General features: G+C 61.1%; 109 protein-coding genes, 1 tRNA gene and 3 pseudogenes (2 of these 113 cut by a window edge). 55 read left to right on the forward strand and 58 right to left on the reverse strand.

Annotated elements, in window-relative coordinates; all coding sequences use genetic code 11:
- A protein-coding gene (gene oxlT, locus KZJ38_RS11380) for an oxalate/formate MFS antiporter (protein ID WP_219796011.1) crosses the window boundary here: on the reverse strand, positions 1–1098 show its 5' portion. 186 nt of this gene lie to the left of the window's left edge; 1098 of the gene's 1284 nt are visible here — the first part of the coding sequence; it begins with the start codon at positions 1096–1098; its stop codon lies off the left edge, out of view.
- A gap of 349 nt (positions 1099–1447) precedes the next feature.
- On the opposite strand from oxlT, the gene KZJ38_RS11385 reads away from it, so the two are divergent.
- Positions 1448–2458: an alpha/beta fold hydrolase gene (locus KZJ38_RS11385; RefSeq protein ID WP_219796012.1), complete on the forward strand. Its 1011-nt coding sequence runs from the start codon at positions 1448–1450 to the stop codon at positions 2456–2458.
- Between the two features lie 71 nt (positions 2459–2529).
- Here the strand turns inward: KZJ38_RS11385 and KZJ38_RS37115 are convergent, their stop codons facing one another.
- Both KZJ38_RS37115 and KZJ38_RS11390 read right to left on the reverse strand, forming a co-directional pair.
- Positions 2530–2616: a hypothetical protein gene (locus tag KZJ38_RS37115; protein ID WP_425518352.1), complete on the reverse strand. Its 87-nt coding sequence runs from the start codon at positions 2614–2616 to the stop codon at positions 2530–2532.
- A gap of 344 nt (positions 2617–2960) precedes the next feature.
- Positions 2961–3527 carry a phosphate-starvation-inducible PsiE family protein gene (locus KZJ38_RS11390; RefSeq protein WP_219796013.1) on the reverse strand — a complete coding sequence of 189 codons (567 nt, stop codon included), beginning with the start codon at positions 3525–3527 and terminating at the stop codon, positions 2961–2963.
- A 332-nt stretch (positions 3528–3859) separates the two neighbouring features.
- Between KZJ38_RS11390 and KZJ38_RS11395 the strand changes: the two genes are divergently transcribed.
- The 4 genes from KZJ38_RS11395 to KZJ38_RS11410 all read left to right on the forward strand — a co-directional run bounded on the left by KZJ38_RS11395 (position 3860) and on the right by KZJ38_RS11410 (position 9034).
- Positions 3860–4750 (forward strand): helix-turn-helix domain-containing protein, encoded by an 891-nt coding sequence (locus tag KZJ38_RS11395; protein ID WP_219796014.1) that lies wholly within the window; start codon positions 3860–3862, stop codon positions 4748–4750.
- A gap of 96 nt (positions 4751–4846) precedes the next feature.
- Positions 4847–5413, forward strand: a complete 567-nt coding sequence (locus KZJ38_RS11400; protein WP_219796015.1) for an HdeD family acid-resistance protein — start codon at positions 4847–4849, stop codon at positions 5411–5413.
- 42 nt (positions 5414–5455) lie between these two features.
- Complete coding sequence (locus tag KZJ38_RS11405) at positions 5456–6067, forward strand: Hsp20/alpha crystallin family protein (protein WP_219796016.1); 612 nt, start codon at positions 5456–5458, stop codon at positions 6065–6067.
- A 138-nt stretch (positions 6068–6205) separates the two neighbouring features.
- Positions 6206–9034: an ATP-dependent Clp protease ATP-binding subunit gene (locus KZJ38_RS11410; RefSeq protein WP_219796017.1), complete on the forward strand. Its 2829-nt coding sequence runs from the start codon at positions 6206–6208 to the stop codon at positions 9032–9034.
- A 53-nt stretch (positions 9035–9087) separates the two neighbouring features.
- Here the strand turns inward: KZJ38_RS11410 and KZJ38_RS11415 are convergent, their stop codons facing one another.
- The 4 genes from KZJ38_RS11415 to KZJ38_RS11430 all read right to left on the reverse strand — a co-directional run bounded on the left by KZJ38_RS11415 (position 9088) and on the right by KZJ38_RS11430 (position 11755).
- A complete protein-coding gene (locus tag KZJ38_RS11415; RefSeq protein WP_219796018.1) occupies positions 9088–9360 on the reverse strand; it encodes a UBP-type zinc finger domain-containing protein in 273 nt (90 codons plus the stop codon).
- A gap of 74 nt (positions 9361–9434) precedes the next feature.
- Complete coding sequence (locus KZJ38_RS11420) at positions 9435–10685, reverse strand: NAD(P)/FAD-dependent oxidoreductase (RefSeq protein WP_219796019.1); 1251 nt, start codon at positions 10683–10685, stop codon at positions 9435–9437.
- Between the two features lie 31 nt (positions 10686–10716).
- Entirely contained in the window at positions 10717–10956 is a 240-nt protein-coding gene (locus tag KZJ38_RS11425) for a DUF6566 family protein (RefSeq protein WP_219796020.1), read from the reverse strand.
- 268 nt (positions 10957–11224) lie between these two features.
- Positions 11225–11755 carry a DUF1269 domain-containing protein gene (locus tag KZJ38_RS11430; RefSeq protein ID WP_219796021.1) on the reverse strand — a complete coding sequence of 177 codons (531 nt, stop codon included), beginning with the start codon at positions 11753–11755 and terminating at the stop codon, positions 11225–11227.
- An 887-nt stretch (positions 11756–12642) separates the two neighbouring features.
- Here KZJ38_RS11430 and KZJ38_RS11435 point away from each other — a divergent pair.
- Positions 12643–14280 (forward strand): sensor domain-containing protein, encoded by a 1638-nt coding sequence (locus KZJ38_RS11435; RefSeq protein WP_219796022.1) that lies wholly within the window; start codon positions 12643–12645, stop codon positions 14278–14280.
- Positions 14281–14700: 420 nt separating this feature from the next.
- Here the strand turns inward: KZJ38_RS11435 and KZJ38_RS11440 are convergent, their stop codons facing one another.
- The 7 genes from KZJ38_RS11440 to KZJ38_RS11470 form a co-directional block, all read right to left on the reverse strand.
- Positions 14701–15057: a COG4315 family predicted lipoprotein gene (locus tag KZJ38_RS11440; protein ID WP_219796023.1), complete on the reverse strand. Its 357-nt coding sequence runs from the start codon at positions 15055–15057 to the stop codon at positions 14701–14703.
- A 47-nt stretch (positions 15058–15104) separates the two neighbouring features.
- Complete coding sequence (locus KZJ38_RS11445; protein ID WP_219796024.1) at positions 15105–16145, reverse strand: YncE family protein; 1041 nt, start codon at positions 16143–16145, stop codon at positions 15105–15107.
- On the reverse strand, positions 16142–17383 hold the full coding sequence (locus KZJ38_RS11450; protein ID WP_219796025.1) for an MFS transporter: 1242 nt from the start codon (positions 17381–17383) through the stop codon (positions 16142–16144). Before KZJ38_RS11450 ends, KZJ38_RS11445 begins: the two co-directional genes overlap by 4 nt.
- Before the next feature lie 33 nt (positions 17384–17416).
- Positions 17417–17830: a hypothetical protein gene (locus tag KZJ38_RS11455; protein WP_246641434.1), complete on the reverse strand. Its 414-nt coding sequence runs from the start codon at positions 17828–17830 to the stop codon at positions 17417–17419.
- Between the two features lie 123 nt (positions 17831–17953).
- The gene (locus KZJ38_RS11460) at positions 17954–18637 is read right to left on the reverse strand and encodes a superoxide dismutase (protein ID WP_246641435.1); all 684 of its coding nucleotides are present in this window, start codon (positions 18635–18637) and stop codon (positions 17954–17956) included.
- Positions 18638–18719: 82 nt separating this feature from the next.
- A complete protein-coding gene (locus KZJ38_RS11465) occupies positions 18720–19907 on the reverse strand; it encodes a chromate transporter (protein WP_219796027.1) in 1188 nt (395 codons plus the stop codon).
- On the reverse strand, positions 19904–20884 hold the full coding sequence (locus KZJ38_RS11470) for a chromate resistance protein ChrB domain-containing protein (RefSeq protein WP_219796028.1): 981 nt from the start codon (positions 20882–20884) through the stop codon (positions 19904–19906). The genes KZJ38_RS11465 and KZJ38_RS11470 overlap by 4 nt, the downstream gene beginning before the upstream one ends.
- A 319-nt stretch (positions 20885–21203) precedes the next feature.
- On the opposite strand from KZJ38_RS11470, the gene KZJ38_RS11475 reads away from it, so the two are divergent.
- Entirely contained in the window at positions 21204–21797 is a 594-nt protein-coding gene (locus KZJ38_RS11475; RefSeq protein ID WP_246641436.1) for a tyrosine-type recombinase/integrase, read from the forward strand.
- A gap of 219 nt (positions 21798–22016) precedes the next feature.
- Here KZJ38_RS11475 and KZJ38_RS11480 read toward each other — a convergent pair whose 3' ends face one another.
- The 5 genes from KZJ38_RS11480 to KZJ38_RS11500 form a co-directional block, all read right to left on the reverse strand.
- A complete protein-coding gene (locus KZJ38_RS11480; protein ID WP_219796029.1) occupies positions 22017–22271 on the reverse strand; it encodes a hypothetical protein in 255 nt (84 codons plus the stop codon).
- Positions 22272–22431: 160 nt separating this feature from the next.
- Complete coding sequence (locus KZJ38_RS11485) at positions 22432–22815, reverse strand: ester cyclase (RefSeq protein ID WP_219796030.1); 384 nt, start codon at positions 22813–22815, stop codon at positions 22432–22434.
- A 191-nt stretch (positions 22816–23006) separates the two neighbouring features.
- The gene (locus tag KZJ38_RS11490; protein ID WP_219796031.1) at positions 23007–23540 is read right to left on the reverse strand and encodes a response regulator; all 534 of its coding nucleotides are present in this window, start codon (positions 23538–23540) and stop codon (positions 23007–23009) included.
- Complete coding sequence (locus tag KZJ38_RS11495; RefSeq protein ID WP_219796032.1) at positions 23541–23822, reverse strand: hypothetical protein; 282 nt, start codon at positions 23820–23822, stop codon at positions 23541–23543.
- 76 nt (positions 23823–23898) lie between these two features.
- Entirely contained in the window at positions 23899–24120 is a 222-nt protein-coding gene (locus KZJ38_RS11500) for a hypothetical protein (protein ID WP_219796033.1), read from the reverse strand.
- Positions 24121–24311: 191 nt separating this feature from the next.
- Here KZJ38_RS11500 and KZJ38_RS11505 point away from each other — a divergent pair, with 191 nt between their 5' ends.
- Both KZJ38_RS11505 and KZJ38_RS11510 read left to right on the forward strand, forming a co-directional pair.
- Entirely contained in the window at positions 24312–25220 is a 909-nt protein-coding gene (locus tag KZJ38_RS11505) for a manganese catalase family protein (protein WP_219796034.1), read from the forward strand.
- Positions 25221–25270: 50 nt separating this feature from the next.
- The gene (locus KZJ38_RS11510; RefSeq protein WP_219796035.1) at positions 25271–25765 is read left to right on the forward strand and encodes a YciE/YciF ferroxidase family protein; all 495 of its coding nucleotides are present in this window, start codon (positions 25271–25273) and stop codon (positions 25763–25765) included.
- Between the two features lie 96 nt (positions 25766–25861).
- Here the strand turns inward: KZJ38_RS11510 and KZJ38_RS11515 are convergent, their stop codons facing one another.
- Complete coding sequence (locus tag KZJ38_RS11515; protein WP_219796036.1) at positions 25862–26245, reverse strand: hypothetical protein; 384 nt, start codon at positions 26243–26245, stop codon at positions 25862–25864.
- Positions 26246–26503: 258 nt separating this feature from the next.
- Between KZJ38_RS11515 and KZJ38_RS11520 the strand changes: the two genes are divergently transcribed.
- From KZJ38_RS11520 to KZJ38_RS11535, 4 genes and pseudogenes are all read left to right on the forward strand, one after another.
- Positions 26504–26941 (forward strand): Hsp20/alpha crystallin family protein, encoded by a 438-nt coding sequence (locus tag KZJ38_RS11520; protein ID WP_219796037.1) that lies wholly within the window; start codon positions 26504–26506, stop codon positions 26939–26941.
- 12 nt (positions 26942–26953) lie between these two features.
- Positions 26954–27361: an Hsp20/alpha crystallin family protein gene (locus KZJ38_RS11525; protein WP_219796038.1), complete on the forward strand. Its 408-nt coding sequence runs from the start codon at positions 26954–26956 to the stop codon at positions 27359–27361.
- A 518-nt stretch (positions 27362–27879) separates the two neighbouring features.
- Complete coding sequence (locus KZJ38_RS11530; protein ID WP_425518244.1) at positions 27880–28080, forward strand: hypothetical protein; 201 nt, start codon at positions 27880–27882, stop codon at positions 28078–28080.
- A 149-nt stretch (positions 28081–28229) separates the two neighbouring features.
- Positions 28230–28606 (forward strand): annotated as a pseudogene (locus KZJ38_RS11535) (CopG family transcriptional regulator).
- A 183-nt stretch (positions 28607–28789) separates the two neighbouring features.
- Here KZJ38_RS11535 and KZJ38_RS11540 read toward each other — a convergent pair.
- From KZJ38_RS11540 to KZJ38_RS37120, 3 genes are read right to left on the reverse strand one after another with little or no spacing between them, the layout of a single operon-like run.
- Entirely contained in the window at positions 28790–29167 is a 378-nt protein-coding gene (locus KZJ38_RS11540) for a response regulator (protein ID WP_219796040.1), read from the reverse strand.
- A gap of 11 nt (positions 29168–29178) precedes the next feature.
- On the reverse strand, positions 29179–32319 hold the full coding sequence (locus tag KZJ38_RS11545) for a CheR family methyltransferase (protein WP_219796041.1): 3141 nt from the start codon (positions 32317–32319) through the stop codon (positions 29179–29181).
- Positions 32316–32540, reverse strand: coding sequence for a type II toxin-antitoxin system ParD family antitoxin (locus tag KZJ38_RS37120; RefSeq protein WP_219796042.1), 225 nt, complete (start codon positions 32538–32540; stop codon positions 32316–32318). Before KZJ38_RS37120 ends, KZJ38_RS11545 begins: the two co-directional genes overlap by 4 nt.
- Before the next feature lie 308 nt (positions 32541–32848).
- Here KZJ38_RS37120 and KZJ38_RS11555 point away from each other — a divergent pair, with 308 nt between their 5' ends.
- Positions 32849–33970: a sensor histidine kinase gene (locus KZJ38_RS11555; RefSeq protein WP_219796043.1), complete on the forward strand. Its 1122-nt coding sequence runs from the start codon at positions 32849–32851 to the stop codon at positions 33968–33970.
- Positions 33971–34287: 317 nt separating this feature from the next.
- Here KZJ38_RS11555 and KZJ38_RS11560 read toward each other — a convergent pair whose 3' ends face one another.
- Positions 34288–35178, reverse strand: a complete 891-nt coding sequence (locus KZJ38_RS11560; protein WP_246641437.1) for a DMT family transporter — start codon at positions 35176–35178, stop codon at positions 34288–34290.
- A gap of 194 nt (positions 35179–35372) precedes the next feature.
- Here KZJ38_RS11560 and gcvA point away from each other — a divergent pair, with 194 nt between their 5' ends.
- The 3 genes from gcvA to KZJ38_RS11575 all read left to right on the forward strand — a co-directional run bounded on the left by gcvA (position 35373) and on the right by KZJ38_RS11575 (position 39167).
- Entirely contained in the window at positions 35373–36281 is a 909-nt protein-coding gene (gene gcvA, locus KZJ38_RS11565; protein WP_219796044.1) for a transcriptional regulator GcvA, read from the forward strand.
- A gap of 498 nt (positions 36282–36779) precedes the next feature.
- Positions 36780–37277: a TIGR01841 family phasin gene (phaP, locus tag KZJ38_RS11570; protein WP_219796045.1), complete on the forward strand. Its 498-nt coding sequence runs from the start codon at positions 36780–36782 to the stop codon at positions 37275–37277.
- Between the two features lie 558 nt (positions 37278–37835).
- Positions 37836–39167: a PQQ-dependent sugar dehydrogenase gene (locus tag KZJ38_RS11575; RefSeq protein ID WP_219796046.1), complete on the forward strand. Its 1332-nt coding sequence runs from the start codon at positions 37836–37838 to the stop codon at positions 39165–39167.
- A gap of 804 nt (positions 39168–39971) precedes the next feature.
- Here KZJ38_RS11575 and KZJ38_RS11580 read toward each other — a convergent pair.
- Positions 39972–41141, reverse strand: a complete 1170-nt coding sequence (locus tag KZJ38_RS11580) for a zinc-dependent alcohol dehydrogenase (RefSeq protein ID WP_219796047.1) — start codon at positions 41139–41141, stop codon at positions 39972–39974.
- A gap of 422 nt (positions 41142–41563) precedes the next feature.
- Between KZJ38_RS11580 and KZJ38_RS11585 the strand changes: the two genes are divergently transcribed.
- The 4 genes from KZJ38_RS11585 to KZJ38_RS11600 all read left to right on the forward strand — a co-directional run bounded on the left by KZJ38_RS11585 (position 41564) and on the right by KZJ38_RS11600 (position 43728).
- Complete coding sequence (locus KZJ38_RS11585) at positions 41564–41785, forward strand: hypothetical protein (protein ID WP_219796048.1); 222 nt, start codon at positions 41564–41566, stop codon at positions 41783–41785.
- Between the two features lie 205 nt (positions 41786–41990).
- Positions 41991–42857: an SDR family oxidoreductase gene (locus KZJ38_RS11590; RefSeq protein WP_219796049.1), complete on the forward strand. Its 867-nt coding sequence runs from the start codon at positions 41991–41993 to the stop codon at positions 42855–42857.
- A 51-nt stretch (positions 42858–42908) separates the two neighbouring features.
- The gene (locus KZJ38_RS11595; RefSeq protein ID WP_219796050.1) at positions 42909–43172 is read left to right on the forward strand and encodes a CsbD family protein; all 264 of its coding nucleotides are present in this window, start codon (positions 42909–42911) and stop codon (positions 43170–43172) included.
- Between the two features lie 241 nt (positions 43173–43413).
- Positions 43414–43728: a DUF4148 domain-containing protein gene (locus KZJ38_RS11600; protein WP_219796051.1), complete on the forward strand. Its 315-nt coding sequence runs from the start codon at positions 43414–43416 to the stop codon at positions 43726–43728.
- Between the two features lie 94 nt (positions 43729–43822).
- Here the strand turns inward: KZJ38_RS11600 and KZJ38_RS11605 are convergent, their stop codons facing one another.
- Entirely contained in the window at positions 43823–44542 is a 720-nt protein-coding gene (locus tag KZJ38_RS11605; protein WP_219796052.1) for a hypothetical protein, read from the reverse strand.
- 365 nt (positions 44543–44907) lie between these two features.
- On the opposite strand from KZJ38_RS11605, the gene KZJ38_RS11610 reads away from it, so the two are divergent.
- On the forward strand, positions 44908–45615 hold the full coding sequence (locus KZJ38_RS11610) for a succinate dehydrogenase/fumarate reductase iron-sulfur subunit (RefSeq protein ID WP_219796053.1): 708 nt from the start codon (positions 44908–44910) through the stop codon (positions 45613–45615).
- Positions 45616–46218: 603 nt separating this feature from the next.
- Positions 46219–46551: a DUF6723 family protein gene (locus KZJ38_RS11615; RefSeq protein ID WP_246641438.1), complete on the forward strand. Its 333-nt coding sequence runs from the start codon at positions 46219–46221 to the stop codon at positions 46549–46551.
- 115 nt (positions 46552–46666) lie between these two features.
- Here the strand turns inward: KZJ38_RS11615 and KZJ38_RS11620 are convergent, their stop codons facing one another.
- Together KZJ38_RS11620 and KZJ38_RS11625 are read right to left on the reverse strand one after the other, a co-directional pair.
- Complete coding sequence (locus tag KZJ38_RS11620; RefSeq protein ID WP_219796054.1) at positions 46667–46888, reverse strand: DUF2795 domain-containing protein; 222 nt, start codon at positions 46886–46888, stop codon at positions 46667–46669.
- 843 nt (positions 46889–47731) lie between these two features.
- Positions 47732–48340: a hypothetical protein gene (locus tag KZJ38_RS11625; RefSeq protein ID WP_246641439.1), complete on the reverse strand. Its 609-nt coding sequence runs from the start codon at positions 48338–48340 to the stop codon at positions 47732–47734.
- Between the two features lie 993 nt (positions 48341–49333).
- Between KZJ38_RS11625 and KZJ38_RS11630 the strand changes: the two genes are divergently transcribed.
- The gene (locus KZJ38_RS11630) at positions 49334–49564 is read left to right on the forward strand and encodes a hypothetical protein (protein ID WP_219796055.1); all 231 of its coding nucleotides are present in this window, start codon (positions 49334–49336) and stop codon (positions 49562–49564) included.
- A gap of 107 nt (positions 49565–49671) precedes the next feature.
- On the opposite strand, the gene KZJ38_RS11635 is transcribed toward KZJ38_RS11630, so the two are convergent.
- Positions 49672–49917, reverse strand: a complete 246-nt coding sequence (locus tag KZJ38_RS11635; protein ID WP_219796056.1) for a hypothetical protein — start codon at positions 49915–49917, stop codon at positions 49672–49674.
- A gap of 24 nt (positions 49918–49941) precedes the next feature.
- Entirely contained in the window at positions 49942–50511 is a 570-nt protein-coding gene (locus KZJ38_RS11640; RefSeq protein WP_219796057.1) for a DUF4142 domain-containing protein, read from the reverse strand.
- 253 nt (positions 50512–50764) lie between these two features.
- Between KZJ38_RS11640 and KZJ38_RS11645 the strand changes: the two genes are divergently transcribed.
- From KZJ38_RS11645 to KZJ38_RS11685, 9 genes and pseudogenes are all read left to right on the forward strand, one after another.
- A complete protein-coding gene (locus tag KZJ38_RS11645) occupies positions 50765–51649 on the forward strand; it encodes a manganese catalase family protein (RefSeq protein WP_219800273.1) in 885 nt (294 codons plus the stop codon).
- A gap of 31 nt (positions 51650–51680) precedes the next feature.
- The gene (locus KZJ38_RS11650) at positions 51681–52190 is read left to right on the forward strand and encodes a ferritin-like domain-containing protein (RefSeq protein WP_219796058.1); all 510 of its coding nucleotides are present in this window, start codon (positions 51681–51683) and stop codon (positions 52188–52190) included.
- Positions 52191–52238: 48 nt separating this feature from the next.
- On the forward strand, positions 52239–52733 hold the full coding sequence (locus tag KZJ38_RS11655; RefSeq protein ID WP_219796059.1) for a YciE/YciF ferroxidase family protein: 495 nt from the start codon (positions 52239–52241) through the stop codon (positions 52731–52733).
- A 207-nt stretch (positions 52734–52940) separates the two neighbouring features.
- Positions 52941–53488 (forward strand): annotated as a pseudogene (locus KZJ38_RS37125) (ParB-like protein).
- 147 nt (positions 53489–53635) lie between these two features.
- Complete coding sequence (locus tag KZJ38_RS11665; protein ID WP_246641759.1) at positions 53636–53938, forward strand: hypothetical protein; 303 nt, start codon at positions 53636–53638, stop codon at positions 53936–53938.
- 525 nt (positions 53939–54463) lie between these two features.
- On the forward strand, positions 54464–54904 hold the full coding sequence (locus tag KZJ38_RS11670; RefSeq protein WP_219796060.1) for an Hsp20/alpha crystallin family protein: 441 nt from the start codon (positions 54464–54466) through the stop codon (positions 54902–54904).
- Positions 54905–54919: 15 nt separating this feature from the next.
- Positions 54920–55327, forward strand: a complete 408-nt coding sequence (locus tag KZJ38_RS11675) for an Hsp20/alpha crystallin family protein (protein WP_219796061.1) — start codon at positions 54920–54922, stop codon at positions 55325–55327.
- Positions 55328–55666: 339 nt separating this feature from the next.
- The gene (locus KZJ38_RS11680; protein WP_219796062.1) at positions 55667–56236 is read left to right on the forward strand and encodes an Hsp20/alpha crystallin family protein; all 570 of its coding nucleotides are present in this window, start codon (positions 55667–55669) and stop codon (positions 56234–56236) included.
- 43 nt (positions 56237–56279) lie between these two features.
- A tRNA-Lys gene (locus KZJ38_RS11685) sits at positions 56280–56352 on the forward strand.
- Here KZJ38_RS11685 and KZJ38_RS11690 read toward each other — a convergent pair.
- From KZJ38_RS11690 to KZJ38_RS11710, 5 genes are all read right to left on the reverse strand, one after another.
- A complete protein-coding gene (locus KZJ38_RS11690) occupies positions 56326–56676 on the reverse strand; it encodes a hypothetical protein (RefSeq protein WP_219796063.1) in 351 nt (116 codons plus the stop codon). The two genes, KZJ38_RS11685 and KZJ38_RS11690, sit on opposite strands and share 27 nt — an antisense overlap.
- Before the next feature lie 142 nt (positions 56677–56818).
- Positions 56819–57073: a hypothetical protein gene (locus KZJ38_RS11695; RefSeq protein ID WP_219796064.1), complete on the reverse strand. Its 255-nt coding sequence runs from the start codon at positions 57071–57073 to the stop codon at positions 56819–56821.
- Between the two features lie 106 nt (positions 57074–57179).
- Positions 57180–58802, reverse strand: a complete 1623-nt coding sequence (gene groL, locus KZJ38_RS11700; RefSeq protein ID WP_219796065.1) for a chaperonin GroEL — start codon at positions 58800–58802, stop codon at positions 57180–57182.
- 76 nt (positions 58803–58878) lie between these two features.
- Positions 58879–59196 (reverse strand): co-chaperone GroES, encoded by a 318-nt coding sequence (locus KZJ38_RS11705; protein WP_219800275.1) that lies wholly within the window; start codon positions 59194–59196, stop codon positions 58879–58881.
- 170 nt (positions 59197–59366) lie between these two features.
- Positions 59367–60005: a diguanylate cyclase gene (locus tag KZJ38_RS11710; protein WP_219796066.1), complete on the reverse strand. Its 639-nt coding sequence runs from the start codon at positions 60003–60005 to the stop codon at positions 59367–59369.
- Between the two features lie 195 nt (positions 60006–60200).
- Between KZJ38_RS11710 and KZJ38_RS11715 the strand changes: the two genes are divergently transcribed.
- Positions 60201–60350, forward strand: a complete 150-nt coding sequence (locus KZJ38_RS11715) for a hypothetical protein (protein ID WP_246641441.1) — start codon at positions 60201–60203, stop codon at positions 60348–60350.
- Between the two features lie 93 nt (positions 60351–60443).
- Complete coding sequence (locus tag KZJ38_RS36495; protein WP_246641442.1) at positions 60444–60752, forward strand: hypothetical protein; 309 nt, start codon at positions 60444–60446, stop codon at positions 60750–60752.
- A gap of 655 nt (positions 60753–61407) precedes the next feature.
- On the opposite strand, the gene KZJ38_RS11725 is transcribed toward KZJ38_RS36495, so the two are convergent.
- Positions 61408–61833, reverse strand: a complete 426-nt coding sequence (locus KZJ38_RS11725) for a response regulator (protein ID WP_219796067.1) — start codon at positions 61831–61833, stop codon at positions 61408–61410.
- Between the two features lie 257 nt (positions 61834–62090).
- Between KZJ38_RS11725 and KZJ38_RS11730 the strand changes: the two genes are divergently transcribed.
- Complete coding sequence (locus tag KZJ38_RS11730) at positions 62091–63056, forward strand: sensor histidine kinase (protein ID WP_246641443.1); 966 nt, start codon at positions 62091–62093, stop codon at positions 63054–63056.
- 837 nt (positions 63057–63893) lie between these two features.
- Here KZJ38_RS11730 and KZJ38_RS11735 read toward each other — a convergent pair.
- From KZJ38_RS11735 to KZJ38_RS11760, 6 genes are all read right to left on the reverse strand, one after another.
- Entirely contained in the window at positions 63894–64571 is a 678-nt protein-coding gene (locus tag KZJ38_RS11735; RefSeq protein WP_219796068.1) for an alpha/beta hydrolase family protein, read from the reverse strand.
- A 222-nt stretch (positions 64572–64793) separates the two neighbouring features.
- Positions 64794–65840 carry a hypothetical protein gene (locus KZJ38_RS11740; protein ID WP_219796069.1) on the reverse strand — a complete coding sequence of 349 codons (1047 nt, stop codon included), beginning with the start codon at positions 65838–65840 and terminating at the stop codon, positions 64794–64796.
- A 79-nt stretch (positions 65841–65919) separates the two neighbouring features.
- A complete protein-coding gene (locus KZJ38_RS11745; protein WP_219796070.1) occupies positions 65920–67341 on the reverse strand; it encodes a UbiA family prenyltransferase in 1422 nt (473 codons plus the stop codon).
- 219 nt (positions 67342–67560) lie between these two features.
- On the reverse strand, positions 67561–67974 hold the full coding sequence (locus tag KZJ38_RS11750; RefSeq protein WP_219796071.1) for a GtrA family protein: 414 nt from the start codon (positions 67972–67974) through the stop codon (positions 67561–67563).
- Positions 67971–68711 carry an SDR family oxidoreductase gene (locus KZJ38_RS11755; protein WP_219796072.1) on the reverse strand — a complete coding sequence of 247 codons (741 nt, stop codon included), beginning with the start codon at positions 68709–68711 and terminating at the stop codon, positions 67971–67973. Before KZJ38_RS11755 ends, KZJ38_RS11750 begins: the two co-directional genes overlap by 4 nt.
- On the reverse strand, positions 68708–70030 hold the full coding sequence (locus KZJ38_RS11760; RefSeq protein ID WP_219800276.1) for an FAD-binding oxidoreductase: 1323 nt from the start codon (positions 70028–70030) through the stop codon (positions 68708–68710). The genes KZJ38_RS11755 and KZJ38_RS11760 overlap by 4 nt, the downstream gene beginning before the upstream one ends.
- Before the next feature lie 235 nt (positions 70031–70265).
- Here KZJ38_RS11760 and KZJ38_RS11765 point away from each other — a divergent pair, with 235 nt between their 5' ends.
- The 3 genes from KZJ38_RS11765 to KZJ38_RS11775 all read left to right on the forward strand — a co-directional run bounded on the left by KZJ38_RS11765 (position 70266) and on the right by KZJ38_RS11775 (position 73358).
- On the forward strand, positions 70266–70691 hold the full coding sequence (locus KZJ38_RS11765; RefSeq protein ID WP_219796073.1) for a CopG family transcriptional regulator: 426 nt from the start codon (positions 70266–70268) through the stop codon (positions 70689–70691).
- A gap of 45 nt (positions 70692–70736) precedes the next feature.
- Positions 70737–71834 (forward strand): extracellular catalytic domain type 1 short-chain-length polyhydroxyalkanoate depolymerase, encoded by a 1098-nt coding sequence (locus KZJ38_RS11770; RefSeq protein ID WP_219796074.1) that lies wholly within the window; start codon positions 70737–70739, stop codon positions 71832–71834.
- A 549-nt stretch (positions 71835–72383) separates the two neighbouring features.
- Positions 72384–73358: a helix-turn-helix transcriptional regulator gene (locus KZJ38_RS11775; protein ID WP_219796075.1), complete on the forward strand. Its 975-nt coding sequence runs from the start codon at positions 72384–72386 to the stop codon at positions 73356–73358.
- On the opposite strand, the gene KZJ38_RS11780 is transcribed toward KZJ38_RS11775, so the two are convergent.
- The 4 genes from KZJ38_RS11780 to KZJ38_RS11795 all read right to left on the reverse strand — a co-directional run bounded on the left by KZJ38_RS11780 (position 73316) and on the right by KZJ38_RS11795 (position 76793).
- Entirely contained in the window at positions 73316–74065 is a 750-nt protein-coding gene (locus KZJ38_RS11780; protein WP_219796076.1) for an SDR family oxidoreductase, read from the reverse strand. The genes KZJ38_RS11775 and KZJ38_RS11780 overlap by 43 nt on opposite strands.
- Before the next feature lie 248 nt (positions 74066–74313).
- A complete protein-coding gene (locus KZJ38_RS11785) occupies positions 74314–75042 on the reverse strand; it encodes a carotenoid biosynthesis protein (RefSeq protein WP_219796077.1) in 729 nt (242 codons plus the stop codon).
- A gap of 202 nt (positions 75043–75244) precedes the next feature.
- Entirely contained in the window at positions 75245–75499 is a 255-nt protein-coding gene (locus KZJ38_RS11790) for a hypothetical protein (protein WP_219796078.1), read from the reverse strand.
- A 358-nt stretch (positions 75500–75857) separates the two neighbouring features.
- Positions 75858–76793: an AraC family transcriptional regulator gene (locus tag KZJ38_RS11795; protein WP_219796079.1), complete on the reverse strand. Its 936-nt coding sequence runs from the start codon at positions 76791–76793 to the stop codon at positions 75858–75860.
- On the opposite strand from KZJ38_RS11795, the gene KZJ38_RS11800 reads away from it, so the two are divergent.
- From KZJ38_RS11800 to KZJ38_RS11825, 6 genes and pseudogenes are all read left to right on the forward strand, one after another.
- Positions 76780–77031, forward strand: a complete 252-nt coding sequence (locus KZJ38_RS11800) for a hypothetical protein (protein WP_219796080.1) — start codon at positions 76780–76782, stop codon at positions 77029–77031. The genes KZJ38_RS11795 and KZJ38_RS11800 overlap by 14 nt on opposite strands.
- Positions 77032–77816: 785 nt before the next feature.
- Positions 77817–78884, forward strand: a complete 1068-nt coding sequence (locus KZJ38_RS11805; RefSeq protein ID WP_219796081.1) for an extracellular catalytic domain type 2 short-chain-length polyhydroxyalkanoate depolymerase — start codon at positions 77817–77819, stop codon at positions 78882–78884.
- 839 nt (positions 78885–79723) lie between these two features.
- Positions 79724–82858: pseudogene (locus tag KZJ38_RS11810) on the forward strand (YadA-like family protein); the annotation flags it as partial.
- 58 nt (positions 82859–82916) lie between these two features.
- Positions 82917–83639 carry an OmpA family protein gene (locus KZJ38_RS11815; RefSeq protein WP_246641444.1) on the forward strand — a complete coding sequence of 241 codons (723 nt, stop codon included), beginning with the start codon at positions 82917–82919 and terminating at the stop codon, positions 83637–83639.
- A gap of 188 nt (positions 83640–83827) precedes the next feature.
- Complete coding sequence (locus KZJ38_RS11820) at positions 83828–84646, forward strand: LabA-like NYN domain-containing protein (protein ID WP_219796084.1); 819 nt, start codon at positions 83828–83830, stop codon at positions 84644–84646.
- Between the two features lie 428 nt (positions 84647–85074).
- Positions 85075–87288, forward strand: coding sequence for a glycoside hydrolase family 3 C-terminal domain-containing protein (locus KZJ38_RS11825; RefSeq protein WP_219796085.1), 2214 nt, complete (start codon positions 85075–85077; stop codon positions 87286–87288).
- A gap of 106 nt (positions 87289–87394) precedes the next feature.
- On the opposite strand, the gene KZJ38_RS11830 is transcribed toward KZJ38_RS11825, so the two are convergent.
- The 8 genes from KZJ38_RS11830 to KZJ38_RS11865 form a co-directional block, all read right to left on the reverse strand.
- A complete protein-coding gene (locus KZJ38_RS11830; RefSeq protein ID WP_343223856.1) occupies positions 87395–88024 on the reverse strand; it encodes a response regulator transcription factor in 630 nt (209 codons plus the stop codon).
- A 76-nt stretch (positions 88025–88100) separates the two neighbouring features.
- Positions 88101–88427: a nuclear transport factor 2 family protein gene (locus tag KZJ38_RS11835; RefSeq protein ID WP_246641446.1), complete on the reverse strand. Its 327-nt coding sequence runs from the start codon at positions 88425–88427 to the stop codon at positions 88101–88103.
- A 144-nt stretch (positions 88428–88571) separates the two neighbouring features.
- The gene (locus tag KZJ38_RS11840; protein ID WP_219796088.1) at positions 88572–89360 is read right to left on the reverse strand and encodes an enoyl-CoA hydratase/isomerase family protein; all 789 of its coding nucleotides are present in this window, start codon (positions 89358–89360) and stop codon (positions 88572–88574) included.
- Between the two features lie 15 nt (positions 89361–89375).
- A complete protein-coding gene (locus tag KZJ38_RS11845) occupies positions 89376–90272 on the reverse strand; it encodes an alpha/beta hydrolase (protein ID WP_219796089.1) in 897 nt (298 codons plus the stop codon).
- An 80-nt stretch (positions 90273–90352) separates the two neighbouring features.
- On the reverse strand, positions 90353–90892 hold the full coding sequence (locus tag KZJ38_RS11850) for a hypothetical protein (protein WP_219796090.1): 540 nt from the start codon (positions 90890–90892) through the stop codon (positions 90353–90355).
- Between the two features lie 226 nt (positions 90893–91118).
- Positions 91119–91691: a helix-turn-helix domain-containing protein gene (locus tag KZJ38_RS11855; RefSeq protein WP_219796091.1), complete on the reverse strand. Its 573-nt coding sequence runs from the start codon at positions 91689–91691 to the stop codon at positions 91119–91121.
- Positions 91688–92371: a DsbA family oxidoreductase gene (locus KZJ38_RS11860; protein ID WP_219796092.1), complete on the reverse strand. Its 684-nt coding sequence runs from the start codon at positions 92369–92371 to the stop codon at positions 91688–91690. Before KZJ38_RS11860 ends, KZJ38_RS11855 begins: the two co-directional genes overlap by 4 nt.
- 172 nt (positions 92372–92543) lie before the next feature.
- On the reverse strand, positions 92544–93161 hold the full coding sequence (locus tag KZJ38_RS11865; RefSeq protein ID WP_219796093.1) for a hypothetical protein: 618 nt from the start codon (positions 93159–93161) through the stop codon (positions 92544–92546).
- Positions 93162–93569: 408 nt separating this feature from the next.
- Between KZJ38_RS11865 and KZJ38_RS11870 the strand changes: the two genes are divergently transcribed.
- The 3 genes from KZJ38_RS11870 to KZJ38_RS11880 all read left to right on the forward strand — a co-directional run bounded on the left by KZJ38_RS11870 (position 93570) and on the right by KZJ38_RS11880 (position 99973).
- Positions 93570–93710 (forward strand): DUF3563 family protein, encoded by a 141-nt coding sequence (locus KZJ38_RS11870; protein WP_219796094.1) that lies wholly within the window; start codon positions 93570–93572, stop codon positions 93708–93710.
- An 854-nt stretch (positions 93711–94564) separates the two neighbouring features.
- Positions 94565–97570 (forward strand): bifunctional YncE family protein/alkaline phosphatase family protein, encoded by a 3006-nt coding sequence (locus KZJ38_RS36505; RefSeq protein ID WP_246641447.1) that lies wholly within the window; start codon positions 94565–94567, stop codon positions 97568–97570.
- Between the two features lie 321 nt (positions 97571–97891).
- Positions 97892–99973, forward strand: a complete 2082-nt coding sequence (locus tag KZJ38_RS11880) for a TonB-dependent receptor (protein WP_246641448.1) — start codon at positions 97892–97894, stop codon at positions 99971–99973.
- Between the two features lie 110 nt (positions 99974–100083).
- Here KZJ38_RS11880 and KZJ38_RS11885 read toward each other — a convergent pair whose 3' ends face one another.
- Positions 100084–100932, reverse strand: coding sequence for an IclR family transcriptional regulator (locus tag KZJ38_RS11885; protein WP_219796096.1), 849 nt, complete (start codon positions 100930–100932; stop codon positions 100084–100086).
- A 250-nt stretch (positions 100933–101182) separates the two neighbouring features.
- Here KZJ38_RS11885 and KZJ38_RS11890 point away from each other — a divergent pair, with 250 nt between their 5' ends.
- Both KZJ38_RS11890 and KZJ38_RS11895 read left to right on the forward strand, forming a co-directional pair.
- Entirely contained in the window at positions 101183–102844 is a 1662-nt protein-coding gene (locus tag KZJ38_RS11890) for a GMC family oxidoreductase (protein ID WP_219796097.1), read from the forward strand.
- 90 nt (positions 102845–102934) lie between these two features.
- Entirely contained in the window at positions 102935–104242 is a 1308-nt protein-coding gene (locus KZJ38_RS11895; protein WP_219796098.1) for an MFS transporter, read from the forward strand.
- 44 nt (positions 104243–104286) lie between these two features.
- Here KZJ38_RS11895 and KZJ38_RS11900 read toward each other — a convergent pair whose 3' ends face one another.
- Complete coding sequence (locus KZJ38_RS11900) at positions 104287–105051, reverse strand: IclR family transcriptional regulator (protein ID WP_219796099.1); 765 nt, start codon at positions 105049–105051, stop codon at positions 104287–104289.
- Positions 105052–105345: 294 nt separating this feature from the next.
- On the opposite strand from KZJ38_RS11900, the gene sauS reads away from it, so the two are divergent.
- The 3 genes from sauS to KZJ38_RS11915 all read left to right on the forward strand — a co-directional run bounded on the left by sauS (position 105346) and on the right by KZJ38_RS11915 (position 110108).
- Positions 105346–106845: an acylating sulfoacetaldehyde dehydrogenase gene (sauS, locus tag KZJ38_RS11905; RefSeq protein WP_219796100.1), complete on the forward strand. Its 1500-nt coding sequence runs from the start codon at positions 105346–105348 to the stop codon at positions 106843–106845.
- Positions 106842–108581 carry an AMP-binding protein gene (locus tag KZJ38_RS11910; RefSeq protein WP_219796101.1) on the forward strand — a complete coding sequence of 580 codons (1740 nt, stop codon included), beginning with the start codon at positions 106842–106844 and terminating at the stop codon, positions 108579–108581. The genes sauS and KZJ38_RS11910 overlap by 4 nt, the downstream gene beginning before the upstream one ends.
- Positions 108582–108719: 138 nt before the next feature.
- Positions 108720–110108 (forward strand): MFS transporter, encoded by a 1389-nt coding sequence (locus KZJ38_RS11915; RefSeq protein WP_219796102.1) that lies wholly within the window; start codon positions 108720–108722, stop codon positions 110106–110108.
- 133 nt (positions 110109–110241) lie between these two features.
- Here the strand turns inward: KZJ38_RS11915 and KZJ38_RS11920 are convergent, their stop codons facing one another.
- The gene (locus KZJ38_RS11920; protein ID WP_219796103.1) at positions 110242–111174 is read right to left on the reverse strand and encodes an NAD(P)-dependent oxidoreductase; all 933 of its coding nucleotides are present in this window, start codon (positions 111172–111174) and stop codon (positions 110242–110244) included.
- Positions 111175–111482: 308 nt separating this feature from the next.
- A complete protein-coding gene (locus tag KZJ38_RS11925; protein WP_219796104.1) occupies positions 111483–112235 on the reverse strand; it encodes an IclR family transcriptional regulator in 753 nt (250 codons plus the stop codon).
- 412 nt (positions 112236–112647) lie between these two features.
- On the opposite strand from KZJ38_RS11925, the gene KZJ38_RS11930 reads away from it, so the two are divergent.
- Both KZJ38_RS11930 and KZJ38_RS11935 read left to right on the forward strand, forming a co-directional pair.
- A complete protein-coding gene (locus KZJ38_RS11930; RefSeq protein WP_219796105.1) occupies positions 112648–113676 on the forward strand; it encodes an AAA family ATPase in 1029 nt (342 codons plus the stop codon).
- Positions 113673–114555 carry the 5' end (the start) of a cobaltochelatase CobT-related protein gene (locus KZJ38_RS11935; RefSeq protein ID WP_219796106.1) on the forward strand. It continues 938 nt past the right edge of the window, so only the first 883 of its 1821 coding nucleotides appear in the window; its start codon is at positions 113673–113675; the stop codon falls past the right edge of the window. Before KZJ38_RS11930 ends, KZJ38_RS11935 begins: the two co-directional genes overlap by 4 nt.

Genomic DNA, 114555 nt, shown 5'->3' on the forward strand with positions numbered 1-114555 from the left:
CAGGCACGCGTAGTTGACGATCGCATGCCGGCTGCCGAAGGTATCGGTCAGCGTCGACGGAAACAGCGAAAAGATCTCGCCCCAACCGAGAAATACCACGCCCGACAGCAGCACGAACAACAGCGGGTCGTGCCGCAGCGCCAGCCATAGTGCCATGGCCGCCGCTTCCATGCCGAATGCGATGCACATGGTCGGCTCGCGGCCGATGCGATCGGAAATCCATCCGAACAGCGGCCGCGTCACACCGTTGGCCACACGATCGATGGTCAGCGCAAGCGGCAGCGCCGCGAGTCCGAACACGCTCAGGTCGGCGAGGCCGAAGTCGCGCGTGAACACAGCCATTTGCGACGTGACCATCAGGCCGGAGGTCGACATCATCGACATCATCGCAAACAGCAGCCAGAAGATCGGCGTGCGCAGCATCGCGCCAGTACGCGTGTCGCGCGCCGCATGCGCGGCCACCGGCGGCCGCCAGTCCGCCATGTAGCCGGACGGCGGCAAGCGCATGCCGAGCCCCGCGGCGATGCCGACCACCGCCAGCAACACGCCGAAGCCGGCTAGCGTGTGCTGATAACCGTACTTCGCGAGGCTTGCCGCGATCGGCCAGGTGGTCAGCATCGAACCCATGCCGAAGCCGGCCATCACCACACCGATCGCGAGGCCGCGCTTGTCCGGAAACCAGCGCGCCATCAGGCCGATGGTGCCGACCACGATAATGCCCACGCCGAGGCCGCCGATCACGCCATAAGCCAGATACACCTGCGTCAGCGACGACGCGCTGCTGGTCAATATCCAGCTGAGCCCGGTCAACGCGCCACCCGCCGCCAGCAGCCAGCGCGCGCCGAAGCGTTCGATCAGATAGCCCTCGAGCGGCGACAGGAAGGTCTGGCACACGATCAGGATCGAGAACGTCACCTGTAGCGCGGGCAACGACACGCCCAGCCGCTGCATTAGCGGATGCGTAAGCAGGGTCCAGATGTACTGCGGATTCGACGCGACCATCGCGCAAACCACGCCGCACGCGAGCTGGCACCAGCGGTTGTGAAGGGTAAACGCGAACTGCGTTCGAACGGCGGTATCGACAGGCTGCGTGCTCATGGGCGGGGAGGGGCGGCAATATTGAAGGGCCCACGCCCGCGCAATGTCTATGCCATGATGCGGATGCGCGCGGCAGCGGCCGTGCGGCGCACGGACGGCGCAGCAGAAAGCGCAGTCCGGATCCGCAACGGGCCCACGGCAAGCCCACGCAGATGCGGCCTCGCATGAACCGCAAGCGAGCCGCAAGCCGATGGCAAGCCGGACGTGGAGCCGGAGCGCAGGCAGCACCGCAAGCGCCCCGCGCGCACGCCGCGCGTGCGTGCGCGCGCCGGCGTGGTGCCGCGCCGCCGCCATCGCCTTTATCGTTGCCTTCGATTACCGACCTCACTCACCTGTTACGCCGAAAGCCATGCAAGACTATTCGATATTCAACGCGGGCCACGTGGTGCTGCAGTCCGGCATCACGTTCAGGGACGCGCAACTCGCCTACAAGACGTACGGCCGACTCGACGCCGCGAAGTCGAACGTGATCCTGTACATGACGTCGTTCTCCGCGCATCACTACGACGTCGACTGGCTGATCGGCCCCGGCAAGGCGCTCGATACCGAGCGCTATTTCGTGATCGTGCCGAATCTGTTCGGCAATGGGCTGTCGTCGTCGCCGAGCAATGCGGTCGAGCCGTTCAACGGCACGCGCTGGCCGAACTTCACGATTGCCGACAACGTCGCGGTGCAGCGCCGGCTGCTCGACGAGCTCGGCATCGAAACGCTTCAGCTCGCGTGCGGCTGGTCGATGGGCGGCATCCAGGCGTATCACTGGGCCGCGCTCTATCCGGCGATGGTGAAGCGGCTCGCCGTGCTATGCGGCGCGGCGAAGACGTCGCCGCACAACCTCGTGTTCCTCGAAGGCGTTCGCGCGACGCTGACCGCCGATGCCGCTTTCCAGAACGGCACCTTCGTCGCGCGCCCCGAACGCGGACTGCGCGCGATGGGCCGCAGCTATGCGGCGATGGCGATGTCGCAGACGTTCTATCGTGAGGAACTGTGGCGCCGCGCCGGCTTTTCTTCGCTGGAAGATTATCTGGTGATGAGCTGGGAGGCCAACTTCCTGCGCCGCGATGCGAACAATCTGCTCGCGCACCTGTGGACCTGGCAGCATGCGAACATCGCCGCCAACGACATCTATCGCGGCGACTTCCACGCCGCGTTGCAGGCGATCACCGCCAACGCGCTGATCATGCCGAGCGAGACAGATCTGTATTTTCAGGTGGAAGACAACCGTCTCGAAGTCGAGCAGATGCGCAATGCGCGGCTGCTGCCGATTCCTTCGGTATGGGGCCATCGCGCGGGCCTGCCGACCGCCAACGTCGAGGATGCTGCGTTCATTACCGAGGCGTTCACGCAGTTGCTTGCGCAATAAACGAAGCGCCGCTTAGCGGCTTGCGGGCAGCGCGCTTTGCCGCGTGTGCTCGCTAAACGCGCGCCCCGGCTTCAGGCGCACCGGTACATGCGCGAGCTTCGCACGGTCGACGCTGACGTCGAGACCGCCGCCGCTTCCTCGTAGCTCAGGCCTTCCACTTCCGCCAGCAGCAGCGATGCGCGCTCGGGCGGTGCCAGCCGGCATTCAGTGCATAGCCGTGGATGTCCCTAAAAATTCCGACAGCGGCCGTTCGAATGCAAAGCATAACGCGACCTCTTGCACGAGCGCATCCCAACATCGCTAGCCTTCTGTAAGTGGGCAACGTGCCGACTCCCGTCGGGTGAGATCTAATTGAACGGCCTGATGCCTCGTGAAGATCGGCCGGAAGGTCGGCGATGCGTCGATGTTCATGGTCGAACCGGAAGCGGGATCCGGGTCTCGCGTGGCCGTCGACGACGTTCGCTAAAGCGGCGCTTTCGCTGTCTTCGCGCAGCGGCCCGACTCAATCGCCCCGCCGCGCACCTTCGCCGGATCGTGTTTCCTGCTGCCGCTTTGCATACATGGCCCGGTCGGCTTCGGCGTGCGCCGCCGTGGTCGCGTCGACCGGATCGTCGCGCTGCCGCATCAGCCAGTAGACGCTCCCCAGCGCCACCAGCGCAAGCGCAAGCGCCGCGATCTGCGTGGGTGCGCTGGCCGGATCGAGAATGATGAATTTGCGGGCGATGGCAAGCAGCGCAATGAGAACCACCGTCTTGACCTGAACGATATGATCCTGCCGCGCCATCACGCGCGTAATCGAATGTTTGAATTCCATTGCGATCAGTAACGTCATGACCATGCCGAAGACCGTTTGAAACACTGCGTGATCGAGCGGGTTCAGCGCGTCCGAAACCAGCAATACAGTAACCGCTTGAATCAATTGCCAAAGCGTCACGAGAATGATGACGGAGATCACCAGGCTCAGCACATGTGCGACAAGCTGTTCGAAGCGTTCATAAAAGGTGAGTACGTCCCACTGCAGACGCAGCGCATCGAAATCCCTGCGCACCCAGTTTTTCTTTCTGTCCATGATCTGGCTCCCGGGCGGCTGCCGATACGCGGCGCGCGCGCAGCGGGGTGAGGATTTGCACATGCGTCGTGCGCCTGGTCAGTGACGATGCGGCAGCCCATGCGCCACGGTCTTTCGAATTCATGCTGTTTCTTTGCAGATAGCTGCTCGAAAACGCAACGGGCGAAGTTAGATGTTGCAAGTTTTAAGTCACCGTTGCCTGCGAGCACCCTCGGGATCGGCGAATGCGCCATTTTTTATGTTCGCGGGCAGGAGCGCGGCATGACACACGTACTAAGCTAGGAGCAGGAATAGTCACAACAGACCCGGAGGCCGCATCCCGACAGCGCAATATGGAACGTACCGATTTCCCCGCGCCCCTTCAAGGATTACGCCACTACCCGACCCGCGCTACGTGCGTCGACCGGTCGGGTCGGATACGCCCCGACATCTTCCTGCTCGTACCGGCCGACAGGACAGGAGTAGAAGCAAGCAGCCGTGACGCAACCGGCAAACGTAACCGCATCAGCGTTAGTGCACCGTGTATCGCGTTCGTTCCAGCCACGGCGCAATTAGCCGCGCCTAGGGACGATCCTCAAGGGATCGTCATCACGCTCGATTTGCAAACGCTCAAAAGCAAATTACGACAGGTTTTCGGATCGGCTGCCCGTGAGTTGCCGCTATGGTTTCAGGCTTGGGACCCGTTCCTGCGCGCGGCGGCCGACACGCTGATGTCGCTCTCTCAAACCGCCGCCGTAGATGCTGGCTGCCTCGAATCCTTCGCCGACGCCATCGCCCTGCATGTCTCGTACCATTACAGCCGCAACGCTCGTGCGAGCGACCCCGAAGTACCGATCGACCAGCAAAAACTGGCGCGCATCAACATCTACATCGCCGAACATATTGCCGAGAACATCCAGGTCGAGCATCTGGCCGCGCTGGTGCACATGAGTCAATCGCACTTCGCGCGTGCATTCAAGAAGGTCACGGGTTCCCCACCTCATTTTCATTTGACGACTGAGCGCCTGAGGCTTGCCAAATGGATGCTGTCTTCGAGTCAGGTGCCGCTCGTTGACGTTGCGGCCCGCGTGGGTTTCCAGACCCAGCAGCATTTCACCGAAGTGTTTCATCGCTACACGGGAATGACTCCCCGCGCATTCCGCCTTGCCGCGCGAAGCGAATTGCCGGAATTCGGAAAGCGCACGCCAGGATCGCAGAATCCCGACACGTCTTCGCAGGAATGAGAAAGAAGTCACTTCTGTCGGCGCGTAGTGTTGAATGCGTCGCTTCAATGGCTCCGCCAGAGGCGAATACAGTTCATTGCTACGCGAGGCCTCACGATGCACGATCTGCTCGGACACGCGTGGTGGATGCTGGCGCTGCGCGGCGCCGCCGGTTTCGTATTTGGCGCGCTGGCGCTGGTTCTACCTGGTCTTACGCTCACCTTTCTGGTCGCACTGTACGCGGCCTACGCGATTATCAGCGGCATTAGCGCGATCAGCGGGGCAATCCGTCATCGTCATGACACATCGGGCTGGTGGGCGCCGCTGCTGCTGGGATTGTTCAGCGTCGTCGCCGGTGGGATCGCAATCTTCCTGCCGGCCATCACTGCGCTGGTGCTCGTCATCGTGATGGGCGTCAATGCCATCGCGACAGGCGTGTTCGATCTCATTACCGTCTTCCGGTTGCGTGGCCGCGTGCGGCGCGCCTGGTTGCTGTTTGCAACCGGAGTTATTTCGCTGGTATTCGGCGTGCTCGTGATCGCCTGGCCCGGCGCTGGCGCGCTCGCGCTCGTCTGGATGATCGGTGTGTACGCCATTTTCAGCGGTGCCTTGCTACTGGTGCTCGGCCTGAGCGCGCGCGGCTGGCTTCGCGACGGGCTGACGGGTCACCCATCCACTGGATGACCGCGTCAATTCGTGCATCTTCCTTCATGAAAGGAGTCGGTCATGCTGCTCGATCTCGACAAGTGGAACCCGTTCAGGTTTTTGCGCCATTCCTTCGAGGAGAAACAGACACAGGCGTCGTCCGGCGCGACACAACAGGCTCAGCAGCAAAACCCCCAGCGCACGGCCGCCGCGCAGCCGTCTGGCGCCGCCTTGCCGGCGTTATGGTCCGACCCGCAGCGTTGGCCCCTGGCCGACCCGTTTCATCTGCTCACCGATCTGATCCGCGATCCTTTCGGCGGCCTTGGTCCCTTGGAACAGTGGTTCGGCGATTTCAGTCCCAGCCGGTTTCAGCCGCGTATCGACGTGGTCGACGACGGCGACGCCCTGCGTATCGTCGCCGAACTGCCGGGCCTGAGTCGCGACGACGTGAAGCTCGAAGTGATCGAGAACATGCTGGTACTGAGCGGCAATAAGCAGATCGAGTCTAAGGACGAAGAAAAAGGCTGTTACCGCGTGGAACGCGCGTTCGGGCAATTTCAGCGGGCGATTCCGTTGCCGTCCGGCGTCGACCTGGATCGTGCCGACACGCGCTTCGCCAACGGCGTGCTGACCATACGCGTGCCCAAGGCGGGCGTGACAAAGCAGACCGCAAAGCAGATCGAGATCAGGTGACGCGCGAACCTCGTTTCGCCGCGAAAGATCGTGAAGCAGTGCGTCAGCGAGGCAGAAACATCCAGGATATGGACAGCCCAGTCCCAACCGCTCACATCGCAACGCACAGCGCTTGGGCAGAACCTGAAGAGGAACATCATGGCCAAGTGCAGTGTTTGCGGCAAGCCGGCGACTACACAGATTACGATCACCGAAAACGGCCAGCGCCGCCAGTTAATGCTTTGCGATGAACATCACATGGAATTCATGGCACGTCATCAGCGCAGTCTGTCGCCGCTCGAGTCGCTTTTCCACGGCGGGCTGTTCGAGCGCCTGTTCGATGAGGGATGGTCGCCATTCGAAAATGGCGGCATGGACTCGCAGCGGGCCGGGCGTTCCACGGCCGGCCGCGCGTCGGGTTTAGCGGGGTCGTCCAGTCCGTCTGAAGCAGCGGGCGGCCCCGACAGCAGCGGTGCCCGCCCTCGCCGACGCGGGCGTGCACGCGAGGCCGTCGACCTGCAGAGCTTTCTGAGCGAAAGTGGGCTCGACCGGCTGCAGGCGGCCGCGCAGAAAGCTGTCGAGTTCGGCAAGAACGAGGTCGACACGGAACATCTGCTGCTGGCGCTCGCGGATAACAACGTGGTCAATGAAATCCTGCGCGAGTTCAAGCTCGATGCCGACGATATCAAACGCACCATCGAACAGGACGCGCCGCGCGGTACGGCCAAAACCGATGGCGAGGAACTCCGTATCGGCGTTTCGCCGCGCGCAAAGAGCGCGCTCGAAAATGCGCTCGTGGCGTCGCGCGAGCTCGACCATAGCTATGTCGGCCCGGAACACATCCTGATCGGTCTCGTCGAGGAAGGAGACGGCTTCGCCGGCGAACTGCTGCGCAAACTCGGGTTGACGTCGCAATCGCTGCGTCAGAAAGCAGTGAAGGTCGTGGGCCAGGGCGCGGAAGGCGGCAGCGTCGAAGGCCGCTCCTCTACTCCGACGCTCGATAAATACGCGCGCGATCTGAGCGAGCTGGCAAAGCGCGGCAAGCTCGATCCGGTGATCGGCCGGGACAAGGAAATCGAAACCACTATCGAAGTGCTCGCGCGGCGGCGCAAGAACAACCCGGTGCTGATCGGCGAGCCGGGCGTCGGCAAGACGGCGATCGTCGAAGGTCTGGCGCAACGCATCGCGCAGGACCAGATCCCTGAAGTGCTGCGCGGCAAGCGCGTGGTCGAGCTGAACATCAATAGCGTGGTGGCGGGCGCGAAGTATCGGGGTGAATTCGAAGAACGCGTCAAGCAGGTGCTCGACGAAATCGTCGCGAACCAGGACCGGCTCATCATTTTCATCGACGAGCTTCATACGATCGTCGGCGCGGGCCAGGGCGGCGGCGAGGGCGGGCTCGATATCGGCAACGTGTTCAAGCCGGCGCTTGCACGCGGCGAGCTACATCTGATCGGCGCGACTACGCTCAATGAATACCAGAAGTACATCGAAAAGGATTCGGCGCTCGAACGGCGCTTCCAGCCAGTGGTGGTGCCCGAGCCGAGCGTCGAGGACACGATCGATATCCTGCGCGGCCTGCGCGACCGGCTCGAGGCACATCACAAGGTGAAGATCACCGAAGAGGCGATCACGGCCGCGGCGAAACTGTCGGATCGCTATATCGCCGCCCGCTTCCTGCCCGACAAGGCCATCGACCTGCTCGACCAGGCCGCGGCACGCGTGCGCATTTCGTCCAATTCGCGACCGCAGGCGCTGCACGATATCGAGGCCACAATCCGTCGTCTGCGTCAGGAGCAGGATTCGGCGAGCGCCGCAAAACAGTTCGACAAGGCGAAGGAACTGCAGGAGAAAATCACGTCCGAGCAAGCACGTCTGAACGAGTCGACCGAGGCCTGGAAGAAGGAACGCGGCACCAGTTCGCAGGAAGTCGCGGCGGAAGACATCGCTCAGATCGTATCCTCGCTGACCGGCGTGCCGGTCTCAGAACTCACGGCCGAGGATCGCGAAAAGCTGCTGCGTCTGGAAGACCGTTTGAAGGAACGCGTTGTCGGTCAGGACGAAGCCGTAACGGCCGTATCAAAGGCCGTCCGACTTTCGCGCGCAGGGTTGACGGAAGCTGGCAAGCCGATCGCCAGCTTCCTCTTTCTCGGACCGACAGGCGTTGGCAAGACCGAACTCGCGAAGGCGCTCGCCGCCGCGGTGTTCGGCGACGAGAACGCCCTCGTGCGCATCGACATGAGCGAATACTCGGAACGCCATACGGTGGCCCGTCTCGTCGGCGCGCCTCCCGGCTATGTCGGCTACGAAGAAGGCGGCCAGCTGACCGAGCGCGTGCGGCGCCACCCCTACAGCGTCGTGCTGCTCGACGAGATCGAGAAGGCGCATTCGGAAGTGCACAACATCCTGCTGCAACTATTCGACGAAGGACGTCTGACGGACGGCAAGGGACGGCTCGTGGATTTCACCAACACCGTGATCATTGCCACGAGCAACATCGGCTCGCAGATGATTCAGGACAACATGAAGGCCGATTCGAAACAGCTCGACTATCCCGCGCTGCGCGACCGGCTGATGGAAATCCTGCGGCATCACTTCAAGCCGGAGTTCCTGAACCGTGTCGATGAAGTAGTTGTGTTCCATGCGCTGGGCAAGGAGCAGATCCGCCGGATCGTCGACCTGCAGCTTCAGCGCGTGCAGCGCACGGCGGCCGCGCAGAATATCGAGCTGTCGTTCGACGATGCACTGCGTGATCATCTGGCCACGGTTGGGTACGATCCCGAGTTCGGCGCCCGGATGTTGAAGCGCAAGATCCGTCTCGAAGTGGAATCGGAACTCGCCGACTCGCTGTTACGAGGCGACGTGCGCAGCGGCGATGCCGTCGAAATCCGCTGGGATGCCGGCGAAAAGGCCGTACGTGTGAAGAAGCTGGCGAAACGGGAATCGACTGGTGAAGAAGCCAGGAAAGCCGCCGAGACCCCGGCCTGAGGCTTGGAAACGACGGGTGCGACCGGTGAATCAACGCCGCCGGCTGTACCCGTTTACTGTGCCACTTCTCCCGCGATCATCTCGTCGCGATAGCACCAGATCCACGATTCGCCTGGTTCGATGGAACGCACCAGTGGGTGGCCGGTCGCATGATAATGCGCGCTCGCATGGCGATTAGGCGACGAGTCGCAACACGCTACATGACCGCACGACATGCAGAGCCGCAGATGCACCCAGGGCTGGCCGAGTTTCACGCAGTCCTCGCAATAGTCCTTCGGGGTCTGCAATACGCGGATTCCATCGAGATGTGTGCAGGTGGGAGTCATGGTCAGCTCCTGGTGATGAGATTGCGATCGAGAAAGTGGACGGCGCCTCACTCATGTGAGGGACATGAACCACATCATGCGCCGCTCAGATAGCGGTGCACGAGCGCCACCGCCGTCGCTCCTTCGCCGACGGCAGCCGCAACACGTTTGATCGAGCCGTGGCGGACATCGCCGGCGGCGAACACGCCGGGCATGCTGGTTTCCAGATACAGCGGCTCGCGATCCAGCGGCCACTGCAGCTTCCGGTCCGAGTCGTTCAGGTCAGGCCCCGTCACGAGATAGCCCGCTTCATCGCGAGCCACGCCCACCTCTTTGGCCCAATCGGTCCGCGGCAGGCCGCCGATGCAAACGAACAGCCAGTTCGTCTTCACGCGTCGCGCTTCGCCGCTGCGGCGATCGGTCAGCGTGATTTCGCGAAGCACGTCGTCGCCGTGCAATGCGGTAACGGTCGTGCAGGTCAGCACGTCGATGTTCGACGTGGATGAAATACGGTCGATCAGGTACTGCGACAGTGTGCTTTTCAGCGATGTGTCGCGCACCACCATGGTGACGTGATTGCAGTACTGGGAAAAATGCATCGTGGCCTGTCCCGCGGAATTGCCGCCACCCACGATGTATACGTGTTCGCCGCGAGCCAGCGACGCCTCGCTCGCACCCGCGCCGTAGTACACACCTGCGCCGCTGAAACGCGCTTCGTCTGGCAATTCGAGCAGCCGGTACGCGACACCTGTCGCGCATACGACCGTGCGCGCCGTGATCCGAGAACCGTCTTCCAGATAGACGATACCGTTGCCCGTCGAGAAATCCGCGCGCACGCCGGCACGGGCCAGCAGGATTTCCGCGCCGAACCGGACTGCCTGATTGCGGGCCCGCTCGGCGAGCTCGGTCCCGCTGACACCGTCTGGAAACCCCAGGTAGTTCTCGATCTTCGAAGTGCTGCCGGCCTGCCCACCGACGGCCCAGCGCTCCACCAGGACGGTGCGCAATCCCTCGGATGCACCGTAGACCGCTGCGCTCAGACCGGCCGGGCCGGCGCCATAGATCGCGAGATCGTATTCCGAACGTGACGGGCTGCGGAACCAGCCGAGCTTTTCGGTGATCTGCCGGATGGTCGGACATTCGAGTCGCGTGCCGTCGTGAAACTCGCATACCGGCAGGCGCGCGTCGCCAAGGTGCTGCACGTGTGCCAGCTTCTCTGCCTCTTCATCACTGCTGAGTTCGATCCACTCGAAGGGAATGTCGCAACGATGCAGGAAATCGCGGATCGCATAGCCTTCCGCAGACCGCATGCGTCCATAGATCTTGACCATGTGTGCCTCGCCCATGTCTGTGTTCCGTCATGTGTGTGGTCAACAGTCAAAGAGCATCCGCCGGCGCTTCGATCTTTTGCCGGATGAATCGGCGCCCCCATTCGAAGCCGTCACGCACGGCTTCGGCCTCGGTCAACCATTCCGGCTGAACCGTCTCGGGACGAAACTCGATCGACGTTTCGGAACCCTTGCGCACGCTGACCTTCGCGCGCCATGCGCCGAACTCATTCTGCTCCGGCTGCACCGCGATCTCGTAGCCTCGCCACGCAAGCGTGTGTGTCTGCATACGGTGTCCGACGTCTGCCACGACGCCGCCTCGATTTATTGAAACGCTCTGGCCGGCGCGCGTTGGTCTCAATCCGGCAATACGAACTCCGTACCCGACCGGGATGCGATCCCGAAGGCCGCCGACTAATCGAAGCAAAACGCGTGGACCGCTTTGTCGAGGTCAGAGCACCTTGCTGACGGTAGACGCGCCCTAACACGATGACCGCTGCGAGAGCGACGATCGTGGTGCTTCCTGCACTTTCATATCGTCCTCCACAGGACGGTGTTCAGGTAGCCACGCCACTCGTGTTCAAACCCTCCAGTGCCTTTCTCAGACGCTCCTCCTCATCATTCGTGAGAGACGTCTTAATTACCTTTCCACCTAAGGGTTTCAGTTCCGGCAGGACCTTGTCGAAGTTCACGCGCCGCACCAAAATGAAAAGCGCGGACGAACCCGCCTCGATGTTCTGCCCCGTCGAACGCATGAAATCGTCATCGATTCCATAGTCTGAGAGCGCGCCCGACAACGCACCCGTGCCGGCGCCGACGGCCATGCCTGTCGCCAGTCCGACAAGCGGATTGAGCAATAACAGGCCAACCAGCGAACCAAACAGGCCGCCCCAGGCGGCGCCGCTGAGCGCGCCCATCCCGACGAGATCCACGGCTTGCTTGAGGTGTATCTTGCCCTTCGCGTCCCGGACCACGACGCAGGCATCCTCAAGGTCGATCAGATGCTCTTTCTGCAGCTGCTGGAGCTTGTTCAACACCTGGTCGGCAGTATCTTCACCTTTGAAACTCACAACGACTAGATCGCTCATGGACTCGCTCCTTCTTCTGAAAGATCAAACCGAAACACTGCCGGGACAAGACGATCGATTTCAGTCCCAGCGCCAGGTGCAATCCGCTCAGCCGCTCGGCAAGGCTGCCGCGGTGTCCCGGCACCGCACGTACTTCCGCATCCAGCGGAGGGCCATTGACGGGATGCAATCACCAATCCAGATTAGGCTCGCGCTGACTGCGCTTCTTCCACGTTCCTGCGAAGACATGTCGGATTTCTGCGATGGCGTCGGGAACTTGCAGCAGCCTTGCACAATAGCCCGGCCGACCAAGAGAAGAAATTCACTCCAGCGCGCCCTGTGGTGACGGATGCGCGGCGAGGCGAACGCGAGCGGACCGCATGGCTTGCTCCCGCTGTCGTGAGGGTCGGCAACCGAATCACCATGGAGTACTGACGGGCTGGTGGAAATGGGGTGGCTGGCCTGCGTACCGAGCTTCTGTGGCTGTTCGCGTTTCGATGCCGAACTGAGCGTCTCGCCTGGAGGCGACCGTCCGACTTCGGCCAGGCAGCAGACGGTCGACGATCCGGACTGACTGGCGCCAACGAGTCGCAGCCCGTTACCGCGTGAGCGGATCAGGCAGTCCCACGGCATCAAGCATCATTCGATGTCGCGGGAGTTCGGACATTGACGCGTCCGGTCCCCTGCTGGAACGATCATACCCAGAACGGGACACGCGATCTGGCCGCGCCGAGCAGCTACCGCGGGGCGCCAGTGCAGAAAGCTTTCGGTTCCAAACATGCCAATTTCCACCTACGATACGCACTGTTGGCGATCGCAGACATATCGGGACCGTTGTGCCGGTCGATCAAGGGAGGGGCAAGGACGTGGAAAGTTTTCAAATACTCGATCACATCACGGACGGCGTCATGGCGCTCGACCGGGAGTGGAAGTTTCGGAACATCAACCGGACCGCTGCGCGGCTGCTGAAGCGTCGGTCCGAGGACTTGCTGAGTCGCGAGATCTGGGCCGAATACCCGGATCTCATCGGGTCGAGCTACGAGGCAGCCTATCGGCAGGCGGCCGAAACCTGTATGCCCAGCACCGCGACCGACTTTTACGCGCCGCTAGGTACCTGGTTTGAAGTGCGGGCGTTCCCGTGCGACGACGGTATCGTCGTGCTGGTTCGCGATGTCACCGAAGCGCGCGCGATCTCCGAACGTTTGTCGCGCCAAGCCACGCATGATGAACTGACCGGCCTCATCAATCGCCGGGAACTGCTGCGGCGCCTGAACAGTCTCGTCGACGAAGGCGCGGCAGCGTCCGTCGATCTGCTCTTCATCGACCTTGACCGCTTCAAGGATATCAACGACTCGTTTGGCCACGCGGCGGGCGATGAAGTACTGCGTGTCATCGGCGAGCGTCTTTCCGACATGTTTACCCAAGGCGCACATGTTTCGCGCATCGGCGGTGACGAATTCGTAATTTTCCTCGTCGACGCCCCCGAGGGCGAGGCCGCGCGCGTCGCGCGCGACGTCACAATACGCATGCGCGAGCCAATTCAGACGCCGTGCGTGCGGGCCTCGGTGAGCGCGAGCATCGGCGTGGCGCGCTACCCCGTCTCGGCATCGAACGCGGGCGAGCTGCTGCGTAATGCGGACACCGCGATGTATCAGGCGAAGCGCGCGGGCGGTTCGCATGTGTGGTCGTTTGGCAAGGAGGATGCGCAGCGCCTCTTGCATCGCCGGCGGCTACGCGCGGATCTGGAGAGTGCGAGCGCCGCGCGCCAGTTCGAACTGCACTACCAGCCACAACTGGACCTGCATACTGGCCGCGTCTACGGAGTTGAGGCGCTCCTGCGATGGAACCATCCGCAACTGGGGCTGCTCACGCCGGCCGACTTCCTCGACGTGCTGCTTGAATCGCCGGCCTACGAGGCGACAGGCGATTGGCTAATTCGCCTTGCGTACCGCCAGGCGGCGAAATGGCAGGCGGCGAACCGTATGCCGTTCAAGGTCGCCGTCAATCTCTCGGCCACGACGATCCAGAACTGCGATCTGGCCGCACTGGTTTCGGAGGCGGCCGAAGCGGCTGGCGTATGCGCTTCCGCACTCGACATCGAGGTGACGGAGACTGTCGTCATGAGCGACTTCGCCGCCGCGTCGCGCGCGCTTTCAGCTGTACGAAGGCTCGGCGTGACCGTCTCGCTCGACGATTTCGGCACCGGCTACTCCAGCCTCGCATACCTCACCCGGCTGCCTGTCGATCGTATCAAGATCGACAAGTCGTTCGTGCAGGAGCTCACTGTTAAGGAGAATTGTCACCAGGCACGCGCGATGGTCGAAGCGATGGTGGCGCTCGCGCGCGCGCTGGGCATGAGAACGGTCGCGGAAGGCATCGAGAGTGAAACGCAATTCGTCCTCGTCAAAGAACTCGGTTGCGATGCCGTGCAGGGATATTTCATTGGCAAACCGGTATCGGCAGCGCGCATCGAACCTTACGCCGAGACACGGTTCGGGCCGGCTGAAGCTTCGTCGTTGCACGACGCTGGAAGCGGATCGCGCTAGCGGTCAACACGCAGCCCCTCGGCGGCTTCGCTAGCGATGTCACAATAACCTCCGGTTCGCAAGCAACAATCGAACGGCTGAGGCAACGCGAATCCGCCCGGGATCGCGACACACCGCGCGAACGCAGGCGCGCCCACACGAGGGCCAAGTGAAACTGCGATGACACCACAACTGCTCACAGGATCAACCTCTTGCACGGCGACGTCATCAGTGCCGTCGTGAATGACCGTTTGTGAACTTGAAAGGACCTCCGGGGCAACATAGGACGGTCGACCGCTGTGGGTCGTTTTGCTGCGTTCGTCGTCGGCCCGAGTTCGGCCAAAAGCCGCCATCGACCTTGCGCGTGCGAATGTCCGCTCATGCAGGTTCAAGCGACTCATGCCCTACCGGGAAACAAAGAGCCGCCCCGCGACCGGGGGATCACGGTTGAACGGTATGCCATGCCTGGTTCAATCCATCGCCATGTCGGTCTCCCGGCTTTTTGTCTATCAATCCGCGGTACAACGGCTTGCCCTTATACGCCCACTGTGACGTACCGTTTGCCATCGCCATCAAGGTCAGATCGCCTGACGGCCGGTCTGCCTGTTCAGCGAGTGCAGGCGGGAAGTTTCGCGCGCAGTCGCCTTCGCATGACTTCTGATCCGGTGGACCATTCCCGATGAACGCGTACAGGGTCATTCCATGGTCGTCCACCAGCACACCTTCGCTCAGATGGGGCGTGGCCGCATGGGTAACCGTAGTTGCGAGCAGAATCGCCATTCCGGCAAATGCCTTCATGTGGAAACTCCTGAATTGGCGATCCCGAACGTGCTGACAGTTGTCTTTTATCGTGGCGCCATGATCCGCAGCACCGGATGCCCGTCGACGCTCTTCAGCGGAAACCACGATCGATGTTTTGTCGCGTCGACGTTGACGACGTGCGCATTCGGTCCGACCCGGCCGTCGCCGATCTTCGAGACCTTTGACCCGGCAACGCTGAACATCGACACGACGCCTTTTTCACCTGCTACATAGAGCAGGCGCGGACCCGGATCGAACGCCAGGACGTCCGGATTGCCACCAACGTCGAATGACGCGGCAACCTTCATCGTGCGCATATCGAGTACCAGCAGCTTGTCGTTGTCTTCGCATGCGATGAACGCGAGGCGTTGTTCGGGGGCGAAGAGCAAACCATGGTTGCCCTTCGCGCCCGGCAGATCGGTGCGAGTCACAATCCCATCGGTGGCCGGGTCGATTTCAACCAGTTGCCGTCGTGTCTGCACGTTGACGAAGATGTGCCGCGTGACCGGGTCGTATTGCGTATTGCCTGCTTCGCCGCCCAGCGGAATGGTTGCGACACGCCTGTTCGTCAGTACATCGATCACCGTCTCGGTTTCACCCGTCTCGTCCGAGACGTAAAGCTTGTGGGCATCCGGCGCGTAGGCCATCCCGTCCGGATAGACGCCGCCGGGCGTGCGCGCAAATTCCTTCAGGGTCTGTTCGTCGATCGCGACGATCTCGTTCGTTCCCGTCGCTGATGCAAATACGCGGGACAATTCCGGCACTATGAGCACACCGTGCACGGCCGCGATTTCCGGTATGCGCGCAACGACGCGCGAGGTGAGCGTATCGAACACCACAATTTCGCTGTCGCCGAGATGCGCAATAAACAGCAGATGCCGGCGTGGATCAAAGCTCTCATAGTCGAACCGCGATGCGCGTCCCGGCAGCGGGACATCGGCGATGTGAGTCAGAGGCAACGCGCCCGTTGCCCGGCTGTTCGAATCCTGCGCGAAACAGCCGGTTAAAAGAGCAGAAGCGGAGAACAGGCAAGCCGTCTCAATCAGCCGTGCAGCAAAAGACCGACGCGCCCGCACGTGATTCATGATGACCCTCCGTCTGGCCTGATATGGCGAAAGGAAGCGAGCAGCGCAAGATCGTAGGCAATCTTGAGCGCACCACACGCGATCAGTGGCGCACCGAGCCAGCCCGCACCCAGCAGGCCACCGGCGATCGTCGGCGCGAGCGCAGCCGCAAGGCTACGGGGCACAGCGGTGAAGCTCGCAGCAGCCGGCCGCTCGGCCGGCGTGACGACGGCCATCACGTAAGCACTGCGGGTTGGCACGTCGAGCTGCGAGAGTGCACTGCGCAGAAGCAGCAGCATCAGTGTCGGCGCGAGTGAAGGCGTGAAGGCGGCGGCGATCAGGCACACGCTCGATGGGATGTGCGTGAAGACCATGGTATTGAGCAGCCCGATGCGGCGGGCAATGGGCGCCGCGGCGAGCTGCGAGGCCGCGCTCAGCAGCCCGGCCATGAAGAAGAACTGCCCAGCCGCAGAAAGCGAAAGACCGAACCGCTGGATCAGCCACAGCGTAAGCAGCGAGTTGACGAGCAGGCCACCGGCAAAGGCGTCGACGCTGAACAGCAGCGCCAGGCGCGTCACGATCCCGCGCGATGGACCGAGCGGTGCGCGCCCATCCTTTGCGCGCGATTTGAGCTTCGGCAGCCGCAGATACAGCAGGCAGATCGCGCAGCCCGTCAACGCGTAAAGGACGAACATGGCGCGCATTGCTGCGAGCGTGGAAACAACGGAACGGGCGGCAATCCAGTCGGGCACCCCGGCCAGAAGCGCGCCCAGTGCGGCCGATAACGCGCCCACGAGACTGTAGCGGGCGAACAGCGCGGTCCGGGCGTCGGAATTCGCCGCCTCGGCAAGGCGCGCATGCTCGAGCGGCAGAAACAGGCTGACATCGCCCGAACTCGGGTTAAGCGTACCGACAAAAGCGACCACGAGCAGAGGCCATAGCGACGACAGACTTGCAAATGCGAGACCCGTGGCCGCCATCAGTCCCGCCGCAATGAGCAGCAGTGCGCGTTGCGGATAGCGATTACCCAGCAGGCCAACCACAATCGTTGCGATAGCCGACCCGACGAGCGTAGCGGTGCTGATGACGCCCACGGTCAGCTGCCCGAAGCCAAGCGCCAGCAGATACGCAGGCAGCAGGACCGCGATAAACCCGTCGCAAAATCCGCGCATGCCGCGTGCGGCGAGCAGTAGCCAGGCACTCCGTTCGGCGCCCGCTGGCAGGAACGACATCGATAGCGCTGCGCGGAAGGGGATCATCGCTGTGTACTCAGGCGTGGGTGACAGTTTCTGTCAACGTTGCGAATGCATCTGTTTCACCCCTAGCTTCCGGGACAGCCAGTAGTCCACCGACCATCGGCCGCTGCCGGTACCGATCAGATCGTCGAGCAGCAGCGCGGTGCCGAGATACAGCGCACCGTAGCCCCAGTTTCCATGCGGGACGATGTACCCGTCCGTGAAGTCTCGCAGCCAAGCGAAGGAGCCCGCGGCATTCCCAACCGCTCTCAGACCGAAAATGATGACGGCCGGGCAGGCAGCCAGCCTGATGCCAAGCCCGGCAAGAAAACTGATGCCCGCGACGATCTCGACGGCACGCAGTGCGCTGCCAATCCATGCGCACTGCGCCACCGTTTGCGATACGGTAAGCACCTGCCCGATACCGCCATCAAGCGGAAAGAGGAGCAGCAAGCCAAATGTCAGGCGCATGGGGACGACCCATTGGACACTGCTAGTACTGACAGCAGCGAGCAGCCCGGATCGTGTCAGCCATCTCACAGTGCTCTCCTTGCTTCGGCGGTCTCTCTATCGAATGACGTCGTCGCATACATCTCATGCGGTCCGGCGCGACGGCATCGCCGCCTGCAGCCGGAGCGCCGCGTTGTCCCAGTTGACGATACTGAACAGCTGGTTGACGTACTCGTTGCGGCGGTTCTGGTGCTTGAGGTAATAGGCATGCTCGAAGACATCGAGGACCAGGATCGGCTGGATGCCCCAGGCGGTGAGCTTCTGGTGGTTCTCGCACTGCAGGATCATGAGCTTGCCAGTCGCCGGGTGAAAACCGACGACACCCCATCCCGAAGCTTCGACCGCGATCGTCGCGGCGACGAGCTGCGCCTTGAACTTCGCGTATGAGCCGAAGTCCCGGTCGATTGCCTTCGCGAGATCGCCCTTCGGCTCACCGCCCTTGCCGGATATGCTGGTCCAGTAGATCGTGTGCAGAATGTGGCTGGAGAGCTGGAACGCGAGTTCCTTCTCGTAATACTTCACCAGCGCAAAATCGTTGGTATCGCGCGCCTTCGCCAGCGCGTCTTCGGCCTTGTTCGCCGCGACCACCGCCGGCTTGTGGTGAAAGGTGTAGTGCAGTTCAACCGTACGCGCATCGATGACCGGTTCGAGCGCGCCGTAGTCGAATGGCAGGGGTGCCGCTGCGTACTTGCCGTCGGCATCCACGAGCTTGTCGGTGTAGACGGCGCTGTCTGCCGCGAAGACCGTTTGTGCCTGAGCCAGCATCATCCCGGCGCCGACCGCGGCAGAGTTATGCAGAAAGGTACGACGTGTTGCCATGTGTTCCTCACAGATTCGCGCACGCGTCCGGTCACAGGGCGTGCAGGTGGACAAGCGGATAGACGACAAGACCAACGACGGCAGCTGCCACGACGATCACGGGCTCCTGGAGCTTCCTGAAGCGCCACAGCAGCAATACGGTTGCGAGCGCGAGCAGCGCGGTCGGCCAGTCGATGACCGAGCGCTTCGCGATGACGACTACTGAGCCTGTGATTGCGCCGACCGCCGCAGCCGTTATGCCATCGACGAACGCTTTGACGCCGGGTAGCCGCCCGTACTTCTTGAAGTACGGTGCAGGCAGCACCGTGAACAGGTAGCAGGGCAGGAAAGTGCCCAAGGCGGCCACGCAGGCGCCGGCAAATCCCGCGACGAGGTAACCGATGAAGCCGACCGTGATGACGACAGGCCCCGGGGTGATCATCGCGACGGCCACCGCGTCGACAAACTGTCTGTCGTTAAGCCAGTGATGGTCGGTGACGACACCCCCATAGAGGAATGGCACGATCGCGAGGCCCGAGCCGAATACGAATGCCCCTGCCTTTGCGAAGAACACACCGAGCTGGCTGAGCAATGACAGATCGAGCCCGCTTGCGATGCCGCTCAATGCGGGCGCCTGCGCGATCGCCGCGGCGTTGAGCCCACCCCTCCCTAACCATTTCGGTGGCGCTCTCCGCAACCAGTTAGCCAGACCACCCGCGATGAACAGCCACGCGATTTCCGATTCCGTGACGACCGTCACGGCGGCCAGCGTCAGGTAGATCACCCACAGCAGCCTGTCTGCGCCGAGGGTCTTCGTCGTGAGCTTGTACGCGCTCATCGCAATGATGCCGACGACCGCTGCGCCTACGCCATAAAAGACCGCTTGCATCCACGACAGCCCGCCAAAGTGCGCATACGCCCAGCCGAGCGCGACGACCATCAGGAACGACGGCAGCACGAAGGCGAGACCGGCTACCGTTGCACCCACGATCCGGTAATGCACGTAACCAAGATAGATGCCGAGCTGCGCGGCGAGTGGGCCGGGCATCATCTGCGCCAGCGCCAGACCTTCGCGGTAGTCCGCGTCGGTAATCCAGCCGCGCGCTTCGACGAGATCGCGACGCATGTATCCGACGAGCGCCACGGGGCCGCCAAACCCGAAGGTGCCGAGCTTCAGCATGTACATCGCCATCTGGCCAAGCGAATAGCCGGGCGCGGTCGCAGTCGTCGCAGTGCTCATGAGCGCTTTCCGGTGTCGCTGGATTTTTCGCTTGCCACGAAGTGCGTGTACATGGAATCGAGCACGCGGCTCATGTCGTCCAGCAGGTCGTCGTCGTCGGCTGCACGCTCGCGGGCGCCGGCCATGATGGCCTCAAAACCGGTCGCTTCCGGCACGGACGCGCCACCCACGTCCAGCGAGTGGACCATGGCGGCAAGGCGCAGTAGCGCCGGGTCCTTGTCGAGACCGAAGCTTGCAAGCAGGACTTCAAACGTGACGCGCTCGTCCACATGGGTAAAAGCCGCGCCATCGAAATCGAAGCCCAGCGCATCGGCCGGGCAGGCGTCGGGTGAAGTCAGCCAGATGAAGCGCGCGTTGCGGTCAATGAAGCGGCGGATAAGCCAAGCGCTGGCGACGCGGTCGACCCACATCCGCCGGCGGGTCGCCCACGTGCGGCCCTGATAGTCCGCGACTGACAGTGAGCGAATAGCGCGATTCGCCGCGTGCGGTTCACCAGGCGACAGCACCGTGTCGACGTGCGCGACGAAGTCCTGCCAAGCCACTTCGGCGCGTGTGGCCGTTTCGCCTGGGAAATAGTCGATGGTGACGATCGTCTCGTAGTCCTTGCGCAAGCGCCGCAGCAGTTTCGTCAGATCGGCCGCCGTCTGGCCAGCCACCGTCTTGCGGGCCTCGGAAAGCGCGCGGATGAACCCGTCGTACTCGTCGACGCGGTCGAAAAGGGCACGGAATTCGGCCTCCTGCGACGCATCGAGGCTCGGTGCCCGCAGCAGCCACGCGCTGCCGCCACTATCGGCAATGGAGGCAGTCAGTTCGCGCAACGCGCCTTCGCGCTCCTCGCTGTAGGGCAGCAGATAGATGCCGTCGCGCAGGACGGCGCAGCCCTTTGCTTTTAGAGCGCGCCAGAAGCGCATGCGCGCCGTCGCGTTCTCGGTGGGAAGCGTAAGGATCAGGAGTGACCAGGTCAGGACGGGGCTCATGTAGATGATGCTACATCTCGGTAGCGTCATCTACAAGTTAACTTTTTGCCCGTCCTCACCGGCTCCGCACGGCCGGCTCAGAGGATGGACTTCGCTGGTTTGCGCGGCGTGGTCGTTGAGCGATTGTTCATGAACTAGTGAGGCTGTTCACACTGATGCGTCGGGCGTCCGCTTCCACTTGCGAAGGGGCCGTTCGCGTGCGTTGATTGACGGTCCCCTTCGTGTCGAACAGCGACCACTGGCACACGCGCACACTTAATCTCCCGCCACCCGGAAGGAGATCGTCACGGAGACGCAGAGTTGCCTCACTAGTCGTCGTGTGCCCTGGAATAAGGGCAAGCTCACCGGACAGAAACCGCCGCTGAAGCTGCCCGAAATCTGGGCCATTCGCACCCGGCTGCAGATGTCATCGAACGTCCGCGAACTGGCGATGTTCAACCTCGCGATCGATAGCAAACTCCGGGCGTGCGACCTGACGCGATTGCGCGTGCAGGACGTCTGTCACGGAAGTCACGCTGCATCCCGCGCGACAGTCATGCAGCGAAAAACACAGCGGCCAGTGCAGTTTGAAATAACCGAGCAAACAAGGCAGAGCATCGAGGCCTGGATCGCGGCGCGTGGACTGAAATCCGCGGACTATCCTTTCCCGAGTCGTGTGCATTCATCGCCGCATCTCTCGACGCGGCAATACGCGCGGCTGGTACATCGATGGGTCGGGTCCATCGGACTGGACGAGACGGCGTACGGCACTCACACCATGAGGCGCACGAAGGTTTCGCTGATCTACCGCCGCGCAAAAAATCTTAGGGCAGTGCAGTTGCTGCTTGGACATACGAGGCTCGAGAGTACAGTCCGGTATCTCGGTATCGAGGTAGACGATGCGCTCGAAATGGCTGAGCAAACCGAAGTCTGAGTCGCTCCCGGCCGGACAGTAAACCGGGTACTGTCCGGCCATGAGCGGTCGCTTACGCCTGCGATCCGAACGTCGGTTAAGGGGTTGTTACCGGCCGGTAACGCAAAGTCGTATTGCATCGTGGCGTGTCGGCATCCTGTCGGTTAGTCCGTACCCGGCGTGCTGAAGCTGCTGCAAACGAAATGAGCGCACCGCGAAATGTGCCGCCGCCCGTCCCCGTCAATCCGGTTCGAAGGCCAGCTTGCAGTCAATGAATGCCCGTGCGCGCTTTTCTCCATAGTCGAAAGCCCCGTCTGGGGAAATGAAGTCGAGACGCTCGGGGAAGCTTTCCACGGTAGCGAGCAGACCGTCTCGCGCGCAGACCGACCACCATACCGTGTAACGGCGCTGGATGCCACTGAACGAGAGGGCACGGCTTACCGCTACCCGCACTTCGATCGCGTACCCGCGATAGGCTTCGCACGACTGGCGCATGACGCCCCCCGTTAAACGCAAGTGATGACGCCTGCCCAATGCGCATCTGACGTGCCAGGCTGGCCTGTTTCGGGAAGTTCCGGTGAGCAGTGTGGCGGTCTGGTCTGTTGGACAACACCTGATACGAGTGACGCCCACGTCGTGGTCGACAGCCGGCACGTCACAGCTGCGCGTCAATAGAGGTCTTGTCGAGTACCGACCATACCTCGCGGATCCTGTCGTCCTGGAAGGCGTAGATGGCATTCTCCGCAAACGAGATGCGCTTTCCGCGCGTGGGCAGTCCAAGGAAAGTGCCCCTTGGCGTACAGTTAAAGACCAGCCGGCTCGCGAGGAGAGGGGGCTGCGATACGAGCTTTGCCAGTTCAAAGTAAACATCCGGGATTTCATCGCAAAACTGCGTCATCATTTTGCGATAGCCCGAAAGTCCGATCTGTTTGTCGTTGTACCTCAGATCATCGACAAAGTGTTCGAGCGTCGACCAGTCCTGCCGGTTCAGGCAGGCGATGAAACCGCGATAAACGTCGGACTGGTTTACTTCAGCCATGATGGTCCCTTGGGAATCCAGACGGGTTGGAATCGCGCGTGCTGTCAGTATCCCGATTGCGATGGCGGCTACCAGGCAAGGGCAAACGTCACGCCCACGCGGGCCATCGACGACGTCGTCGGATAACCCATTCTATCGTGGTGTCGTCGCGCAGTTGATGCGGTCACCGGCAATTCGATGAAACCCGTTCGTCACGGCCAGCTCGGGGCGTGCACCGGCTGCCATCTCGCAGCGCACGGATTCTGGCACTGTAGGGCAACCCGTGCGAGGACGCCGGACGTCGGGCGTGGCGTCGAAGCGCAGCGCGTATTGGAGCGTGTACCGGCTTCGGCTGCAATGGCAACCGCAAGCCGTGCGAAACTGGCCGGCTTGCGCATGAAATGCGTCCAGTACCGGACGCCATCGACCAAAGGCTCGGGCGCGGCCGAGAGCATGACGATGGGCAGGTCGCGATGCACAGGATGCGTGCGGATCTGCCGGCAAAACTGTGCGCCGTCAGTCCCGGGCATTTCAAGGTCGGTCACCACGCACTGGATGGATTCGTCGTCCAGGATAACCATTGCCGTGGACACGTCGCCAGCGACGGCCACCTCGTGGCCGTCGCTTTCGAGTGCATTTTGAAGCGCGAAAAGATTTTCGGCGTCATCGTCGACCAGTAACACCTTTGCCACGGCTTGGGCTCCCGACGGCTTGTTGCTCTTTACTACTGCCAGTAGCCGCGCCATCTACTGCACCGACGAGGCAGCTGCGCCGGAAGCGCCCCTTGTCGGCGTAGCCGTGCGCGACTGCGACTTCATCGTGTCGTTGCCCTTCGAGCCCGACGTGCTGCCGGTCGTCCCGTGGGCGTTTGGCGTACTCATGCCGGTCCCGCCCTGGCCGGCGCTACCTCCCGCACCACCGCCGTTTCCTCCGCCACCGCCGGCACCCTCTGCGTACGCCGCACCCGCGAACGCGGCACACATCAGCGATGCAATGACCGCTCCGTACACTTTCTTCCTGGTATCCATAGGTCCTCCCTGATCTTGCCCATCCTGCAAGTTTCCTTCATTGCCCGTGTACAAACAGGTGCGCGCGGCTTGCGGTCTACGGCCGATTCTGCGTTGCCCGTTTGTCCGGAGTGGCGTCACCAGGCGACGGCTCCGCCGGCGTTTCCTCGTCCGGCACATCGTCGTCCGGATCGGTGCCGGGGAGATCTGCGTCGTCACCGTTTCCGACCCCGGTCACGGGCAGGTCGTCTTCCTCGCGCTGGTCTTCCGCGCCCGGCTGGTCATCAGGAGTGCGTTGCATATCACGTTGCGTTGCCATGGCTCACCTCGCTCGGTTAAAGGCATCTCCATAACCGCAATCGCCGTGCCGCAGACGGCCAGCGCGGCGCGCCGGCATGAGGTCGTCGGTTGCATTTGCTGACCCGCGATGAAGCACGCGCGAGTCGACCAAGGGCCCGTTTCAGGCACAGGCCATGCGCGATGTCGTTGCCCAACCAGAGGGAGGCTCTCATGTTCATGCACAACAGACGGTTGCAATACACGGTGCGCGTCAGCGCAACGAATCCCGGACTCGCGAACCTGATGCTCGAACAGTTCGGCGGACCACAAGGCGAACTCGCCGCCGCCATGCGCTATTTCACCCAGGCAGTGGCCGAGGAGGACCCGGGTCGCAAGGACATGCTGTACGACATTGCGACCGAGGAACTCAGTCACCTTGAGATCATCGGTTGCCTCGTCGCGATGCTTAACCGCGGCGCGAAAGGAGAACTGGCCGAAGCGGTGGACGGTCAGGCGGAGCTCTACCGCAAACTCAATGGCCCAGGCAACGACAGCCATGTGACGCAACTCCTGTACGGCGGTGGGCCGCCGCTCACCAACTCAGGCGGCGTGCCGTGGAGCGCCGCGTACATTGACACGATCGGCGAGCCGACCGCCGACCTGCGCTCGAACATTGCCGCGGAGGCCCGCGCGAAAATCGTCTACGAACGATTGATCAACGTGACTGACGACGCGGGCATCCGCGATGCGCTGGGGTTTCTGATGACCCGCGAGGTCGCGCATCAGAAGTCCTTTGAGAAGGCGCTGTATGCGATTACGCCCAACTTCCCGCCGGGCAAGGCGCCCCCGATACCGGAATTCCCGAGCACCTACTTCAAGATGTCGCACGGTGGCGATGTCGTGCAGGCGCCGTGGAACAGCGGCACCGGGCTGTCGATGCAGCAGGGCGAACCGGCGGTGGACGGTGGCGACGGCAATGCATGGGTTGGCCTCGATGCCGCGGAAGAGTCGGCGCTCACGGAGATGTCCGGGCGGCTGCAATCGGACCCGTCGAGCGATCCGGCAACTGGTGCGGAACTGGGCAGCGATCCGGCAGGCGTCGGCGTCGAAGAGGCTGACGCACCCGCACCGAAACGTTAGAGACCGGACCGCCGGTTACCGCCTCACCCTATTCTTCAATGGAACCCATCATGACAGTCAAATCAATCAACGACCTTTTTGTTCATTCGCTTTCCGACATTTACAGTGCGGAAAAGCAGATGACCAGGTCGCTGCCCAAACTTTCCCGCGCCGCGAGCCACGCCGATCTGAGTGCGGCGTTCATCACTCATCTGGAAGAAACCCAAGGTCAGATCGAACGGATAGATCAGGTGGTGGAAAGCTGCGGGATCCGCCTCAAGCGCGTCAAATGCGTGGCGATGGAAGGCCTGATTGAGGAAGGCCAGGAGCAGATCGACGAAATCGAAAAAGGTCCAGTGCTGGACGCCGCCCTGATTGCGGCGGCACAAAAGGTCGAGCACTACGAAATTGCCGCCTACGGATCGCTGATCGCGCTGGCCAAACAGCTCGGTGAAACGCACGCGGTCACGCTGCTGCTCCAGACGCTCAAGGAAGAAAAGGCCACCGACGAGAAGCTGACGCTGCTGGCTGAAGAAAAGATTGCCGCGGAAGCGCTGGGCAGGTAGTGAAGTACGACAGGCATCGCCCGGCCAAACGGCGACAGCCAAGCGGCGAAGCGGGCGCGTGCTGCCCGCTTCGCCGGTGTCTCGCCTCAGGCAGCTTTACTGGAGTGGCGGTATTACTCCGAGTTTTTCGGCAAGCGCTCGTTCGTACACGCCAAAGTTCAGGTCAACTTCCTCCTGCGTGACGACCTGCACGTCAACGTTGACCTGGTCGGGCAGCAGGCCCATGACTGTGGCAATCGCGCTCTCCAGTTGTGGCGCACACAGCCGGTCTTCCGCCAGTGTCGTTCCGACCGTGATGTCATAAGCCCTTTCCAGCCGGAACACGATATCGACGATGCGCGCACGCGCGCTCATGTTGTTGTCGATCGCAAGGCGTGTCACGTCGGCCAGCCGCCGCATCACCCTGGTCGGAAAGCCTTTCGTTGAACGCAACCTGATCCGATGTCTGCCCAACGTTTTCCAGCCCGTGTCGAATTCCATGGCGTCGCTCCGTGCTGTTTTTTCGAGCGCTAGTGTATGGACCGCCGACGCAATTTCAAGGGCGAATTTTTCAGTCTGGTGCCCCCCTTGAAATCCCGGTGACCCCTCATATTTTCCGTAACGCTCAGGCAGCCGTTCGGCAGTGCTCCCGCACATGAACGCTGTGTGTTTCAACCCTTGATTGTCCGTGGCACGGGGACAACCGGACTGAAGCGCGTACGCCGGTTCGTCTCCCCGCCGTCAGAGGAGCAAGCAACCATGAGTGATCTCTATTTTCGAACCGACCTGTTTGGCGAGCTCGACCGGCTGCAGCGGCAGATGTCGGGCCTCTTCGAAGGCTTTCCTTCCAGCCTTCGTTCAAGCCGGATGGGCACCTTTCCTCACATCAACGTCGGCACGACCGACAGCACGATCGAGATCGTGGCGTTCGCGCCTGGCGTCGATCCCGCGAAACTCGATATCTCTATCGACAAGGGCCTGCTGTCGATTGCCGGCGAGCGGTCCACACGGCAGCCCTTGCCGGAAGGCACGCGTCAGTACGCGCAGGAGCGCTTCAACGGCAGCTTCCGGCGGGTAATCGAACTGCCGCAACAGGCCGATCCCGACAAGGTGCAGGCGCGCTACGTGGATGGGTGCCTGCTGATTACCGTGGGCAAGCGCGAGGCGTCGAAGCCCCGTGCCATTACCGTTGAATGAAGAGGTGACATCATGAGCGACAACACCCAGATCACCCAGCACGACCCGAACGCAATGACGCGCGCGGAACCGGACGAAGCACGACGCCGCGTCACGCTGATGCCGGCTGTCGATATCGTCGAGGACGCACATTCTGTTACGGTGTGGGCCGACCTGCCGGGCGTGCAAAAAGACAGGCTCGACATCAGGGTTCACGACGGCAGCCTGACGATCGATGCGGAATCCGTGGTACCGGTGACGCCGGACCTGCGGCTGTCGCACGCGGAAATACGGGCGCCGTATTTCTCGCGCCGGTTCACGGTCAGCGAAGACTTTGATACGTCGAGAATCGACGCGGTTCTGAAGGACGGTGTGCTCAAGCTGACCATTCCACGCCGCGACGAGGCGAAGCCGCGGCGCATCGAGGTGCGCCTGGGATAAGCGCCGCGCCAGCGGGGCATTCCGGCTGCCGGGCTTCGCGGCGCGGCAGCGGGCGCATTGCGTGATGACGGACGGGCTTTGTCTTCGACCAGACCGGTTCGCCGCGATCCATGATCACACGCGCTCCCGGGCAACGAAAGTGCAATCTGCGAACGAATGTGCTCGCTGTTCGGCGAAGCGGGCGGCCTCCTCCGCGGAGACAAAGTTCACCGGCTCGGTGGAGCTGGCGATGACGTTCGCGGAAACAAAGGGGCCCTCTTTATGGAGAAACCACGAAACGCCATAGCGCGGTTCTGATCCATTGACGGAAGCGCACTTGTGCTTGTTAATGCGTACGAGCACGCCCAGCCCGCGATAAGGCAGGCAATGTACGTCCATAATGTCCTGCTCCAGTTAGGGATGCATACCGTGTTGCGCAATGGTTGTTCCACGGTATGCTGGTAGCTGGCACGCCACGCAAATTCATCGGGTGGCACCAGAATGCCGGCCTTAGCCAGCATGAATGGGAGGCGACAGTGATGAGGCTGATCGGAATATTGACCGTCGCGGTCGCGATGACAGGCTGTGTTGCTGCTCAGCCTTATGGCTATGGCGACCCGGCGTACGGCTACGGTCCAGGCTACTACACGCCGGGCACAAGCATCGGGATCGGCGTCGGCGGCAGCAGTTTCAACGGGGGTAGCGTTGGCGGCGGTGTCGGCATCGGCGTCGGTTTCTGATGCCAGTGATCGACAACCGGTCGTGACAACGCGTGCCGCTCATATCGTCGTGGGCGGAGTTGTCAGTCGGTTCATGACGCACTGGCTTGATGCTGGGAGCAATCGCCGGCATGCACCTGCATTGCGCGCCCAAGCCGATAATCTGCGGGATGTCAGCACGCAGCGGAAATATGCTGCAACGCAGCCTTGGTCAGCTCGATCTTCTCGTTGAAGAAGGCTTCTGTTCGAACCGTACCGACCTGATCCGGACGGCCATCCTCAATCAGCTCGCGCTACACGCTCAGGTCGTTCAGAGACGGTCACACGCCGCGCGCTCGTGCTCGGCATGCAGCATTTTTCCAGACAGGACCTTAAGGCAGTACGCACGGCGCACGAGCGCCTCGATATCCAGGTGCTCGGGCTGGCAAGCATTGCTGCTGACGTCTCACCGGAACTTGCGCGCGCAACGATTGGAAGTGTCGCGGTGCTGGGGGCATTTCACAGGACGCCTGCCGTCAAGGCGGCGATCGCCGACCGTATCCGGTAACCACACGACGCTCAACCCGGCATCCACTTTGCTCACGGGGACCCTACCATGAAACTGAATGACGGATTCCTGAACTCGATGCACGAAGCGATGGCCTTGTTGCGTACACGCGGCCCTGCCGAAGCGACGGCCGCAATACAACGCGCGCTGCGCGGCGAAGGCACTCGCCCTCGATGGACCGCATCAATGCCCGCATGCAGCCAGTGCCTTGAACAGGAGGTCGTGGTCAAACGGCTTCTGGCAACGCGGATGGTGGCGGTAGCGGCCGTCGACCGCGTTCGCCCCGTATCCCGTCGCGAAGACGAACGGGATGTGTCGTCGCGTAAGCGCGTCCGCCACGGAGTATGACTTTTCACCGTTGAGGTCGACGTCGAGAATCGCTGCGTCGATCTGCTCCTTGCCTTCCTCAACGAGCGCAACCGCTTCGCGCGCCGCAGAAACTGGTCCCACAATGCTTGCGCCTGCGCCTTCAAGCACGGCGGTCAGTGCGAGCGCGACCAGGTAGTCGTCCTCCACTACCATGATCCTCTGTCCTTTAAGCAAATCGGCTGATGTTGCCATCTCCCGCCTTTTTATGCGCGACCGGCCGCTTCGCCGGCCGGCTGAATCGGTATCTCGATGTGACAGGACACGCCGTCAGTATTGAAGGCCAGTTTGGTGTTCGCGTGCAGTGTGAATCTCAATGCTTTCTCGATCAGCTGGCGGCCAAATCCGGTCTTGGTCGCATCAGGCGCGGCACGCACGCCGCTTTCGACCCAGTCGATTACGAGCGACTCCTGGCCTGACTGCCCAGATTGAATCTTCCAGCGCACTTCCAGTCTTGCCTCCTCGTCCTTCAGAGCGCCGTACTTGACGGCATTCGTCGCCAGTTCGTGCAGGACCAGAGCGATTGTCTGGACATTGCGAAACCCGAGCGGCACTACCGGGCCATCTATCACGATGCGCTCACTGTCCGCCACGCCGAGCGCTTCGAACTCGAGCCGCACGATGTCGTAAAGGTCAATCAGATGGCCGTTCGCCTCGCCAATCAGTCCCTGCAAGCGTCCCAAGGCGGCGAGGCGACTTCCGAACGTCTCGAGCGCAGGGTCGCCCTCGAGTGTCTGTTGCGCAATCGACTGGATAACCGCGAGCAGGTTGCGAGTGCGGTGTTGCAACTCCGCGATGAGCACGTTCTGGCGTTCTTCAGCATTTACCATGCCCGTCACATCCACGAACGCCATGACGACGCCGTCGGTCCGGCCGTCGCCATTCCGGTAAGGGGCGAGTCGCACCAGAAAATGTTCCATGCCGCCTTTGCTGCGGATTTGGAGTTCCCGCGGTTGACTGCTGGCAAAGACCGCCGCGATGTCCGCCTCCAGCCCGGGCATTTCCAGACGGCTGACCAGTTCCGTGATGGGGCGGCCGCGATCGACGGGACGAATATGGAAAATGCCGTCCATTGCCGGTGTGAATGAACGGATTACAAGGTTGCGGTCGAGAAACACCGTGGCGACCGCCGTGCTCTCGAACAGGTTGTGGAGATCGCTGTTCGACCGGTCCAACGCGTCAATCTTGCCGTTCAGTTCCAGATTGACCGTGTGCAATTCCTCGTTGAGCGAGACAAGTTCTTCCTTCGATGCCTCCAGCTCTTCATTCGATGATTGCAGTTCCTCGTTGACCGATACGAGTTCCTCGTTCGACGATTTCAGTTCCTCAAGCGCTGTCTCATACTCCTCGATCATCGACTGGAGCCGCTCGCGGGTATCGCGCAATTCCTTTTCCACCTGCTCCGCCGTGCCGTCGTGCATCGCCTGCGCCCGCGCGAGCGCCTCCTCACGGGTCAGCACGGGTCCCTGGTCCGCGAAGACCACGAGATACATGCGCTCGCTCTGCGTGTGCTCGCTCAGCGGTTCCACCGTCAGGCTCACTACCTGTACACGACCGTCTTCACCCTCGACAACTACGCCATCGCGGGTAACCGGGCGGCCGAGCTCCACAGCCTCCCGGAATACCGATCGCAGATCCAGGCTGAGCCCTTTGCGGGCCATTGCGAACAGCTGCCGGGTGGGCACGCCGGGCGCCGCCTCCAGATACTTGCCCGTACGTCCCGAGTAATACACCACGTCGCCGTCCCGGGTGACAAGCACGTGAGGCGGCGTGAAGCGCTCAAGAATCTGGTGGTTGACCGCGTGGCGCAGCGCCGCGCCACCTAACGTCGGCCGGCCGGGCGCGATCCCGGTCACGTTGCCGACCTTCAGGGCTGACACGGCCAGTGGCACACGAAGCTGCGGCGCAACGTCGGCGCGGCGCCGGAAAGTCCGATACTTCTTTTCGACAGGAACGAAAAGCTCGTCGAACTGGCTGACGTTCTCGGAGGTGCCGAGAAAGAGGTAACCGTCAGGCCGAAGCGCATAGTGGAATGTCGGGATGACCTGATTCTGGATCTCGGTACCGAAGTAGATAAGAAGGTTGCGGCAGGAGACCAGGTCGATGCGCGAGAAAGGTGGGTCGCGAATGACGCTATGCGGGGAGAAGATGCACAGGTCGCGTACTTCCTTGGTCAGGGTGTAGCTGCTGCCGTCTGAAACAAAAAACCTGCGCCGCCGCTCTTCCGACACGCCTTCGAGTAGCGGTAGCGGATATCGCGCGGCACGTGCGACTGCGAGCGCACCTTCGTCGATGTCAGTGGCAAAGATCTGCACGCGTGGCGCAGCGGCGCGCTCGTCGATGTGCTCGCGCAGAAGCATGGCGATCGAATAGACTTCCTCGCCCGTTGCGCAACCAGGCACCCACACGCGCACCGTATCGTCGGCCCCGCGTCCCTCGAACAGTTTTGGCAGTACAACATCCGCAAGGTTTTCGAAGGCTTGTGCGTCGCGGAAGAAGCTCGTAACGTTGATGAGGAGGTCTCGAAAAAGTGCGGTTACTTCCCCCGCATCGGCCGCCAGACGCGCCACATACGCTTCAGGGGTTTTGAGTTCCACAACCTGCATGCGTCGCTGCACGCGACGCAGGAAAGTCTTGACCTTGTAGCCGCCGAAGTCGTGTCCGACCTGGTTACGCAGGATTGAATAGATTGCTTCGCGCGCCTCGTCATACTTCGTCGCCGTGGCAGCTTCATCGGCTTCCCCGACCAGTCCGTCGAGCATGAATACACCCGCTGCGAAGCTGGCAAGCTTCGCTCCCATCTCCCCTACGGGGATTGCGAGATCAACCAGCCCGGTAGAAATCGCGCTGTTGGGCATGTCTGCGTGGAGCGGACCGAACCCGTCGGTCGCCTGGGCGAGCGTCAGTCCGCCGCGTTCCTTGATGGCCTTGATGCCAAGGGTGCCGTCGGAATCGCCTCCCGAGAGGATGACGCCGGCGGACAGCTCACCGGCATCGACCGCAAGCGCGCTAAAGAAAAGATCGACCGGCTTGCGTTCCCGCCGCTGTCTGTCCTGCGCCTGAACATGAAGTACGCGGTTCGAGACACTCACCACGGCGTCTGTCGGCAACAGGTACACGTTATTGACCTTGATGGGCGTGCCATTGGCAATGGCATGCACCGGCATCGCGGTGAAGCGCGAGACGATCTCGGGAAGCATGCTCTCCCGATCAGGGCTCAAGTGGGTAATGATCACGCACGCGATGCCGGGGTTTTCGGGCATGCCGCGAAAAAAACCTTCCAGTGCCTCGACCCCGCCTGCGGAAGCCCCGAGCCCTACGATTGGAAAGTCGTTGTTCGGTGTCATGCTTTTTCCCGCGTTATCGCGGATCTCCGCGTAGAGCGTGCGCCGCGCTTTCCATCGCTACTGCTGTCCTGTCTTGGATGCGTCGTTTGCTGTTCCAGCAGCCGGAGCCCTGCGCGCACGACCTCGCTGGCCGTGCTGTATCGACCTTCAGCGATTTCCGTTCTGACGAAAGAAGCGAGACGTTCCGTCAGGCTGACGCTCAAAGCGTGCTTGCTGGGCATGGCTGCCTCGAAAAGAAAGGGTACGTTTTTATACTACCCTTGTTATACAGGTCATGCGGGCCTTTTCATGCGGCACCGCGCGTGACCGTTTATTGTGAATCACGGCTGCATTGACGCCATCGACGAGGATCCAGCGTTCGAACCGTTTGCAGGCGTTCGCCGGATCCTGCGGCGATAACCAGCCTTATCACGACGGAATTCGCGAACGGTTATAGGCGGTAAGGCAGACTGCGCCTTCGCATTGCGGGTAAGATCGACCTGGACCGGATACACATTCGCGTACTTCGTCGTTTCTTCGGGGAAAGAACATGCGACTGGCGAACTTCATCGTGCTGCGCATGGAAGAGATTCTTGCGCAATGGGAAGCTTTTGCCGCGACGCTGCAACCGGCGGCCCGAAACATGGACCGCCCGGCCTTGCGCGACCACGCGCAACAGATTCTGCAGGCGGTAGCAAAAGACATCTCGAGCCCTCAGACTCGCGACGAACAGCGCGAGAAGTCGCTGGGAAGAGCCCCGAAACTGATCGACGCGCCGGAGACGGCCGCGCAGACGCATGCATTGCTGCGTGCGCGCGGCGGTTTCAGCATCAATCAGCTGGCGGCGGAATACCGCGCATTGCGCGCCAGCGTTCTGCGTTTGTGGCTGGACAGCAGTGCGGCTGAAGTGTCAGACCTCGATGACATGATCCGCTTTAACGAGGCCATCGATCAGGCCGTCACCGAGTCCGTTGACTTTTTCAACCAGCAGATCGAACAGGCCCGCAACCTCCTGCTGGGTATGCTCGGGCACGACATGCGCAGCCCGCTGCAGACGATTCAGATGACTGCGGCCTATCTTGCCGCGCTCAACGCGGGCGAGAACGTGACGGAAGCCGCTGCGCGACTGATCCGGAGTGGCGCACGTATGCAGTCGCTTCTCGATGATCTCTGCGATTTCAATCGCATCAAACTCGGTCTTGGTATCAACATCGCGCCTGTCGATGTCGATCTGACAGATGTGTTCGCTGACGCCGTGGACCAGTTGCGTGCGGCGCACCCGGACCGCCAGATCGAACTGGATGTAGCGGGGGATGGGCGAGGTCGCTGGGATGGCGTGCGCTTGCAACAGTTGCTCGCCAATCTGGTAGCGAACGCATTGAAATATGGGAATCAGGCGACACCCGTGCGCGTTGCGTTGACCGGCGAGCAAACCGGGGTACTCATCGAGGTGACGAATAGTGGGCCGGCCATTGACCGGCGGACGATCGAGACGATTTTTCATCCTCTCAGGCGCGGTCCCCAGGAGGACAACAACTCGGGCGGCCTCGGGCTGGGACTCTACATCGCGGCCGAAATCGCGAAGGCTCACGGCGGGAGCATCGAAGCGAGATCTGACGAGGCCAGGACGGTATTCGCAGTTCGCCTTCCGCGCCGTCCCGAAGACGCGTAGGTTTTGCGAGCTGTGCGCTCCATTTCCGCGGCCGACGTCAGCGGGACCGCATTTAATTCATCGCGGTCGCTTGCACGTCGCCACGTCGTGATCGCAATAGACGCAGGGTCCAGGTATGCAGGAGCCGGGGCGCAAATTTCGCCCTATAGGTAAAGGCCGTGGCCTTGCGGGAGAGATTCGTGTCGATGTCCGCTCTCACGCAGACATCGGGCGTTCACTGGCTGTTTCGCAGAGACCGCTCAGGGTCGTCCTGAGCCGATCGCATGAGACACCTGCCGGCCAGCAGTTGAAGGGTGTGAAGGTCCGCTTTGCTGGCTTTAGCGAACGTTGCTCCGTTGGGCTCCGTTACCCTCTTCGTTGCGGGAAGCCATCGTGAGCGCGAGTCCGGCGAGAACGAGAGCCACTCCGAGCACGAACGACGGGCCAAGTCTGTCGCCGAACATGAATGATGCAGCGGCGATCCCGAAGACCGGCTGAAGGAACTGAACACTCGCGGCAACGCGCGCTGGAACGATACGCAGCAGGTTGAGCCAGAGAAACAGCCCGGCAACAGTCACAACCACTCCGAGATACACTGCGGCTGATACACCCGGCGTCGTGACGTGAAACGGAACGTGCCACATCTCCCAGAGCGCCCACGGCAGCAGTGCAATGAAGCCGAACAGCGTACTCCAGGCGGCTACCGTCGCAGTGCCGTATGCTGACGTGAGCTCGACACTCCAGACGTAATAGAACGCAATCGCAAGCGCGGACAGCAACACGCAAGATGCGCCGGCCGCAGTGGTCTCGGATATCGTCGCTGCGCCGTGCCCACGGGCGAACGCGACCAACGCGATGCCCGCAAATGCGGCGAGCAGCCCCAGCTTTTGCCAACCGGATACATGCTGCTTGAGGCGCAGCGCGGCAAAGAACACGATAAAAATTGGAATTGTCGCGGAGATTATCGTGCCGACCGACGCCGAAGTGCCCGTGACACCAAAAGTCTGCGCAACCTGTCCGATGCCGATGCCCAGCACCCCCAGCATGGCAACGCGCGGCCATGCGTACCGCGGTAAGGGATGCCGGCCTACCGCGAAGACGAGCAGTAACGGCACGGCTATGGCAAAGCGCATCGCAGTCAGCGTCAGTGGCGGCAGCGACTCAAGCCCCAGTTTGGTCACGGGGATCGATAGCCCCCACATCACCGCGAGAATCAGCAGTGCGCCCAAACTGCGAAGCGTGGTCGTCCCGGCTGCACGGTCTTTAACGACGGCTCCGGAACAGGCGTCAGTTAGGCTTTGGCTCGACATTGGCGTTAGCGCGGAATGGACATTGAATCGAGATATTCGGGGCAGCGCAGATCACTGACAAACGATTTGTCGTCATATAATGCGTGAGCGAAACTCACACGTAAATGGCTCCTATGTTCGATCGGCTTCCGCCGCTGCAAACTCTGCGCGCGTTTGAAGCGACTGCCCGACTACTGAGCATGACGCTGGCCGCCGAGGAACTGCACGTGACCCACGGCGCAGTCAGCCGACACATCAAGACGCTAGAGAATCATCTGGGTGTTCCGCTGTTCCGCCGCCTCACGCGCCGGATTGTCCTGACCGATGCGGGCGCAGAGTTTCACTTTGCTGTAGCCCGACTACTGGGCGAACTGACGAGGGAAGCCGAGAGCCTGCGCGGACACGACAGCATCGCAAGCATGACCATCAGTACGAGCGTTTCGTTCGCGAGCAAGTGGTTGGCGCCGCGCCTTCATCGCTTCAAGGCGATACATCCGGAACTCGATGTGCATCTCGACGTGACCGATCGCAATGTTGATCTGGACGATGGTCAGGTCGATGCAGCCGTGCGATACGGCGGCGGTCGCTATCCTCGCGTCCAGTCGGAACGGATTCTCGAAGAAACCGTGACACCGGTTTGTAGTCCAAGCTATCGCGAGGAAGTCGGCGGGTTGACGAATCCGGCTAGCCTCACACGTTGCACGCTGCTGCATGAAGACCGGATGTTGGCCAATTGGGAACAGTGGTTCGCTTATGCAGACGTGGGCAGGAGTCGCAGGGGGCGAGGGGCCGCATACAGTCATGGAAGCATGGCAATCGAGGCAGCCATCCGTGGCGAAGGCGTAGCCCTCGGACGCAGTGCTCTGGTCGGCGATGACATCGCGGCTGGACGCCTTGTCGCGCCGTTCCCTGACATCCGTCTGAAAGTCGAGCGCGGCTATGATCTGGTCTATCGCACCGGTAATCGCGATCATCCCAAGGTCCGCGCGCTGCGCGAGTGGTTAGCAGGTGAAGTAAAGCAATTTCTTGCAGATACGAGATGAGTGGCCACGGCCGACGCTTCGTTTCAACGACCGGTATCCGATCGAAAGCCGTCGCCTTCGGCCGGTGCATCGAGCGGCTGAAACGGGTTGATGAGCGACAAACGCGTCTGTCAAAAAGCGGCCAATCAGAGACTTTCGCGTCAACGCACTGAACGTCCGTTTAGTGGTCGATTTCGGGCGATCGCATTCGGGCAGTAGCCGGTCAAAAAACGACCATCGCCGGTGAGGTCCGAACGCCACTCTGCGACGCGTAACCGACTTATGGGGTTTGCACGTGCGTTAGAGAAGCCGCGCGTGCCGGCGGCGGATGTGCTCGATCTTTTCTAACTGTTCGCAAAACCAATTCCGAAGGTCGTCGGGCACGCCATAGCTTTTCCCGCAGGCCACGCCTCGACAGGTTGCCTCCCGACGATCAGGAATAGCGTTTGCACAAATGTATCAGCCCGTCCATTAGTCCATCGTCTGCTGGCCACACAACTTGATATCGAGGAGTCGAACGTGAGCGAATCTGTGATGCTGGAAACCGGGAAAGCGCCAAAAACATCCGCTCGTCATAGCGCGTCGGCACTCAAAGACGTGACCGGATTGACCTCGGTCTATGTTGCAGCTGCCGAACAACTCGCCGAACTGAATAGTCGTGCGATCCATACGACGCTAGACGAGCAACGTGCGATCGCGCTGCAAGCGGCCGAGGAACGGTCGCTGTTAGGTGCATGGCGGCTGCAGGCCAGTTATGCGCTTGCCGGGAGCGCGAAAGCTGCGGCGTATCTACGGCATGTTGGAGACATCCTGCTTGGCGCTTATGCGGACGCCGTGAATGAAGCTGAAAGTTCGTTCAATCGAGGCTTCATGGCCATGACTGGCATGGCCGACAACGTGGCAGTCGGTGCCGGTTCGTTAATACTGCAGCCCGGCTCGACACTCGCGACCAGTCAGGAGCAAACTGCACGAATCGTGGATGAGAAAGGTGAAGTGGTCGCGTCGCAGCGCGAATAGCGACGAACCTGTCAGGCAACGCCTGTTGGAGAAAGTCATGGCCAGCCGGTCCTATGGTCCGTACCGCGGTTGCGATATTGAAGTACATGTCACTCAGGCAAAATCGCACGCGCTCGGGGGTACATGTCATCGCTTTCGCGTGTCGTGGACAGTGTTTTCTCCAGACAACCCGGACTTGCGAGTCGCCAGTTTCCCCGAGCGCTTCGATTTCCTTTGTGATCAGGACGCGTTCAGGTATGGAGCGAATCGAGCGCACACCTTCATTGATTCGATCCTCACCGTTCCCTCAAAAAGACGGATTGTAAAAGGCAGCAACCCCCAGAATTTGGTCAAGGCGCACGGGGCGGAGTCGTTTGCGCCACGTTCAAAGGTGCAGCACCGGTCGCGCTGACTGGAACGAATGTCGCGTTCGCCTCCGTACTGAGAAATTCCAGTCGCGACGGGCCGTGTTCTCTCGCATTAGCGTCATCGCCCGTCGTCATCGTAAAGCAGCCGAAGTCCGTCTGTTTGTTCGTTATGGGTTTCCGAAAGTAGACATCACTCTCGCTGGAAACGCACATGCGCCTGTTCAATCGCTTCGCTTTCCTGGCCGCTTTTCCGCTTGCTTCGTGCGCGCTCGGACCATCAGGTTCGCATGATATCGGCTTCGGCTCGTCGCCCACGATACCACCTCCAGAGTCGACGTTGCTTCCAATGGTGAATATCGCTCCCGTTCATGCGCGCCCCCCGGGGTTCCGGCCCACCGCTCCCCCAGGCTTCGACGTCACCTTGTTTGCGGCCGGTCTCGCGCATCCGCGCTGGCTCTACACTTTGCCCAATGGTGACATACTGGTTGCGGAAAGCGACGCGCCCGAAGAACATGATGAAGGAAGTGGCCTGGCCGGCTCGATCAGGCGGCAGATCATGAAGCGCGCAGGCGCAGGTCTGCCGAGCCCGGATCGCATCGTGCTCCTGCGTGATCGGAACGGCAGTGGGGCCGCCCAGATGCAAACCGTTTTTCTTCGCGGTCTACGCTCGCCGTTTGGAATGGCGTTGATTGGCAGTCAACTCTACGTAGCAGATACAGACGCTCTATTGCGCTTCGACTATGTCGCAGGTGCTACCTCGATCGAAGGCCCCGGCGTGAAGGTTCTCGACCTGCCCGCAGGCCCGATCAACCATCACTGGACAAAAAATGTAGTCGCCGACCGCTCTGGAAAACATCTGTACGTTACGGTGGGATCGAACAGCAACGCAGGCGAAAACGGAATCGACGCGGAACAGGACCGAGCGCGAATCCTCGTGCTGGACGTCGACACCGGTCGAATGCGGCCTTATGCGACGGGCTTGCGCAACCCCAACGGACTCGCCTGGCAACCGGACAGCGGTGCGTTGTGGACGACAGTTAACGAGCGGGACGGTCTGGGCAACAACCTGGTTCCGGACTACATGACCGCTCCGAAAGAAGGTGCGTTCTATGGCTTCCCATATAGCTATTACGGCCAGCATGTCGACGCACGCGTCACTCCTCAACGACCCGATCTCGTGGGAAATGCCGTTGAGCCCGACTACGCCCTTGGCAATCATACGGCTTCGCTAGGCCTTGTCTTTTACACCGGAAAATCGTTCCCGGCGCGGTATCGTGGGGGCGCATTTATTGGGCAGCATGGATCATGGAACCGCAAACCGCATGCAGGCTACAAGGTGCTATTTGTGCCTTTTGTCGATGGAAAACCTGCCGGCGCACCGGAGGATTTCCTGACCGGGTTTCTGACGGCGGACGAACACGCCGTGGGCCGACCCGTCGGTGTGGCGCTGGACGCGCATGGGGCCCTGCTCGTTGCTGACGACGTGGGTAACGCGGTCTGGCGAATAGTGCCGCGTGACAATGAGGAGCCGGCGGGCAACTGACGCTCCCCGGCCGCTTGCCTCGGAGGAGTCGGAAGGCGATGGATGACCCGCGTCCGGCAGATTGCGGACCCTGAGATCGCGCGGCGCAAGAATCGCGCGTCTCGCTGGTCGCGCGGCTTGTCTCGCACGCCTCACATTTTGCGCGATAGGCCGCCGATGGCACCCCTGTGAAATGGTGAACGAAGCCTCGTTGTAATGCAGTGGTCAAGCGGTGAAAATTTGCGCCGGTGAAGACCCAGAGTCAACCCGAATGCCGTTCGAACGGCGGCTAATTTCCGCTACGCCCGGAATAACGCGCGTCCGCAAATGCAGCGCTAAGAAAAATCGGATTGCTAATAGAGACCGCAGCTGATCGAGATGATCGATACGATGGAGACGATGGATGAGACGCTCGCGGCCCGGCTGAGGATTAACCCTGCGGCATGGCGATTGCGCAAGAAAAGCGCGAGGCTATTTTCCCACCGGGTCATGGCGATCGCCGTTAGCACGAGGAGACAATCATGCAATTCGGTACGAAACGAATCCTGTTTTTGTTGCTGGCACTGATCATGTCAAGCGCGGCTCACGCGCAGGGCGGCGGTGCGGGTGGCACTGGGGCGGCGGGCGGGGGACAAGAGGAGACGCGCACGGGAACGCCCGCAACCGGAGGCGGGGCCGGCGCCTCGGCTCCAGGCGCCACGGAGAAGTCCGGCGGGACGTCACAGAAACAGATGCAAAAGGGTGGGACCGGTTCCGCCGCGCCCGATGCTGGCGTAACAAAAAAGGCGTATTGAAGTCGTCGCGTCGATCCTTCGTCCCTCGCGTTCACGGCTTCAAGACGACCTTAATGCAGCCGTCTTCCTTGTCGCGGAACGTCTTGTACATCGCAGGCCCGTCTTCGAGCGGCACCGAGTGCGTGATGACGAAGGAGGGATCGATCTGACCTTCCTGAATGCGCCGCAGAAGATCGTCGGTCCAGCGGTTCACGTGCGTTTGCCCCATGCGCCACGTCAAGCCCTTGTTCATCGATGCGCCCATTGGAATCTTGTCGACGAGGCCGCCATAGACGCCCGGCACCGAAAGCGTGCCGGCCGGGCGGCACACGTAGATCATTTCACGCAGCACGTGTGGCCGGTCAGTCTCGAGCATGACCGCCTGCTTGGCGCGATCGTACATCGAGTCGACCGAGCGCGTTGCATGCGACTCCATGCCGACCGCGTCGATGCATTTTTCCGGGCCCTTGCCGGCAGTCAGTTCGTGCAGCCGCTCCAGCACGTTTTCGTTTTTGAAGTCGATGGCCGTCGCGCCGCCCGCACGCGCCATCGCGAGACGCTCGGGCACATGGTCAATCGCAATCACCTGTCTGGCGCCGAGCAGCACGGCGCTGCGTATCGTCATCTGCCCGACCGGGCCCGCGCCCCAGATAGCGACGGTATCGGTCGGCTCGATATCGCATTGCACGGCGGCCTGCCAGCCAGTCGGAAAGATATCGCCGAGAAAGAGCACCTGCTCGTCGGTCAGTCCGTCGGGAATCTTCACGTGCGTCCTGTCGGCGAACGGCACTCTCACATACTCGGCCTGACCGCCCGGGTAGCCTCCTGTCAGATGGGTATAACCGAACAGTCCTGCCGTGGTATGCCCGAACAATTTGTCGGCCGCTTCCTTGCTGCGATTCGTGCGCTCGCACACCGAGAAATTACCGCGCCTGCACTGGTCGCACTCGCCGCAAATGATGGTAAACGGCACGACAACCCGGTCTCCCACCTTTAACGCTTTGTTTTCGCTCCCCACCTCGACGACTTCGCCCATGAATTCGTGGCCCATGATGTCGCCGTGCTTCATGCCGGGCATGAAGCCATCGAACAGATGCAGGTCCGAACCGCAGATCGCGCATGTCGTCACTTTCACGATGGCGTCTCGCGGATGTTCGATCTGCGGATCCGGCACGGTGTCGCACCGGATGTCTTTCTTGCCATGCCATCTGAGCGCTCTCATATTCGGTCTCCCTGACCTGATCTTCGTTGCGATGAGCCAGCATTCGATGTTCCGCGACAAGCCGAATACGGTTGCGACTTCAACCAGAACCGGTCGTGCAGCTTCACGCCTCGCTGGATGTTATACGGCGCCGCCTCGCGTGCGCTGATGATGATCTTGCTGTCGTGGGCGCGTCGACTGGCCTCACCCCGTCCCGGAGTTGCCTTGTAAAAAAGGCGTTCCGCGAGGTAAACCCCCTAATGCGGTTTTTCCGGGTGGCTAACGAATTGCGAAAGGCCGATATGGCGGTCCGCTTCAGCGGAAAGCCAGCGTCCGCGCTGTTTTCCCGATGCGCCCGGAACCGCGCGTCCAGGCATTGCCAATGCTGCAGTGGCTATGCGTGCCATTGCGTCACGCATTCGGTACATCGAAAGGAGCGAATCATGGCGACGAAGGAACAAGGGCCCAACACGGGGCAACCGGACGACTCCAGCAAGAACAGCGAGGGCGGCACCAGCAGCACGGGCACGTTCGAAACCGATATCTCCGAGACGGGAGAAGACGGCACGACGGTGCGCCAATCCGAAGTCAGCGAGAAAGACCTGACCGAGGCCAAGCCGTCGTCGGACGAAGGCGGCATGAAAGACGCAGGAAAAGGCCCGTAACAGGAAAGTGGCAACGCTCCGGCACGACGGCTGCCGGAGTATCGCCACAGCCCGCAACGCACCCCACCCAGCGCGAAATGAACGCGGTCGGCGATTTGCCAGCTCTCGAAGCGGTACTTCTAGCGGACGCGCCGGCTCGCAGCTTGCTGGCCATTATCGGACGCCGGATCATTCTGTGCCCGGCGGAGTGCCTTAGGAAGCCACTATGAACGACACTCAACAGAAGGGGCAATCGACGCCTGCCCAGCCGCAGGATCAGGTGCCTGGCCGCACCGAACCGATGCACCCGAAACCGGACCACGGCGAGCAAAGCTATCACGGCTCCGGGCGCCTCGCCGGCAAGGCGGCAATCATTACAGGCGGCGACAGCGGCATCGGGCGAGCAGTCGCGATCGCGTTCGCGCGCGAGGGCGCCAATGTACTGATCGCCTATCTGAACGAAGACGACGATGCGCGCGAGACCGCACGTTGGATCGAGGAGGCGGGCCGCAAGGCGGTGCTCGTGCGCGGCGACATCACGGACAAGATGCATTGCGATGAAATTGTCGAACGTGCGGTGCGCGAATTCGGCAAGCTCGACGTGCTCGTCAACAATGCCGCCTATCAGATGACCTACCCGTCGATCGAAGCGATCAGCGACGACGAATGGGACCGCACCTTCGATACGAACATCAGCGCGATGTTCAGAATCACGCGCGCCGCCGTCAGGCACATGAAGGCCGGAGGCTCGATCATCAACACGGCATCGATCAACGCAGATAAACCGAATCCGGGTCTGCTCGCCTACGCGGCCACGAAGGGTGCGATCCAGAATTTCACCGCGGGACTGGCGCAGGCGCTCGCGGAACGCGGCATACGCGTGAACTGCGTGGCCCCGGGGCCGATCTGGACGCCGCTGATTCCGTCGACCATGCCCGAGGACAAGGTCAAGGAGTTCGGCAAGCAGGTGCCGATGAAACGGCCGGGGCAGCCGGTCGAAGTCGCGCCGCCGTACGTGATGCTAGCCTCCGACGAAGCAAGTTATATCTCGGGTGCGACCGTGGCGGTCACGGGCGGGGCGCCGATGCTTTAAGTTCGCTGTCCTTCGCGGCTGCACGCCGCACAGATACTGAGGGAGTCAATCATGGAGACGTCAAAGATAGAAGGTACGCTTCAAAAGAGCGCTGGGTATGTAGAAAAAACGCTCGGCGATGCGCTTGGCGATACCAGCGCACAAGTGAGCGGGAAGGCGAAGGAACTCACCGGTAAGGCGCAGAAGCTGTACGGAGACGTAAGGGGCGTAGTGAAGGACTCTACGGCTGAGCGTCCTCTGATGGCTCTCGGGATTGCGGTCGGGATTGGCTTTGTGTTGGGAATGCTGAGGGCGGCCAACCGGACCGAACGGTAAAACCGGCGCAGCGACGGCAATACCGTGTGTACCGGCCTACGCCAGGCACGGGCCTGGGTGTGAAACACTTGAACAGTTATGCGAGGGAGGCGGCCGTGACCTCTGGTAGACATGACTGACGAGGTTAAGTCTGGCAAAAAAGGAGCGGAAGCACTTCCCGGCGGTGCGTTGCCGTAGCCGTCCGCCTCGCGATTCGATACGCGAAGCGGGCGGTGAATGAATCGACTGATGGGCATCTACCGTGGACGGGCACTTGATACTCCGGTTGATACTCTCCGCCTTTACGCTTCTGCTCGCCGGATGCGTCGTAGGCGGGATGCCACCATACACCGGCCGGCATCTGAGTCCGACCGAATGCCGCGACTTGGCCGCGCTCAAGAGCAACGCGCCTCCCACGTTTGCACAGCACCAAAGCGAACTGGTGGCGCTGCGAAAAGCGGGCTACAACCCGTCACCATGGTATGACGACCCGTACTACCCTGATGATCTGCAAGCGGCGCAGCGTCTTGTCGACTATTGGTTCCAGACGGAGTGTCAACTACCGCCGCCCGGCTGAATGGATTGGCAGACAGAAAACGGGCGACGCCTTCGGCGGCCTGTTTTCAGGGTGACCGTCTTCGCGTCCATGCACGGCAGACATAGCGCCCTGGCTAGCGCACCGGTCGCGGCCGAACATCATCCGGCCCGTCGTTGGACCTCCCCCCTGTCGCGGACGTCGATCGGGCGGCGCCGCTTTCGATCGTCGGCTGATGCCGGAACCCGAGGCCTCCCGCGCCGAGCGCTATGATGGCGCCAACGAAAAGGGCGGCCACGGAGAACCAGCTCGCGCGGGCCACAGCGCGTGCCGCGGTGTCTGCCGCCTGTCGCGCGTCAGCTTCTGCTTGCGGACTGGATGCCGCAGCGGTGGCGGACGCGATAGTGCTTCGCGCCTGTTGCGTCAGGGAAGCTATTGCGTCATTTCCTGCGTTGGACTGGGTCGCGGCGGCGCCTGCTGTGGCACCGGCCGACGCCACGTTGCCGGCGACGCTGACTGCGCCCCCAATCAGTGTTGCCATCTCGAAGACGACAAAGAGAATCATGACCGCCCATGCCAGGAGGCCATGCAGCCAACCAAGTACCGGCGCGCAACGACCCGCAAAATAGGCTCCGCCAAATACCGATGCAACGGTTGTCACAATGAGCCAGACGCCGGACCCGAAGCCGAATCCCCGCGTAGGGTTCGGCTCGGACAAAGGACTGAGCAGCGATGCACCGATGGCCGTACCAAGGACGCTCATCACCAGATAAATCACGAGCGAGATAACGACGCCCGTAAACACCGCGCCCCAGGAAACGCGCGGCAGTCCATCTTGTGTTGCTAATAGTCGCATGATCAGTCTCCAGATTTTGCGATATCAAGAAATCGCCGGGAAGTCCGACGACCACGAGCCCGCAAACGACATTCCACAAGTTGCGCGCTTCTACGGGCAGCAATGGGCGTCGACTGGCAATACGTCGGCAGCGATTTTGCACGGTAGATTCCGATCAAGGCACAACCGCCGAACGCTCACGAATCTGCTTGGCCGTCGGATGCATGCATGCGTGCGTCGCTCGTCGGGCGGTGCGCCATCGTGTGAGACGCCGGCCCTGAGACGGTCTACATCGGGAACGCGAGATGCGCCGGATGGGCGATGAGTCGTGGTCCCGCTACACGTTTGCCCGCAGCGATGCGAGCTTGCCACCATCCGGAGCTGATATGACCGACACTCGAACCGTCGACATCTACCGCTACGACCCCGACGCGGACGAGCGCCCGCGCGTACAGCGATATGAACTGGATCTCGGCCACGACGAGCGCATGCTGCTCGATGTGCTGGGAAGACTCAAGGCGATGGATGAGACGCTCGCGTTTCGACGCTCATGCCGTGAGGGCATTTGCGGCTCGGATGCAATGAATATCAACGGGAAGAACGGGTTGGCCTGTCTTGCCAATATGAAGGAGCTACCGAAACAGATCGTACTGCGGCCACTGCCGGGTTTGCCCGTGATCCGCGACCTGATCGTCGACATGACACCATTCTTCAAGCAATACCATTCGATCAGGCCGTGGCTCGTCAACGATGATCCGCCGCCTGACCGGGAGCGCTTGCAGTTTCCGGACGAACGGGACCAGCTGGATGGCCTCTATGAGTGCATTCTGTGTGCGTGCTGCTCGTCGTCGTGTCCTTCGTTCTGGTGGAACCCGGACCGCTTCGTAGGCCCCGCCGGCCTGTTGCAGGCATACCGTTTCATAGCGGACTCTCGCGACCAGAATACGGCCGCCAGACTGACGGATCTGGAAGACGCGTATCGGCTCTTTCGCTGTCGAACAATCATGAACTGCGTCGATGTCTGCCCCAAGGGGCTGAATCCGGCGCGCGCGATCGGCGAAATTCGGTCAATGCTGACCCGCCGAGCAGTATGAAAGCAGGAGTTCCGGCGCAGCATTGCCATGCCGGTGTGCGTGGATGACGGTCGCGTCGCTGGCGTCCCGATCTGCAGCAATGAACGGTCGTTGCCCGGCTAGAGCGGCGCAGAGCCCCGTGGCACATTGAAACAGGGCAGAAATCATTGTCGTTTAGAAACCCACGCCTACGCCGACTCCGCCTCCGACGCTCCCTCCGCCAAAGCTGCTTCCACCCACGCCCACACCTATCGCAGTACGGGGCGCGTAATAGCCGGGACCATATCCGTAGTACGGATCGCCGTAACCATTTGGCTGCACAGCAACACAGCCGGCAACGGCTGCTGCCAAGGTGAGGATACCGAAAAGCCTCATCATGATCAGCCTCTCTGCAGCCCTATGAATTGCGGCTGCGCATGAACATGATGCACCGGAATCAGCAGGGTGACATCCAGCAGTGACGCGTTCGCACAGATTCGAACGGGGCGGTGGCACCGCCGGGGGAAGATGACCGGCGATGCGTAGCGGCGATGCACGAGGCCTTCGAAATTTGAGGCACAGCGGTTGCGTGAGTAAGCCTGACGCACGGGAATGCCTCATGTGGAAGGATCTGTCGCGGAGGGATTGTTCGAATCATTCGATTGCTGGCTGAATTTCGCGATGCTGAGACGCGATGAGGAGACTAGCGTGGTACGACGGAAAATTAAAGGCGCGCGTAACGGCAAGATGTACGCGGAGTCGCCCGACGACTACGCGGTGTATCTGACGGCATCGCGTACTGCAGGCGGCCAGTTCTTCGGCAGGTTGGAGGTTGTGCGCAAGACGGATGGCAAAACCATCTACCCGTATGATGGCGCGCTGGAAATCGGGCCGTTTGCCACCGTCGAGGAGGCACGTCGAAGCGCTACAAACCTGGGCGGGATGGTCATTGACGCTGACCTGAAACATCCCGAATAGTTATCAAAGCCTGTCACTGATCCAGGCTCGCGCGAGGTATCGAAAGCGGGGGATTGTCGACCGTCGCACGGCGCCCATCACGGCTTGCCACATGTCTGTGTGGCGTCGGGCCGGCTTATTCGTTGCCAATTGCCTTGGAAACGGCAGCAGGGCTATCGAGCGGCTCATCCGCCAAGGCCGCCAGCGCCTCCATCACCTCTTCGTCGGCACCATTTTCCTTTGCAGTTTTGAGCAGGCTCTCTTTGGTGGCCGGATAGGCCGCTCCTTTAAGCGCTTTTTGCACATCGATAAATTTTCTGATCTGCGGATTCTTCGCATTCGATTGATCGGATGCCATAGCAGTCCTCCAGTGGATATGGATTTATCTGCTGGCGCATCGGGCGTGCCACGTCCTGCGCAACCCCGCCAAGGCACGGGTGTAGGAAGAGGCTCACGCTTCGGCCTTTCCTGCAAACACAAAGGGGCACGTCAATTGCAGCGTCACCTGTGTGCGATGGCGCTTCGTCTAGCCGACTCAATCACGATTCAGGGGGCAAGCATGGCTGCACGCAAACCGGCATCGAAATCTGCTTCCGCCGCACGACCGCCAAAAGGCGGTGCCGAACGCACCTCAGGACGCTTGGCGCGCAAGGCGTCCAATCTCAGCGATGACGCAAATAGCAAATCGACCGTGAGCGTTTGCGATTGCGTTTGCACCGCGCTGATCAACCTTTACGACCAGAGCGCGTTGTCGTCGGCAGCGCTCGGTTCGATTCTCGAAGCGTTCGAGCCGTTAGGTCTTCCGTGGCACAGCGCACAGGCGCAACGGCGTTCGAAGGACGGCTCGAGCTTGCGGGACGTGATAGCACCTTTTGCGAAACAGGTGCGGGAACGATCGAAGCGAAGCGCGGAGGCTGTCGAACGGTTACTGGCCGTGTACGAAGTGCCCGCGGCGCTTCCCGATCACCCCGCGTCAGGTCGCTCCCGCAAGAGGCGTTCGGCTCGCGCGGCGACCGAGCGCGGCGATGAAGACACGGTTGATCAGTTATCCGCTTTTGCATCACACACTTCGGCCCGCGCAAGGGCAGGTGTCGCCACGCAAAAAACGGAGCGGAAAAAATCGGGCGGGCTTGCGCCGTTCTTGCGAGCGCTTCCGCCGCGCCGCGCGCAGTGACGCTTTGATCGGACCGCGTCGGGCGAGTCAACCAGCAGATTTCCCGGTCTTGTCGGGCGCCGTTGGATAGGGGCGCAGCGCCTCCGGCGTGCGCATGTCACGTGGCATCTGAAAATCGGCCAGCGCTACGCCGCGCATCGCGTCTGGCGCTTGTGGAAAGCCGCTGCGCGTCGAGTAGTCGCGTAACGGACGCACTACGGAGTTGTGCCGGCCCGTTCTCGATGACGCGGTAACACCTGCCGCATAGATGTCCAGCGCGCCGACGCCGACCAACGCAGTGCCGACGGCTAATACGCGGCGGCCCGCTCGCGCGCTGCCGGTTTTCGCCGCAGCTGTAGCACTGCCAATATCGAGCAGGTCGCCTGCCACACGAGCCCATAAGAATCGTTGCGGCTGCCGCGAGGTGAGAATGCCGATGCCGCACACAATTTCGCGCAGCCCGTACAGCCGCACGGTGGTCGGGCGCGCATCGATTCCCGCCGTACGCGACAGCGCGCGCGGCGCGCACAGTTCGGCAATGCCGAGCGCAATGCTGAGCCAGCCAAGCTGGCGTGCGACGCGTGGTAAGGCGACGGCATCGTGGGGGAGGGACACTACGGCGGCATTGCGCGGCACGTCAGAGGAGTTATCGCTCATGGGTTTGCTCCGTCGAAATATCTCGCGTATTCCGCATTACCTGTGCTTTACGCCTGAAACGCCCCAGTGGGATTCGCGCTAGCGTTTTGCACATGCGCCTATGGAAATTTCAGTTCCCTCATGGGTAGCTGCGACTGCCAGTATCATCTCCCATGTGCAGTCAGTCCTCGCATCCTGTGTGCCCGTACCGGCGGTCAGCGAAACATAGGCCGTTAGGTCTCCTGTTTCAGGTGTCGCCGCTGGTGGCGTTGGACTGTCCCATGCGCATTGACATACACCACAGCTCAGGCCTTCCTGGCGGCCGCTCGCGCCATCGACCTTCTTTGGCAACTCGCCGATGCGTGTGCCCTCGTCGATCCGCACCTGTTCAATGCCGACCTGCCGCTCGTCGCCGACGCAGCTCGTCGTTCTCCTGCGGACCGCGGGCATCACCGCTCCGTTTCACGCAAAGTGCGAACCTGCGGCGCCAGCCTCCCGTCAACCGCTTGCGAAAATGCGCAGGGGGCAGGTGCTTCGGCGCGGCTCCGATTGGAAAGGAAGAGATCGACCGTCCGCAGACAGTAGCGCTCACGTCCGAAACGGACGCAATACGTACAAGCCGCGCCAGTTAAACATGGCATAGCCTGCTCATGTCCGATTCATCGGCGCAAACACCGTTCATGAACACCTCGGGTCTGGCCCATGTTCCGATTTAGGAATAAAGGGTTTCGCCGTCAGTATTTCAGTGGAGGCGAACAGTTGCGTCGGTCATAATCCGCGGCGCCGAGCGCTGCTACAAAACTTCAAAGGGGTGTGGATGGACAAGTGCGCCAAGACGCTTTCGCCAACGCGCCTGAAAGCGGACACGTCGCGGAAATAGCGCACTGATCGAACAAGGACGCTCGTTCACAATTGCGACCTACGTGCGCATCGTTGGCAGCTTGCATCGCATGCGTGGCCGGCCTGCGCGTAGGTTCAGATCGACGTAAGTGCGACCCGGATACCGGAGGGGACGTGCTGTTTTATCACCATGGGGTGGCGATCCAACCATCTGTGACGAAGACTGGCCACACCTTTGTCGCGCGTGTTTCCATTCTCGAGGAAGATGGGGAAGCCACTTCGCTGGGCAATCTGGGATATTTTGCGAACCGGCAGTCGGCATTTGCTTTCGCTGTGCGCTGCGGAACCGCCTTCGTGGACGACGAGCCAATGCCCGCACCGCCGTGCAAGCTGAGACACACCTGACAGAACGGGCTCCAGCGCAACGCGGACCAGCACCGGGCAGGGAAGCGTGAGCGTTGTGCCCGCTTTCCGCAGCAGTGGTCCGTAATGGATGGTCGTCCATAGCAGTCTCAGACATCAAGTCGCTCCACCGTCACGGCTCCCGCCACTTCAGCTTCGACCAGTTGCCGGCAAAACAGGTTGACCGGGCGCGCATCGTCGCTAACGACGTAAAGCACGATCATGTTCCCGCGCCGCACCGTCTGCGCCACCGATTCCATTTCGGGATGTTGACGAAAAGTGTCCTGCAATGCGGCGAGCGTCGCCGTAGGGGAAAGTCGGATATGAAGCCGGGTGAACATCTGCGCCTCCCGCATGGCGCCCTGTAGCGGCTCGACTCGCTACTCGGCTACGCCTTTCTTGCGCGCCAGTTCCTGTGCCATCTGGTAGTGGTGTTTGATGGTTGGCAGGGCCTTGCGGGCCGCCTGCCGGATCGGGGCGACCTGACCGCCGCTCGCTTCGCGCTCGAAAGCGGCGATCGCTTCCCGGTGGCCCTGCAGCCCGACCGTGGCGATGTACGCGTCATCGAACTGCTTTCCCTTCAACGGCTGCAGGCTTTCCAGTACCGCGCGGTCCGGACCGCTCTCCGGGACCTTGAAACTGGCCGGCAAGGCTGCCTTGAGCTCACTCGCGAGCCGCTTATGGTCTTTAATCATCTCTCGCGCGAAGGCCTTGACGTCGTCGTCCTGACTGTTGCTCATGGCCAGTTTTCCCGCAGCGATCTCCGTCGCCGACGACATGTCGGCCACTCGCACAAAACCACGGTCGGTTTCTGGCGAGGCAGTGTCGGCTGTGGTTTGCCCCTGTGGGCCTTGGGCAGTTGCTGCCGGGTTTTGCGCGGGCACCGCGGTCGCAAGCATGCCAGCGCCAGCAACAAAGACAGCACATAGCGAAGTGCGTAACGTCGACATGGTGCTTCTCCCAATGAGGAACAGTCGCTCGCGTGGACAAAGAGACGGCCCGTTGCGCCGGGCCGGGCGCGCACGCTAGGACGCGCAAAACACCGCTGCTCCAGACGGAGCCCAACCGGAGCAGCCGGAGGTCAACTGTCCTCAGCATGCCTCGTGCCGACCTTAAAGCGACTACCTTCCGTCCGTTCCTGCATCTTCAGGGGCGTAGGCACACCCCATGCGCAATCGTGAGAGCCCAACCAAGGAGGCTCTCATGTTCATGCATAACAGACGGTTGCAATACACGGTGCGCGTTGGCGTCACCAATCCCGGTCTCGCGAACCTGATGCTGGAGCAGTTCGGTGGCCCGCAGGGCGAACTCGCGGCCGCCATGCGCTATTTCACTCAGGCCGTAGCCGAAGAGGATCCGGGCCGCAAGGACATGCTGTACGACATTGCGACCGAGGAGCTCAGCCATCTGGAGATCATCGGTTCGATCGTCGCGATGCTCAACCGCGGCGCCAAAGGTGAGCTCGCCGAAGCAGTCGACGAGCAGGCGGAGCTGTACCGCAAGCTGAACAGTGCAGGCAATGACAGCCACGTTACGCAGCTGCTTTACGGCGGAGGCCCCCCGCTGACCAATTCGGGCGGTGTGCCCTGGACGGCGGCGTATATCGACACGATTGGCGAGCCGACCGCGGATCTGCGCTCGAACATCGCAGCGGAAGCGCGCGCGAAGATTGTCTATGAGCGGCTCATCAATGTGACCGAAGACCCCGGCATCCGGGATGCGCTCGGCTTCCTGATGACACGCGAAATCGCGCATCAGAAGTCGTTCGAAAAAGCACTGTATGCGATCACGCCGAACTTCCCGCCGGGAAAGATGCCGCCGGTGCCGGAATTCGCGAGCACCTACTTCAAGATGTCGCATGGCGGCGAGGCGGTCGAAGCACCGTGGAACAGCGGCACCGGCCTGTCAATGCAGGACGGGGAACCGGCGGTCGACGGCGGCGACGGCAACGCCTGGGTCGAGCTGGACGCGAGCGAGCAGACATCGCTCACCGCCATGGCCACACGTCTTCAGTCGGATCCGGAAAGTGACCCGACAACGGGGGCGGAACTGGGCAGCTCGGCGGCGCCCCCCGAGGACATCAAGTAACACTCACCCACCGCTGATGCCGGAGAAAGTTATGACCACCCCTCAGGAACATCTGGTTGACTGGCTGCGCGACGCGTACGCCATGGAAAAGCAGGCTGAAACGATGTTGCGGGCCCAGTCGGGGCGCCTCGAGAATTACCCGCTGCTGCGCGGGCGAATTGACCAGCATATCGAGGAGACGCTTGCCCAGCAGCAGTTGCTGGAACAGTGTCTTGACCGCCTCGGCAGCAGCCCGTCAGCGATGAAGGACCTCACCGCGAGAGTGAGCGCGTTCATGCAGGGTGCGGGCGGGATGGCGGTCAGTGACGAGGTGGTCAAGGGCGGCATGGCGGGCTATGTGTTCGAACATGTCGAGATCGCCGCGTACACCGCTCTCATCGCCGCGGCCGATGCGGCGGGCGACGCGGAAACGCGGCGCGTCTGCCAGCAGATCCTCCCGCAGGAGATCGAGATGGCCCGCTGGCTGCTTGAGCACCTGCCGGAGACGGTGACGACGTTCATGACGCGCTCGGCCGCTGGCAGCGATGAGGCGAAACGCTGACGACCCGCCAAAGACCCTTCGCTTGAATTGTTTCTGGAGAACGCAACCATGACTACCAAGACCGTCAAAGACCTGTTTATCCATTCGCTATCGGACATCTACAGCGCCGAAAAGCAGATGACCAAGTCGCTGCCGCAGATGGCTCGCGCAGCGACAAACGAGGAACTGAGCGCCGCCTTCATGACCCACCTGGAAGAGACGCAAGGCCAGATCGAGCGGATCGACCAGCTGGTCGAAGGCGCCGGTATCCGGCTCAAACGTGTCAAATGCGTCGCGATGGAAGGACTCGTGGAAGAAGGACGCGAGGAGATCGAGGAGATCGAAAGAGGACCGGTGCTCGACACGGCGCTGATCGCGGCAGCACAAAAAGCCGAGCATTATGAGATTGCTTCATACGGCTCGCTCATTGCGCTCGCGAAGCAGCTTGGCGAGAACGACGCGGTCAGACTGCTTGGGGAAACCCTGAAGGAAGAGAAGGCGACCGACGAAAAGCTCTCGCTGCTGGCCGAGCAGAAACTGGCAGCAGAAGCACTGGGCAAGTAGGAGTCCGTATGCGGCAGTTACGTCCCTCTCCCGCAGCTGTCCATACGGCACCCATCCACACTTGGACCGCGAACCGTATCAGGCGCGCGCTGCTCGCCTATCAGGTCGGCGTCTGGGTGCTGGCGATCTTCATCTCGTGTCAGGTGGGGTAGCGCCATGGAACGGATGCCGCTCGGGGCGCTACGGCCGACACAGATGACGGTCGGCATGGATTACGTCGAAGCCAAGGCGCTGATTACCGCGCGTTTGCCCGGCGACGAGCTCGAACGCTTCATGACAGCGCATGCCATCAGGATTGCACTCGGGCCAGACGGTGAGGCGTTTATCGTTGACCATCACCACTGGGCACGCGCGTGGTACGACCTCGGCTATCTGGATGCGCCGGTCACCCTTGTCGCGGACTTCGGTGGCACAGGACGCGAACAGTTCTGGCAAAAATGGAGCGCAAAGGCCGGGTGCATCCATTCGACGCGAGCGGCAAGCGTCACGGCGTTGAAGCACTGCCTCTGAGCATCGCGGGGCTTACCGACGATCCGTTCCATAGCCTCGCGGCCTTTGCGCGGCGGGCGGGCGCCTATCGCAAGCCGAAACGCGCTTATGCCAGTTTCGTGTGGGCCGACTTTCTGCGCCAGCATGTCCCGTTTGCCGGCAGCGGCAGAGGGGCCTTTTCGCTGGCGCTGGTGCAGTCAATCAGTGTTGCACGTAGCAAGGCGGCGGCAGCGATGCCGGGCTATATCGCTCAGAAAAGGCGCTGAATGCGATTGCGGATCGAGCCGCAATGGAACGCTTCGCGTGCCGTCTGTCCCAACCTCACTCAGCAATTGACGCGGCCCGGTGCCTGACATCGAAGGACCCGAGGTCTTGCCACGGCGAGAATGGCTGCGAGCAGCGGTGCGCGTCTGATGCTGATCGCGCGCAACCAGCAGGCGCTTCAGGCTCTCGCGCAGGAATTATCTGGCAAGGGTGCGGACATCGACTTTGCGGTCGCGGACGTCAGCGATTCCGGCCAGTTGCAGATGGCGGCGACCGGACCATTGCCCGTTTCGGCGGCTTCGACACCTGGATCAACAACGCGGGATTTTCGATCTATGGCCGATGTCTTGATGTGCCCGTCAGCCAGCAGAGGGAGCTGTCCTGCAGCCCGCGAGACCGCTGAGCGCGAGCGCGTAAATGCGCCCGCCGCACCCGCCGGGTCTCGCGCCTGAGCCGCAGCAATCGGTGTAGCAATGCGGCGCGTGGATCTTCCGGCCGGTTTCGCTGTCATCTGCAATGGCCGAAGGGATCGCCTGATGCCGCCTTGAAGTAGCCGGCCGCGCGTGCGACAAGGAGTCCGCGCGACGCGCGCTATCTGCGAGGCCATGTCACGGGTCAAGTGTCGCACTACCCAAGGGCCCCCTGGAGTTGAAACGCCTGAGTGGGAAGCCACCGAGTCGAGCGCAGCAGCACGCTGTGCCAGTCCCGTGATCAGCTCCGTATCTGATTTCACGTGTCCTCCAGTCGCAGTCTTGTTCCGCCGTGATGCCCGAAACCGGCGAAAAATTTTCAAGGTGCGCCGCCTACTTTTGCCCCTTGAAATCCTCGCCCGAGCGTCTATCTTTGGTTTCGCTCAGGCAGACGCGCGGCTCGCAACACCCCGTGCGCTGCGTGTTTCGATTTGTTTTGCCAAATGGCAGGCGAACTGGAGCGCGTAGGCCCGTTCGCCTCCCGTATCATTCGAGGAGAACTACATCATGAGCGATCTCTACTCCGGATCTGACCTCTTCGGCGAGTTCGACCGACTGCAACGGCAGATGGCGAACTTCTTCGGTACTTTCCCCTCCAGCCTTCGGGCGAGCCGCTTCGGCGCGTTCCCCCCGCTCAACATTGGCGCTACCGACGAGTCGATCGAGATCGTCGCCTTTGCACCCGGCATCAATGCGGCGGAACTTGACGTATCCATAGACAAAGGTCTGCTGACCATCAGCGGTGAGCGCAAGCCGGCACAGCCGGATACCGGCGAGGACACGCGTCTGTATGCGCAGGAGCGTTTCCGTGGTGCGTTCCGGCGGGTGATCGAACTGCCTGAGAACGCCGATCCCGACAAGGTTCAGGCGCGCTACGAGAATGGCTGCCTGTCGATCACTATCGGCAAGCGCGAATCCTCGAAGCCTCGCGCGATTACCGTGCAGTAACCCCAGGAGCCGAAAATGAGCGATACCACTGAACTGAGCAAACGCGACCCGTCGGCCGTCACGCGCGCCGGGCACGAGCCGTCCGGGCGACGGATGACGATTACTGCTGCCGTCGATATCTACGAGGACAGTCAGGGCGTCACACTTTGGGCCGACCTGCCAGGAGTTACCCGGGACAAGCTTGATGTGCAGGTCCATGACGGCAATCTCGCCATCGAGGCTGAGGCTGTCGTGCCGACACCGGCAAATCTGCGGCTCCAGCATGCCGAGGTCCGTGAGCCGCGCTTTGCGCGCACGTTCACGCTCTCCCCGGACTTCGACACATCGAAGATCGAGGCCAATCTGAAGGACGGCGTACTGAAGCTCACGATCCCACGCCGGGACGAGGCGCGCCCGCGGCGGATCGAAGTGCGTACAGGCTGAAAGTCGACACGTGGGGCAGCGACGGCAGGAAGCACAGCCGGTGGCGTCTGCCTGACTGCCCCATCCGACAGCCGAGGCCCGAATGAGCCAGTCGTTCCGGGTTGCCCGTGGCCGGGATCGTGACGGCCGATTGCGCTGCACAACATCCACGACGGTGCTCACCGCCGCATAAGCGCGGCGCGATGCGCTGTCTTGCGCCCGTCAGGCGGATTGGAAAGTGAACAGTCGCGGGCGCGAGCGCAGTGTGGTCCCGGGGCCCGGTCCGGACGTTGGCGGTGGAAAAGCAGCGGTGCCGTCACCGGGATACGGCTCTCCTGCCAGCTTCCAGAGGAGGAAACGATGAAACCCGATCCAAGAAAGTGGAATCCCTTCAAGTTCCTTCGCGGGGATGTCCGCAAGTCCGATGCGGACAGCGCGGAGAGCGCGCCGGCGGCCGAAAAGGAACAATGGTGGGCCTTCCTGCCCGACACTGCGCGATTGTTCTCACGAGAGCCATGGCGCGCAGTGGAGGATTTTTTTCACGACCCGTTTGCAGGCCGTAGCGCGCTCGAGCGATGGTTCGGCGACTTCAGCTCATCGCGCTTCCAGCCGCGCATCGACGTCGTCGATGAGGGGCCCGTGCTGCGCGTGACCGCGGAACTGCCCGGGATGGATCGCGACGATTTGAAGGTGAGCGTCGAGGACGGCGCAATCGTGTTGCGCGGGGAGAAAAAGCAGGATGTGCGAAGCGAGGAAAACGGCTGCTACCGGCTGGAGCGTGCTCATGGACGCTTCGTGCGCACGATCCCGATGCCCGACTACGCCGATCCGGGACGCGCCCTGGCAAAGTTCGACAACGGGGTACTCACGTTGACCGTGCCGAAAACAGAGCCGGCACCGTCCACGAGTCGCACAATCGATATCGGCTAGGGCGAGCATGCGAAGCGCCATGGCGGCGGACGAGAATAGGACTGGGCCGTTAGCTCAGCTGGTAGAGCAGCGGACTTTTAATCCGTTGGTCACTGGTTCGAATCCAGTACGGCCCACATGAAAGCACGCATCTGATGCCACCCGGCAAAGGTCGACGCATATCGCACGGCGTGGTCCATCGAACCGCGTTCAATCTCACACCAGAATTCCTGATAGCGGGCACCGAGACGTCGGGCCGCCTCATAGCGGTGAAAGTGACTGGCAAGCCAGAAGTGGCAGCCATCAAAGAAGACTTTCATTGCCGGCCGCGCCGCGCGCATGGAACCGCTGCGGACGGCAGCCATGGCTTCCTGCAACGCGGCATCGTCGAACGATGCCTCACGGTTAAACTCAACGTCAACCGAGAGCTGCAAGAACTTGAGGTAGTCCAGACTGAGCACGCCAGCAGGTAGTCGGGCTGACGGGTGGGCAGGCAGATGAGGAGAGCCGGGCATCGCGATGTCAGGCTATTCTGGGTAACGATAAAGACGGAAAGCCTGTCCGTGCCGGGCTTTCCCTTCCGGCCGGACCAGCCAGCCCGGTTCACTCGCCAGCCATGAGATGGCGAATCACAAGTGCGGGGTCAGCGATATCCAGAATGAGCCTGCGCATGATTCGCCGACGCATATGTTCCTCGTCGAGGGTCCAGGGCGCCCCCTTCTCGCTGAGATAACGCGCGAGGGCGTCCTGGTTGTCCAGTCCGGCGGGAAGATCGAGGCGCACAGCAAGGAGTCCCGCCACGACGTCGTCGATCTCGACTTCAAGCGGCTTCGTATCAATGTAGAGCTTCAGTTTCATGGTCGTTCACGCGCAAAAAGCGGCGCCGCGCGACGCAGACCGCGGGCACCGGGCCAATTGCACCGGCCGCGACTGTTGGCCGGTGCATTCAGGAAACGCCGCTGGATCAGTAGTCCAACTCCGGTGCGGCGGTCTGCGCCGGCTTCTCGTCCTTTGGCGCGTCGGCGACCGTGGCGTCCGTCGTCAGGATCAGCCCGGCAATCGATGCGGCATTCTGTAACGCCGTGCGTGCAACCTTGGTCGGGTCGACCACACCTGCCTCGACGAGATCGCCATACTCGCCGGTGGCGGCGTTGTAGCCGAAGTTGCCCTTGCCTTCGAGCACCTTCGCCACGATCACCGACGGCTCGTCCCCCGCGTTGGCGGCGATGACGCGCAGCGGTGCTTCGAGCGCACGCAGCACGATCTGGACGCCAGCGTCCTGATCACTGTTGGCGCCTTTGAGGCTCGTCACGGCCGAACGCGCGCGCAAAAGTGCCACGCCACCACCCGGCACGATGCCTTCTTCGACCGCCGCACGTGTGGCGTGCAGCGCATCGTCGACGCGGTCCTTCTTCTCCTTCATCTCGACCTCGGTTGCCGCTCCGACCTTGATGACGGCCACGCCGCCAGCGAGCTTCGCCACGCGTTCCTGCAGTTTCTCGCGATCATAGTCGCTCGTCGTTTCCTCGATCTGCGCGCGGATCGACTTCACGCGCGCCTCGATGCGCTTCCCGTCGCCAGCGCCGTCGATGATGATGGTGTCGTCCTTGCGCACCTCGACGCGCTTGGCAGACCCGAGATCCTCAAGCGTGGCCTTCTGCAACTGCTTGCCCGTCTCTTCCGAAATGACGGTCGCGCCGGTAAGGATGGCGATGTCCTCGAGCATGGCCTTGCGACGATCTCCGAAACCGGGCGCCTTGACGGCGGCGACCTTGAGAATACCGCGCATCGCGTTGACCACCAGCGTGGCCAGCGCTTCGCCATCGATGTCTTCCGCGACGATCAGCAGGGGCTTGCCTGCCTTGGACGTCGCTTCCAGTACCGGCAGCAGGTCCCGGATATTCGAGATCTTCCTGTCGTGCAGCAGGATCAGGGCGTCGTCGAGATACGCGGCCTGCCTGTCGGGATCGTTGATGAAGTACGGGCTCACGTAGCCGCGGTCGAACTGCATGCCCTCAACCACGTCCAGCTCGTTCTCGAGCGACTTGCCGTCCTCGACCGTGATCACGCCTTCCTTGCCGACTTTCTCCATTGCGTCGGCGATGATCTTCCCGATCGCCTCGTCGGAGTTCGCCGAGATGGAACCGACCTGCGCGATTTCGCGGTTCGTCGAAATGGGCTTCGACAGCTTGTGCAACTCGTCGAGCACAGCGACGACAGCCTTGTCGATTCCCCGCTTCAGATCCATCGGATTCATCCCCGCGGCGACGTGCTTCATGCCTTCCTGCACGATCGCCTGGGCGAGCACAGTGGCGGTCGTCGTGCCGTCGCCCGCGACGTCGGCGGTCTTTGAGGCGACCTGCTTGACGATCTGCGCACCCATGTTTTCGAAGCGGTCCTTCAGTTCGATTTCTTTCGCGACCGACACGCCATCCTTCGTGATGGTGGGCGCGCCGAAGCTGCGCTCGATCAGCACGTTGCGGCCTTTCGGTCCGAGCGTGACCTTCACGGCATCGGCGAGGACGTTCACGCCCTTGACGATACGGGCGCGCGCGCTGTCATGGAATTTGACGTCTTTTGCACTCATGTTGTTTGCTCCGGGTAAAGTCGTTGACTCAACACGTCGCGAACGACCGGGCGGGTGTCCGCGACCGGTCGAAAGTTCAGGCGGCCTTGCGGGCGGCACCCGCGTCTGACTCGAGCAGGCCCATGACGTCTTCTTCGCGCATGACGAGCAGTTCCTCGCCATCAACCTTGACGGTCTGGCCTGCGTATTTGCCGAAGAGCACGTGGTCACCGACTTTCAGCTGGAGCGCGCGCAGCGTTCCATCCTGCAGCAGCCGGCCGTCGCCGACTGCGACGACTTCGCCCTGTTCTGGTTTTTCTGCCGCTGAATCGGGAATCACGATGCCCGAAGCCGTCGTCCTTTGCGTTTCGATTCGCTTGACGATAACCCGGTCGTAGAGGGGACGAATCTGCATTTCCATCTCCTGAGCGATTAAAGGATCACCAATAAGGGAATCCGGCTGCGGGTACGGGGGCATGGGGGAAGCCTCCGCGCAGCCGAGCCAATGTCTGGCGGAAAGCGAAATAGAGGCGCGCATCGCGCCCTTCAAGTGGGCTTGAAACCGGCTCTTTGTAACAAATTGTTTCAACGTGAGAGCAGGATGCGATGAACGCTGCCGAGGCGATAAACCGTACGCCCACGCCCGTCAGGCCGGCGTGGCGCTGGTGAAACCGGACACGGTGGCCGACGTCCGCCGTCGGCATCCAGGGTGTCGTCCGGTTCGTTGGGCGTGTCCCACAGGCCGCCCTTGACGGGGCGGAAGAGCCAGCGCAGATACCCTCTGCTCGCGGCAAGCTGCATCAGGTCTTCTCGATCCGTATCGTCACCGAGAAGCTGCTCATCGCGAGTCCTGTACTCGCCGTAGTCGCCGAACGCCTGCCTGCAGGCGAGCGCCTCGGCAGCGCTTGCACCGATCACGTTGCAGCCGCGCTGCTCGACGCGTTCGACCTCCCACGCGCCGGACTGCCAGGCAGCGTCCAGCAGCATGGCGTCCACGGTCTCGAAGCTGTGCCAGGGCGCATCGAGCTGCACGGTCGAGCCCGGAACCGGTCGTGGCGGTAACTCGATGCCGGGCAGGACAAGCGGCGTTGCGCGCCGGAATCCGTGCCAGTGAAGGATTGCGATGAGCGGTGTATTCACCTGCGCTGCCGCCGTCACGGTGACGGCAAAGAGCGGCAGGCGCACTGTGTCGATCTGCTCCTTAAGCCTGTCGAAAAGGTCCATGAAGCCTCCCGATTGACATGTTGCAGGGCCTCTTGAAATTTCCGTTACGTGCGCCATTTTACGCATCGCTCAGGCAGTCGCGATAAGCGCTGCGTGTTTCGATTTGTTTGTCGGCGGGGCTTCCCACGGGCAGACGGACTGGAGCGCGTGGTCCAGTTCGCCTTCGTGAGCGGCCCCGGTTCCAGGGAGCCAGTCATGAGCGATCTCTTCAGCGCCGGTCTGCTGGGCGAATTCGATCGTCTGCAACGGCAGATGGCCAGGGTCTTCGCGGGCTTTCACGCAAGCGTGCGCGCCACGCGCAGCGAAACCTTTTCACCCGTCAGTGCAGCACCGACGACAGCGTAGAAAGATGGTCGCGTTTGCGCCTGGACTCCTTCCGGCAGCATTTTTCTTGCACCGTGCCCCTGTTTGCGGGGCCATGTCTTACAGGAGACGAAAATGCTCAGCCCGCACGAATTTGCGACACTGATGCTGGTTCGTCAGGCGCCGGACCAGCTCGACATGGACCGCGCCGAACTCGACACGCTGCTCGAACGTCAGCTGGTCATGCTCGAACATTGCGGCAAGGGCGCACGCCGCGCATACCTGACCGGGAAGGGCCGAACGTTCCTCGACGCGCTACAAGCGGTGAGCGCAATACCTCGAAGCCAGAAGACCAGCCGCGCTGGCGGTGGGGCAAGGCCAAGCCCGTCCCCCACGCCGGGCAGCCAACCGACGGACAGCGTAGAGCCGCGACATGCAGGCTGAATGGTTGTGAGATCGCAACGCCTGACTTGTCATCTCCGCAGTCGTCTGTGAGCGAGGTTACCGTGCAACTCTCCGGTGACACGTCGTCGCGGCAGTATCCCCTCCCATCGATCTCGCCCGAGCGTAAAGGTCGAGGAATGACAAGGTGCTGCACTTAAAAGACTGGCAGCGAATTCCGCGTGTCCGGACACGTTTCGGTCACGACGCTCAACCGGAGGGTCATAAGCAAACGAGCGGCGTCATCGAGTATCACGACGCTGCGCGCCTTGCTGCCGGTCGGCCACGACATAATTCGCTGATGCGTCGCTCGCGCCGGAGCGACTAACACAGGTGTCTTACTGGCAAATTTCTCGCGTCAAGAACGTCACGCCATGTCGTGGCGGTCGGTTTTGAGATGACCCTACGTGTCGCTGAATGCCATGTAGAGACTGGATTGCCCGCGCCCTGCGGGCTTTTTCATTTCAGCCGGGCATCGCTGGAGGTTAAATACAAATATCTCCAAAAGACCACTGCGCCCGCCGCGTTCGTATGCCGATCGAATCGAGCAGCACGCGGCCACGAATGGTCATTGGCACTCGGCTCGAGAACGTCTGCAAATGGAGTGACGAAATGCTACTGCGGAAGCGTGTGTAGTCCGCCCGAGGATGGTTTTGCGCTACTGGCAGATCTTCTCGAGCAGGCGCAAAAGAGGATCCGGCCCGCCGCCCTTCTGACAGTACGCATCAAACCCCGACACGACGCCAGCCGGCCCGGCGACGGATTCGTCAAGGGCAGTAAATGCGATGAGGATGGTATCTCGCGTCGCAATGTTGTGGCGCAGGCGTCGGGCGAGGGCATAGCCGTCCATTTGCGGCATGTTGATGTCCAGCACGGCGACATCGGGCACCCATGCCGCTACCATGTTTAATGCTGAAGGTCCGTCCAGCGTGTACACCGTCTCGTATCCTGCGATGATCAGTGATGCAGTGATGGCTTCCGCACCGGGACGGTAATCATCGACGACAAGAAGCCGCCGGCCTTGCGGCCCCCCGGGTGACAGCCTACGCGCTGTCCATCTCCTGGTGTTTGCAGAATTCGCCATACATAGAATGCAAATGGTTCGATAGGTAATGGCAACCGGCTGCCAGGCTGGTTGCGCCCGACAGAGAGCTTTCTCGTATGAGCAACGACCGTACCGGGGGAATGCATGAGCCTCGCCGACTTCATTGAAGCTGATCTGCCCGGTCTGACTGACGACTGGACCCGTTACGCGCTTGTGCTCAGCCAGGAGGATAGCCAGCTGACCGAAACTAGCTGCGTGACTCGGCGACTGACATCCTGACGGCGATCGCGACGGATTTGCGTGAGGCGCAGAGCGGCTCGCAGCAGGAAACCAAATCGCGCGGCGACAAGGACGAGCTGAATTCCCCCTTGAACCGGGTCGCGCGTCTGCACGCGGAGGATCGCCTGTCGCACGGTTTCAGCATCGACGATGTGGTTGCCGAGTTCCGTTCCCTGCGCGCGACGGTGCTGCGCCGCTGGCAGAAAACGTCGCCCGCCGGTACCGCGGCGTTCCAGGAGATGATCCGGTTCAACGAGGCGATCGACCAGGTGCTTGCCGAGTCGGTGCGTCACTACGCACACCGCACTGAGCGTATCCGCGACCTGTTCGCTGGCGTCCTGGCCCATGACCTGCGCTCGCCACTGGGCGCAATACTCAATGCCGGCGAAGTACTCTTACACGACGAGGGTCTCTCTTCTGGCGGCGCGAAGGCGGTGGCCTTTGTTCAGCGCGGCGCGATGCGGATGAAACAGATGATCGACGATCTGCTCATCTTCACGCGCACCCGGCTGGGCGACGCGCTGCCGGTCAGTTTCACACCGCAGGATATGGGGCGGATCTGTCGCGATGCGGCGGACGAAGTGCGCGCGTCCTACCCCAATGCCCATATCGAGCTGCGTCTGGCCGGTGAACTCCGGGGCAGGTGGGACGGTAGCCGGCTCAGCCAGTTGCTGGCCAATCTGCTGACGAACGCTGTGCGCTACGGAGCAGGTCCCATCGTTGTCGAAGCCGCCGGTCATGATGGCCAGGTGACCCTGGTCGTATCGAACGAAGGCAATCCGATCCCGGAACGTGCGATGCCCACGCTGTTCGATCCGCTGACCCGGGCGGGGCCGGCCGACCGGCGTGGTACGGCAGCAGGCATGGGGCTGGGCCTGTACATCTGCCGCTGCATTGCTAGCGCGCACCAGGGAACGATAGGGGTCGCCTCTTCAGAAAACGGCACTTCCTTTACCGTCCGCCTGCCATGCTCGCCCGCATGATGCGGCCGGCAACCGGTTCAATTGGCGCGTCGGCTCGTCCGATGGCGCATCACCCTTGTACTTGGGTCCGTCACATCCGCATGAGTCATGTCGTGGTATCCGATATCGCTAATCTTCGCGGCGGGCTGTCTGCTGCGGCGCGCTTTCGAGCGCCGGGGCGACATCCGACAAAACTGACGGAAGCGCAGAAACGGGTCGACGAGAGACAAATGCGTCCGTCGAGGATCGGCCATGAGCGGACGGTCGACGGCGCTACGTAGATCGTTGACGATGTGCCCTTGGTTCAGGCATTAAACTATCGTCCCCCGTAAACAGTAATGAAATCCCGGTGGACTCCTCTATGGCTTGTGACCACTGTGCAGACCTTTGCGTACGCTACGCAATCAGATCTCTTCGCGAGCTACGCAAGGCGATACAAATCGCCGCAGAGAACATCGCTGCTAAAACACTCGAAGAAGTGATTCCCGACCGCACTTTGGATTCAGTCTCGCTCGTTGAACTCGAGAAAGGCTCCGCTTGGGACGACTACGTCGAGTACCATTTTCGTTGTCTGTATTGCGACGAAACCTTTTGGTTGCACGCAGAAACGTATCACGGCAGCGGAGGGTACTGGGAACCGAAAAACTCTGCATCGGTACGCGAAAGCATTGCCAATTAAGTGCGAGCGGCCATGACGTCCGTTGCGCCGTTTGCGTCGATGGGTTTGAATGTCCGTTTTGGGAAAGCGTGAATGTCCCTCTGTGGTCGGTTTCGGGCGACCGCATCGGGCAGTGACCGGCCAATGGGCGTCGTTCGACGCTGCGCAGTCTGGTTCCGCCCGCATCCCTAAGCGATCACTCACGGATCTTCGGCGAAGAACCACGCCGCCATCGTCCGTGCCAGTTCGAGCACGACCTCCGCGTCGGTCCGTCCGGAGGACGCGCGCACGTGAAACGAATGATCTGCGTCGTCCACCACATGCAGCGTGGCGCGTGGCCCCAGCGTCTTGACGACCGGCCTCAGCAGGTGAAGCTCTGCCAGCTTGTCGCGCGTGCCCTGCAGAAAGAGCATTGGCACCGTGACATCCGCCAGGTGTCGTGCCCGCTCCACGCCGGGCGCGCCCGCCGGGTGCAACGGGAACGCGACGAAAGCGAGGCCACGCACGCCGTCGAGTGGGGAGATGGCCTGGGCCTGGGACGTCATGCGGCCGCCATACGACCTGCCGCCGGCGAAGAGCGGCAGGGCTGGCAGCCGCCGGCGGGCCTCCGCGACGGCTGCCTGCACGGCAGCATGTGCCACGGCCGGCGAGTCCACCCGCCTGGAGCCTCGCTCCATGTACGGAAACTGGTAGCGCAATGTGGCGACATTGACAGCCGCAAGCGCGTCGGCCAATGACGACATGCCGGCGTGCTGCATGCCCGCCCCGGCACCGTGCGCGAAGACATACAGGGCTCGCGCGCCCTCCGGCACTCGGAGGAGCGCAGAGACCTTGGTGCCGTCGGGCAGTGCCAAGGAAAGCGATTCTGGGTCGTCCATCGTTTCAGGTCGTGTCGTTGTGGCCTTAGCCCCGATTCTGCATCAATGAGGCATCGGGGAGCGTTTGTGGCGGCCTCCGGCAAGGCATTTTCGCGGCCACCGCTCGTCGCGCTCGCGGTAACTCAATAGAAGAGGGTTTATTTGCCGCAGTTTCTGAGTTGATACGTTGTCCTGGGCCGGTATAGGCGGGAGCATCAAGTACTAACGAGGACTATGCCGCGTTCACGTTCGGATCCAACCGCGTCGCGCCAGGAACGACATGTTCGCGGAGCGCCATTTCCGGCCAGACGTCGTTTCGAAAAGCAGATAAATAGCGGTTAGCGCCAGGATACCTGTAAAGGGTTGGTATAGCCGCACTTCCTCGAGAATGCCGAAGACGAAAATGCTCAGCGTATACAGTGTCATCGTAATGCCAATAGCGAGCAGATTCTTTGCTTTCTCGCGATATCCCACGTATGTGCATGCAAGGAAAACGACAATGATCATTGCGTACAGGATGGCAAATTTATTGCCCGTGAGAAGCACCGTCCCGTTATCCAAGTGATGGAAATGATTTTCGAATTTCTCATGTAACGTATCTGTGCCCACGCCGGCTAGCATCGATGCCTTGAAGAGTACTTTTCTTAGCACCTCGGTGATCGCAATGCTCGCGACAACGAGACCTGTGCCCCACGTCAATGGACGAACTGCTATCCGCTGACCGAATACGATCGGTGAGACACCCCTCAAGATCAGGAACAGCCCAATAAAAATGCAGGACTCCCGGTTAAGAACAAAAATAACAAACAGGATCACGAATGGAAGAATGCCGGCGCTTCTAACGGCAAACAGAAAAAGCATAGTGAGCGTCACCGATTCGATGAAGTCCCAAGGATAGCTAAAATAGTGTATGCAGCACACCCATAGCACCGACGATGAGACAAGCGCTAGCACAGTAAGGCTGACCTTGCGGGTCAGTAAATAGGCACAACCGCATAAAGCGAAATTTTCCAACATGAGGAATATCTTCGCAAATTCGTTGTACGGATTCTGCGAGACATTCCTGAACAGATCCAACAGGTACGGGCCAAGAAGTCGATTCTGAAAGGCTCGCCAGTGGGGCGTCCCGCTCAGGACTCCGTCCGAGGCGGCAAGCAACATATCCATATTAGCGACATGCTTTCTCGCCCAGAAGACATATTCGATCCACGTGCAACACGCGACACACAAAAGCAATGTCACAACACCAAGCGGAAGCATTGCGCTTCTTGTGTAGCTCGTCGGATTCATTTTTCCACGCCTGAGGAGATTTGAGCAAAACGGGTTGGCAGTGTTCACTGCCGCACACCGCGTACCAATCGTCGACTCATCAGATCGCCAGTACCATGAACACACCGCACAATCCGATCACCGCGCAACTCACACGATCCTTGAACGTGAAGACGATGGGGTCATCGTGCATCTGTCCGCGAAAGGCGAGCATCCAGATGCGGCTTACCCAATAAAGCGTCAGTGCGAACACAGGCCACAGCATCTGCGGATGCCGGTAGAGCAGCTTGAACTCGGGTGAATTCAAGTAAAGCGCGAGCACGAGTACGGCGAGATAGCCAGCCGCCGTGCCGTAGGAGCGCAGGATCGACATGTCCTGCGTAATGTACCCACGCCCAGCCGCCTCCGTCTTGCCCTGCTGAAGCATGGCCTCGAGTTCGACATAGCGTTTGAGCATGGCGAGACTGAGGAAGATCGGCACGCTAAAAAGAATCAGCCAGTAAGACAGTGAAATGTTGTTGCATTCGCCGCCGGCGATCACACGGACCGTGTAGAGGCTGGCTAAGGTGAAAACATCGATTAGCGCGATCCGCTTGAGTACAAACGAATAGGCCACCGTGGCGGTCATGTATGCAATGAGCACCGCGCCGAATTGCCACGGCAGCAAAGCAGCGATCCCGAGCCCGGCAACGAGCAGCACAATCGTAAGCACGATACCGAGCGAGAGTGGCAGCTTGCCCGATGCAAAGGGGCGGCTCTGCTTGCGAGGGTGGCGCCGGTCGGCATCGAGATCGAGCATGTCGTTCAGCAGATAGACCGATGACGCGGTCAGGCTGAACGATGCAAACGCGAGACAGGACGCGAGCACTGCCTGTAAGTCGTCGAAACGGTGCCCCAGGAGTAGCGGCAAAAAGATCAGAGAATTTTTGACCCACTGATGCACACGCATTTCTTTGAGCATGAGCGGAATCAGACGACGTTTCTCTTCAAAAAAGACGATTTCGGCATTTGCCTTGCGTGCGATTTTAGCGATCTGCCGGTTCCCGACAACGATTGCCAGACGTGCGCGCTGCCACACAGGTACGTCTGCGCGCGCGTCGCCACAGTAGTCGAAGCCGTGGTCGCCGAACTGCTTGACGAGGGCTGCAGCCTTAAGTTTCCCGCTCAGGTTCATGCTCGCGTTGCTTGCGAGTACGCCGTTGAAAAGGCCGAAGTGAGCCGCCACCTGGCTTGCGAATCGCTGGTTGGATGCCGTGCATAGGTAGAGCGGCCGGCCCGCCAGGCGCGCTTCGCGCAAATAGTCGACCAATTGGCCGTTATAGGGCAACACACCCACATCGAGCGTCACACGCAGTGCGATTTGTTCCTTTAGATAGGCCTTGCCCCGCAGCAGCCAGAACACGCAAAGGAATATCGATAGTGGCTGCCGTTTGAGCAGCACGAAGAAACTCTCGAACAGAAAATCAGCCCGTGTGAGCGTGCCATCCAGGTCCACACACAGTGGAACTGCGGGATCTGACATATCGATACCCTCTCGCGCTTCTTGGGGGGCATGGCAGCGAACGCGCTATGCCGAACTCACGGAATAACCGTAGGGCATGGCTGTGCAGGAATCTGTACGCCAGCGTACGAGAGTACGTCGAAAACAGTTGTCAATACTTACAGAATATGCTTTGCGGTTAAATCGACACGACACATGCGAAATGACCGATGTTGAAAAAGGTCAAGGGCAACCACCCGATCAGGCAAATACGAAGCGCTTGTCGAGTTGGTACTTTGCGATGTAACCGAGCGTGAGGCCGATCGCCCCGCCGGCAAGGCGTGCCGTCTCCGAATGAAAGAGCGCTTGAGCGGCAAATTCCATGGCCCAGAAGACTGCGGTGGTGGCAAGTCCCATGACGACGTAGCGTGCGAAGGTCTGGATACCGTGCGCCACGCTGCGGTGCTCGTAGTGGAAAATCCATCCCTTGTCGAGCGCATACTTGACGATGAGTCCCACGCCCGTGCCGATGCACACCGCGAGGGGGATTGGAAACGGCCCGTTGTAAAGGCTCCACGCGATCTTCTGGCTAGCGAGATTGGCTGCCATCGAGATGAGCGCGAATAACGCGTACCACGTCACAAGAGCGGTGCGGCTTGCGACGGCAGTGTTCACAGCGAAACTCGCTTAAGCACAAAGCGCGGCAGCGAGCGGACAACAAGCATGATCGCGCTCCAGAACCAAGGGGTATAGAGCAGGTCTTTACCTTGGGCGACGGCGCGCACGATATCTTTACCTACCTCTTCAGGGGTAGCGACGAGAGGCTTGGGTAGGGCAAGGCCCGCCGTCATTGGCGTATCGACGAAGCCGGGCTTGATCGTGAGCACGTGCACGCCTGATTTGAAGAGTCGCGCGCGCAATCCTTCGCAGAAGGTTGTGACGGCAGCCTTTGCAGCGCCGTAGACGTAGTTCGAGGCACGCCCACGGTCGCCCGCCACTGACGAAATCACCGCGATGGTGCCGCTGCGCTGTGCCTCAAACAGGCTGGCGAGCCGCGTGAGTAGCGCAATAGTGGAGAGCGCGTTGGTCGAGAATTCGTGCAGAGTTGCATCCACGTCGCGCTCGCACAGCGCCTGGTCAGCCAGAGTGCCGTGCGCGATAAGCACGATATCGATGGAACCAAGGGCCGTGCGGCAAGCATCAAGCATGGCAGCATGCTGCGTGTGGTCGTTCAGGTCGAGCACGTACGTATGCACGTCTTGCACGCCGCGCACGCGCAAATCCTGTGCGATGGTGTCCAGCCGCGCGGCATGGCGGCCAGCGAGGAACAGGCGCCCACCGGCTGCAGCCCATTGCCGCGCGCACGCGATGGCGATGGCAGAAGAGCCGCCAATAATCAGAATGTTCTTCATGATTGAGTCGTCCGTTTCCAGAAACGCGACATCAGCGCGGGATCGCGGTGCCGCTCGAGCTCCTGCCACGCAGGGTAAGCCGCGCGGAAATGCTCCCCGCTCATGTGCGCATCTTTGGCGGGATACTGGCGACCGCCGGCTTCGGCCACGATCGAGTCGAGCCGGGCGAAGAGCTCAGTGTTGCGCTGTTCGTTTTGCGGGAAGTCGAGGGCAAGCGAAACCCCTTCCATTGGAAACGAGAGCAGGCCAGGTGAAGGGAGGGGGCCGCAACGCTTGAGTACCGCAAGGAATGAGCCGCTACCATTCCGGGCGATCGTGTGCAGGATCGCGTGTAACGCGTCGCACGCGTTCGCAGCAGGTACGACGCATTGATGCTGCTGGAAGCCGTGCCGCCCGTAGATGCGATTCCAGTTGTGGATGTTGTCGAGTGGATAGAAGAAACTGGTCGGGGCCATGCGCGCGAGTTCGATACCGGGCTTCTGGCGCCGATAGTAGAGTGCGTTGAATGCGCGCACCGTTGTACGGCTAACGGGTGAAAACGGCAGGACGAACGGCACACTGCACGCGCGTTTCGCCGGAAAAGAGAAGTCACCGTCGTCTGTGTGATCGCCACTCGTGTAGATGCCTCGTCCGAGTGCTCCGCCGCGCGCAAGGCAATCCACCCACGCTACTCCGTATTCGTGGATGGCCTCCTGGTCGCGTGCGAGGGCTAGGAACTCGTCGAGGTTGGCATAGCGTGTGCGTGAGACGGCGATGTGGCTCGAGCGTACCGGCATGAGCTGGATTTCTACCCATTCGATCACGCCGGTAAGGCCTAGGCCGCCGATCGTCGCACGAAAGAGCGCGGTTTCCTCGTTGAGTGAACATTCGATTGCCGGACGGTCGGAGCGCAGCAGCGAAAAGCGACGCACGTGGCGTCCGAACGTACCGCGCACATGATGGTTCTTGCCATGCACGTCGTTGGCTACTGCGCCCCCAAGCGTGGCGAACTGCGTACCCGGCGTGACCGGCAGCATCCAGCCATGCGGCAAGGAGACGGTGAGCAGTTCACCGAGCGTAATGCCCGCCTCGGCGCGCACGACGCCGTTTGTCCAGTCGGCGCTGATGAAGCGCGCGAGGCACTTCATTGGCAGCACCTGACCGGTGTCCGCGAGGCAACTGTCACCATAGCTGCGGCCGTTGCCAAACGCGAGCGTCGTACCGAGCCGCGCGTGGGCGTCGGCCAGGCGCGGCTGGATGACATCACGCCAGGCAAGCGCCTCACCCGACTGGTGAGCATAGGGGTAGCGTCCCCACGATTGCAGCTTTGAGGCGTTCATGTATAACGACACCGTTTCGAATGTCCGGCAATGTGCCAGAACATCGGGCCTTCGACAGTGGGCCAGACCACAGTACAAACGGGGGGCATGTCGTTGCGGCGCTTTCTGGTCGTTCTGCACTCGCGCTACACGCGAATCTTCGCAATGAGGTCTCTTTCCGCCGGCAGCGAAAATATGTTGCATCGCCGCTAAAACCATCCTATAACCATCCATATGGATGGTCACTGGATGGAATATGAAAAAAGCTGCGATTCCCGAGACCCTTCGCACCAAAGGCGGAGAGTCCGAAAAAATCACGATCAATCTCGTTCCCGTAGACCTCGGTCAGATCGATCTTCTCGTTGAAGAAGGCTTCTATTCGAACCGTACCGACCTGATCCGAACAGCCATCCGCAATCAGCTTGCGTTACACGCTCAGGTCGTTCAGGAGACCGTCACACGCCGCGCGCTCGTGCTCGGCATGCAGCATTTTTCCAGGCAGGACCTTGAGGCAGTCCGCACGGCGCGCGAGCGTCTCGACATCCAGGTGCTCGGACTGGCCAGCATTGCGGCTGACGTCTCACCGGAACTCGCGCGCGCAACGATTGGAAGTGTCGCGGTGCTGGGGGCATTTCACGCGACACCGGCTGTCAAGGCAGCGCTCGCCGACCGTATCCGGTAGCCGCCGCGGCCGAACCTGACATCACTCTGCTTACCGGACCACATCATGAAATTGAATGAAGGATTCCTGAACTCGATGCACGAAGCGATGGCCTTGTTGCGTACACGCGGCCCTGCCGAAGCGACGGCGGCAATACAACGCGCGTTGCGCGGTGAAGGCACTCGGGCGGCGAACGACATGTCGGATGTAACGGTATCCACTCCCGTGGACGCCCCGCTTTACCGGACGAACAGGTACGACGTCCCGCCGCGTGCGACGGAATGGGTACCCTCAGATGTCGAAGATCGCGGACATTTCAGCACGCACTCGTATTCAAATGCTGCTGGCCGTCGGCAATATCGGCTCTATGTGCCGGCAGGGGCCGCGAGCACACCGATGCCGCTCGTTGTCATGCTGCATGGCTGTACCCAGGACGCTGATGACTTCGCAGCCGGAACCCAGATGAATGCGCTCGCCGAGCGTCACCGGTTTCTTGTCGCGTATCCGGTGCAGCCGAAGCAGGCCAATCCGTCGAAGTGCTGGAACTGGTTCAGGCCGGGTGATCAGTCGCGAGAACGCGGCGAGCCGGCCCTGATCGCGGGCATCACGCGCGAGATCATTGCCATGCACGATGTCGACCCTACGCGGGTGTACGTGGCGGGCCTGTCCGCCGGCGGCGCAATGGCGGCAATCATGATTAGCGAGTATCCCGAACTGTACGCCGCGGCCGGCGTACATTCCGGTCTCGCTGCGCGTTGTGCGCATAACTTGCCGTCTGCGCTCGCCGCGATGAAAGGCGGCACACATCCCGCAGAGGCGCGACGCGCGCAATGCGATTCGTTTGCGCCGCAACGGCCCATGATCGTTTTTCATGGCGATGCTGATGCCACGGTTCACCTGTCGAATGCTGCCCGGATCGTGCGCGGTTTTGAAACACAACACGATGGTGTCGACGAAGCACGTCGTAGCGGGGCGGGCCGACGTGACTGCACGGTAGTGCGGCTGGTTTCCCGCGGTGGCGTCGATGCCGAGCTATGGACCATTCACGGCGCGCCGCACGCATGGGCAGGCGGCAGTGCGCGCGGCAGTTATACGGACGCAAGCGGGCCGGACGCGAGTGGCGAAATGCTACGCTTCTTTCTTGATCATCCGCAACGTCCGTAGTGCAGGCCAGCGCCGTGTCGTGCCGGTGCCACTATTCGATTTCATTTTATGGATGTCGTCTTGCACGGCGGCATGCGGAGCGTGGAGTCTCAAACCCTCCCGATCAACCCGCCGTGACCCAGAGTAGTACTGCTCGATTCGAAGCAACGAGCACTCGTTCGTTCCCGCACTATCCTTGAAGCGCACAACAGGCAACCAGGTGAGCGCATTGCGCAACTTGAAGAACAGTTTCGCGTGGCGCAGAACAAGTTAGCTCTGCGAGCGTGGTCTGTAATGATCGCTCATGCACGTGCTGGTTTGTCAATCGATATGACGGCGCAGTCACGTTTCAGGCACGTTTTGGGCACGGTTAAGGATAGTCGATGCGAAACACTTCGATATAACATAACAACGAATGGTTAATGCTCCCCGGGAATGGGGTCACTGCTGCTGAGCAGTCGTTCTTCCACAAGCCGTACGTAAGCATCGGCAAGTTACCACGTCATCCGTAGCTTTTCGTGAGTGGGTTTGTTGGTTCGTGCCGGTCAACAACGTTTTGGAGTACGTCCCGTGACGCCCACCATCGTCGAATATCCAGCCCACGCTTCGCCAGAGCAACGAGAGAAATGGAAACTCGAATTGGAGAATCTATATGGCTTGACGTGTCCGTCCGATCCCGAGGAGCATTCGGCAGCCTGGTCTAAATCCTGGTATGCCGGTCAGGTGGGCGTGCTGGATTCCCGTGTGAAGGATCAAACCCGGGTTTCCCTGCCTCCAGGCAAACACCCCATCAGCGAAGACAGCATGTTCGTTGTGATCATTGCGAGCGGTTCGGTAGTCATCTCGCAGCATGGCGAGGAAAGAACGTTCACCGCGGGTAGCGTGCTGACCTTAGATCCAGCATGGTCGTATGGGGGGCGTTTTGTTGGTTCGACGCGTCTGGTCGCGCTCAGATTGCCCAAACTGGCACTCAAGGCACGTGGATACATCTACGGATCGCGTCGAATCATGGTTCCTGAGCAGTCGTCTTCGGACGTCACGCTTCTTAGAGAGATGTTGATCAGCATCGCTGAAAGCAGAGAGCTGCCGAGTCCGCAATTTCGGGAGAAGCTCGGTGAGCAGATGCTGGACATGACGGAGGCGTTGCTACAAAACACGACCGGTTCTGCCGTGTCCCGGCGCTCCGACCTGATTCTCGTTCGCGCGAAAGCCACGATTGCGAGACACCTGGGCGATTCCCGATTGAACCTCGAGCAGATCGCCGCTGAACTACGCATCTCGGCAAATTACCTGGCGAGGCTCTTTCGAATGGAGGGAGGGACTGCTATGCGATACGTTCTAGAGAAACGCCTTGAGAGGGCTCACAGCCTCCTGAAGCAATCCGGTCGACACCGGATGCAAATTCAGGAGATCGCATACCTATGCGGTTTTGAATCGCCCTCGCATTTTAGCCGTACGTTCAAGCAGCACTTTGGCGTCTCGCCTCGCGATGCGACGGCACTCTACGCCACTCCAAGCACCCAGTCGTTGAACTCGATAACGTAGGGATGTTCGTTCGGGCCTGCATTGTTGCGCAGTTGCTTTGCCCGTTCGAGCACAACTTCGTCTGTATCGGAGCCCAGCAGGCGCATCGTTTCATCGAGGCACTCGCGTAGCGGAATCGCACGAGGTTCTTTGGAGCTGTTCAACAAGTCGGTCTGGGTCCAGGGCGGTACGATCTCGATGACTCGCACGGAGGTCCCGCGCAGCTTGTAGCGCTGGGACAACGCATAGGAGTGCAGCGCAGCCTTTGTCGAGCAATACACTGCTGAGAGAGCGAACGGAGTAAAGGCCAACCACGAGGTGTTGTAGAGAATCGCTGCTTCTTTCTGCCTCTTGAGCTGTTCGATCAGGGCCGAGGTCAGCCTGATCGGACCGAGTAAATTCGTGGCAATCGTGGAAGTTAGCAAGTTCTCGTCGATGGTGCCCGCGGCATCGTCAAACTGCATGATGCCAGCGTTGTTGAAGACAACATTCAGGTCTGGATACTGCTCGATCAGTGTCTGTGAAGCGGCCGCTATGCTGGACGCGTTCTCGATATCGAGTTCCAGGGATTTCATCCCCGGATTGGCGTGAGTCATTTCGTCCAGGAGGTTTTTTCGCCGGCCTGAGATGATGACCTTGTTGCCGAGATCGTGAAAAGCCTGCGCAATACCGCGTCCGATGCCCGAGCCCCCACCTGTGATGAAAACCGTATTGCCTGTCAGTTTCATGGCCGTGTTTCCTGTATGTGCGCTTATGTCGGAGTCGAGGTTGATGCGCTATTGAATCGCGGTCGCATCTTCTGAAGGTGGCTATGCAGCCGTGATCCCATTCCTGCAGGCAGTAACCATTGTGACCATGCTATATCGAAGTGTTTCGCATCGACTATCCTTAAACGTGACTGGAACGTGACTGGCGCTGTCGTGTCAATTGACAGACCAGTACGTACACGAGCCCATCCGCGATAACGCCCCAAAAATCAGTCCGGCAACGCTATCGCACCGCGCCTCAGCATCAATCGCAAAAGCGCGAGCAACGCGACAAGACAGATACCGAATGCCGCCACGATGTGCAATTCCGGAATTGTCTCGATCAGAAGATGATCGAACGCGACAAGCGCGTAAGCGAGCACGGGCAGTCCCGTGTAAAAGCGCGTAGTGCTGTGAACCCGGTATCGCGGCACCAATCGAAAGGCAACTGCGACTATCAGATAGATGGTGATTGTGGTGACGATCCATCCCACGAAATTCTGGAAGGGAACGCCAAAGTAGGGTCCACCGTTTTCCCAGATCCAGACGCCGGACTTCGCCTTGCCGGGATCCATCACCGCGTCCCACGCGGTCATCGCTGTCGCAGCGATGAGTGCTCTCGCAAGTACGCCGCTGATTGACCAGGGCGTGCTCGCGTCCTCGAGGAGAACGTGCGCCACGATCCAGCTTGCATAGACCATCATGAACCAGGCCAACGGAATGATGAGCGGTACGCCCGAAATCTTGACGCCGAGCGCGTCACCGTAGTGGTAATCGCCGTACACCGTGCCGGTTGCAACACCCACGCACTCGAAACCCCAGGACACGGCGACACAGACGAGCAGGAATAGTAGCGCCCGACGCCAGCCAAGCACATCGCTGGCGTGCAAGATCGAAAAGGCCGCGAAGAGCACGGTGAATCCGGTAGCGCCCACGCTGGGAAGCGACGCCCCGGTCAAGGCCGATAGCCATGTACAGGCATAGCGCAGAAAGATTCCAGCGAGCAGTAACCGCACAAACAATCGCTTTAGTCGAACTGACGCGACTTCACGCAGTCGAGCAGTATCGTTGTCTGAAGTGTCAAAGTTGGGTGGCATAGGATCTCTGATGAAAATAGTTTCGGTAACCGACCAATTCCCGTAGTAACCGCGGAACACAACGCTATTCAAGATCGTGCGTCCAGTGACAAACCAACCTGCCGTCTTCGGTTTTCTTCCATGTTGCGCGCAGCTTCACTGAGCGCGACGCCAGCGATTCAGGCGCGACTCGCGTGTTAATCGATCTTACGGTCGCGAGGCATATCGGCTTCAGCACCGGCAATGCAGCGCCCATCAGGGTGTCCGGAAGTTCGTCGCTACGCCGGCTGATCACCAGGCGGAGTTCGTTGAGCGCGTTCGTTGTCGTTCGCGTGTCCATAGTCACCTTCGTCTTTAAACGGGAGCGGCATCTAACGACGCACCGCCCCACATAGACCTTGGGAGTTGAAAACCTTTTCCAAACCGCTTGGGAATTCGGATAAGGCAGCGTATTGCCCAATCGATCATGTCAATCGACAGGACGTACTCGCCGGTGCGCGAAGTGGACTACGGGAAGATGGTCGGCGCACTTGTACCCATAACAAATGGAACATGACGGCTATTCCAAATCATTGGGTAAACTAAGTGTGTGATGGTAAAGTCCGACACCCGTGCAGCGCGCCAAAGCGTGATCGATACGTTCGACCACTACAACGCGTCACGACGGTGCAGGCACGGACATCGAGCCAGGGATCCGGTTATGCGCCAGCCGCATCACGAGGGGAGACACCAAAGTGCTGCTTAAACATACGGCTAAAGTGCGATGGCGATTCAAAGCCACAAATATATGCGATCTCCTGTATCTGCATGCGGTGCTGACCGACTTGCTTGACGAGGCTATGAGCCCTATCGAGGCGCTTCTCCAGCACGTAGCGCATGACAGTCGTTCCATCCATTCGGAACAGCCTTGCCAGATAATTTGCCGAGATGCGAAGTTCAGTCGCAATCTGGTCGAGACTCAAACGGGAGTCGCCAAGACGCCTGGCGATCATTGTTTTCGCACGCAGAATAAGAATGTCGGATCGTCCGGACACTAAAGAATCGGCCGAATCACCAAGCAACGTTTCCATCATGTCCAGTGTCTGTTCACCCACTCTCTCCCGGAATGGCAGGCTAGGCGGTTCCATCTGATTAGCGACGCAGAGCAACAGGTCTCGAAGAAAAGTCACGTCCGGAGACGATAGTTGGGGAACAATGATTCGACGCGAACCGTATGGGTATCCGCGTGCCTTGAGTGCCTGCTTGGGCACTTTTAAAGCCACGAGACGTGATGAACCGGGAAAGCGATCCTGAAATGGCCATGCCCCGTCTACGGTAAGAACGCTACCCGCAGGGAACACTCTTTCATCTCCATGCTGTGAGATGACTAGCGAACCGCTGGCAACGACCTTTACAAACACGCAATCTTCGCCGACCGGGGATTTGCCCTGCATCAGGGAGGCCCATGTCTGGCATCTCACGCGGGAATCGAGGACACCTACCTGACCGGCGTACCAGGTTTTAGACCAGCAGGCGAAATTCTCTGCGAAATCCGACGGACACGTCATGCCACACTGATTCTCGAACTCGTACCTCCATTTCTCCTGCTGCTTTGACGAAGGATTGGCTGGATATTCGACGATGGTGAGCGTCAAGGAACATCTCCAAACGTTGACCGGCACCAAACCGGAAGTGATTGCGGCGCCGCATGACAAACCGAAAATGTGCGAAGCGATCGTGGTCGCGTGGAGCCGATGTGCAGATCAGGTCACTATGAACGTGGCAAGTGCTCCCGCTATCAGTGCCGAACTCGGTGTGCCGTTTCGAAGTTCCGAACGACAACAATACATTTTTCGCCCGGCGGGGAGCTTTCAACATACTGAACGTCCGTAAGATTCGGCCTCTGCCAACTCCTGTTCAGCGTGTCGGCGCGTACGGAAAACATCTGGAGTGCTAGAGATATTCCGGCAACCTGGAATTGTGATTCCGATGGCGAGCAAGTGCCGGGGACGGGAGGGACGGTTCGATGCTACCTCGCACCGGGCGGCGCGAAAGATGAAGCCTTGTCCTGTCGACCGATACGGCAGACCAGGAACGTTTTCATCATGAATGAGGCACGTTTGAGGATAGTCGATGGGAAATACTTCGATATAACATCGCCATCGAGGGTTAGCGCATCAAGAATGTGTCCGGGCAGGAGTGGGTGCCTGGCGCGTACTGGCACGTCTGGCAGCCCCGTTGCTCAGGTAGAGATGATCAAATCATGATCAGGAGCAGGTATCCCATCGCTTGTGCGAGCGTCGAGATGCGCGTCCACGCTTTCGGTAGCGATTGAAACTTCTTCGGGAAAAACACTAGACAGGGAATCGTCATGGTGACGCTCGCCGACGCTGGGGAGTGTTGACGATGTCATCGTATATCGATGCATCTCACATCGACTATCGTTACACGTGCCTGATTCGTGACTAAACCGTTCCATTGACCGGCACGAAACCGGAAGCTATCGCGGTGCCCCAGGAAAAACCGAAGATGTGCGAAGCGATCGGTTGCAGTTGAATGTGTCTGCGCATGCGCATCTGCTTCGCCTCTGCAATTGACGAACGCTCAATCATCCTGATTGGAAGAAAATGGTCCGGTGCCGATCCAGGTACCTGACCGATCTAATCAGGGAGATTGCAATGAATGAATGGGCATTGAGACGGACTGCCTGGAGGTGGCTCGGTTGCGCGGCGCTCTTAACCGCCGGCATTTTTGCTACGCGCGCGCTGCATGCGGCACCGCTGCACGGCTACGGCGCGGACGCGACGCATACTTCGGTTTCAGGGCTATCTTCGGGCGCCTTCATGGCCGCGCAGTTCGACGTCGCGTGGTCGAAGCATCTGGTAGGCGCCGGCATCGTCGCGGGCGGTCCGTTCTACTGCGCCGGCCTGTTTCCACTTTCGAGTCCCGCCAGCGTCGCGCAGACCCAGTGCATGAATCCGACCGGCAATACGGGACCGCGTGCGCAAGACGCACTTAAGGCAGCGCGTAAGTTCGCAGCTGAACAGCGCATCGACGATGTCAGCGGGCTCGCCTCGCAGCGCGTCTATGTGTTCAGCGGTACCCAGGACCATATCGTCGCGACCCGTGTGGTCGCACAGGTTCCGCTCTTCTATAAGCTCGCCGGTGCACCCGACGACCACATTCGATATATCGACAACGTGGCAGCAGGTCATGGGCTCATCACGAATAGCGGCGTGAATAACACCTGCACACTGTCGCAGCCGCCGTTCATCAACAATTGCGGCTTTGAACAGTCGCAAGACATTCTGCGCTGGATTTACGGCAAGCTGAACGCGCCGACCACGGCGCCCGCGGGCAATCTGCTCAGTTTCGATCAGGGCGCGTTCGATCCCGACGATAAGGCTTCGCTGGGTCCGACCGGTTACGTCTATGTGCCAACCGCCTGCGCGCAGCCGGGTAGCGCGTGCCGCATTCACGTCGCGTTTCACGGTTGTTTGCAGAACGCACAGAAGATCGGCGATCTCTATGCGCTTAGCACCGGCTACAACGAGATCGCGGAGAGCAATCGCATCATCGTTCTTTATCCGCAGGCGGGGACCTCGGCAAAGAACCCGCTTGGCTGTTGGGATTTCTGGGGCTACACGAGCGCCGATCCGCTAAAGCCGGACTTCTATTCAAAAAACGCGCCGCAGATCGCCGCTGTGATGCGCATGGTCAAGCGCCTTTCTGATCGGGCGCGCTGAGTGACGATCTCAAGCCAACGTCAAAAGGCGTCCCGCTGAAGGCAAGGGCCAGGGACGTTGGCGATACCATTTACAGTTCACAATTGTTGTCAAAAGGATTGTCAGCTCGTCCCTATACTGTGTTGTCAGACTTGAGGCATAGCACCATAAGCTGCAACTTCAATCGCGCTTCCTAAGGCGCACTTCAAAGCGCTTCGTGCTAATTGGCTCAGCGGGTCAAAACTACAATAGCTTTTTCCCCAACACCTTCACCACGACAAACTTAAAGGATTGCAGAGAGGCCGTGGGCATGAGATACCTATAGGCCAGCTTTTCCTTAATGTCGGCATTGCACCTCGCCTTAATGGCATAACGGACTTTCTCCCGGTAATTTTTCGCTTTCCTGCTCTCATGTCCGCCTATATCGGTAGTTGGTGATATGTGGAAAACGAGTATCTGAATTTTTGTGAACTCTGCACTACTACCTGAATACCGGTTCTAGAATTGGCTCCGTGGACGATTTGATCGTTTGCATAACGGATATCCTGCATCACCATGCGGGTTTGATTTCTATTAAAAGTTATCGTTTTGTTGTTAAGCATTGCGATATACATATAGTGAAGGTTTTATACATATCCCATTGAAATTCCGTGGTGGGTGGATAAATTCGTCCGTAATTCATGCGATTACTTCGTCGTCGTTGAATTGAAAATCCATCTAACAAGTCGCGGATAAAAAGATAGGCATGAAGAATATTACTTTATAGGGATTTTGAAATGAACAAAGTCTACAAGGTAGTATGGCCGGGACACCGGGAGCGCCAGGCGCAACGCAGCAAAATGAGCGCTGCCGCGATCATGTCGATATGTCTAGGGGCAATGGCAGTTCCCCAGCAGGCGTCGGCTCAGTATGTTGCGGGACCAGGCGCAACGGCTACCGGTACTGATGCGACAGCGGTTGGCCCCGTTGCAACGGCTGCGGGCACCGACGCGACCGCCGTTGGGCCCGGCGCCACGGCGACCGGAGCGAACGCGACTTCATATGGGCACGCCGCATCGGCATCGACCGATAGCGCCACGGCCATCGGAGGGAATTCCCAGGCAAGTCAAAATGGTTCGACGGCGATCGGGATCAACTCGCAGGCAACCGGCGTCAACGCAACCGCGCTCGGAGACACAGCGACAGCGTCCGCAGAGAACGCGAACGCAATCGGGGATTTTTCAACGGCGTCCGGAATTGGTAGCACAGCGCTCGGTGCCGGCGCCAATGCAGTCGCCGATCATTCTGTTGCCGGCGGATTCGATGCGAGGGCCTCAGGTCTGTCATCGATTGCGATCGGCGACACGTCCGTCGCCGCAAGCAACCAGTCAACGGCGTTAGGGTCGAGTGCATCGGCGGCGGCAGTAGCTGGAACCGCTTTGGGGAATCAGTCGGTCGTCGCTGCAGGCGCAGATAGCGGCGTAGCGGTCGGAAGCGGCGCAGTGTCGAGTGGTATCGCGGCCGTCGCGCTCGGTACGAACGCAGGCTCGGCGGGCACAAGTTCGATCGCCATCGGCGCGGGTGGCGGCACGGGGGCCGGACTGGGCACCCAGGCAACCGGCAATCAGTCGATAGCCATTGGCTTTGGCAGTACGGCAACCGCTCAATCGGCGGTGGTTTTTGGGCCGAACTCCATCGCATCAGCAGCCAGTTCAGTCGCGATCGGCGACACGGCGACCGCAAACGCGGCCGGCGCGATCGCGATAGGGCAGACCGCCACTGCAACCGGCGGCAAGGCGGTATCGATCGGCGTCGGTAACACCGCGTCAGGTGACGGTGCGGTCGCGATCGGCGATCCGAATACCGCGACGGGTACCGGCGCTGTGGCGATGGGCGCAAACAACACGGCAAACGGGCAGGGTGCCGTGGCGCTAGGAAACACGTCTGTGGCGACGGGCCAAGGCGCCGTCGCACTTGGCAATGCATCGCAGGCCAACACCGCGGGATCGGTCGCGCTGGGCGACACTGCGGCGGTGCAGGCCGCTGGCACGAACGGTGTGGCGCTGGGTTCCGGCGCGACGGTTAGCGTTGCCAACAGCGTAGCGCTCGGCGCGGGCTCGACGACGGCTGCGGCGGTTCCGGTTGCGGGCGCAACGATCGGCGGAAACAACTACACGTTTGCCGGCGCGGCGCCTGCCGGCGTGGTGAGCGTCGGCGCCGCTGGCGCGGAACGGCAAATCCAGAACGTCGCTGCGGGCCAGCTGAGTCAGACCAGCACCGACGCCGTGAATGGTTCACAGCTCTTCGCGACCAACCAGCAGGTCGATGCGAATACGACCGCCATCTCGAACATCAGCAATGGCGGAGGCATCAAGTATTTCCATGCGAACTCCACGGCGGCGGATAGTCAGGCCACCGGCACGGACAGCGTGGCCATCGGTCCGCTTTCCGTTGCGGGCGGAGCGAGCAGCCTCGCTGCCGGCAACGGCGCGCAGGCAACCGTCGACAACAGTCTCGCGCTCGGCTCGCAATCGAATGTCTCCGTCACGGGGGGCGTGGCGATCGGCTCCGGCTCGGTGTCCGATCGTGCTATCGCGCCAGGCGTCGGTTCCATTCCAGCGGGAAGTCAGTCGGTGCCGTTCAACACTGCCGATGCCACGTTGCTCGGTGCCGTATCCTTCGGAAGTGCGACCGGCAACACCTTCCGTCAACTGACCAACGTCGCGGACGGTACCCAGCCGCATGATGCGGCCACGATCCGGCAGCTGACCGGCGCGCTTCAATCCTTTGCGGTGACGCCGACGCTCTACTTCCACGCGAACTCGGCGGCGGCAGATTCGTTGGCGGTAGGCGCCGAGTCGATCGCGGTGGGCCCGACCACGGTGGTTAATGGCGACAACGGCGTCGGTATCGGTCACGGTGCAATCGTTCAGCAGACTGCACCGGGTGGCGTCGCAATCGGCGAAGCTGCAAATTCCGGTGATGCCGACGCCATTGCGCTTGGCAGCGGTGCCACCGCGAACGGCGCTCAATCGATCGCGCAGGGTGCGAATGCGAGCGTGACGGGAGCGGGTGGTGTGGCACTCGGCTCGGGCGCGCAAAGCACTGCGACCGATGCAGTCGCATTGGGCTCCGGTTCAAGTGCCACGTTTGCCAATAGTGTCGCCATTGGTGCGGGATCTCAGACCACCGTCGGCGCATTGACCAACTATATCGCTTACGGATTGAGCAGCCCTCAGTCGTCGGCGGGCGAGGTCAATGTCGGCAACCGGCAGATCACCGGCGTTGCCGCGGGCAGTCAGGGTACGGATGCCGTCAACGTGTCTCAACTGCAGTCGGTGCAAAACCAGCTGACCACGTTGATCCAGAATTCCAATGGTGGCGGCGGTGGCACATTTAACTCTAACCCGGGCTCGACCTCGCAGCCCGCGTCGTCAGGGGCCAACTCATCGGCGGGTGGGCTCGGCGCCGTGGCTTCCGGAACCAACAGTTCCGCCGTCGGCAACGGTTCGCAGGCGAGCGGCAATAACTCCACTGCGGTTGGCGCGGGCGCGTCCTCAAGCGGCAATAACTCGGCCGCAGTGGGCGCGGGCAGTAACGACGACGGCCGCTCGAACGTCGTGTCCGTCGGCACCACCGTGAATCAGCGCCAGGTGACGAATGTCGCCGCGGGTACGCAAGGCACCGACGCGGTGAACCTCGATCAGCTGAACGCGGGCATTGCGCAGGCAAACAACTACACCGACTCCCGAATCGATGCGTTGCAGGGAAACATCAATTCGGTTGCACGCAACGCGTACTCGGGTATTGCGGCAGCCGCCGCTCTGACCATGATTCCGGAAGTGGACAAGGACAAGACGCTCGCGGTCGGCATCGGTACCGCCGGTTATCGCGGCTATCAGGCTGTTGCGATCGGTGCGTCTGCCCGCATTACGGAAAACATCAAGATGAAGGCCGGTGTCGGCATGAGCCCTGGCGGCGACACAGTTGGCGTGGGCGCCTCGATGCAATGGTGAGCGTAGCCGGCGAGTGCGTAGCGACAGGTGCCTTCAAACAAACTATATGGAGTACGTGATGACCTCACGAATTTTGCAAATGCTGTTCATGTCGATGTCCATGGCGATTTTGCTCGCTGCTTGCACGAGCGCGTCCGGACCGACTTACAACCTGTACACAGAGAAGTCGAGCGACGGCGCGAAGGTGTATCGGGTGGAATGCGGTGGGTTGCTGGAATCGTCCGCGACCTGCAGATCGATCGCCGAGCGGACCTGCGGCAATCAGCCCGTATCGGTCGTTCAGGAGCGTGATCGCATACGCCCCGACGCGGAGAAAGCCAATCCGCGGATGCTGGTTTTCAGATGCGGCGCCGCGCCGACGGTAGCTGCGGCGGCGAGCGAGCCACCTGCGGCCAAAGAGCTTGAAAATTTCACGCTTAACGCTGACGCGCTTTTTGCCTTCGGGAAGTCCGACCTTGATTCAATGCTGCCGGCTGGAAAGGCACAACTCACGGATGTCATTGAGAAAATCAGGACGCACAAAGACGCCACCCGCATTCTCGTGGTCGGGCACACGGATCGCATCGGTTCCGATGCCGTGAATAAGCCGCTATCGATCGCGCGCGCAAATACCGTTCGCGATTTCATGATCTCGCGCGGGCTGGACGGGAGCATGATCCAGGCGCAAGGCGTGGGGTCGACCCAGCCGGTATCGCACTGCCCGGAGGGACGCAGCCGAGCAGTTATCGCATGCCTCCAACCCGATCGACGGGTGCAAATAACGGTGAACGGTCAACGGTGATGAAGCGCGACTGGGGTCGTCACTTCGCGTCCTTTAACCGGGCCGGCTCGCTTCTGCGCTGAGCGTCGGCGACGAGATACATCAAACAAGCTAACGCGGGCGCAAACCTGTTCGTCCAGACTGATGAAGACATAGCATTCATCGGCGCGATCGAAGCCGATTGCCGTTTGTGACCCGCGAAAATTTGGATGGCGATGATGAGACGGGTAGGGGTTTATGTAGATGGAAACAGCATCGACATGAACGGCGGTCACGGAATGAGGTACGAGGTGTTGCGTGAGCTCGCCGGACGCGCCGGTGCGATGATCCAGCGCTTGCACGCATATCTGACGTTCGACGAACGTCGCGCAAGCCGCTTTAGCAACTATGAAACGCGTGTAAAGAGCTATCAGGCCGCGCTGCGGGAAAAAGGATTTCGCGTCACAGTCAAACCGCTCAGACACTACGAAGACGAGGACGGGACGGAAACGGTGAAATCCAATTCCGATCTCGGGATGGCGGTCGACGCACTGTCGGCGTCGGATCGACTGGATACGGTACTACTCGTAACCGGGGACGGTGACTTTGTCGAGGTTGTGCGAGCACTCCAGAACAAAGGATGCCGGGTGGAAGTGCTGGGATTCGATAACGTTTCCCCTGAGCTCCGGGAAGCGGCCGATCAATTCATCAATGGGTACCTGATTCCCAATCTATTGCCGGTTCGCAATGATGTAGCGGGCTTGCCGGCATGGGGGCAAATCGGTTCGCGCGTGCGCGGCGTGTGCAATCGATTCGAACACGAGGACGGTTACGGGTTCATCGCGTTCTGGTCAGCGTTGCCCGATACACCCTTGCTCACTGCAACCGATACCAGCCCCGCTTACTTCAGGAGCAGCAGTTTTCAGGAGCCGTCGTCGCTGGCTCGACTGCCGTCCAGAAATACCGTTCTCGAGTTCGAACTCGCATCGCCGGCGAAGCAGAACGGTGCGCCAGAAGCGCGTCGGATTCAGGTGATCTCGAGCATGTAGGCGTGGCTGTTTCGACCTGGCTGGGTCTTGTGTCAGTTATTACGAAGGGGCCTTGTTGACGTAGTTTGACTACACGAGACTTTGACTGTGCGCTGAAATTCTTTCGTTTATCAAACGGAATATTTCTAAAGCCTGTCGATTATGCCCCGCTGAGGCTTCGACATGGGCGCTACAAGGGAAAGCACTGACGAGGAAACACGTACGAATCGTCAGAAGATTTTGTAAGATGGTTTGGAGTTTTGCTACATCGCCACGCTTGGCGACATCCGTGACGCGATGTTCAGAGTCGCGACACGATCGTCTGTCAGCCACTCGGGAGCGCGTTGCTCCTTACCTGTGTCTCGCGCCAGAACACCGCTTGCCAAGTCGGTGATGACTGCGCTCGTCTATTCAGTAATCCGTATATTTAACCATCGATGGAGGGAAATATGAGGATCGCTCGCTGGCCAGCCGCCGCGCTGATGGTGGCGCTGGTCGCATCTGCGCATGCAACCGTCGGCGGCAAGGATTCGCCGTATCCCTTGCCGCCTCCGTTGGCGGCCGCCGCTGAAGACTTTGGGGCACACGCGCGCGCCGACATGCTCGTGAAAAAAATGTCGCTCGATGAAAAGCTCCAGCTCATCCATTCCGAGTATCAGATGTCCGATGTGCCCGGCGGCGGCGCGGGTTACATCCAGGGGGTACCGCGTCTGGGCATTCCCGATCTGAACATGATCGACTCATCGACTGGTTCGGGAAGCACGACCCAGCCTAGCACGACGTTTCCCGCCACGATCGGCCTCGCCGCGAGCTGGGATCCATATCTTTCGCGTGACTTCGGCGCGGTGATTGCCGATCAGTTGCGCGAGCAGGGTTTCGGCATGGGCCTGGGCGGCGGCACCGATCTCGCGCGTGACCCGCGCGGCGGCCGCGCGTTCGAATACCTTGGCGAAGACCCGGTGCTTGCCGGTGTGATGCTCGCCGCGCGCACGGTCGGCACGCAGGATCGCCGGGTCATCGCGACGATCAAGCACTATGTGCTCAACGATCAGGAAACGGGCCGCAACGGCGGCAACAGCCAGGTTGACGAGCGAACCATGCGTGAGCTGTATCTGCTGCCGTTCGAGATCGCCGCGAAGGAAGGGCGTCCGGGCAGCGTGATGTGCAGCTACAACCGCGTGAACGGCATCTACGCATGCGAGAACCCGCATATCCTGAACGATGTGCTGAAGAACGACTGGGGCTTCGAAGGGCAGGTCCAGTCGGACTGGGGTGCGCCGCAAAGCACGGCGCCGTCGATTAACGCGGGCCTCGACGAGGAAGAGGATGTCGGTCCGACCGTCTATCTGACGCCCGCTCTCGTCAAGCAGGCGCTCGCGACGCATCAGATCACACAACAGCGGCTCGACGATATGGTCCGCCGCAAGCTGTACGTGATGATTCGCGTCGGCGTGCTCGACCATCCGGCCAAGGGTGGCGCGACGATCGATTTCGCGAAGTATCGTTCGTTTGCGCAGTCTGCCGAAGAGCAATCGATCGTATTACTGAAGAACGACAGCAACCAGCTGCCGCTCGCGGCGCCTGCGCTGAACAGGATCGCGGTCATTGGCGGTCACGCCGATACGGCCGTGCTGACTGGCGGCGGGTCCGGCAATACGCGCGATCCGGTTACCGGTCACTTCTCGGGGTGCGGCGGTCTCGTGTTCCCGCGTCAGACCGGCTGCGGCTGGTGGCCCAATCCGTGGCTGACGGTTCCCGTGCCGATCGTCCAGGCAATCCGGCAGCTCGCGCCTTCGGCGAAAGTGAGCTTTGCGGGCAACACCGATCAGACGCAGCCATATCGCAACTACACGCAACAGGAGATCGATCAGGCCGTTGCACTGGCTCGCCAGTCTGATGTTGCGCTCGTGGTCGTCACGCAGGAGGGCGGCGAAGATTTCGGCGAACTGGAAAGCCTGAGCCTCGCGAATCCGGGCAATCAGGACCAGCTGGTCGAGGCCGTCGCGCAGGCGAATCCGCATACGGTGGTCATCATCGAAAGCGGCAATCCGGTGCTGATGCCGTGGAAGGATAACGTGGCGGCGATTGTCGAGGCCTGGTATCCGGGCGAGGGAGGCGGACAGGCGATCGCGAACGTGCTGTTCGGCAAGGTCAATCCGTCGGGCAAGTTGCCTGTTACGTTTCCGGTTCGCGACCAGGACACGCCGACGTGGGGCGCGAACGGTACGATTCCGGCCGATCCGGTGTACTCCGAAGCACTCGACATGGGCTATCGCTGGTACGACTCGAAGAACATCCAGCCGATGTTCGAGTTCGGTTACGGCCTCTCGTATACGCACTTCAGCTATTCGGACCTGTCGGTCAAGCGCGGTCCGGATCACACGCTGACGGCGTCTTTCAAGGTACGCAACGACGGTCGTGTCGCGGGAGCGGAAACGGCGCAGGTCTATCTCGGCGTCAATTACAACGGCGAGCCGCCGCGACGTCTCGTGGGCTGGGAGAAGACCTATCTGAAGCCTGGCGAAGCGAAGCAGATGCACGTGACGGTCACGGAGCGGGGGCAGAGCGTCTGGGATACAGCGCATAACGGCTGGAAGTACGTGCCGGGCAGTGCGGTGTATATCGGCGCGTCGTCGCGCGATATCAGGCTGCAAAGCCGCTAGTCTGCGAGGACCCCCGGAGTGCCGGCATGGGCGGAACTCCGGGGTTGTAGAAGAACGATCCGCTTGACTCGATGATGCCTCGCGTGGGAGCTATTTACGATAACCGTCACGCACGGTCATCGCGCCGATGTGGGTGAATGTCCAGGGCTTTAGCCTTACGTACAAGGTCCGGTATCGATCGCGAGTTCATCTTTTTCATCACCTTGCTGCGATGCAGCTTCACTGAGTCCTCGCTGATCTTCATGACGCATGCGATCTGCTTGTTCATGAGGCCCGTGATCACGAGATGCATGACCTCTCTTTCCCGAGGCGAAAGTTTCGCATAGCAGATTCTCAAGGGCATCAGCCTGTGCTCTTCGTCGCGTCGCCAGCTATCGCGTTCGAGCGCATGGTGTACCGCATCGAGCAAGACCTGATCTCGAACGGGTTTAAGCAGAAAATCCACGGCGCCGGCTTTCATCGCTTGAACGGACATCGCCACATCGCAGTGCCTCGTCAAACAAACGATCGGCAGATGCAGGTCGAGACGACGGCAATCACGCTGGAAAAGAAGGCTACTTTCGCCCCGGGACCCGATATCGAGCACGATGCAACTTATGGCATCCGGTCGCTCGAATGACAGAAAGGCCATAGAAGACTCGAACGCTTCTACCCGATAGCCGATGGAACACAGAAGCGCGTCCAGCGCTGCACGCATCGATGGGTCACTGTCGATGACATAGACAACAGGCTGCACGCCGTTCAAACTCCATTCCGGCAAAGCCTCGCACGACGCCGTGCGAAGCCGACGCTCCGTCGCATTCCGTCTCGCGTCATTGCGTAGGAACGGGCACGATCGCTGAAATCTTCCATCCTGCGGGCGTACGCACGGCGAACTCATTGACGAGGAAGCGGAGCGTGTTCTCTGCGCCACCTTGCGTGCCGATCGTGATCGACGTTGGAGCATAAATGTGCGCGACGTCTTCACCGATCGCGATAATCCTGATCTGATCCACCTCCGGTTCGAACCGCCAGGTTCCGGTAAAAACGGTACGGAAATGGTCGAGCACGGCATCGCGTCCCCAGAAACAGTACGCCCGTCCGACGAAGTTGACTGGATCGTCTTGCCCCGGAGCAGTACGCGCGAGCACTTCGTCCATCGCGTCAATGTCGTGTGCCGTTTCCGCGGCGGCCTGCCGAAGGAACAACGCGTGAATATCAGCGACATCGGTGTCGGTCAGTGTGTGCGTTTTCATTGACGTCCTTTGCGGTTATTTGCGGGTTGTTTCGCGCTTGTTTCCCGCTTATTTCCCATTAAACCGGATGGCCGGCCGCGGCTCCCCGGCGCGTAACGCGTCGACGGCCGACCGGAGTCCTGTTTGAACATCGTTCGTCTCGAACAATGGCATGGCGATGTCGAACATCGCTTCGTCCGCGGCACTCACGCCCGCTACCGCCCAGATCCGCAGAAGCGCCTTATGCGCGGCGTACGCGCGGGTCGGACCTTGAGCCAGTTTCTGCACGAACGACATCGCTACCGCGTCGAGGTCCTCGTCGGCGACGACGCGGTTCACCACGCCATATCGCTCCATCTCGTCCGCCGATACCGGCTGGGAGGTCATAGCCCATTCAGATGCGCGCGCCCGGCCAACGCGCTCCGCTACCCGATAGACTCCGCCCAGCAGTGTCACGATGCCGAGCGTTTGCTCAGGATGTCCAAACTTTGCACTCGCCGCCGCAAAGATCATGTCTGCACGCAGAACAAGTTCAAAGCCTCCGCCGAAACAGAGCCCCCTGACTGTAGAAATAACCGGAACCGGAAGACGCTCGAACCGGTTGAACGCGTTCATGTATCGCTCGAAAAGCGATCGAAGTGCCGCGTTAGATAGCCCATCCCACGGGAGGATGTCGCCGCCAAAACTGAAATCAGGCCCTTCGGCGCGCAGCAGGACGGCCCGTACGTCGCTTTGGCTCACGATGGTCAAGGAGTCTTCCAGTTCGTCGATCATCTGCTCGGCAAGACGATTCTGCGGTGGATTATTGAGGCTGATCGTCGCGATCTGGTTCGAGACATCGAGAAGCAGATGAGGCATGTTGAACTCCTCGGGTTAGGAAAGATGCTCACGAAACCAGTCGACCGCAGCGCTGCTGGACTCGCGGAAATACTTCACGTATCCATCGAAGTGCCCGCCCGGAAACATCACAAGTCGCTTGGGCTGCAACGCCTTTTCATATGCTGCGAGCGCCAGATCGGTGGCGGTGATGGTGTCGTATGACGCCACGACCATCAGCAGCGGCGTCGGCGAGATCCGCGATATCCACGTGCCCGGCTCGTACATTCGTGCCGCTCGCGTCGAACGCAGTGTGACCGTGTTCTCCCAAATGCCTTGAGAAATCGGCTGGAGGTAGAAGTCCATCGCGTCCTTCGTGCGATACGATGCCGGCACATCCGGATCGACACTGACGATCGCTTGTCGCAAGGGCGGCTCTCCTCGAGCCTGACCACGCTCGTCATTTGTGAATGCTTCCTCTATCGACCGGGTCGATTCGGGCGGAATCCGCCGCAACCCCTGTTCGTAGCCACTGATCGTCGGGACTTGCGCCACGACGCAGCGAAGCCGGCGATCCGTCGCGCCCAGTACGATGGCGTGGCCGCCGGCGTAGCTCGTACCCCACAGGCCGATCCGCGTCGGATCAACCCCTTCGTACGACTCGAGAAAGGAGAGCGCGCGGCGCCAGTCGGCGATTTGTCGCCATGGGTCAATGTCATGCCTTGGCTCGCCTTCGCTGACACCGAACCCTCGATGATCATGCAGCAGCACGATGAAACCTGCTTCGGCAAACGCGTGGGCGAAACGCGCTATGCCGTGCTCTCTAGTGCCCGCATAGCCATGCGCCATGGAGATCGCGGGTAGGAGGCCGCCATGGCGCTCCGGCATAAACAGCCAGGCGCGCAATCTGATGCCTCCCTCTGCCTCGAATTCGACGTTCAGTCGCTGGACCATGGACATCTCCTTGTTCGGTGAACTCTGCTGGCGTAGGCGCGGTAAGGAGCCGGGCACTTTTGTCTCGACCGTACAGCCAGTTAACCCCGTGCCGCGGGAGACGGCGCTGGCGCCGGCGGCACAGGCAGAATGATTTCCGACGCCACCTTCCAGTCCTTGCCGACTTTTATCCAGTTGATCAGCAATAGAAACGGCCTGGGCTTCCCATCCTGACCTGCATAGGAGACCGTGATATCCACAGGCGCATAGGATTGCGCGACGTCCTTCGTCAAGCCGACAGCCTTGAATTTCGAATAGTCCGGCTGGAGGACGACGGGGCCGGACGTACCGATATCGTGCAGTTTCTGATCGATCGCCTCGTTGCCCCAGAAGCCCGCCCAGTTCCCTTCGGAAGGGATCGCGCTTTTCGCAACGAGAAGGGCCGAAGGGGATTGCCAGAACATCTCGTGCAATCCTTTGAAGTCGTGGCGATTAGCCAATTGCATGAGATGGCTGAAATTCGACCGGATTGTGTCCAGTGTCTTCGCGTCCAGAGGATCCTGGTTGACGGCAGGGGTAGCCGCAAGCGATTGAGCAGAGACAAGCAGTGTGGCGACAACGGTCAATACCATCTTATGCATGTTCGAATCCCATCGGAAAGAGAAGGCCGCACCGGGCAGTGAACACGGATTGATCACTCGCGAGCGCAGCACCGCGGTATTCACCGAAGCTGCGCAAGGTGCGTCCGATATGCGGTTGGCCGGTGAGTATCGTAGCGGTTGTGGGGCGGGAAAATGGATGGGTTTTCGTCGCCGCTGGTACAGGAATGCTGCTTTTTTGGAGTTGCCAGGAGAGTGAACCGGCGCGTCAAGGCTCGGCCGCTCCTGGCGCGAGACTGGCACTGGCATCGGCACGCATGCGCCGCCATGCCTTTGGGCTAGTCCCGGTTAGCCGCTTGAACCATCGTCCCAGATGGGATTGATCCACGAAGCCGCAAGCGAACGCAATGGCCGGCAACGTAAGGCTGGTATGCAGCAACATCTGCTGGGCCTGCAGGATCTTGTTTTTGAGCGCCCATCGGTGCGGCGGTAAGCCCGTGGATTGCTTGAATTCTCTTGCAAAATGACTCGGCGACAGTCCGCACGCCTTGCCCAGTGCGGTGAGCGTGACCTTGTCATGATCGCGAATCGACAACATGGCCTTGGCAAGTTGCAGATGAGTGGGGGAGAGGCCGCCGCGGACCCAGCGCAGTGTGCCCGTGGCATGAGTGTGGCTAAGGCCGTCGAGCACGTATGAATGAATGGTGCGCGTCGCGATCTCAAAGAACGGCGCGGACGAAGCACCCGGGTGTTTCCTGCCCAAAGAGAAGCCTTTGACCGCATGCACCTGAACGGTGACGAACGAAGGCTCGGGGACGACGGCGTCGGATCGCTCGATCACGGCCGGGTTCGCCGCGTCGACCGTGTTTGAACATCGGCTGCGGGCGCATCCGCTAGCAGCCGGTCCAGCGCGGCTGTCATGTGCTCCAGGGGCGCGACGCCGCGCACCACCACTGGCGTTCCGGTTCGCGTTCCTTCGCTGGTGCGCGACAACATGACGAAGGGAAGCCCCGTTACGCCAAGCCGGCCGGCCATGGCTTCGTCATTCTCAATGGCAGTCTTGCATTGCTGCTGGGCGAGGGATGAAGCCAGCTTCGTGCGATCGACCCCGCATTCGCGTGCTATTTCGAGCAGTACGTCGACGCTGCCGATGTCTCGTCCGTCCTCGAAAAAGGCCTTGAATAAAGCACGATGCACGATGTCAAAGCGACCGGCAGTACGACTGAAAAAAGCCATCTCAAATGCGAGGCGGCTGCGTGGCGCAACAGGAGGCATCTTCATCTTTACATTGCGTTCCGCGGCAAGCGGGTAGACGGCGTTGAGCCAGATGCCCGTGATGTATTCGCCATCGGGTTCAATCAGCGGGATCGGATCGGGGCGCAACTCGAAGGCATGCCACTCGCGCTCGATCGGCACCCGGGATTCCTCGATGAACCGGTCGAGGATATCCATCTGCAGATAACAGAAAGGGCAAACATAGTCTGTCCAGCAATCCATGCGAACGGTCGGCATCGGAATCATGCGAGAGCACCTCAATGTTCCCGCAAGAGCGGTGTGCACTTTGGCTGTGGGGGTTGCGGGGGAACAATCTTACATGCCGGTCGACTCGTTCCTGGTCCACGTTTCATCCATTTTGGTACAAAAATGCTATTCATTCAGCATGTCTTTCGAGTGGCTTGCATGCTGCCATGGCTCAGCCCGCGTCTCCCGAGCTGATGACCGACTGAACGCTGCGCAGCCGGTCTGCCAGATACCGCAGCAGCCCGACTGTATCGCCAGGCTCCATGAAGCCGGGCCGCGTTCCGTCGCTGAACAGCAGCGTGCCATTGAGGCTCGCATCGATGACGAGGTCGCCGTACGCCGCATGCGGGCGGTATTCGTCTGTATTGAGCCGGAACGTATTGTCGTTGAGCGCCGCGTCGCGCAGACGCATCAAAAACTGCACCTCCGGCGCTCGTGAATCGGACATCTGATGAACCTCGAAGAAGTCGGCCACCGCCATGATCGCGTTCGTGCACGGAATGCGCATCGCAAAGGCGAGGCGCTGGGCAGCGTCGCTGAACGTCGGCCACTCAGGCATATCCGCCTGCGGCGTGTGTTTGGTCGGTGCGCCGTCTGCGCTGCGCGCATGGTCTTGACCGGCCGTACGCTTTACCGCGAACACCGGCTCGGCCGCACGCAGATCCGGTGTTTTTTCGCCTGTGTCGATCCAGTCGGCAAGCAGACCCGCATATGCGGAGAGGCTCAGCACTTGTGCATTGATAAAAGCGATGACTGGATTGCATGAGTTGCGCGAATGAGTTTGCGGCATGTCGACTTCTCCAGTTCGGTAAGCGTTGCGTGCGTCGTGCAACGCTCGTACCCGCTCGCGATTGTCGATGGTCAGATCAACGCGTCGCTTTCTGCGCGATGTCGCGGTCCGAACTATGGTGCGCCGTTTCAGCGTCAGCCGGGTGGCCAGTGCGTGTTGGGCGCGGCCCGACTGCGTTCGCGATTTGTCGGCCGCGTGACGACACTTCGGCCCCCATGTCATCCCGCCATATCGTTGAAACGCCCGCCTGATAAGGACTACGGCGTGATGGCATGAACCCTGCAATAAACCTGGTTCCAGCCGTAGCGCGCCCCTCTATTCATCGCCCGGATGCCTGCTGCGGATACCCGCCTCGACCCTTGTGCCTGGGGCAGTTCGGGGGCAATACGCCATTGACCGGAGGACGCCGTGCTCATCCTGCTTATCTATCTGTATCCACTGTTGCGAAAGGCGCTTGATCATGCCGAACACAATCGGCGCGACGCTTATCTCGCGTCCGCGGCCGACATGGGCGAGCTCGAACGCCGCATGAGCATGCTGGAGATCTGATGTGCGCGATATCGAGGCGCAGACTCGGATATACGAAGATCGGGAGTTCGGTCCAGTACCTCGGCATCGAGGCAGAGGATGCGCTCGAGATGAGCGGTCGGCGGTCGCTACCGTAGTTCCCCGAAGCGTTTGGCAATCTTGGGGTAGACCCCGATTTTTTTTATCTCGCGATTTTGTGTAACCGGCTTATGTACCCGATAGCCGTCGTTATGTCGCGTGAATGTCGTTATGTGTCGTTCACATTTGTTCACAATTCCGACAAGCCGCTCCGTATCACCCGCGCGATACCAAAAACGTTAGAAAAGCGTAAGAGATGCACACGATACGATGTGCATATAAATCATATCGCCATCCTTATTAAAAATCATAGCGGTTGAGCTAATCGACCTCACCATAAACAAATGAACAAAAAGCATTTCCGCCGTTCTCCCACGCGGCAGACGAGGCAAATGATCTCGATGCGATGACCAGCGCTTGCCGTTGCAAATGCTTTCGCAAAACCCGCTCTGTTCGAGGATTTCACTGACCGCGCGAGCACACCTCGCAGGCGCTGTTGACCCCGCCAATCTTGCGAATCGATTACAGATTGTGGCCGCGAAATGGCCTTCGCAAGTCAATCGCGCTACTTAAGAAAGTGCGAAATAAAACTTACTATTTTTTTGCGAATTAGCCGTCATTTAGTTGACATTGGCCGATGACTAAATGTCAGCACTGGCAGGAAAAAAACAGCGTACTCCCCACCCGGCCGATCACTCTGCCAGTAAATCTTGATCAATCAGGGACAAAAACCTGACAAAAAGATTAAGGCCGAAATTCATTTTGGCATTTCATCTTTCATATTCTGGAGGATCACAATGAACCGCAGCGTCGTCCAGGCTGGCCTTGCCGCCACCTTGATTACGAGTAGCCTGGGTCTGGTAACGGCCGCTCCGCAGGGCAACATGGAGCTTTTGCCGACTGGCCAATTCATTTCCCCGATGTCCATCCCCGGTGCTGTCGCGCAGTTGCTGAACCCGCAACTGTCGGCTAAACCGGCACAGGTAGTGAGCGGTGCTATCAAGTCGCAGTTGAGTCCGGACGGCAACACGCTGGCCGTGATCACCGCCGGCTACAACACGGTCTACACCGGGTCCAATAACGCGACGCTGGATACGGCCGATTCGACCCAGTACATCTTTATCTATGACGTGTCGGGTGCGAACAAGGTCTTCCCGAAGCTCGTGCAGGCCATCCACCAGAACAACGCGTTCGATGGCCTCGTCTGGAACGGTAACAGGACGCTGTACGGTACCGGTGGCGCTGATGACAAGGTCTATGTGTACAACCGCGCGTCGGCTGCACCGCAAGCGCAATGGGCACAGACTGCAGCGATCGCACTGAACCACAGCAAGGGTATCGGTTCGGGCGTGAAGCCGAACGCCGGTGGCCTCGCGCTCTCCGCTGACGGCCGGACGCTCGTCGTAGCCAACAACTACAACGATTCGATTTCGATCATCGATACGGGCTCGAACACGCTCATGTCGGAATATGATCTGCGTCCGTTTAACACGTCGGGTCAGCAAGGCGCGGCCGGCGGCGAATACCCGTGGGCCGTTTCGCTGAAGTCCGACGGCACCGCGTTCGTCTCGTCGGTACGTGACCGCGAAGTCGTGGCGTTGAACCTGTCGAATCCGGCTGCGCCGCAGTTCATTACGCGCATCCCGGTGCAGGGCAACGCGTACGGCATGTCCCTTTCGCCCGACGAGTCGAAGCTCTACGTCGCGGTCTCGAATGCCGATCAGATCGCTGTTGTCGATACGGTTCGCCACAAGGTCGAGAAGACGATCGACCTCGCGATCGATGCCCCCAATGGCAATGGCAATGGCAATGGCAATGGCAATGGCAATGGCAATGGCAACGGCAACGGCAACGGCAACGGCAACGGCAACGGTCACGGCTGGGGCGACGACCGCGGCAGGGGCGACGACCACGGCAAGGGCAACGACGGAAAGTACAGCGGCCGCGATACGGTCAATGTGACCGTCTCCCGCGACGGCAGGACGCTGTACGCCGTCAACAACGGCGACAACTCGATCGCCGTGATCTCGCACGACGGCAACAATGGCTACCACGTCGAAGGTTTCATGCCGACCGCCTATGCGCCGAAGGACATCACGATGAGCGCCGATGGTTCGCGCATGTACATCATCAACGGCAAGTCGGTCACGGGCCCGAACCCGCTATATACATCGGGCACGCAAGCCCAGTACCAGTTCGGTCTTGAACAGAGCACGCTCGTGAGCGCGCCGGTTCCGCGCGGGGGCGAGCTTGACCGGTTGACCAGCCAGGTCGACGAAAATAACCACTACTCGGCGAAGGAGTCGGAAAACGATCGCCAGACGATGCAGTTCATGCGTAATCACATCAGGCACGTGATCTACGTCGTGAAGGAGAACCGCACCTTCGACCAGATCCTCGGCGACCTTGGCAATGGCGCGAACGGCGATCCGACGTTGACGATGTACGGCAAGTCCACGACGCCGAACTTCCACAACATCTCCCAGAACTTCGTCACGATCGACAATTTCATGGACCCGGGCGACGGTTCGATGGACGGCTGGTCGTGGGTGCAGCACGGTCACGTCACGCCGACCGAGGAAGTTTCGCAGCAGGAAAACTATGCGGGTGTCAACCGCGGCATGTCGTACGAAACCGAAGGTGACAACCGCGGCCTGCCGGTTGGACTGGCTACGACCGCGATGCGCGACGCCGCGACGAACGGTTCCGTCACGAACGCCACGTCGTCACTGCCGGGCGGTACGGCCAATGCGTTGCCAGGCATCGCCGATATTTCGGTGCCCGATGCACCGTTTGGCTATCAGAAGGCCAATATCTATGACGCAGTGCTGGCCGCTGGCGGTACGGTTCGCAACTATGGCGGCATGGTCAACAACGTGGGCTCGATCGGCACGATCGCCAGCCCGCTGCTCGACCCGGCCGGCGCCAACATCGTTCAGGCTCACCCGGTCAAGCCGACGCTCGTCGGCCGGACGGACGAGTACTACCGCGGCTTCGATCAGGCGTACCCGGACACGTTCCGCGAACTCGAATGGAACCGCGAGTTCCAGCAGTACGTGAAAAACGGCGGGCTGCCGTCATTCGAGCTCGTCCGGATGGGCTCGGATCACACGGGCAGCTTCACGCAGAACGTCGGCCAGATGGGTTCCGCTGAGCAGGAAGAAGCGGATAACGACTTCGCGGTGGGCAAGTTGATCGAAACCGTGGCGAACAGCCCGTACGCGAAAGACACGGTGGTCGTGGTGGTCGAGGACGACTCGCAAGCCGGTTCCGACCACGTCGATTCGCATCGCTCGACCGCTTATGTCGTCGGCGCGTACGTGAAGAAGCACGCGGTGGTCAGCACCAACTACACGCAGGTCAACGCGATCCGGACCATGGAAGACCTGCTCGGTACGCAGCACATCGACCTGAACACCGCGTACGCCAAACCGATGGCTGACCTGTTCGACACGAGGGGGAACGGCTCGTGGACGTACACGGCGGTCGCGTCGACGATCCTGAAGGGCACGAACGTCGGCAACGTGGCTACGGGTTCGACGAAGAGCGGCAACGACGGCAATCAGTTTGCCCAAGGGCCGGACATTCATCCGCTGCATGACGCGACGTACTGGGCGAACGCGACGAAGGACTTCGACTTCTCGAAAGAAGATCGGATTCCGCCGGAGCTGTTCAACCACGTTCTGTGGAAGGGTGTGATGGGCAACCGGCCCTATCCGGAACCGCACTCGGTCTATACGAAGGTGGCGGCCGACGGATCGAAGGTGGTCGCGACGGCGGATGACGACGGCGACGACGATTAAGCCGGTAGTAGCGTTGAGTCGATCGCGCGCATCGGGTGAAGCTGCATTGCCCTGATACGCGCGACCGGAAGTAGCCGGTAGTGGCGGGTGGCTGCCCATGTGTGCAGTCACCCGTATCAATCCCCCGATCGATATGTAGGAAATCGACTCATTTTGCACTACATATAACAACCATTTCATGGTACAGCGTTAATGAGAGCCCCCCCGACGAGAAGCGCAATGGCGGTGTCTGCTGCTTTTACGACAATTTGGCTCGCCAGCACGGCGCAAGCTCAACAGAATCAAACCCAGGTTGCCCAACCAACCCAGACGGCTTCCACATTGAAGCCGATCGTTGTCGACGCATCGAAAATAACGACGGCTTCGGACAACGTCAACGATCCCAACCAGATCGTCAACGCAAGCAAAACCGGCACCCCGCTAGGCGATCTGCCGATGAGCGTGCAGGAAGTTCCGCGCGCGATTCTCGATGAGCAAGGCGCCACGTCGCTACAGGAAGCGGTTCGTAACGGCAACTTCTCTGGTGTCAATTATGGCGGCACCGATTCAAAAGGCTTTACCGACCACTTCATGATCCGCGGCCTGCAGGCGCAGACCTATGACGACGGATTTTCGGATGGCGACCAGGTCAATGGCCCGACGCATTCGCTGCTGGGCGTCGAGCGCATCGAAGTGCTTGAAGGACCGGGATCGGCACTGCTCGGCAGCGGCCCGCCGGGCGGTTCGATCAACCTGATTCACTACACGCCGTCGGCGCAATTCCACTGGGGCGGCAGTATTCAGGCCGGCTCGTTCGGCACGGTCAACGCCACCGGCTACGTCACGGGCCCAACCGGCATCGACGGATTGAACTATCGGCTGGACGTCGGAGGCAACCGCTCCGACGGCTACCGCGATCTGTCGTCGTGGAACAAGGAAATCCGTCCCGATTTGCAATGGACGATCGGCGACCACAAGATCGAATTCTCAATCGACGCGCAGGACTATATGGCGACGCCCGATTCATACGGGCTGATCTACTTCAACGGGGCGCCGATTCGCAACGTTCCGTTCGACGCAAAATATTCGACACCGTTCGCCAACGCCCACGGCAACTACGTACGCACCACGCTTTCGGATGAATGGCGTGTCAGCGACTATCTGACGATCAACAATCGCCTGTCGTACCTGCACCATTCGCTGGACTTTTTCAGCAACGGCGACAGCACGCACGCGAAGATCAAAGGCAACGCGTTTACGGGCCGCCAGCTGCGCGATCAGGATGATTCGCTGAACTCTATCGACTACCAGTTAGAGCCGGTGTGGAAATTCTCGACAGGCGGCATTCACCATACGCTGTTGACGGGCTTCGAATACCTGCATCAGGATCTCAACAGCGCGAAGACGACTGCGGATCTTCCGGACATCGACAACATCTTTGCGCCGGTGCCTCCGGAAACCTCGATCGCGAACCTCAACTTTCAGTGCGCGCCATCTCATTCGTGCCAGAACGACCACGTGGTGGCGAATTTCTATAGCCTCTACGCAACCGATCAGGTCGATGTGACGGACCGGTTCAAGGTCCGCGCGGGCGTACGCAAGGACTGGTTCGGCACATCACTGACCTTGAATCCGGTCGCCGGCGAGCCAAACCGTACCGCCAACGACGGCATCACACTGGTTCCGGGCAATACATATACGCGCAACGATGCGCCGACCAGCTGGAACGCCGGCGTGCTTTACAAGGTCACGCCGTGGATGTCGCCGTACTTCGGCGTGTCGCGCAGCTACCTCGCGAACTTCAACTCCGAAAACACCGCGTTTTCCATTGGCCCGCCGGAATCGGCGTTGCAATACGAGCTGGGCGTTAAGTGGGCATTCGACGATGGACGCTACGTGCTCAACACCGCGCTGTTCGACGTCAAGCGGGATCATGTCGCAACGCCGTTTGGCGACGACCAGATCGCGTTCGATGCGCAACGCACGCGCGGCGCCGAAGTTTCCTTCGACGCGGATCTCACATCGAGCTGGCATGTCTATGCGAATTTCACCGCGGAGCATGCGCGCATCACCGACAGCCAGGACACGCCGGGCGCAGTCGGTACGGAACCGCAGGGCGTGCCCGCCTATATGGCGAACCTGTGGACGACGTACAAATTCAGCCTGTTCGGCAGAACGGGCTTTCATGCGGGGGCAGGCATCAACTACCTCAGCCAGATGACGAACGGTTTCGCCAATGGCTATGACTGGGCGCCTGCGTCGCTGATCGAGAACCTGCAGTTCGGTTACGCGGAGCATCACTGGGGCGTCGATCTGAACATCGACAACGTCAGCGACCAGCGCTATTTCACCGCCACCAACGTGGTCGGCGCCTATGTCGGGCCACCGTTGGCGGCTTACGTCACGGTGCACGCGGACTTTTGATAAGGCGGGAGCCGCCGGTTGATGACGTCGACGGCGCTCAACCTGCTGGTGTTGCCGACGCTGGCCGTTCGCTATGGCCGGTTTCAGAAAACGCGCTGCTAAGCCGGCGCTTATCTTGCGTTAGCCTCGCGCACGCCGCGACCCGGCATCGATTCAACATGCTGCAGCAGCGGCGCGAGCGCCTGCGCGGTCTCCTTGAGCTTCGGCACCGTCGCGAGCAGATCGTTGAGGTTGGCTCGCGCGGTCGGCGCGTGAATCGCCAGCGACGCCAGCGCGTGTCCGTTCGCCGCATCTTTGACAGGCACGGCAACCGCGACCATTCCCCTGACGAATTCTTCGTTATCGATGCCGATGCCGCGTGCGGCGAGGCGGTCGAGCTCCGCTTCGAGCAAGGTGGTATCGGTGAGCGTGCGGTAGGTCATTCGCTTGAGTGCGAGGCGCGACAGGACGAGCCGCCGTTCGGCCGGAGGCATCTGCGATAAAAAAAGCTTGCCGCTTGCGGTGCAGTGCAGCGGCACGCGTGTGCCCGGCTGCATCTGCAAACGCAGCGGTTCCGTCGTCTCGACGCGCTCGATATACAGCACGGTATCGCCGTCCAGCGCGGTGAGGTTACAGGTTTCGCCTAGCGCCTCGACAAGCGAGCGCAACAGCGATCGGCATGCGCGCGTGAACGTATTGTTCGCGAGGGTGGCCAGCGCGAGTTGTGCGGCGCGGGGGCCGAGCGCGATGGCGCGGTCCGCGCCGCGCGAGTCCGGCATATGCGTGACATAGCCCTGTATTTCGAGCGATTCGATCAGCCGCATCAGCGTCGCCTTCGGAATATGCAGCCGCGCCGACAATTGGGACAGCGAGAACGGCTGGCCCGCCGCTGCCAGTTCCTCGAGCACGGCTAGCGCACGCAGCACGCGCGTGTTGTCCGACAGACAGTCGATACGGGCGGATTGGATCGAATCTCTCATTCGGTTCCTCTTGATCGAAGGCCGGTTCTACTGCTTAACGTGCGTGAGCCGTGCTTCGAACCAGGCGTCACGCTGTCTTTCAAGCAGGCCAAACTGAAACAGAAAGGTCAATTTCCGGTCCGGATTGGCACGTGCCTATGCAAAAGGGGTTGCGGCCGCTGCACTGGCTCAATAAATTCAAACGAAACATACCGCTTTTTAAGGCCGCTGAACCATCCGGTCGAACGATAAGAAGCAGGAGACACGTGCAATGCCAGGTACCTTCGACTATGTCGTGGTCGGCGCCGGTTCGGCCGGCTGCGTCCTTGCCAACCGGCTCTCGGAAGGCGGCCGCTATTCGGTCTGCCTGCTCGAAGCGGGCCCCGCCGACCGCTACCTGTGGATTCATATTCCGATCGGCTACGGCAAGACGATGTTTCACCCGGTCTACAACTGGGGCTTTCATACCGAGCCGGACCCGAATATGAACAACCGGCGGCTGTACTGGCCGCGTGGCCGCACGCTCGGCGGCAGCAGTTCGATCAATGGCCTGATTTACGTGCGCGGTCAGAAAGAGGACTACGACCGGTGGGCCGCGCCAGGCAATCGCGGCTGGAGCTGGGACGACTGTCTGCCGTACTTCCGGCGGCTCGAACACAACGAACTCGGCGCGGGGCCGACACGCGGCGTCGATGGGCCGCTGTGGGCCTCGACGATCCGTCAGCCGCATGCGCTCGTCGACGCGTTTATCGCGGCGTCGAACCGGCTCGGCGTGCGCACCGTCGACGATTTCAACACGGGCGACCAGGAAGGCGTCGGCTACTACCAGCTGACGACGCGTCACGGCTGGCGCTGCTCGACGGCGGTCGCATATCTGAAGCCCGCGCGCCATCGTGCGAATCTGCATGTGGAAACCAATGCGCTCGCTTCGCGTATCCGCTTCGACGGCACGCGGGCGACTGGCGTGCGATTTCTACAGCATGGCGAGATGCGCGAGGTCAGCGCGCGGCGCGAGGTGATCCTGACCGCAGGCGCGTTGCAGTCGCCGCAATTGCTGCAGTTGTCGGGCGTCGGGCCCGCGGCGTTGTTGCGCGAGCTCGGCATTCCGGTGGTCGCGGACCGCGCCGGCGTCGGCGCAAACCTGCAGGACCATCTGCAAGTCCGTTTGATCTACGAAGTGACGAAGCCGATCACGACCAACGATCTGATGCAGTCATGGATCGGTCGAGCAAAAATGGGCCTCGAATGGGCGCTGTTTCGCAGCGGGCCGCTGGCCGTCGGTATCAACCAGGGCGGCATGTTTTGCCGCGCCTTGCCCGAAGAAGCGCAAACGCCCGATATCCAGTTTCATTTCTCGACGCTTTCCGCCGATTCCGCGGGCGGCGAAGTCCATGCGTTTCCCGGCTGCACGTATTCGATTTGCCAGTTGCGTCCCGAATCGCGCGGCACCGTGCGAATCAGGTCGACCGATATGCGCGATGCGCCGTCGATCGTGCCGAACTATCTTGCGACCGATCTCGACCGCCGCACGACCGTGGCTGGCGTGCGCTTCGCGCGCCGCGTCGCGGCCACGCAGCCGATGGCCGCGCTGATGAAGCGCGAAGTGCGTCCCGGCGCCGATGCGCAAACCGACGACGAACTGCTGCACTTCTGCCGCGAATACGGGCAGACGATCTTTCATCCGTCGGGCACGGCGAAGATGGGGACGGCAGGCGATCCGCTCGCGGTCGTCGACGAACGTCTTCGTGTGTATGGAACGCGCGGCCTGCGCGTGGTCGACTGTTCGATCATGCCGACGCTCGTCTCCGGCAATACGAATGTGCCGATCGTGATGGTGGCGGAGAAAGCGTCCGACATGATTCTCGACGATGCGCGCGCGGCCGATGCGGCGCACCGCGAGAACGTGCCGGCAGCCGCGGCAGCGGAAGTTTGAAGGAAGCGCAAGAGAGAACTAAAGGGGCAGGGGTACGCATAAAAGACGCCGTGCCGAGCGGTACGGCCTTCCATTGAAGAAGGAGCAGCTATGTCAAACGATCAGCGCGTCGTGCGCCGCGTCGCATTTGCCAGCGTGGTCGGCGCGACCGTCGAGTGGTACGACTTCTTTCTGTACGGCGTCGTGGCGGGCATCGTGTTCAACAAGCTGTATTTCCCGGCGAACGATCCGCTTGTATCGACGATGCTTGCGTATTCGACGTTCGCGGTCGGCTTCGTCACGCGGCCGCTCGGCGGCGTGCTGTTCGGCCACTTCGGCGACCGGGTCGGGCGCAAGTCTGCGCTGATTTTGACGCTCGTGATCATGGGCATTTCGACGGCCGGCGTCGCCTTTGTCCCGACCTATGCGCAGATCGGTATCTGGGCGCCGATTCTGCTGTTGAGCTTGCGCGTGCTGCAAGGCATCGGCCTTGGCGGCGAGTGGGGCGGCGCGGTGCTGATGGCTTATGAATATGCGCCGCCAAATAAACGCGGGCTCTACGCGAGCCTGCCGCAAATCGGCTTATCGATCGGGCTCTGTCTCGCGGCCGGCGTCGTGGCCGGCATCTCGCGCATCCTGCCCGATGCGGATTTCTTTGCATGGGGCTGGCGTATCGCGTTCGGCGCGTCGCTGCTGCTCGTGCTGATCGGCTTGTATATTCGCCTGAAAGTGATGGAAACGCCCGAGTTTCTCGCGCTCAAACGCAACCGGCGCGAAGCGAAGATTCCGTTTGTCGACATGATCACGCGCTATCGCGGCACGGTCGTGCTCGGCATGGGCGCGCGCTATATCGACGGCGTGTTCTTCAATGTGTTCGCGGTGTTTTCGATCGGCTATCTGACCCAGCACGTATCGATGAGCCGCACCGATGCGCTGCTCGGCGTGATGATCGCGGCCGTCGTGATGTGCTTTTTTATTCCACTGTTCGGCAGGATGTCGGACCAGCTGGGCCGGGCGCGCGTTTATCGCTGGGGATCGCTGATTTGCGGGCTGTCGGTGCTGCCCGCGTTCTGGCTGATCGAAAGCCATGCGGGCAATACGCTCGTGATCTGGGCCGCGATCGTCGTGCCGTTCGGCATTTTCTATGCGATGGTTTATGGCCCTGAAGCGGCGCTCTTTGCCGAGCTGTTCGATGCGAACGTGCGCTATACCGGTATTTCGTTCGTCTATCAGTTCTCGGGGATCTTCGCGAGCGGACTGACGCCGATCATTGCGACCGCATTGATGCGCGTCAATCAGGGCAAGCCGTGGATGGTCTGCGCCTACGTGATGCTGTCCGCGCTGATCTCGGCATGGTCCGCGCGCGCGATTGAGCGAAGGGCGAGCACGTATGGCGCGGTGGCGAGCGCGCATTCGTAACGCGCTTTAAGGGCCTTTATTCAAGGGCGTTCATTCAAGGGCTTTCACTCGCGGAACGTCTTCGCGGTTTCGTCGGCGGCAAAGCGCAGGTCGGGCACGAAGGCGAGCAGGTCGTCGAGCGTAACCCGGCCCACGGGCGCCTGAACCGCGATCGCGGCGCAGGCGCGGTTGCGGTCGAGCATGACCGGCACGGCGATCGCGATCAGCCCTTGCAGATGCTCCTGATTGTTGATCGCGAGCAGGCGGCGGCGCGTTTCGGTCAGTTCCTTGCGCAGTGCGTCACGGTCCGTGATGGTTTGCTCCGAATACGCGCGCAGCGGCAGCGCATCGATAACGCGTTCACGTCTTTCTTTAGGCAGGAAACTGAGCAGCAGCTTGCCGCTTGCCGAGCAGTGCAGCGGCACGTGCGAGCCGGGCTGCAGATGCATGCGCAGCGGCCATTCGGTTTCGACGCGGTCGACATAGACGACGTCGTTGCCGGCCAGCATCGTCAGATTGCAGGTCTCTCCGATTTTCGACACCAGCTGTTCGAGCAGCACATGGCGCGCGGCCGCAGGCCCCGCGTGCATGAGCACGTTGACGGCGAGCATGCGCACGCGCGGCGAGCACTCGTAGAGGCGATTGCCCGCGACGCGCGTGACAAGCCACGCGTCCATCAATTGCACGAGGATCCGATGCACGGTCTGTTTCGGCAAGCCGAGCGCATGCACGAGGTCGGTCATCGACAGCGGATGGCCGGCTTCGGCAAGCGTTTCGAGTACACGGAACGCGCGCACGGCGGCCGCATTTGACTGGTTCGAGAACGACATTGGGTCTCCTGTCGACCAGAGTTGGCGCTTTAGCGCCTTACTCTGGTCCCATGCCGCGCCTGCGGCCGGCAGACGCTCTGGCTGCTAACTGCAGCTGTGCGCCGTCATCAAATTTATAAGAGAGATTTTGCATCGGAATGCACAGTTTTCGGGACTCCGGAAAGTCCCGAATTTTGCGTTTTTCGATTCACTGCATCAGGCAGCACGGAAACGCTTGGAAAACGGGACTTCGTTCGCCGCCGCTCCCGCTAGATTTATTCGCACGACCCGCTATTACCGTTCGGAGCAAAACATATGAATGTCAGGGCAAGTCATGCTGAAGTCGGGGCGCACGGGGTAAACGCGAATGCAAGTGCGAAGGCAAGCACGCAGGCAAACGCGGACAGCAACGTCGCCGAAGAGGTGGCCGCGCTCGTCGGCCGCGCCCGCATCGCGCAACGCGAATTCGAGCGGGCCGGGCAGGACGCACTCGATATGGCCGCTGCCGCTGCCGCATGGGCGATCATGGAGCCGGGGCGCAACCGGCAACTGGCGGAACTGTCGGTGCGGGACACCGGCCTCGGCAACGTCGACGACAAATTCCGCAAGAACTATCGCAAGACGCTAGGTCTCCTGCGCGATCTGCATGGACAGAAGACCACCGGCGTCATTGCACGCGACGCAGCAAACGGCATCGTGGAAATCGCGCGCGCGGTCGGCGTCGTCGCCGCCATCACACCGTCGACGAACCCGGCCGCGACGCCCGCGAACAAGATCGTGAACGCGCTCAAATGCGGCAATGCGGTAATCGTCGCGCCATCACCTAAAGGCTATTCGTCGTGCGCGCTGCTAGTTGGCTTTATTCACGCACAGCTCGAGAAGGCCGGACTGTCGCCCGACCTCGTGCAGATGCTGCCCGCGCCGATCAGCAAGGCCGCCACCGCCGAGTTAATGCGGCAAGCGGACCTTGTCGTTGCAACGGGCTCGCAGGCCAACGTACGCATGGCCTATGCGAGCGGCACGCCGGCGTTCGGCGTGGGCGCGGGCAATGTCGCATCGATCGTCACCGCATCGGCCGACTTGCATGATGCGGCGCGCAAGATCGCGCTCTCGAAGACCTTCGACAACGCGACGAGCTGTTCGTCGGAGAACAGCGTCGTGATCGAAGACGCCGTGTATCAGCCGATGCTCGATGCACTGGCCGCATGCGGCGGTGTGCTGCTCGACAACGATCAGAAGGCGAAGCTGCAAGCGACGATGTGGCGCGACGGCAAGCTGTCGCCGCAATGCACGGCGCGTTCGGCGGCGGTGATCGCGCGCGTCGCGGGCCTCGACGAGATTGCCGAGAGCGGCCCCAGGTTTCTGATGGTGAAGGAAACCGGTTTTGGCGAGCGCTATCCGTTTTCGGGCGAGAAGCTCGCGCCGGTGTTGACCGTCTATCGCGCGCGCGACTTCGAACATGCGGCGGAGATTGTCGGCGACATCTATTCGTATATGGGCGCGGGGCATTCGGTTGGCCTGCATATCAGCCGGGATGCGGCCGATACCGGGCAGGCGGTCGAACTCGGCGAAACGCTGCCGGTTGCGCGCGTGATCGTCAACCAGGCGCATTGCCTCGCGACCGGCGGCAATTTCGACAATGGCCTGCCTTTCTCGCTGTCGATGGGCTGCGGCACATGGGGACGCAATAACTTCTCCACCAATCTGAACTTCCATCAGTACCTGAACATCACGCGCGTCGCGTATCCGATCGAGGAACGCGTGCCCGAAGCGGACGATCTGCTTGGCGAATTTTTCCGGAGGGTCGGACGATGAACACGCCTGTCACGCTTCGCGCGCTGATCGACGAGCGCGCCGCGCAGTATCCGGACAAACCGTTTCTGCTCGATTGTCCCGGCGACCCCGATGTCTCTTCCGCCGGCAACGGCACGCGGCGTGCCGCTCCGCTGGCCGTCCTGACGTATGCGGAGTTACGCAACGATTGCCGCGTGATGGAATCGCGTTTTCTCGATGCGGGCTTGCGGCCCGGCGACACGGTGTCGGTGCTGATGAGCAACGGCATCCAGACCGGCCGGATTCTGCTTGCCGCGATGTACAGCGGGCTCGTCGCCAATCCGCTCAATCTGCTGTGCCAGCCGTCTCAGCTTCGCTATATCGTCGAACATTCGGATACGCGCGCGATTTTTGTCGAGCGCGATACGCGCGCAACGATCGAGTCGGCGATTGCGGAATTGCATGGTGGGGCGCGTGCTGAATTGCGTTCTGAATCGCAGGGGAAACGACTGGCGCGGGACATTCTCGTTATCGAAACCGAACCCGACGCGCGGGCGCTGCCGGTTCTGCCGCATGCCGAACCGGTGCTGGCCGGGGCCGCGCTGCAACGGGCCGAAGCGCAGCGCGCATCGGTCGCGGGCGACGATGGTCCGGTCGCGGCGACGTTGAGCGAAACGCCATCTGCGTCGCGCCACGAGCCATGCGAAACCGACATCGCGCTGCTGATGTACACATCGGGCACGACCGGCTTGCCCAAAGGCGTGCTGCTCTCGCACCGCAACCTGCTCGCGAACGCGGCGCGCATCACCGACGAACATCGACTGGCCGACGACGACCGCGTGCTTGCCTCGTTGCCGCTTTATCACATCAACGGTCTCGTTGTGACACTGCTGACGCCGCTGTTTCATGCGGGCTCGGTCGTGATGACGCCGCGCTTCTCGGCGCGCACGTTCTGGCGCGATGCGGCGTTTCATGGCTGCACGTGGATCAATGTTGTGCCGACCATCGTCGCGTATCTGCTCAATTGCGACGAAGCGTGCGCGTTCGATCTGTCGGCGCTGAAGTTTTGCCGAAGCGCATCCGCGGCGTTGCCGGTCGAACATCATCGCGCGTTCGAGGCACGCTTCGGTATCGGTATTATCGAAACGATGGGCATGACGGAGACCGCGGCGCCTATCTTCAGCAATCCGTATGACGCGTCGCGGCGCAAGGTCGGCAGCATCGGCTTGCCGTCGGGCGCCGAAGCGAAGGTGATCGACCGTGAAGGCCGCGAATGCGCGCCGAACGAATGCGGCGAAATCGTGCTGCGCGGTGAACAGGTGATGCGCGGCTATTACAAGCGCCCCGAAGAGACGCACGCTGCGTTTACAGCCGATGGGTGGCTGCGCACCGGCGACCTCGGCTATCGCGACGAGGACGGCTACTTCTTTATCAACGGCCGCGCGAAGGAGTTGATTATCAAGGGCGGCGAAAACATCGCACCGCGCGAGATCGACGAGGCCTTGCTCAAGCATCCCGGCGTGCTCGACGCGGCCGCTGTCGGCGTGCCCGATAGCGCGTATGGTCAGGACATCGTCGCGTATATCGTGCCGCGTGTGGCGGACGGCAATGTTCAGGCGAACGAATGCGGCGGCCTCGATGTTGCGGATCTGCGCGCGCATTGCCTGCGCGAACTGGGCCGCTACAAGACGCCGAAGGAATTCCGCTTCGTTGCGGAACTGCCGCGCGGGCCGTCCGGCAAGGTGCAGCGGTTGAAGCTGTTGCAGACGCAGACCTGAAGCTCACGCGTAACAGACGGAAAACACAGAATCGACTCAAGTCGAGGAGACGTACAAAGAGGCGGACACGATCCGCCCTGCAGTTCGAAAAGCATGCACCGGCGTCACAAACGCCTTAAAAAATACATTGGAGACAACATGGAAATGCCTAAGCGGCGCGTGAAGACGCGTCACATCATTCTGGCGGTCATGTGTGTGATGTATTTCATTTCGTACATCGATCGCGTGAACATCGCAGTGGCCGGCCCGTTGATTCGTCACGAAATGGGACTGAGTTCGACGGAACTCGGGCTCGTCTTTTCCGCCTTTGCCTATCCGTACGCGATGATGCAGATCATCGGCGGCTGGCTTTCGGACAAGTTCGGGCCGAAGCTCGTGCTGACCGTGTTGTCGCTGATATGGGGCGTGGCCACGCTGCTGACCGGTTTTGCCGGCAGCGTGATGATGCTCGTCGTGTTGCGCTTTATCCTCGGTATCGGCGAAGGCGGCGCGTTCCCGACGGCCACGCGCGCCTTTACGTACTGGATGCCGGTGGCGGAGCGCGGCTTCGCGCAGGGCATTACGCACAGCTTCGCGCGTCTCGGCGGCGCAGTGACGCCGCCGCTCGTGCTGGCGGTGGTCGCGGCAGGCGGCTGGCGCGATTCGTTTATTCTGCTTGGCGTCTTGAGCCTCGCGTGGACGGTGCTCTATCTGCGCGTCTTCACTAACTCGCCCGAGCAGAACAAGCGCATCACGCCCGAGGAAACGGCCGAAATTGGCTACCGGAAGGGCGATTGCGAGCGTGCGAAACATGCAGCGACGCCGTGGCGCAGACTGATTCGCCGCATGTGGCTCGTAACCTTCGTCGACTTCTGCTATGGCTGGCTGCTGTGGGTTTATCTGACGTGGCTGCCGTCGTATCTGAAGGAATCGCGCGGCTTCGATCTCAAGCATCTGGCGCTGTTCACGGCCTTGCCGCTGCTCGCGGGCGTGATCGGCGATACGCTCGGCGGCGTGGTGTCCGACAAGCTGTACAAGCGCACCGGACGCCTGCGCTTTGCGCGCTGCGCGGTGCTCGTGGTCGGCATGGGCGGATCGCTTGCGTTCCTGCTGCCGATGATCTCCGCCACGAGTCCGCTGATGGCCGTGCTGTTCCTGTCGGGATCGTTCTTCTTCCTCGAGATTACGAACCCGGTGCTGTGGACGTTGCCGCTCGATATCGCCGGCAAATATGCCGGCACGGCCGGCGGCATGATGAACACAGGCTTCGGCGTGGCCGGGATGGTGTCGCCGGTTGCGTTCGGCTATCTGATCCAGACGACGGGCAGCTATAACGTGCCGTTTACGATTTCAGCGGTGCTGCTTGGGGTTGGCATCGTCGCTGCGTGTTTCATCGATACCAGCAAGACAGTCGAAGCGGACGAGGAGCGCGAACGGCAGCAGGGCCTCGACGATGTGGCGGGCATGCCGGCCTTCGCGCATGCGACGACGCCGACGCTGCGGCTTTACCGGCATCATTTGCGGCGGCCGTTGCGGTGGCGGAAGTGAGGGCGGTGGTGACTTGATTCGTTAGGCGCGGGCCTGGTACGGCCGCGCTACGAACCGCGGCTGAATTGCAGATGAATCGCAGATGCGCCGCGGATGACGTGCGCGCCAACCGCGGCTGAAACGCAGGTAGAACTTATTTCGCCGGATTCACCTTGCGCAAACGCCAGATCAGGCTCGACGTATCGTAGCGGCTGCCGCCAAGCGACTGCACATCGCCGTAGAACTGATCGACGAGCGCGGTGACCGGCAACGATGCGCCGTTGCGCTTCGCTTCGTCGAGGCAGATGCCGAGGTCCTTGCGCATCCAGTCGACCGCGAAGCCGAAGTCGAACTTGCCGTCGAGCATCGTCGTGCCGCGATTGCTCATCTGCCAGCTGGCCGCCGCGCCTTTGCCGATCACGTCGAGCACACGCTGCATGTCGAGGCCCGCGCGCTGGCCGAAATGCAGCGCCTCGGAGAGGCCTTGCACCATGCCCGCGATGCAGATCTGGTTAACCATCTTTGCAAGCTGACCCGAACCTGCCGGGCCGAGCAGCGTGACCGCCGATGCGTAATGTTGAAGCGTGCCCGCGGCGCGCTCGAATGCTTGCGTTTCGCCGCCGCACATGATCGTCAGCGTGCCGTTCTGCGCGCCGGCTTCGCCGCCCGAGACAGGCGCGTCGATAAAGTGCAGGCCGTGCTCGGCGGCACGCGCGGCGAGTTCGCGCGCGACGTCGGCCGAGGCGGTCGTGTGATCGATGAATACCGCGTCTTGCTTCATGCCTGCATAGGCGCCGTCGTCGCCGAGCACGACGCTGCGCAGATCGTTGTCGTTACCGACGCACGACAGCACGAGGTCCGCGCCTTGCACGGCTTCGCGCGGCGTCGCGGCCGAGCGGCCGCCGTATTCGGACGCCCATTGCTGGGCTTTTTTCGCGGTGCGGTTGTAGACGGTGACGTTAAGCCCCGCTTTCGCGAGGTGTCCGGCCATCGGGTAGCCCATGACGCCGAGGCCGAGAAACGTAACGTTAGCGGCTTGCGGTTGTGTGCCGGCGGATGGTGAGGAGGAGGAATGGGTGACGCTCACGGCGACTCCTTCGAGTGACTGGGTGGGGCAGGGAACGGGGATTATCGCAGGAAGGGAAAGACCGCATCGGCCGCGCGGGCGAGCGCGCGGAGCGGGGTTGGCAGCGGCGGCTGCTTGGGATGCAAAGCGCGGCCTCTGAGCGGCGCGAGTGAGGCGCGAGTGAGGCGCGAGTGAGGCGCGAGTGAGGCGCGAGTGAGGTGCGAGTGAGGCAACGACGGCGTCGTTCAAACGCGCAGCCGATTCGGCATCGCTGCGCGTTTGAAGTGCAATCTGACGTGCGGTGACAGAAAGGTAGCTCGAAGCTCCACTTAGAACGTCGCGGCCAGCTCTTTGGCCGCTTCCTGCAGACGCGGCACGAATTCGAGTGCGCGCGGCAGCGGCGTGCGCGACACCGGCGCATGCACGGCGACCGCGGCGATGCATTGGCCTTGTTCATCGATCACGGGTGCGGCCACGCATGCAATGCCGATGACGAATTCCTCGTTATCGACCGCAATCCCTTTGTGCGCGATGCGATCGAGTTCGCTTTCGAGCAGTTCCGGGTCGGTTAGCGTGTTCGCCGTGAAGCCGTGGAAGTGCATCGCGCGAATCAGCGCCGAACGCTCGTCGCGCGGCAGCATCGCAAGCAACAGCTTGCCGCTTGCGCTGCAGTAAGCGGGCACATGCGAGCCCGGTTTCAGATCGAGACGCAATGGCCACGGCGCTTCCATCCGGTCGAGGTAGAGCACCTCGGTTTCGTGCAGCATCGTCAGGTTGCAGGTCTCGCCGAGATCGGCCACGAGCCGCCCGAGAATCGCGTGACGCAGGCGCCGCGCGCCCGAATGCATCATCACGCCGAGTCCCAGTTGCGACAGGCGCGGACCGATCACATACGCGTTCTTTTGCCCCGGTTCGCGAATCACGAGGCCGCCCGCTTCGAGCGACGCGAGCATGCGGTGCAGCGACGCCTTCGGCAGGTCGATGTCGTGAGCGATATCGGCAAGCGACACGGGACCGTTCGCCGCGATCAGATGTTCGAGCAGCGAAAACGCGCGCAGTGTCGGGGTATCCGCCTTGTTCATGTCCGCCGTTCCGGAAAATGGATCGGCCGTATTGTACTGAAATGCCTTGGCCTGCCGTGCGGCGGAATGATCGGCAGGGTGTGTTTCGGGTGTCGAGGGGAATGCGCCGGGTCGGTTTTCGGAACGCGTGCCTCCTGCGGTTCCGGTGGCATGTGCGTCGGTGACGGGCGTTTGCGGTGGTGCTGCGTCTGCGGTGGAATCGATCGATGACACGGGGGTTCCCTCCCGGGCGCTAGATTCGTTGAATGAATTTAGCGGAACAATTTGTTCCCGACAGCGGGATATGGATCAAATGTAGGCCACCAGCGCGTATCGGTCAACTTTATAGATAAATAAACGGTACGATTTGTATCTAAAAATGAATCGGTTTATGATGGCTTGTGCGGTCGAATGGACCGTGTGAGCGGATTGTATGAGCGGACCGACGGGCGGGCCGTATGAGGAGAGGGACGTGACCGAGATCGAGACCGGCAAGCCGGACCGCAGCGTCGATGCGCGCAGCGTATTCGGCATCGACGTTGACCTGAAGGTGCCGGCCTTCAGCGAACGGGACGACCACGTGCCCGAAATCGACGACGTCTACCAGTTCAACCCGCCAGTCACGCTCGCGATTCTTGCCGGCTTTATGTGCAACCGGCGCGTGATGGTTCAGGGCCTGCATGGCACGGGGAAGTCGTCGCATATCGAGCAGGTCGCGGCACGCCTGAACTGGCCCTGCGTGCGGATCAATCTCGACGGTCATATCAGCCGGCTCGATCTGGTCGGCAAGGATGCGATCGTCGTGCGCGATGGCGCGCAGGTGACCGAGTTTCAGGAGGGCATCGTGCCGTGGGCGCTGCAGCGGCCAGTCGCGCTCGTGTTCGACGAATACGATGCGGGGCGCCCCGATGTGATGTTCGTGATTCAGCGCATCCTTGAAACGGACGGCAAGTTCACGCTGCTCGATCAGAACCGCGTGATTCATCCGCATCCGGCGTTCCGGCTGTTTGCCACCGCCAACACGGTCGGGCTCGGTAACCTGAACGGGCTTTATCACGGTACGCAGGCGCTCAATCATGCGCAGATCGACCGCTGGAATGTGGTTGCTAATCTCGACTATCTGTCGCGTGACGACGAGATTCGCATTGTGCTGGCGCGTGTGCCCGAACTCGCCGATGCACGCGGCCGCGAGCTCGTCGAATCGATGGTGAGCGTGGCCGAGCTGACGCGCAAGGGCTTTGCGACCGGCGATCTGTCGACGCTGATGTCGCCGCGAACCGTGATCAACTGGGCGGAGAATATCGGCATCTTTCGCGATGCGGGGCTCGCGTTTTGCCTCACGTTCCTGAATAAATGCGATGAGGCCGAGCGGCCGATCGTGGCTGAATACTTTCAGCGGGCGTTCGACAAGGAGCTTCCGTCGTTCGAAGGCGCCGGCGCGCTTGCGGTGGAAACGCGATGAACGACACGGAGCGTGCCGCGATGCAGCGCGCCGCGCGGGCCGAAGCATTGCGCGCGGCGACCGTGCGCGCGCTTACCGGCGATGCGGCCTTGCATTACAGCGGTGGCCGGTTGTGCCGGAATATGACGCCGTTGCCGTTTCATGCACCACATCTTCGCGTCACGCAGGACGAGCGGGCGGCGATGGCGGCATCGGCGGGGCACGTGGTTGCATCGGCGTGCTCGTCCTCAGTGTCGTCCTCAGTTGCGTCCGCAGTGTGGTCCTCAGTTGCATCCTTCCGCGGCTCAGCCGATAGCGCCGCGTTGCGCACGCTTCATTCGGATACCGAATGGCACAGGCAGCACATGCCCGCCGATCCCGTCGAACGGCTGCTGTTCGAATCGTTTGAGCAGTTGCGTTGCGAATCGCTGCTGCCGCCCGGCATGCCGGGTCTCGCACACAATCTGCGCGCGCGTTTTGACGCGTGGTCGCGCGGCGTCTATCTGTCGGGTGTGATCGATGGCGATGCCGGCCTGCTGCTCTATACCGTCGCGCAGATGTGCTGGTCGCGTTTATCGGGCTGGCCGGTGCTGGAGGAAACCGAAGGGTTGATCGAAGCCACGCGTGCATCGATCGCGCCGGCGATCGGCGTGGCGCTTGCCGGCATGCGGCGCACGCGTCACGATCAACACGCCTTTGCGGTTCATGCGCTCGACCTTGCGCAGCGCGTAAGGTCGATGATGGACGCACGGCGCGCCGCCGGCCTCGAAGACGACGATGCCCAAAACCAGCAGAACGAAGAAGCGGCGCGCAACGCGTTTTCGCTCTTTCTCGAATTTGACGACGGTGATGACGAAGGCATCGCGCTCGCTCATACGGGCGAGAGCAGGGTGCTGCGCG

It is taken from the genome of Paraburkholderia edwinii (assembly GCF_019428685.1).
In the GTDB taxonomy this organism is placed as follows: domain Bacteria; phylum Pseudomonadota; class Gammaproteobacteria; order Burkholderiales; family Burkholderiaceae; genus Paraburkholderia; species Paraburkholderia edwinii.

Coding starts and splice junctions, on each gene's coding strand:
- KZJ38_RS11850 (WP_219796090.1), bottom strand. CDS start 90,892: ATGCATAAGATGGTATTGACCGTTGTCGCCACACTGCTTGTCTCTGCT.
- KZJ38_RS11580 (WP_219796047.1), bottom strand. CDS start 41,141: ATGAGAGCGCTCAGATGGCATGGCAAGAAAGACATCCGGTGCGACACC.
- KZJ38_RS11470 (WP_219796028.1), bottom strand. CDS start 20,884: ATGAGCCCCGTCCTGACCTGGTCACTCCTGATCCTTACGCTTCCCACC.
- KZJ38_RS11765 (WP_219796073.1), top strand. CDS start 70,266: ATGAAAAAAGCTGCGATTCCCGAGACCCTTCGCACCAAAGGCGGAGAG.
- KZJ38_RS11510 (WP_219796035.1), top strand. CDS start 25,271: ATGACAGTCAAATCAATCAACGACCTTTTTGTTCATTCGCTTTCCGAC.
- KZJ38_RS11390 (WP_219796013.1), bottom strand. CDS start 3,527: ATGGACAGAAAGAAAAACTGGGTGCGCAGGGATTTCGATGCGCTGCGT.
- KZJ38_RS11645 (WP_219800273.1), top strand. CDS start 50,765: ATGTTCATGCATAACAGACGGTTGCAATACACGGTGCGCGTTGGCGTC.
- KZJ38_RS11760 (WP_219800276.1), bottom strand. CDS start 70,030: ATGAACGCCTCAAAGCTGCAATCGTGGGGACGCTACCCCTATGCTCAC.
- KZJ38_RS11860 (WP_219796092.1), bottom strand. CDS start 92,371: ATGATTCCGATGCCGACCGTTCGCATGGATTGCTGGACAGACTATGTT.
- KZJ38_RS11520 (WP_219796037.1), top strand. CDS start 26,504: ATGAGTGATCTCTATTTTCGAACCGACCTGTTTGGCGAGCTCGACCGG.
- KZJ38_RS11650 (WP_219796058.1), top strand. CDS start 51,681: ATGACCACCCCTCAGGAACATCTGGTTGACTGGCTGCGCGACGCGTAC.
- KZJ38_RS11635 (WP_219796056.1), bottom strand. CDS start 49,917: ATGCGGGAGGCGCAGATGTTCACCCGGCTTCATATCCGACTTTCCCCT.
- KZJ38_RS11555 (WP_219796043.1), top strand. CDS start 32,849: ATGCGACTGGCGAACTTCATCGTGCTGCGCATGGAAGAGATTCTTGCG.
- KZJ38_RS11865 (WP_219796093.1), bottom strand. CDS start 93,161: ATGCCGCAAACTCATTCGCGCAACTCATGCAATCCAGTCATCGCTTTT.
- KZJ38_RS11710 (WP_219796066.1), bottom strand. CDS start 60,005: ATGGACCTTTTCGACAGGCTTAAGGAGCAGATCGACACAGTGCGCCTG.
- KZJ38_RS11930 (WP_219796105.1), top strand. CDS start 112,648: ATGAGCGGACCGACGGGCGGGCCGTATGAGGAGAGGGACGTGACCGAG.
- KZJ38_RS11780 (WP_219796076.1), bottom strand. CDS start 74,065: ATGAAACTGACAGGCAATACGGTTTTCATCACAGGTGGGGGCTCGGGC.
- KZJ38_RS11410 (WP_219796017.1), top strand. CDS start 6,206: ATGGCCAAGTGCAGTGTTTGCGGCAAGCCGGCGACTACACAGATTACG.
- KZJ38_RS11450 (WP_219796025.1), bottom strand. CDS start 17,383: ATGATCCCCTTCCGCGCAGCGCTATCGATGTCGTTCCTGCCAGCGGGC.
- KZJ38_RS11385 (WP_219796012.1), top strand. CDS start 1,448: ATGCAAGACTATTCGATATTCAACGCGGGCCACGTGGTGCTGCAGTCC.
- KZJ38_RS11655 (WP_219796059.1), top strand. CDS start 52,239: ATGACTACCAAGACCGTCAAAGACCTGTTTATCCATTCGCTATCGGAC.
- KZJ38_RS11490 (WP_219796031.1), bottom strand. CDS start 23,540: ATGGCGCGGCTACTGGCAGTAGTAAAGAGCAACAAGCCGTCGGGAGCC.
- KZJ38_RS11820 (WP_219796084.1), top strand. CDS start 83,828: ATGGCGATGATGAGACGGGTAGGGGTTTATGTAGATGGAAACAGCATC.
- KZJ38_RS11415 (WP_219796018.1), bottom strand. CDS start 9,360: ATGACTCCCACCTGCACACATCTCGATGGAATCCGCGTATTGCAGACC.
- KZJ38_RS11495 (WP_219796032.1), bottom strand. CDS start 23,822: ATGGATACCAGGAAGAAAGTGTACGGAGCGGTCATTGCATCGCTGATG.
- KZJ38_RS11440 (WP_219796023.1), bottom strand. CDS start 15,057: ATGAAGGCATTTGCCGGAATGGCGATTCTGCTCGCAACTACGGTTACC.
- KZJ38_RS11885 (WP_219796096.1), bottom strand. CDS start 100,932: ATGAGAGATTCGATCCAATCCGCCCGTATCGACTGTCTGTCGGACAAC.
- KZJ38_RS11675 (WP_219796061.1), top strand. CDS start 54,920: ATGAGCGATACCACTGAACTGAGCAAACGCGACCCGTCGGCCGTCACG.
- KZJ38_RS11705 (WP_219800275.1), bottom strand. CDS start 59,196: ATGCAGATTCGTCCCCTCTACGACCGGGTTATCGTCAAGCGAATCGAA.
- KZJ38_RS11815 (WP_246641444.1), top strand. CDS start 82,917: ATGACCTCACGAATTTTGCAAATGCTGTTCATGTCGATGTCCATGGCG.
- KZJ38_RS11505 (WP_219796034.1), top strand. CDS start 24,312: ATGTTCATGCACAACAGACGGTTGCAATACACGGTGCGCGTCAGCGCA.
- KZJ38_RS11670 (WP_219796060.1), top strand. CDS start 54,464: ATGAGCGATCTCTACTCCGGATCTGACCTCTTCGGCGAGTTCGACCGA.
- KZJ38_RS11445 (WP_219796024.1), bottom strand. CDS start 16,145: ATGAATCACGTGCGGGCGCGTCGGTCTTTTGCTGCACGGCTGATTGAG.
- KZJ38_RS11890 (WP_219796097.1), top strand. CDS start 101,183: ATGCCAGGTACCTTCGACTATGTCGTGGTCGGCGCCGGTTCGGCCGGC.
- KZJ38_RS37120 (WP_219796042.1), bottom strand. CDS start 32,540: ATGCCCAGCAAGCACGCTTTGAGCGTCAGCCTGACGGAACGTCTCGCT.
- KZJ38_RS11430 (WP_219796021.1), bottom strand. CDS start 11,755: ATGAGCGATCTAGTCGTTGTGAGTTTCAAAGGTGAAGATACTGCCGAC.
- KZJ38_RS11395 (WP_219796014.1), top strand. CDS start 3,860: ATGGAACGTACCGATTTCCCCGCGCCCCTTCAAGGATTACGCCACTAC.
- KZJ38_RS11770 (WP_219796074.1), top strand. CDS start 70,737: ATGAAATTGAATGAAGGATTCCTGAACTCGATGCACGAAGCGATGGCC.
- KZJ38_RS11610 (WP_219796053.1), top strand. CDS start 44,908: ATGACCGACACTCGAACCGTCGACATCTACCGCTACGACCCCGACGCG.
- KZJ38_RS11435 (WP_219796022.1), top strand. CDS start 12,643: ATGGCGCTCGACCGGGAGTGGAAGTTTCGGAACATCAACCGGACCGCT.
- KZJ38_RS11755 (WP_219796072.1), bottom strand. CDS start 68,711: ATGAAGAACATTCTGATTATTGGCGGCTCTTCTGCCATCGCCATCGCG.
- gcvA (WP_219796044.1), top strand. CDS start 35,373: ATGTTCGATCGGCTTCCGCCGCTGCAAACTCTGCGCGCGTTTGAAGCG.
- KZJ38_RS36505 (WP_246641447.1), top strand. CDS start 94,565: ATGAACCGCAGCGTCGTCCAGGCTGGCCTTGCCGCCACCTTGATTACG.
- KZJ38_RS11500 (WP_219796033.1), bottom strand. CDS start 24,120: ATGGCAACGCAACGTGATATGCAACGCACTCCTGATGACCAGCCGGGC.
- KZJ38_RS11420 (WP_219796019.1), bottom strand. CDS start 10,685: ATGGGCGAGGCACACATGGTCAAGATCTATGGACGCATGCGGTCTGCG.
- KZJ38_RS11525 (WP_219796038.1), top strand. CDS start 26,954: ATGAGCGACAACACCCAGATCACCCAGCACGACCCGAACGCAATGACG.
- KZJ38_RS11845 (WP_219796089.1), bottom strand. CDS start 90,272: ATGGTCCAGCGACTGAACGTCGAATTCGAGGCAGAGGGAGGCATCAGA.
- KZJ38_RS11540 (WP_219796040.1), bottom strand. CDS start 29,167: ATGGCAACATCAGCCGATTTGCTTAAAGGACAGAGGATCATGGTAGTG.
- KZJ38_RS11575 (WP_219796046.1), top strand. CDS start 37,836: ATGCGCCTGTTCAATCGCTTCGCTTTCCTGGCCGCTTTTCCGCTTGCT.
- KZJ38_RS11530 (WP_425518244.1), top strand. CDS start 27,880: ATGAGGCTGATCGGAATATTGACCGTCGCGGTCGCGATGACAGGCTGT.
- KZJ38_RS36495 (WP_246641442.1), top strand. CDS start 60,444: ATGCTCAGCCCGCACGAATTTGCGACACTGATGCTGGTTCGTCAGGCG.
- KZJ38_RS11825 (WP_219796085.1), top strand. CDS start 85,075: ATGAGGATCGCTCGCTGGCCAGCCGCCGCGCTGATGGTGGCGCTGGTC.
- KZJ38_RS11515 (WP_219796036.1), bottom strand. CDS start 26,245: ATGGAATTCGACACGGGCTGGAAAACGTTGGGCAGACATCGGATCAGG.
- KZJ38_RS11740 (WP_219796069.1), bottom strand. CDS start 65,840: ATGAATCCGACGAGCTACACAAGAAGCGCAATGCTTCCGCTTGGTGTT.
- KZJ38_RS11725 (WP_219796067.1), bottom strand. CDS start 61,833: ATGGCGAATTCTGCAAACACCAGGAGATGGACAGCGCGTAGGCTGTCA.
- KZJ38_RS11620 (WP_219796054.1), bottom strand. CDS start 46,888: ATGGCATCCGATCAATCGAATGCGAAGAATCCGCAGATCAGAAAATTT.
- KZJ38_RS11455 (WP_246641434.1), bottom strand. CDS start 17,830: ATGCGCCTGACATTTGGCTTGCTGCTCCTCTTTCCGCTTGATGGCGGT.
- KZJ38_RS11805 (WP_219796081.1), top strand. CDS start 77,817: ATGAATGAATGGGCATTGAGACGGACTGCCTGGAGGTGGCTCGGTTGC.
- KZJ38_RS11485 (WP_219796030.1), bottom strand. CDS start 22,815: ATGGCTGAAGTAAACCAGTCCGACGTTTATCGCGGTTTCATCGCCTGC.
- KZJ38_RS11695 (WP_219796064.1), bottom strand. CDS start 57,073: ATGAAACTGAAGCTCTACATTGATACGAAGCCGCTTGAAGTCGAGATC.
- KZJ38_RS11640 (WP_219796057.1), bottom strand. CDS start 50,511: ATGTCGACGTTACGCACTTCGCTATGTGCTGTCTTTGTTGCTGGCGCT.
- KZJ38_RS11590 (WP_219796049.1), top strand. CDS start 41,991: ATGAACGACACTCAACAGAAGGGGCAATCGACGCCTGCCCAGCCGCAG.
- KZJ38_RS11425 (WP_219796020.1), bottom strand. CDS start 10,956: ATGCAGACACACACGCTTGCGTGGCGAGGCTACGAGATCGCGGTGCAG.
- KZJ38_RS11400 (WP_219796015.1), top strand. CDS start 4,847: ATGCACGATCTGCTCGGACACGCGTGGTGGATGCTGGCGCTGCGCGGC.
- KZJ38_RS11840 (WP_219796088.1), bottom strand. CDS start 89,360: ATGCCTCATCTGCTTCTCGATGTCTCGAACCAGATCGCGACGATCAGC.
- KZJ38_RS11925 (WP_219796104.1), bottom strand. CDS start 112,235: ATGAACAAGGCGGATACCCCGACACTGCGCGCGTTTTCGCTGCTCGAA.
- KZJ38_RS11715 (WP_246641441.1), top strand. CDS start 60,201: ATGAGCGATCTCTTCAGCGCCGGTCTGCTGGGCGAATTCGATCGTCTG.
- KZJ38_RS11910 (WP_219796101.1), top strand. CDS start 106,842: ATGAACACGCCTGTCACGCTTCGCGCGCTGATCGACGAGCGCGCCGCG.
- sauS (WP_219796100.1), top strand. CDS start 105,346: ATGAATGTCAGGGCAAGTCATGCTGAAGTCGGGGCGCACGGGGTAAAC.
- KZJ38_RS11545 (WP_219796041.1), bottom strand. CDS start 32,319: ATGACACCGAACAACGACTTTCCAATCGTAGGGCTCGGGGCTTCCGCA.
- KZJ38_RS11900 (WP_219796099.1), bottom strand. CDS start 105,051: ATGTCGTTCTCGAACCAGTCAAATGCGGCCGCCGTGCGCGCGTTCCGT.
- KZJ38_RS11480 (WP_219796029.1), bottom strand. CDS start 22,271: ATGCGCCAGTCGTGCGAAGCCTATCGCGGGTACGCGATCGAAGTGCGG.
- KZJ38_RS11585 (WP_219796048.1), top strand. CDS start 41,564: ATGGCGACGAAGGAACAAGGGCCCAACACGGGGCAACCGGACGACTCC.
- KZJ38_RS11800 (WP_219796080.1), top strand. CDS start 76,780: ATGGTGAGCGTCAAGGAACATCTCCAAACGTTGACCGGCACCAAACCG.
- KZJ38_RS11605 (WP_219796052.1), bottom strand. CDS start 44,542: ATGCGACTATTAGCAACACAAGATGGACTGCCGCGCGTTTCCTGGGGC.
- KZJ38_RS11665 (WP_246641759.1), top strand. CDS start 53,636: ATGCTGATCGCGCGCAACCAGCAGGCGCTTCAGGCTCTCGCGCAGGAA.
- KZJ38_RS11745 (WP_219796070.1), bottom strand. CDS start 67,341: ATGTCAGATCCCGCAGTTCCACTGTGTGTGGACCTGGATGGCACGCTC.
- KZJ38_RS11595 (WP_219796050.1), top strand. CDS start 42,909: ATGGAGACGTCAAAGATAGAAGGTACGCTTCAAAAGAGCGCTGGGTAT.
- KZJ38_RS11680 (WP_219796062.1), top strand. CDS start 55,667: ATGAAACCCGATCCAAGAAAGTGGAATCCCTTCAAGTTCCTTCGCGGG.
- KZJ38_RS11460 (WP_246641435.1), bottom strand. CDS start 18,637: ATGATGCTGGCTCAGGCACAAACGGTCTTCGCGGCAGACAGCGCCGTC.
- KZJ38_RS11405 (WP_219796016.1), top strand. CDS start 5,456: ATGCTGCTCGATCTCGACAAGTGGAACCCGTTCAGGTTTTTGCGCCAT.
- KZJ38_RS11465 (WP_219796027.1), bottom strand. CDS start 19,907: ATGAGCACTGCGACGACTGCGACCGCGCCCGGCTATTCGCTTGGCCAG.
- KZJ38_RS11625 (WP_246641439.1), bottom strand. CDS start 48,340: ATGAGCGATAACTCCTCTGACGTGCCGCGCAATGCCGCCGTAGTGTCC.
- groL (WP_219796065.1), bottom strand. CDS start 58,802: ATGAGTGCAAAAGACGTCAAATTCCATGACAGCGCGCGCGCCCGTATC.
- KZJ38_RS11735 (WP_219796068.1), bottom strand. CDS start 64,571: ATGGACGACCCAGAATCGCTTTCCTTGGCACTGCCCGACGGCACCAAG.
- KZJ38_RS11790 (WP_219796078.1), bottom strand. CDS start 75,499: ATGGACACGCGAACGACAACGAACGCGCTCAACGAACTCCGCCTGGTG.
- KZJ38_RS11895 (WP_219796098.1), top strand. CDS start 102,935: ATGTCAAACGATCAGCGCGTCGTGCGCCGCGTCGCATTTGCCAGCGTG.
- KZJ38_RS11915 (WP_219796102.1), top strand. CDS start 108,720: ATGGAAATGCCTAAGCGGCGCGTGAAGACGCGTCACATCATTCTGGCG.
- KZJ38_RS11835 (WP_246641446.1), bottom strand. CDS start 88,427: ATGGACGAAGTGCTCGCGCGTACTGCTCCGGGGCAAGACGATCCAGTC.